Origin of the sequence: Nocardia sp. CA-120079, from assembly GCF_050955745.1 — a bacterium.
Classification (GTDB): Bacteria; Actinomycetota; Actinomycetes; order Mycobacteriales; family Mycobacteriaceae; genus Nocardia.
Window position 1 is genome coordinate 4,796,551 of record NZ_CP192088.1, and the last position, 115,343, is coordinate 4,911,893.

Sequence of the window (115,343 nt, forward strand, 5' to 3'; positions counted from 1 at the left end):
GGGAATTCTCGAACAGGACGACGGCGAGAACTGGGCCGAGATCCAGCGCAACCTGCGCGGTGCGATCACTCGCCGTGAACCGTTCAACTATCAAATGGGCCTCGGTCATGAGTGGACCGAGGACGGCCGCTATCCGGGCCGCCTGGGGTGGTACGCCTCCGAGCAGGCCGCCCGCGGGTTCTACCGCCGATATGTCCAGCTGATGGAGGCCGAAACCTTTCCCACCGAAGCGCCGAAGGGGCCCGCGGTTCGGTCCGGCCGACCCGATAACGGAGGAATCCGATGAAGCAGTTCAGTCTCTCGCGCGAGCCCGAGTGCAAGCCGCTCGACCAGTGGCGGTCGGTGTGGATCGAGTTGATGGGCGCACAGGTTCGTTACGTGCAAGGCGAGCGGTGGCGGCACCGCATCCTGGAGGCAGGCACACCGGACAAGCCGCCGCTGTTGTTGCTGCACGGGATCGGCGCACACGCCGAATGCTGGGCCCGCAACCTGACCGCACTCGGCGAGCAGTTCCACGTGGTGGCGGCCGACATGGTGTTCCACGGCTATTCCGGAAAGAACGATTGGGATCCAGGCCGTTGGATCGAGCTGCTCGCCGAGGGCGTGATCGATTTGATGGATGGGCTCGGTTGGGATGATGCGTACGTCCAAGGCGAATCCCTTGGCGGACATGTGACTTTCAATGTCGGCATGCGTTTTCCGCAGCGCCTGCGACGCATCATTCTCAACACTGGCCTGCCCCGGCTGCGTTTCCCGGATCAGCCGCCGCCGATCACCCGCGGCGGCGGCACATCGAATCTGTCCGAGCTGTCGCAGCGCTCGATCACCGCTCCGACCTTCGAGCATTTGCGCCCGCGGATGGAATGGCTGGTCTCCAAGCCCGACCGCATGACCAAGGAGATGATCGGCGTTCGACTGAAGCTCTATCAGGATCCGGACATCAACGCCTCGATCCGCCGCATCTACGGAATCGACACCGAATGGCCGCACATCACCGTATACCCGGCCGAGGAGGCGGCGAAGTTCGTCCCCGAAACGCTCGTGCTGTGGACCGAGCACAATCCGGACAAGGCCTGGGATGAGGCTCGGAAGACCGCGGAGGTGCTACCGAACGCCCAGTACTACGTCATCGGGGATGCGGGCCATTGGCCGCAATGGGAGAAGCCCGAACTGCACGACGCAATCCTCGTCGACTGGTTCCTCGGGAGCTGATCTCGTGTCCGTCAACACATTTGATTCACAACACCGATCGCGCGCGGAAGTCGCGCGAAGGACAAAGGAGTTCTGGTGAGCGACAAAATCTGGGTTTGCGACGACGAGCCCAGCGTACGGTTCCCCCTCTACACCCGCGGCAATGTATCCGAGGTATTCGTCGAAGCTGTTTCACCGCTGACCTGGAGCGCCTATGGACCACACTCATGGGAGCCCGGCTGGCGTGACGCTCTTTATCGGATGGGCGTTTTCACACCGGACGAATTCCGGCCAGAGGGCCAGTGCGAGGTGACCTGCTGCTTCGGCGGCTACATCTACCTCAATGTCTCCCTGCAGCGCACCTTCGCGGTTCGGATGCCGGGTATGACGCCGGAGGCGATCGACCAGGCATTCTTCGGCGACCACCCCGATGTGCCCCCCTACCGGCCCGACCCGCGCGACGAGAACGCCGAGTGCTCACAGGCGGTGGCGGAATGGCTCACCTCGTTGTTCACCACGACCGAGCTCCCCGAATTGGCCTACGACACTGCTCGTTTGGACGCCCTGGTGGCGAATCGCCCACAATTGTCCGAGCTCAGCGATACCGAACTAGTCGCGCGCTTCCGTGAGCTGCGCGGTGAAAATCGCTACTTCTTCTCCAAGCACATCTATTTGACCAATTGTTCGAATGTCATCGCCGCTGTCGTGGCCCAGATCGCCGCAGCCGTGCAAGCTCCCGAACTCGCTGCGCGAGTGACAACTTCACTCGACATTCCGTCGGCACAGCAGTCCTTCGATATGTGGGAGTTGTCGCGGGTGGTAGCTCATTCCACGGCCTTGACCGACGAGTTCGATGCCGGCGTCGAGGGCTTGATCGATCGGCTGCGGGCATCCTCAGCGCAGGTCGTGAAAGAATTTCTGGCACAGTGGGATTCATTTATCGAGCGCTGGGGATTCCTCGGCCCGAGCGTATGGGAGTTCCGTTCTCCCACATTCGCCACGGATCCGTTGATTCCGCTGCGCATGCTGGACCGCGCGCGCCGCGCTCCCGACGATGCCGCGCCGCGCGATCGGTCTGCCACGCTGCAATCGGAGCGTGACAGTGCCATCGCGGAAATCTCGGAGCGGCTGGCTGGCACCCCGGATGTGCAGGCCCAGTTCCTCGGCGCGGCGCAGGGCGCCCGGGTGTTCCTGCCCGGCCGGGAACGCACAAAGCTCAACTCCACCCGTATGACCGAAGAGGTCCGTGCGAACCTGCGCGAGCTCGGTACCCGGCTTGTGGAGCGGGGCGTGCTGTCGACCTGGCAGCATTTGCTGCTGGTCACCGATGACGAACTGGACGACTTCGTTTCCGATCCGGGGCGTTTTGCAGACCTGCTGCTCGAGCGACAGGCACGACTGGAACTGCTGATGTCGAAGGTTCCGCCTTTCGTGTTCGAAGGTGAGGTGCCGCCGCTGGCCACGTTCGAGGATCGGGCCCGCGAACCGAAGCCGCCTGTCCAGACCGGCGACGTGCTTACCGGATTGCCGGTCTCACAAGGTGTTTACACCGGTCCTGCACGCGTTATCGACTCGCTGGACGACGACAGCGACCTCGAACCCGGTGAGATCATCGTCGCCGTCACCACAGATTCGTCATGGGGCCCGTTGTTCCTGGCCGCTGGCGCGGTGGTGTGCCAGGTGGGTGCTGCCATTTCGCACGCTGCGATCGTCGCGCGCGAACTCGGGATCCCCGCTGTGGTGTCGGTGCCCGACTGCGTCGAGCAGATCAAGACCGGCACGATTCTCACCGTCGATGGCTCCACCGGCACAGTAACCGTGGGCTGACCAGTAGAAACGATATTCGATATGACAGTTATGGCAGTACGCGAGAGCGCGCTGGTCGTCCCGCTCGACGGAACGTGCGAGCTGTCGCGAGAAGAACTCGGCGGCAAGGCGTGGAGCATCAACCGGATGCGGTCGCTCGGGCTGCCGGTACCGCCGGCAATTGCCGCCACGACCGAAAACTGCCGCGCCTACTACGCCGGTGGTATGCGGCTTTCCCAATCGCTGTGGCAGCAGATCACCGACAGCCTGCGAGTACTGGAGACCGGCTCCGGTCGGCAATTCGGTTCTGCGACGAAGCCGCTGCTCGTATCCGTTCGTTCGGGCGCTGCCCGCAGCATGCCGGGCATGATGGATACGGTCCTGGACCTCGGAATCAACGATCAGATCGAAGCTGCGCTCGCGGCCGAAACCGGAGATGCGGCCTACGCGGCCGACACTCACCGCCGGTTCCGTCACGCGTATCGCGATGTGGTGCTGGGCGATTCGTCGGGTGAAGTGCCAAACGATCCATGGCTGCAGTTGCGCGCGGCAGTGGAGGCGGTCTTTCGGTCGTGGAATTCGCCTCGCGCGCAAGCGTATCGGCATCACCATGACATCAGCGTGGAGGCGGGCACAGCAGTCACGGTGCAGGCCATGGTGTTCGGAAATCTGGATGATCGCTCCGGCACAGGGGTCTTATTCACCCGCAACCCCATGACCGGTGACCGTGAGCCGTTCGGCGAGTGGCTGCCGCGTGGGCAGGGCGAAGACGTTGTATCCGGCCGTGCGGATCCTTTGCCGCTCTCGGCATTGCGAGCACACATGCCCGACGTGCATGCGGAATTGTTGGACCTGGCGGCGCAGCTGGAGCGCGATTCTCGCGATATCCAGGACATCGAGTTCACCGTGGAGGCGGGGCGGCTGTGGCTGCTGCAATCGCGCACGGCGAAACGATCCCCGCGTGCCGCGGTCCGTGCGGCCGTCGCCATGGTCGACGAGGGCCTGCTGGATCCGCGACAGGCGCTGTCGCGGATCACCGCGAAACAGGCACGGTCACTGCTCGCTCCCACTCTGGATCGGGAACGCCTCGCCGAATCCGACCGGGCCGCAACCGGACTCCCGGTCTGCGAAGGCGTCGCCACTGGCATTGTGGTTATCGACCCGGACGAGGCCGAGCAGCGCGCCGAGGCAGGCGAGGACGTGGTCCTGGCCCGTGTCACCACAAGTCCCGACGACATGCACGGCGTGATCTCGGCCCGGGCAGTCATCACCGAGCACGGCGGATCTACTTCGCACGCGGCTGTTGTCAGCCGTGAGCTGGGCAGGGTCTGCGTCGTAGGATGCGGGGCCGGATCGGTAACCGGATTGGCCGGACAATGGGTCACCGTCGACGGCGGCAACGGCGAGGTGTGGCTGGGCGCCGCGGCACTGTCACAGGTCGACGAGGCCGACGACACTGATTTCACGCGATTGATCGAGTGGGCGCAAGCCGCTGTGCCGCAAGTTCATCGCGCAGGTATCGAGGCCGAGCCTGGGCCTCAGTTACCGGCACTGCTCGCCCTGTTGGAGACCGATGCCCTGCGTGGCGTTGAAAAGTCAACGGTCCCAGCCGCATCCGAGACGCAGGGCGATACTTCGATCGATGAGTTGACGGTGCTACGACTCCTCACGCTCAAGGGGCGGACCGAGGTCGATGTTCTTGCCGAAAGCCTCGCGGTGAACCGCCGGTTGGTCGAGGAGTCCGTCAGCCAGCTCATTACGGCTGGCTGGGTCAAGTCCCTCGGTAGCGCATTGCGGCCGACCGCCGAGGGCCGCCGTTATCTCGCGGAGCTGATCACGGCGGAGGCTGCCCGAGTTGATCGAGCCGCCGCTGGCGCTGTCTACGACCGGTTCTCTGTTCTCAACGGTGAATTCAAGAAGATCATCACTGACTGGCAAATGCGGGATCTGACCACGCCCAATGATCACAGCGACCCGGAATACGACCGCAACGTACTGGCGAGCTTGAGCGCACTGTTCGACCAGGCGCGGCCCTTGATTGCCGAATTGCCGTCGCTCACCCCGCGGTTGGCGCACTACGTGCACCGATTTACCCGCGCCCATGCGCGGATCGCGAATGGTGACCACGGCAGTGTCGCCGCAATCGGTAAAGACAGTTTCCACACGATCTGGTTCGAGCTGCACGAGGACCTGATCGGCATTATCGGCGCCAACCGCGCCGACGAGGCCGCGGCTGGGCGCGCCCTGTAGTCACCCCGGAATCGCTTCACCCCTTACAACAGAAGGAAGTTCAACGATGTCTCCGATTACCCGTTTCCAGGGCAAGGTCGTGGTCGTCACCGGCGCCGCCGGCGCGCTCGGTATCGCGATCACGCGGCGGCTCGCCGCGGAAGGCGCCGCATTGCTGCTGGTCGGCAGTGGTCGCATGCCACTCACCGAAACCGTTGCCGCGGCAGAAGCGGCGGGGGCCAAGGTAGCCACAGTCGAGGCCGATATCGTCACCGCGGAGGGCGTGCAAACGTATATCGCCGCCGCGCGTGAACAATTCGGCCGCATCGATGTGCTGATCAATCTGGCCGGCATCGAGGGTCTGATCGCTCCTCTGGTGCAGTACGACGACGAAGTCTTCGACAAGGTCCTGCTCACCAACACCCGTTCGGTGTATCTCGGTATCAAACATGCCGCGCCGATCATGATCGAACAGGGCGGCGGTGTCATCATCAACATGTCCTCGGCCGCGGGCGTCCTGGGCATGCCGATGTTCGGACCATACGTCGCCAGCAAACACGCCATTCTCGGTTTGACCAAGAGCGCAGCCGCCGAGCTTGGCCAATTCAACGTTCGTGTTGCCGCGGTGACGCCGGGCCCCATCGAATCGCCGATGATGGATCGCATCGAAACGGGTGTCGCGCCGGTGCTCGGCTCACTCGAAGCCGTAAAGGAGGCGTATACCTCGATGGCGGCGAACAAGCGGTATGGCACCCCCGATGAGGTCGCCGCCGCGGTGGCCTTCCTCGCGAGCGACGACGCAGGCCATATCCATGGCACCTACCTGCGTGTCGACGGCGGAATGGCCGCCTTGTCCGCATGAGCTCGACTGTCAGAGTCAGATATGGCCGGTCGGTGGGAGCTGACGCTCCCACCGACCGGCGCGCAGAACCGATTACGGCTGAGTTATCAATGGTCGCAAGTGGTTCAGCAGCGGCGCACACGGCGCCGCCTTCGGGGTCGTGCTGGCCCGCACCAGTGGCAAGCCGGGCGGCGGGGGCGCGATGTTCCTCGTCGACATGCAGGCACCGGGCCTCCAAGGTGCGCGTCGACAGTCTCGACGAAGGGTACTTCTGCGGTCACCGAGAGTTGCCGTTCACCAACGTGGCGGGGTGACGACGTGGTGCTCTGCGAGGTCTGCTCCGGCAGCAGCTCACGCTGTGGGCCGACGAGCTGCTCTGGGTTCGAGGCAGCATGCCGGACGGCGTCGCGGCCGCGCTGTTCGTGGCCCACCAGACGGCACCTATGGCGCTGTTCCGGCGGCCAAGCAACTGTGAAGGATGCGTCGACCGAATCGTCATCGGAAACGAATCACCCGGAATTGGCTAACGCTCGATTTGCCATCCGCATGGAAGACCACATGTCAGCAAATTGCTGACTTCGCGCTCATAATCCGGCATCAGCCGCGCAATTTCGAATGCTTCGGCATGACAGCCGCAGGCGGGGCACCGGCCGAAGTAATCGAGTAGTCCCGGACGACGCAATAGGTGGGCGGCATGGCGGTGGTGTGAGTCTAGCTCTGGTGGCTTGTATTCCGGCGGCGATGATTTCTCACATCGAGCGTCGCTGGACTCCGTCTTAATAGTCAGCCGACTGACTCTTGTTCGACGAAATGCCCGCTACAGTTGATGATTCGGGACTCGTCAGAATGGGGCTGTGCGTACGTTGATTGGGCCGAGAGCACGCACAGCGGTCCGATTCTTACAAGAGGTTGGATATCAGCCGACGGTCGATCCGAGTGGTGCGGAGATCTCGCCTGCGGCGTGCAAGGTGTTGTAGGCGTCGACCAGTGCGCCGATCCCGACGGGAATGCCGACGACGGCGCCGCCGATGATCGGTCCCAGCGCGGCCCCGAGCGCCATGCCGGGGATGCAGCCACCGATCATGCCGACTACTGCACCCACGACACATCCGCCCGCGAGACCGATGAGGCCGCCCGCGAGGGTACCCGCCGTGACTCCGAGCATGAAGGCATTACCGGCCTGGGTGAGCGCGTTGTTGATGTCTGCCTGACTGTCTGCGCCATTGATCGTCGTTGCCGGTGGAGTGACATCTGTTGTCGCCGAAACGAACTGCGCCTCAACCGTATCCGTCGCCACGGCTGACGGACTAGGGAGTGGTGCGGAGATCTCGGCTGTGTAATTGGCCGTCGGTTCGGCGGTCGATGCGGCCGTGAATGGCTGGCTCGGCGCGGCGTGGGCGGTCGCGTTCTCGGCTGAGATCGACACCAGGGCAGCGGCGATGGTGGCCGCGGCGAGGAGTCGGGTGCGGGTTGTGTGATCCACGTTATCTTCCTGAATTGTTAAGTCGTGTTACAGTTTCGAAGAGTTCATGCCGAATACGTAGTGGTGGATGAGCTTTCGGAGAGATCCTCGTCACTGCTTGCCGGTATTCAATCAGCGACGCCAGGGATTGCGGGAGTGCTAGACCGGACATAATGGGGGGGCAAACCGGACACCAGGGCCGCTTGGCTGGTTTCGGTTGAATTTCATTTATCGCTCGCGACCAGCATGTTATGGGTGCTCGCATGTGCGGGTGGTTCGAGAGCGGGACTACAGTTCAGAAGTTGTGGAAGCCCATACTCGTAAGCTCCGATATTTTGTGGTGTTGGCTGGCGAGCTGCATTTCAGTCGCGCTGCGGCGCGGTTGCATATGAGTCAGCAGGCGTTGAGCAAGCACATAAATGAGCTCGAGGACGAGGTCGGCGCCGCCCTGTTCGACCGGTCGAAACGGCAGATACGGCTGACCGTCGCCGGAGAGGTTTTCCTGACCGCAGTGCAGCGCTCGCTGGCCGTTCTCGATGAAGGTGCACTTCAGGCCAGCCGTGCCGCTCTCGGCGAAATCGGGACATTGAAGGTCGGCGCGACAGTCGGCGCAGCGTTGGAACTAACTGAGCATATTCTGGCCGCGTTCACCGAGGTCGCCCCCGATGTGCAGGTCGAGTTGCAGGAGTATTCGTTCGGCGATCGTTCGGCCGGATTGGCTTCTGGCGACACGGATATCGCCTTCGTCCGGCGGCCGATCGTTACCCCGGATCTCGACTACTTCACCTTGTTCGTGGAACCGTTGGCCGTTGCGGTGCACCGTGACCATCGGCTCGCCGACCGTTATACCGTCGGCGTGCGAGATCTCGCGGACGAACCGATTGTGGTCGGGAGATCCACGGATGCCGATGCTGAGCGATTCTGGACGCTCGGCGCGTACCGGGATTCCTCGGCACCGGTCGTTTACGCGAGTTCGACCACCGAAGAGTTGCTGTTCGTCGCCACCGGCAGATGCTGCATGGTCACTGCCACCGCATCGGTGCGCTGGCAACCGCATCCCTATGTTAGATATCTGGCTATCACCGATGCACCCGGTTCCGAACTGGCCGTGGCCTGGCCTAGCGGGTCGGATAATCCACTGGTGAAGAAGTTCATTTCCGCGGCGCGCACGGCGCTGGAACGACAGGCCGAACTGATTCGGCAGATCGAACAGCCTTCCGGATTCTGACACAACCTACCCGTTGTGGATTGCCCGCCGAATTGCTGTTTTTCTCGGTCGATTTCAGCGATCAGACTAGCCGAATGACGATCGTCAGCACGCAGTACGAGCGACTCGAACACGCTTGCGCGGATCTCGAGGGCCCATTCGCAGTGATCGACCTCGATGCCTTCGACGCCAACGCGGCCGATCTCGCGCGACGGGGCGGCGGCAAGCCGATCCGTGTTGCGAGCAAGTCGGTTCGTGTGCGATCGCTGGTACGCCGGGTGTTGGATTGGTCCCCCATATTCCAAGGGAATCTGTCGTTGACCCTGCCGGAGGCGCTCTGGCTCGAGAAGCAGGGATTTGACGATATCGTCGTCGGCTACCCGTCCACCGATCGCAACGCCCTCTCGTCCTTGGTCGAGTCGCATAGCCGGGTCACGGTGATGGTCGATAGCGTCGAGCATCTCGACCGTCTCGAGTCGGTAGGTGCGGCGGCCGATCGGCGGGTGCGGGTCTGCCTGGAGCTCGATGCGGGTCTCTGGCTGCTCGGCGGGCGAATTCGGTTGGGGCCGAGACGTTCTCCGTTGCATGAGTCGGCGGACGTGGTAGCACTCGCCAAGGAAGTATTGCGCAGACCGGGATTCGAATTGGTCGGGCTGATGGGATACGAGGGCCAGATCGCGGGAGTCGGCAATCATGTTGCGGGCAGACCATTCACCAGTGCGGTGGTTCGCCTCATGCAACGAGTTTCAGCCCGGGAACTGGCTGAACGTCGTGCCGACACGGTCTATCGTGTACGCGCGCTGGCGCCACTAGAATTCGTCAACGCGGGAGGCACCGGCAGTCTGGAATCATCTGCGGCCGAGCCTGCCGTGACCGAATTGACCGCAGGCTCTGGACTGTATGGACCGCGGCTGTTCGATTCGTATGCCACCTTCCGCCCGATTCCCGCCGCGTTCTATGCGTTGCCTGTCGTGCGCAAGCCAGGCCGCGGCGTAGTGACCGCGCTCGGGGGCGGCTACGTAGCATCGGGCCCGATCGGTCTGGATCGTCTTCCACAACCCGAGTACCCGGCGGGTCTACGCCTGGATTCCCGTGAGGGCGCGGGCGAGGCCCAGACGCCGTTGCTGGGTGCTGCGGCCGACCACTTGCGCATCGGCGATCGCGTGTGGATGCGCCATGCGAAGGCGGGCGAGCTGTGCGAGCGATTCGATTGGCTCTACCTGATATCGGGCGACGAGGTGGTCGACCACGTGCCTACCTACCGCGGCGAAGGCCACTGTTTTCTCTGAGGAGTCGCCATGTCCACATCCGCCCGGTCGAGCCGTTGGTCGGTGCTGGTCGCCTACGCGTTGGTCGCGATCGCATCCCAGGTGCTGTGGCTGACCTATGCCCCGGTAGCGACGGTCGCAGCTGATCAATACCACGTGTCGCTCGGGGCAATAGGCTGGCTGACCAACACGTCCCAGTTGCTGTATGTTGTCCTCGCGGTGCCGGTCGGACTGCTGCTCGACCGAGCCTTCCGCACGACCCTGGCCGCTGGGGCTGTGCTCAGCGCAGTCGGCGGGGTTGTGCGCTTGATCGGTGACAATTTCGCTTGGGCGCTGACCGGACAGACGCTGGCTGCGATCGCGCAACCGTTGATTCTCAGTGCCATCACCAAGGTCGCTCACGAGTACCTGGACGAAGAGGGCAGAACTCTCGGTATTGCTATGGGCACGTGCAGTATTACTGTCGGCCAGCTGTTGGCATTCGCATTGGGGGCAGTGTTTTCCAGAGCCGACCAACTGCCGCTATTGGTCGGGACAGGTGCATCGATGTCGGTGCTTGCCGCCGTTGTGCTCGTCGTTGCTCTGCGTCGGCCGAGTATGTATCCGTCCGGTGCGGTTGCGGCTGGGTTCGGCTCGGTGCGATCCGTCTGGGGCGACACTTCGATCAAGCTTCTCTGCGGCGCGGTGTTCATCGGATTCGGCATCTACATCGCAACGACGACCTGGCTCGAGGCGCTGTTGCAGCCTGCTGGCGTGGACGCCGCGTCATCCGGGATGCTGCTGGTGGTCATGTTGATCGCCGGAGTGGTCGGCGCGATATCGTTGCCGAGCCGAATCACGAAGCGCGGCAAGGAATCCTCGTTGATGTGTGCGGCAGCTATGACTACCTCGTTTGCCGCGTTCGCGCTCGCTATCTACCCCGGATTCGGTGTCGGGATGGTTGCCCTTGCCGGCGTCGGCCTTCTCAATCTCGCCGCCCTTCCGGTCATTCTGGAAATCGCCGAGCGCCGGGCCGCACAGGCCGAAGGCGCCGCCGCATCGATGATTTGGATGGCGGGCAACGCTGGCGGGCTGGTCGTGACGCTGCTGGTCGGTCTGCTGACCGGTGAACCATCGACCGCTTTCCTGCTGATCGGAGTCATTGCGCTGGCAGAAGTTCCGCTGGTGCTCGCGTTACGACGCGAGTCGGCGGCTGTCGTGACGCTGCCCAGCGCAACCTGAATCGAAAGGAACGAATGTGACCGTCTCTATCACCGCTGAGATCCCCGTCGAGAATCCCGCCACCGGCGAACTGATCGGCATGGTGCCCAACCACGGCCCCGACGATGTCGCCTCGGCAGTCGCTCGTGCCAGTGTCGCCCAGCCCAACTGGCAGGCAGCGGGTTTCGCTGCGAGGGCGGTTGTGCTCGATCGCTGCCGTCGCTGGTTTATGGGCAACAGCGAACGGATCATCGACTCGATTGTGGCGGAGAACGGCAAGCCGCATGAGGACGCCGTGATCGAAGTGGCCTACTGCATGTCCGCCTTCGCTTTCTGGGTGAAGAACGCGCGGAAGTACTTGGCGGACGAGAAAGTTCGTTCGAGATCCCCGTTCGTCCTCGGCCGCAAACTGAGTGTGCGCTACGTACCAGTGGGTGTTGTGGGGGTCATCGGACCATGGAACAACCCGCTGCTGAATTCGTTCGGCGATGCTATTCCGGCACTGGCGGCGGGTAACGCCGTTGTGCTGAAGCCGAGCGAGATCACGCCGTTGACCGCGCTGCTGATGGCCGAAATGGCCCGCGACTGCGGGGTTCCCGACGGTGTCTTCACCGTGATCACCGGGGATGGCCGGACCGGCGCGGCATTGGTCGATCATGTCGATTTCGTGATGTTCACCGGCTCGACTCGCACCGGCCGAACGATCGCGGCGCGCGCCGGCGATCGACTGATCCCGGTAGCACTCGAATTGGGCGGCAAGGATCCACTCATCGTGCTGCGTGACGCCGACTTGGAACGTGCGGCAAACCTCGCCGTTTACTCCGCACTGCAGAACACCGGACAGACCTGCACGTCCACCGAGCGGGTATATGTCGAGGAACCTGTATATGAGGAATTCGTCGCGAAGGTCGTGACCAAAGTTCAAGCCATCCGACAAGGCGTCTCCACCGCCCTGGGCACAGTCGACGTGGGGCCGATGACCTTTCCGCCGCAGATCGAACTGGTCGAGCAGCACGTTCGTGAGGCGATCGATAAAGGGGCACGGGCGCTGGTAGGTGGTCGGCGCAAACCCGGCACCGATCGCTACTTCGAACCGACAGTGCTTGTAGACGTCGACCACTCGATGTCCTGCATGCGAAAAGAGACCTTCGGCCCGACCATACCGATCATGAAAGTCCGTGATGCGGCGGAGGCGATCCGATTGGCGAACGACACCGACTACGGACTGCAGGCTTCGGTTTACGGCGGCGATGTCGGGAATGCTTCGGCGGTCGGCGCGCAGCTGCGGGCGGGTGTCGTGACAATCAACGACTCGCAGAGCAACTACCTGGCGCTGGATCTTCCCATGGGCGGCTGGGGCAGTTCCGGCCTCGGCGCGCGCCACGGTGCGGAGGGCATCCGCAAGTACACACGCAAGCAAGCGGTGATGCTGAATCCGCACCCGACCAAGTCCGAACTGCATCAAATGCCGTTCAAGAGCAGGAATTATCGGTTGATCATGAAGCTGGTTCGCCTGCTTTACGGCCGTTGAACGGGCCACCGGCGCTGGAACGCCTACGGCTGGCGACCTGTTTCAGTGAGCTTGCAGGACCACACCGGGAATGTCGGACAGGGGCGGGGTCTGAGCGGACATCCCGGCGGGTGGCCCTTATTTGAGTTGCGGTTTCGAGCAAGGATTGTTGGAGCGGTCGCCACAAGTCGAACATCGCGGGCGGCAGATCGCCTCTGCGGGTTTGGGTTTCGTTGGTTTCAGGAAGGTATCGCCCTCGTATGACACGAAGAGCTGCTGTGGTGCTGAGCGGTTTTGGAGTACCCGAGTCACTGCGCTGGCACGATGACGCATTGTGGTTTTCGGATCTCGCGCATGGAACGGTGCACCGCTGGGACGGGGTCGGAGAAGTCGAGACGGTCGTGAAAGTACCCGGGCGCGCGGGCGGTCTCGGCTGGCTCCCCGACGGCCGATTGCTGGCGGTCTCGATGGACGGACACTGCGTGTACCGGCTCGAGGCCGACGGGCAGCTGGTCGAGCACGCGGATCTGCGGGATATGGCCGGTGGGCCGGTCAACGACATGCTCGTCGATGCGCAGGGCCGGGCATATGTGGGGAACTTCGGTTTCGACTACCACGGTTTCGTTCGTCAGCAACCGAATTCGATGCTGTACACCCCGCCGGGTCCTCCACAGGCTCCCATCGCGTGCTTCGCGGTGGACGGAAGTCGGTTCGGCTTGACCGATCCCGTCATGTTCCCGAACGGGACTGTGCTGAGCGCTGACGGCAGGACGATGATCGTGGCGGAGACACTGGCGATGCGGTTGACCGCCTTCGACGTTCGTGCCGACGGCAGGTTGGAGAACCGTCGGGTCTGGGCTCCACTGATCTCGGCGTTGCTGTGGCGGATGGTCAATCACTCCGGTACCGCCGGGCGGGTCACTCGTCGGCTGTCCGCACTGCTCGACCATCCGGAAATCGCGAAACGCTCCTCGTCGCCGATCGCTCCCGACGGCATCGCGTGGGACAGTGATGGCGAGACGATCTGGGTCGCGAACGCGTTGCGTGGCGAGTGCGTTCGGGTGGCCGAAGGCGGTCGCATCATCGATCGGATTCCTACCAGCCAGCAGACGCTGAGCTGTCTGGTGGCCGGACGTGACGGCCGGACGTTGTTCGCCGCGACCGTGCCCACGGACGATCCGGTGAAGGCCGGCCAGCTCAACGGCGGCCGTATCGAACTACTGCGACTGTGAAGTCCGGATCAGGAAGTTGGAAATGAACGCAAAGCCTGTGGACAGCAAGGTGATTCTGGTGACCGGCGCGGCGAACGGCATCGGCGCCGCAATCACCCGGGCGGCAATCGACCGCGGCCACCGTGTTCTGGTCACCGATATCGACGAGGTCGCCGCCCATGCCGCAGCCGAAGCCCTGGGTGCGCGCGCCGCTGGATTCGGCTTGGATGTCCGCGACGGGACAGCCTGGGAGAAAGCCTTCGATGCCGCTGAACGCGAATTCGGGACCGTCGACGTGTTGATCAACAACGCGGGCATCATCCATACAGGCAAGGCGCGCGATCTCACGTTCGAACAGCACCGTGAGATGGTCGAGATCAATCTGCTCGGCACCATGGCGGGCGTATACGCGGGTCTCGGACGAATGGCCCGCAACGGTCGCGGTCATCTCATCACAATCTGCAGCATGAGTGCGTTCCTGCCGCTTGCGGGCTACGCGACCTACGGCGGCACCAAGCATGCGATCCGGGCATTCCATCACAGCGTGGCGCTGGAAGAGCGGGCAAATCCCCTGGACTTCACCATTATTCACCCGCCGTCCACCAAAACCCGGATGCTCGAGCAAGAATTGCTCGACCCGACCGCGGCCACGGCGTTCGCCGAGAAGCCGTACCAACCGGAGCGGATCGCCGAGGTCGTGGTCGACGCGATCGCGACCAAACCGGTGGAAGTGGTGTTTCCCCCGATAGGCGGGCGCATACAGCGGGCCGCCGGAGCCTTCCCACGGTTTATGCGGTGGGTGATGCCTATAGTCGAGATCATCGGCAAAAAGCAGCAGCGGCGACTGCTCGCCGCCAGGCACGGCGCGAAGGACCGGCAGCACCACGGACATCCTTGAAAGACCGTTAAACGCTGGCGGTCGAAAGCTGGGCCCCTGCCGGTCGGCTCGTGCCGATCGTCGGTATCGACGGGGCGTCGTGCCTGGTTGCGCTCGGCAGCCGACCCGTCCAGCGTAGGTATGCGCGGCGAAACTCCCGCGCGTCGCAGAATCCCACCTCGCGAGCGATGCCCTCGATTGTCAACGTCGACTCATGTAGGAGGAAGGTCGCACGGCGCTCGCGCACACGGTCGCGTACGACGCTGAAGCTCTCACCGGTGGCATGGAGTTGGCGGCGCAGCGTGCGCTCGGTCATATGGAGCTGCTCGGCAACCTGGGCCATGGTAGGCGGATTGCGTAAATCACGATCCAATAGGGCCGTAACAGAAGAGGTGATACTGGGCTCGGTATCGCTCGCGTCGAGTAGGCGCCAACACGTGTCGATGGCAGCGGCGCGGACGAGGCCATCGTGGGTCGCGAATCGGCGCTCGAGAAACTCGGCTGGGAATCGTAAACGGTTGGCCGGGGCGTCGAATCGCACCGGGCACCGAAAGAAGTATGCGTATTCCCGGACGTACGCCGGTGGTGAATAGCTCAGTTCTATTACGGTGGGGGACTGGTCGCGGCCGAGCATCGATCGCATGAAAACGACTGTGCTACATAGTGCTTCCTCGATGAGGAAGGGAGTCAGTTCGGGGTCGGGTGCTAGTTCGAACAACGATACTGTCACCTGGCCGTTGGTGACTTCGGCGGCCGCGTCGACGAGGCTCCCACTGGCACGGTGCAGTTCCAGGGCGACCTGGAGTGCCTCGGCGCCGGTGGCGCACGCCCGCATAGCCATCCCGACCATGCCGAAAGACAGCAACGAATCCCGCGTGCCAACCTGCATGCCGAGGGGCCAGCCCGGCATCGCTCGAATCGCTCGCCGCAGGATCGTGGCGGCCTGCCGGTACGACATTCGGACGGTGTTGGAGCTGACGAGCTCGTCGGGGTTCAAACCGGTGCCCGTGAACCACGATGTGATGGGTCTTCCTTCTCTTTTGCCGACTTCGACGACGCCGGTGACGATCGTGGGTGGGATAACCACGCGAGTCAATGGCGAATCGGTTGGTTCGACCATATCGAAGCTCCTTTCGAGCGATGACTCGGACAGTCTTCCAGTGTCGAAGGCTGGCTCTCAGGTGAGGAAAAGCCACTATACGGCCTGATTTCAACTTCTGTATTGGTTATCTACTTCAGAGTCTGGACATTTGTCCGAAGTTGACTTACGGTTGGCTGTCGGTTGAAGCCTCGCCGACGTCAACCTCCGCGACTCGAGAGCGATCCTCATGGGAAGAAAGCGAGATCCTTTCGCCGAGCAGGGATTGCAGCAGCTGATTCGGACGCTCGGTGCCCTGCCCGATCCAGTGCAATGTGTGCAGCTGTTCTCGGACGGCTTCTTTCTCACCCGAGGCCCAAATGGGCTGGTACAGAGGGTCATTACCTGTCCGCTCTCGGACGGGCGAGCGAACCTGGCGGCTCGCTACTGCTCGCCGAAGACCTGAACGGCCTGCCGTCGCCGCATGTCGTGCTTGCCGGGTTCGACCCGTTGCGCGATGGAGGCATACGCCCGGCGGTTGCGGAATGTTGAGAGCACCGACCTCGTCGGCGAAGACAAGGAAGTGAATTCATGACCGCACGCAAGCCAGCCAATGTGTCCGTCAACGAGAGCGCTTGCGAGATCGCAAGCGACATCTGCATTATCGGGGCGGGACCGGGCGGCCTTGCCGTGGCGCGCGCACTGCGCGAGCGAAATCTGTCCTACACCCACCTCGAGCGGAACCACGGAGTCGGCGGAATCTGGGACATCGATGCTCCTGGAACGCCGATGTACGAGTCGGCCCATTTCAACTCCAGCAAAACTGAGTCGGAGTTCGGCGGTTATCCGATGCCGGAATCGTTCGCCGATTATCCCTCACATCGACACATCCTCGAATACCTCCATTCATTCGCCGAGGCGTACGGTCTGACCGAACGGATCGAGTTCGGCGTCGAGGTCACCGGGATCGAACAGCATGCGGACGAAACCTGGACGGTAAGCCGCGTCGACGGCAGCAGTAGCCGTCACCGGTACGTAGTGATGGCTACTGGTTCCCAGTGGTACCCGAACATCCCTGAGGTCCCCGGTTTCACGGGTGACATCCGGCATTCAATGGACTATCGGAGCGCGGGGGAGCTGACCGGTAAACGAGTGCTCGTGGTGGGCGGCGGAAACTCCGCTGCCGATATCGCGTGCGACGCCGCGCGGGTCGCTGAGCGCTCGGTGATCAGCATGCGCCGCGGATACTGGTTCATTCCGAAACACTTGTTCGGCCGTCCGGTCGATACGATAGCGTCCGGTGGTCCTTCGTTGCCGATGTGGTTCGAACAATTGCTGTTCGGGGCACTCCTGCGCCTGGTGAACGGCGATCCGCGACGACTCGGGTTGCAGAAGCCCGACCACAAGCTCTTCGAGACCCATCCGACACTGACTTCATTGCTACTGCCCTATCTGCAACATGGCGATATCATCGCCAAGCCCGGCATTGCGCACGCTCACGGCGAGACCGTCGTCTTCACCGATGGATCCCGAGAGCGATTCGATGTGATCGTCATGGCCACCGGCTTCGTCCACAAAGTGCCGTACGCCCAGAAGTACCTTAGCGACGAGCAGCATCCCGACCTGTATCTTTCGGCGTTCTCCCGCGAGCACGCCGGACTGTTCGGAGTCGGCTACGTGGAAACCAACGCAGGCGCGTACCCGTTGTTCGACCTGCACGCCCAGATGATCGCAGGCTTCATCGACGACTCGCTCCAGAAGTCGCCCAACGCTGCGCGATTCGCGCACATGATCCGCTACGACCGCCCCGACCTTTCCGGCGGGATCAAATTCGACGGATCACCCCGGCACAAGGGGTACGTCAACAGCACAACACTGCTGAAGTACCTGCGAAAAGTGGTGTCCGACATGGGATGGCGGGCAACGGGCAACCCGCCTCCAGCGCGACCGTCGCAGGCGTCGGTCGCGGTGGGCTCGTGAGCAACGATGCCGCGACGCTCCGAATCGTCAATCCGGCGAACGGAAACCGGCTCGCAAACACTGCGCGCCGCGATCTCTGCTTAGGTCAGAGCCACGGCAGAGTGTGCTCAACGGAGTTTCGATTCGGGCATCTGGGTCGAAGCTGCCGCCCCGGGGACCGGGGCTTCAACATCGGTGGCAGCCCGCCTACATCGATCCGGATCCGCCGATTCCCCTCATACGCCTTCGATTTCCCGGCGAGTCGCCGTGTCTTCGGCGGTAAACGTACGGAACTGGCCGAGCAGTGCCTCGCGCATGACCCTGCGGTCGGCCTCGCCGCGGGGCCATGCCTGGCGGTGCAGGTCGAGCCCGTCCATGAGAGCGACGACAACAGGTGCCCGCTCGGCAGGCCGAGCAATACCGAGGGTACGCAACGCAGACTCGGCGACCCGTTCGACGTTGGCCATGACCTGATGCGCGCTAGCCTGCAGCTCTGGACGGCGAGCGCATTCGAGATAGAGCTCGAACTGGGCGACAGCCTCTGTTCGTGGAACCTCCAGTTGGCGCTCGACAAAACGATCGATCGCGTCCTCCGGTGAAAGGCCGGTCTTCCCGATCTCCTCGATGGTGGCCTGGGCGCGAGCGACAATCCGCTCGGCAACCAATTGCAATGCCGCGGCGATCAATTCATCCAACGAAGCGAAGAAGTAACTCGTTGTCGACAGCGGAACACCCGCCCGCGTGGCAATCGCCCGGTGGGTGGCCCCACTGACCCCTGAATCCGCGATGATTTCAATAGCGGCGTCAAGGAGCTTCGCCCGGCGGGCTTGACTGCTTTCGCGATGTTTCGCGGGACGGGCGGGCACCCGAAAAGCCTATCGTCTGGACGATTGTCCGCACATAGGTGGCAACGATGCCACACACTGGCTGGAAAGACCGATGCCAACTATGCACATCTGTCCAGATTCATGGTTGTCATGACCAAGCGCCACGCTCCGGAACTTCCGCAGGAAATGACCATGGGAGTCACCACTAAGGTCCGCGAGGTTTCATCAACATCCCGGTCGGCCAGCAGTTCGATTGCGCCCGTGGCGATTTGCGCGAACGGAACGCGAACCGTGGTCAGCGGCACCGGGAGCCTGCTGACGATGGGAATGTCGTTGTAGCCGACGAGCGCAAGATCCTCGGGCATGCGCAAGCCAAACGCGGTGGCTGCGGCCATTACACCGATCGCGGTGTTGTCGTTGACCGCGAAGATCGCGGTGGACCGACCGGTCGAGCAGCACCTGGCCGACGGCTTGGTCGGACTCGATCGAAAAGGACTCGCCAGCGACCAGACTCGTAGACGCCGACCCCAGAATCGGCGAGAACGTCCGCATAGCACCAGCGGCGGTCCTGGGCGGTGGATGCGCGGGATGAGTTGCCCTCACTTGCCCACCCGCGAGCGCATCGATGGAACCCGACGCGTACTGCCGCACTCTCTACTCGATGTTGGTCACCCGTCTAAGGTTTGGTTGGACTTAGCTCCGTCGACCGCACCCTCAGCCACTCCGCTTCCACGCCGAGGATTCAAGCGGAAAGGTATGAGGAGATGGGAGTCGTAGCGGCCACCGGCGTAGACGATGTGCAGCCCTCGGTTGCGGTCTGAGTGATGCCGTTGAGTCGGCGTACCGGCCGGGTACTTGTTGATGTCGATGCCTTGAATGACAAGCTGCAGCTTCTCGCCCGCGTGGAATAAGGTCCCCGACGGTAGCACCTCGATCTCGACCGGCACGACCTCGCCCGGGGTGAGCTTCTTCTCACGACGATGCAGTAGCCATGGCTGCTCGGGCCTGGAGCGCTCCTCGTCGAGCTCGCGGTGGGAGACCCGCAGCCATCCGAGCGCGACGTTGCCGTTCTCCCAAATGGAGAAGAATGGGAAATGCACCGGGGTGCCGTTGGAGTCGAACTTCTGCAGAGCCACGAACAAGTCCATGTCATCAGAGCCCTCGGCCTCCACCCACAGCTTCAGCTTGATGTTGCCGATCAGCTCGGTGTCGGTCTCGAAGGTGTGCCCGAATACGAGATTGTCCGCCTCGTCCTGAGAGTCGTAGGAGGCACGTGCCGCGGTCGCGACCGGTGTGGTTGTCAGTGTTCTGGTAGAAGCGTCGAGATACAGCGACTTGAAGTCGATATCCGGAAGGGGCCAAGACTGTTCGCTTCTTATCTCGCCGACGTAGTAGCGGTCGCGAACCTCGAGACGCACCGGAGGCCATGCGGTGACGTCGGTTTCCTTGTTCAGTAGAAAGTGGTCGAAGAAGGCGCGCTGCCGGGCGATGGACTGGTCGTCGTAGAAGTATCCCCACTTCTTGCGGCCGTGAATGTCGAGCCACTTGTGTTCTGAGCCCAAGGCCTTATAGGCCTCGATGGTGCCGCGGGTGTGCAGTCCGTGGTCCGACCAGCTGGCAACGACGTATGCGGGAACGTGGATGTTGGCCCAATTGCCGCGCTTGGTCTCCCAGTACGCGTCGAAGAGCGGGTGCTGATCCCGCATCGCGATCGTGTCTTCGACTTTGGACTTGGAGAACAGGACCCCCTGTTGCCACCAGGGCAGAAATTGGGTCTCGGGAATTCCGCCATGGAATGCCACATCGCGGTAGAAGTCGCTGAATCCCTCCCAGGGGTTAATTGCTGCCAGATGTGGCGGCCGGGTGGCCGCGGTGAGCCACTGCATGACGGCTAGGTAGGACGCGCCAGCCATGCCGACCTTGCCGTTGCTCCACGGCTGAGTGCCTGCCCACTCGATGAGATCGTGGCAGTCATCGGCCTCCTCGATGCCGCACAACGACTCGGCGACACCTTCTGACCCCCAAGTGCCGCGCGGGTCGACAAATATGACGGCGTAGCCAGCCGGGCACCAGTAGGTTGGGTCGGGCGCCTCGAAAGCTGTGTAATCCGAGAGCTTGCCGGCGGGCACGCCCGTATCGACGGGAAAGTTTTCCATTTTCTGCGGGGAATGCTTGCCGTACGCGCTCCACGCGATAAGCGGAGCGACCGGCCGATCGCCGTCGGGGCGGAATAGGTCGACGAAGATGTTGACGTTGTCGCGCATCGGCACGGCCACGTCTCTTTCGATGATGAGGCCGTTCTCGACGGTGCGGCGGTATCCAAGTCTCGGATAGTCACCTTGTGCCGGGTCAACGCCATCTTTATAGCGGCGTTCGAATTCGGCTGCAGTCATAATGACGCCCTTTGTGATGTGCGCGTAGCGGCGGCGAATGTGATGATCCCAGTCGTCACGAATTGCATTCGTGGCCCCAGATCGCCGCCTGGCAACGGAACGCCACAACAGCTGTGGTGCGCGGGTTGAGCTCCATGAAGTTCTGCAACTGGAATGCTAGCGTTCTACGCTAGCCGAGGGATCTCCAGCACTCAAGTGCTAGCATGCAAGCTTTAAATCTTGTCCACAGCGGCGCGTCGTTACGGACGGGTTCGGCGATCGAGGCGGTCACTCGCGGCACACCATCGGCGGAGCCAAAACACTGGTGGCAGTTCGAGCTGATCGCGCCGAACGCCGTCGCGCCGTCGATTCTCGCAGGCGTCAGTCCTCACTGCCGAACCGTAAGGCGCGGCAGATCGGAACGAGATCGAGGTCCGCTGTTTCCCAGCACTCACGCGTCACCGCATCGGTGTCTGTTGGTGCTACCCAGCGACCGTGGCCTCGTATGCGCTGTTGGAGCACAACGACGGGTCGAGACCATTGCCTGCCAGGAAGATACCGGCTTGCGCCTGCTTAGAGACCGACAGCGATCGGGTAGAGGACGAGAAGGGCAGGAACTATTGCGGCCGCGATGCCGGCGATGATCAAGATCGTGCGGAATGTGCGTTGCTGCTCGGGAATCGCGGCGTTGCCAACAATCAGAGCGCCGCCGATGTGAACAGGGCTGATAGCGACCACCGCCGCGGACATCACCACGGTCACTAGGACAGCGAAGGCGGCTGTGTGCGAACCGCCCGCGACGCCGAGTCCTATCGGAACCATGACGCCGAGGACGACCAGCGTGGAGGATTCGGCGTTGGCGACGATCGCTGTGACGTAGGCGAGGAGGATCAGTAGCAAAGCAGGGCTTGTGATGTGGCCGATGGTGTCTTCGATACTGCGCAGAGTGCCGATTTTGTCCAGTAGCCCGAGGTATACCACCAGGCCGGAGAGCAGGAGTACTACCGGCCACGGCACTCGGGTGAGGATTTCCCGTTCGGACGGACGAAATGCCAGCTGGAGCAGGAGTGCGAGGACAAATGCTGTGAGCCCGATGTCGAGTTTGAAGGCTATCGCCGCGATGACCAGCACCGCGAGCGAGATCAATGAGGCCACCGAGTAAGCGTCGAGGTGCGGGCTGTCGGCGACGGGTTCGGTATCGGGTTCGTCGGCGAGACTGGGGGATTGAGCGGATCGTCGCGGATGCATCCGGGCCTGTACGAGCAGCAGAACAGCGGCGAGGACTGCATGCAGTACCACGACGATGCCGTAGAGCTGCCACGGGGAGTAGTCGATGTGGTGTTGTCGGCCGATGGTTTGTACCAGTGCGCCGGCGGGGCTGAGCGGGGACAGTCCAGCGGCATTAGCGGCCCAGACGCAGATGATCGCGAGCGTGAGGTAGTTCATCCGGTAGGTTTTCGCCAGGCGCGCCAGGATGGGGAGTAGCAGACTTATCGGTGCTGTTGGGAAGGCACCGATGGTGGAGAGGGCAGCGCCCGCGGCGAAGCCGATCCAGGGAATGATCCAATGTCGCTGCCCGACCGGACGCATGGCCGTGTCGATCAGCCAGGAGATCGCCCCACTGCGTTCGGCGTGCGCGAACAGCATAGTGACGCCGATGATGAGAATGACGAGGCTGGCCGGGAAGGCGCTGAAAGTGGTGGTGGCGTCGCGCCCCGAGAGTAGCGCCACGACCAGCGTGGCGGCGTAACCGAGGGCTCCGATATTGATCTTTCGCCAGATAGAGATGGTGAGCATCCCAGCGAGTACGAGCAGGGATACGAGCTGGATCGTTGTCATGAGGGGCCGGACTTCCTTGTACTCGGCGCCGTGTGGGCTGCGGATTGCTAGTGGTGCGTTGCGGGTCTGAACAGCACACACACCGGACTGCCCGTGCTTACTGCGCAGGATTGGCGTTTCAGGGTGCCGGTTTCGGGGTCAATGGTGAGCGCGACGATGGTGTCGCTGCGTTCGTTCGTTGCGTAGAGGTCCGTCCCGGTAGGGCCGAGGGTTATGAACCGGGGGCATTCTCCGCCGGTCGCCGTCCACCCGGCCGCGGTGAGCAGACCGGTGCCCCGGTCGACGGAGTAGCAGGCGACGCTGTTGTGTCCGCGGTTGGACACGTAGAGGAAACGCAGGTCGAAGGCACCGACTATCCCAGCAGCGCTGTTTGGCTCGGCGGCCGACAGCGGCACGGTCGGCAGGGTTTGCAGCGGCGTCAATTCTGTTCGCGCGCGGTCGAATTCATAGGTAGTGACGGTGCTGTCGAGTTCGTTCGCCACGTACACGCGGTCAAGTCGTGGGTGCAGGAGGGCATGCCGCGGTCCCGCACCGGCGCTGGCGGCGATCTTCGCGGCGACCGCCGAATGCGCCGGATGGAGCTCGAGGAGAAACACCGTGTCGGCACCCTTGTCCGGCACGATGATCAGACCGGACAGCGGATCGGGAAGTACCTGGTGTGGATGCGATTTCGAGCTCTCGCCCTGGTCGGCCAGATTCAGCAGATGGTGCGGTCCACCAGCCAGGGATCCGTCGGGGTTGATGGCGATCAGAGCCACCGAGCCGGTGGCGTAGTTGGCGACGACAAGTGTGAACTCATCGGCGGCGACGAGGTGTACCGGGTTCGTACCGCCGCAAGGGACGGTCCCGAGGAGCGCCAAAGTGCCGGAGCGGTCGTCGATGGAGAAAGCACTGACTTCCGAGCGATCGCCATGGGTGACGTACAAATGACGCTGTCCGGGACCAAAGCACAGGTAGGACGGATTGATCAGTTCGATGTCCTGCAGGTGTGTCCATCGCCCTGTGGTGCTGTCGATGTGCTGGACGCTGAGGCCGGTCCCGCGTCCCTGTCGTTCCGCAGTGGTGCGCGACCCGATGTATGCATACCAGTTCGTCATTGCTGTACCCAGTAGCTGCGGATGGTGGTGAACTCGCGCAGCCCTGCGGTGGCGAGTTCCCTGCCGTACCCGCTGTGTTTGGTTCCGCCGAACGGTAGGCGCGGATCGGAGGCGACGATCGCGTTGACGAAAACGGCTCCCGAGGTGATCCTGCGGGCCAACGCAACTGCCCGCTGCGGGTCTGCGGTCCACACGCTCAGGCCCAGTCCGTAGGGACTCGTGTCGGCCAGCTGCGCGAGATCGGCATCGGTCGCTGCGCTGGAAATCGCAGCGACCGGCCCGAAAGTCTCCTCGTCGAATACCGCCATGCCGGGCCGGACCTCGGACAGGACGGTCGGCTCATAGAAGTATCCCGGCTTGTCGATCGACTGGCCTCCAGTGAGCAGGCGCGCTCCCTGTGCCACCGACCGTACGACTTGATCGTCCACCTGTATGCGTAAATCGGCGCGAGCCAGAGGTCCGACCTGGGTGGTCGGGTCGTTAGGGTCACCCACCACGAGGTCTCGGGTTTTGTCCACGAAGAGGCGGGTGAATTGATCGGCGACCGAATCCGCGACCAGGAGCCGTTTGGCACACACACAACTCTGGCCGCAGTTGGTGAAGCGGGCCTTCACCGCGGCTGTTGTGGCAGCGTCGAGGTCCGCATCGTCGAGAACGATGAAAGGATCGGATCCGCCCAGCTCGAGCACCGCCTTCTTCACTCTCCGCCCGGCGGCGGCTCCGACAGCAGCACCTGCACGGTTGCTGCCGGTGAGAGTGACGGCCGCGATTCGATCGTCACCGACGAGGTGCTCGATCGTGGCTGGCACCTCCGGCTCCGCGACAACCAGCGCAGTGAGCAACCCTTCGGGAAAGCCCGACCGCCGCAACAGCTCTTCGATGGCCAGCGCACACCCGGTGACATTCGGGGAGTGCTTGAGCACTACTCCGTTGCCCGCGGCCAAGGTAGGCACCGCGAATCGCATGACCTGCCAGAACGGGAAATTCCACGGCATCACAGCCAGCACGACACCGGCCGGCTCGTAGGCTACCCAAGCCCGCGTCTCACTGCCGCCCATATTCACCGGTTCGTCGGCGAGCATATGACCGGCGTGGTCGGCATAGTAGTCGGCTGTGACAGCACATTTCTCGATCTCCGCGGTCGCTTCCGCGATCGGTTTGCCCATTTCCCGGGTGATCATTGAGGCGTAGGTGTCTTTGTCGGCGCGCAAAGCCGTTGCCAGGGAGCGCAAAGCCGCCAGTCGATCGCTCAAAGGCGTTGCAGCCCAGTGTCTAGCTGTGGCGTGGGTGTTCGCCAGGCAGTCCTCGATCTGATCGGTGGTCAGGGCCGGGTGGGCGGCGATGGTGATGCCCGTGGCCGGATTGACCGTGGTAATGGGCTCGATCATGGTGTCTCGCTTCGGGTCGGTGGATGGGCGGTGGATCAGGCTGCGGCAGAAACTTTTTCGGTGCCTGAGAGGACCTGCTGCGCCTGGCTCGAATCGAATTCGCCTTCCCATTTCGCGATGAAGATGGTGGCAACCGCATTGCCGAGCACGGTGGTGAGGATGCGGCCCTCGTTCAGGAAGCGGTCGATGCCGACGATGAGCGTCAGTGCGGCGACGGGGACGTGGCCGACGACGGAGAGGCTGCTGGCGAGAACCACGAACGCGCCGCCCGGTACGCCGGCGGCGCCTTTGCTGGTGAGCATCATGACACCGAGCACCCCCAGTTGCGTGCCGAGCGACAGATCGATCCCGAGGGCCTGCGCCAGGAACAGTGTCGAAAGAGTGAGGTAGATGGCCGTGCCGTCAAGGTTGAACGAGTATCCGGCGGGCAGGGTGAGACCAACTACGGAACGGGACACGCCGAGGTTTTCCATTTTGGTCATCATGCGAGGCAGTACAGCTTCGCTGGAGCAGGTGGCCAGCACGATCAGAAGTTCTTCCTTCAGGTACCGGCACAGCTTGAACAGGCTCAACCCCGTCAGGCGCAGTAGCCCGCCGAACACGACCAAGATGAAGACGAGGCAGGTGACGGTGAAGATCGCGATCAGAATCAGCAGTTGATGCAGCGTTCCGATGCCATATTTCCCGACGGTAAGCGCGAGACCGCCGAATGCGCCGAGCGGGGCGGTGCGCATGACCCAGCCGACGATCTTGTAGACGATCTTCGACAGGTTTTCCACCCCGAGCAGGATCCCGTCGGCAGCCGGGCCAACCGCCTTGATCGCTACACCGAACAAGATCGATACCAGCAGCACGGGCAGGATTTCACCCTCGGTGACAGAGCTGAACATCGTTGTCGGGATGACCGATAGCACGAAGTGTGGCAGGTCTATGTGGCTGGTGGTCGCTGCCTTCGGGAGGTTCGTGGTGCTGAGCGACGCCGCATCGACGTGCATTCCTGTCCCGGGGTGCAGCAGGTTGCCGACGGCGAGACCCACACCCATGCACAATCCGGTCAGCACGACGAAGTAGATCAGCGACTTCACGCCGACGCGCCCGACCCGGCCCAAGCTGTCGACTTTTCCCACGCCCAGCGTGACCGCGCAGAACACGACCGGCGCGACGATCATCGTCATCAATTTGACGAACACGTCACTGAGCAGCTGCATTCGGACTGCGGTGCCGGGCCACAGCACGCCGACGACAATCCCGGCGACTACGCCGATCAGTACCTGAACCCAGAGCTGGCGCAGCCAGTATCCGACGCCACGCTTCGTTGCGGGCGTTCTGACGCTCGGCATCTCGCGATCCTTTCGCGGAAGTATAATCGGTATACAAAGAGAAATTTTTTACTGTACTAATTAGTGTCGACAGTGAGTCGGCAGGCGGGTGTGTGTACTCCCCGCCGAACAGTGCGCTGCCGACGATGTTGTTCGTCGGGCTGGTTAGGCCGTCGGTGCGCCGCCTTTGTCGTGCACGGAGAGGTGTTCGAATGTTTCGCCGGTAGCGGTGATGGTCCGGGTGACGTCGCGGCCGCCGTAGATCCAGTAGATGCGCATGATTCCGGTTCCGCGGTTGAAGAATCGGTGCGGGATTCCGGCCGGCACCCAGGTTGCCTGGCCGGGGTTGAGATCGAACTGCTGGCCGTCGATCTCCGCGGTCGCTTCGCCATCGAGGATCAGCACGGATTCCTCGACATTGTGGCTGTGTAGCGGCAGTCCGGTGCCGGGTTGGAAAACGGTCTGCCCAGTGGTGATCCCCGCGGTCTCGGAGTTCCACTTGCCGACGTAGGGAATAGTCGTGACGCCGCCGCCACGGTCGAACGTTTCCACGGAATCGGGTCGGATGAGCAGACTGGGTGCTGCAGGTTCGGGGCACATAAGGCGAAATCCGTTCTGGAAGAGAATGTTACGAATGGTGGAACAACCGGCGTGAGAGAGTGTTGACCTGGCTGCCGGGCACGACATACTTGCTGACGGCCTCGCGCCAGAGCTTGAAATGGGGGGCGGCGCGGTGCGCGGCGACAGCCTCTTCGTCGTCGTACACCTCGTGGAATACGAAGTGCAGGTCGTCGTCGAGATCGCACACGACATCGAAATAACGGCAACCGGGTTCGTCGGTGAAGGAACTCCGGGCATTCTGCTCGATGGCTGCGAGAAATTCGTCGCGGTAACCCGGCGTGACCTGCAGGGAGACGGTAAGTGTGATCATGCGGAGATCTCCTGGGTTGAAATCGGCTGGGGCAGCGGCACTGCGGTTTCAGCGGCGATCGTTGCCAGCGCGTGCCAGGTCTCGTCGATAATCGTGATGCCTTCGGCGCGAAGGCGTTCGGCGGTGCGGTCCTCGGGCTCGCCGGGGATCAGGACCTCGTCCACTCCCGGTGCGGTTGGCGTGTCCTTCACTTGGCTGATCAGCAGGTCGAGCCGACGGTGGTACTCGACGGGGTCTGCGATCGCCGCGACGTCGAGGCAGACGAGCAGGTGGCCGACGCCGCTGCTGCCCTCCGGACGATACGGGCCGACGACGGATGTGCCGAAACTACTGCCGGTCAGCACACCGGCGAGGATATCCATCATGAAAGCGATGGCGTATCCCTTGTGACCGGCCATCGGCAGAATCAGTCCCTCCACTGCCCGCTGGGGATCGGTCGTCGCCACACCATCCGCATCCGCAGCCCACCCTGCGGGGATCGACTCGCCGCGTTCCCGTGCGTGATAGATCTTTCCGCGCGCCACAGCCGTGTTCGCGATATCCATCACCACTACGCCACCCGGACCACCAGGCGCCGCGATCGACCACGGATTGGTGCCCACCCGTTTTTCCCGCCCACCCCAAGGCGCCATCGCCGGGCTTGCGTTCGTCATCAAGATCGCCGCACACCCCCGCTCGGCGGCCCGGCGGGTGAAATACGCCGCCGTTCCGAAATGGCCGGAGTTGCGGACCGCGACTGCGCTCACTCCGTGGCGATGGGCACGGTCGACCCCCAACTCCACCGCATGCGCGGCCACCACCTGACCCAAACCGTCGCGGCCGTCCACCACCACCACCGCGCCAAGATCGGCCGCGATCTGCGGCGCTGCAGCCGACCTGGTCGCGCCGGACCGAAGACGATCCAGGTACCAGGGTAAACGCAGTACACCGTGGGACGGATGCCCCCACAACTCGGCGGTCACCAGTGTCTCGGCTAGCACCTGAGCATCGCCTGCGGGGACACCAAAGTGCTCGGTCGCCGCAGTGGTGAACTGCAGCAGATCGGCCGCACCGACGGTCACAGGCATTGTCGACGTCCTTACTCGAGCGGAGCTGTATTTCTCAATGTATACAGCAGGATGTGCAAGAGCGCCAGAGTGTTTGTTCGTTCGGCTTTCAGACTGCGTCGTGCAACTGCAGGTCGCCCCCCGACCGCGATCCGAGGTCGGTCAGACTGTTCACCAACGCGCGTAGCGTCTGCGCCAGGTGATGTCGGCACGCCGCCTCGGCGGCCTGTGCATCACCGTGGACGACCGCCTGCAGCATCGCCCGATGCTCCTCCACCGATACCAGCATCCGTTGCGGCCCACTGTGCGATAGTGCGCGCAACCGCACCGTTTGTCCGCGCAGATCGGCGATCGTGCGGGCAAGATACGGGTTTCGGCACGCAGCGATCACCGCCTGGTCGAACCCCTCGGTGAGATCGTAGAAGTTCTGGTAGTTCCGGGCTTGGGCCGTTACACTCGAGCTGCGGAAATCCGCATCGAACTTGTCCAGCCGCTCCAGAAGACCGCGAAAAGGTGCGAGCACCCGATCATCGGCTGCTCCCGCCGATGCCACCGATGCCACGGCATTCGGTTCGAGCAACATCCGGAAATCGAACAGCGCACGGACCCCGCCCAGCGAGATACTCGCCACCCGGGCCACCTCACCGGGAACGAAGTCGACCAAACCCTCGCGTGCAAGCCGCCGGATCGCGTCCCGCACAGGTGTCCGTGACGCCTCGTACTCCTCGGCGAGATGCACCTCGCTCAGTTTCGCACCAGGCTTCAGCCGTAACGACTCGATGTCCTGCTTCATGCGCTCGTAGATCGACTCGTTCTTGCTGGCTACCCGGGCCATACCCCTCCTCCGTGCGAACATCGTGATGTATACAGCTTACGACAAGGATTGGACCCCAGATGCGCCGGTTGGTCGACGGCGTGGCAACAGGGCTAGGCCCAATACCAGTGACTTAAGGTTTGTGTGCTGGTAGGTTCTGTGCCCGGGAGGTGTGTATGCCGCGGCCTGGGCAGGTCAAGACGGAGACGGATGAGCGGTTGTCTGACCGTATCGCGGTCGGGTTGTTGACGAGGACGTTTCCGCCGGAGTTGGTGGATCGGGTGGTGGCCGATTGCGGGCGGGCGGGGCAGCGGACGCGGTTGCTGCCGCCGCGTGTGGTGGTGTATTTCGTGCTGGCGATGTGCTTGTTTTCCGGTCAGGGCTATGAGGAGGTTGCGCGGCTGCTCACGCAGGGTTTGGTGTGGGCCAAGCGCTGGTCGGGGTCGTGGCAGGTGCCGACCACGGCGGCGATCTCGCGGGCGCGGGTGAAGCTGGGTCCGGCGCCGTTGAAGGCGTTGTTCGCCGAGGTCGCGCGGCCGTTGGCGACCGAATCGACCCCGGGTGGCTGGTATCGGGGTTGGCGGCTGGTCGCGGTGGACGGCACCACCTTCGATGTCCCCGACAGTGCCGAGAACGCGGAGTGTTTCGGGCGTCCGAAGACCCATCGCACTGAGCGGTGCGCGTATCCGCAGGTGCGGATGGTGGCTCTGGCCGAGTGCGGCACGCATGCGATCACTGCGGCGGCTCTGGGGTCGTTCACGACCGCTGAACCGGTCCTGGCCCGTGGGCTGTTCGGGCATCTGAGGTCTGGCGATCTGTTGTTGGCCGACCGTGGTTTCACCGGTATGCAGCTGTGGCGGGCGGCGTGCGCTGGTGGTGCGGATCTGTTGTGGCGCATACGATCCCACCTCGTCCTGCCGGTGGTCGAGGAGTTGGGCGACGGCTCGTATCTGTCGGAGATCGTGGAGGCGAAAGATCACCGCAAACGCGCCGATCCGACGAGGGTACGGGTTATCGAGTACACCCTCGAGGGGCCGGGATTCCCGCAGCAGGAGGCGCCCTACCGGTTGATCACCACGATCCTGGATCCCGCCGCGGCCCCGGCGACCGAGCTGGCCGCGTTGTATCACGAGCGCTGGGAGATCGAGACCGCACTCGATGAGTTGAAGACCCACCAGCGCGGACCCGCGCAAGTGCTGCGGTCGCGTTCGCCCGAGGGTGTCGAGCAGGAGATCTGGGGACACCTGCTGGTGCACTACGCCATTCGCACCCTGATGCACGACACCGCCGACGCTGCCCGTATCGACGCCGACCGGTTATCGTTCACCCGCAGCATCCGCCTCGCGCGCCGCCAGGTGAGCGCGCAGGCGGGTTTTTCCCCCTGACGACCTGGCCAGAGCATTGGCCGAGGGCCTGCGCGAGATCGCCCGTCACCTGCTGCCACCCAGACGCGGACGAACCAACCCCCGCGTCGTCAAACGCAAAATGTCGGGCTTCAAGGTCAAACGCGACAAACACCGCAAACCTGTTCCACGACAACCGAATCCGATCGAAGCAGTCACCATCGCCCCACACTGGCGCACGGCATCAACCACATCGCTAGCCAACGCAACAGCCAGACCCAAACAGCCTTAAGTCACTGGTATTGGGGCTAGGCCGCCAGTAACAGTGCTAAGTCGAACTCGTTCAGTATGTTTCGACCTTGCCAGATTCAGGATCTCACCGGAATCGACAGGGGACGCAGCCTAGGTGCTGCACCTCGTAATCGTCGGCGGTGAGTCGATGGCCCGAAACGCGCTGTGAACGGGGCTGCCTCGTTCACAGCGTGTTTCGGCGCTGCTGGCATGTGATGGGCGAAGCGAACCCGGACTACCGTGGTCCGCGCCCGCTCTCGACGAGACTGACTTCGCCGGGACCTGCGGCCACTTCGAGAGTCGGATGATCTACCTTCTATTCGGCTCCGCCGTCGCAGGCGCGCGCAGATCCTTGCGAAGGATTTTGCCGGACGCTGACTTCGGGATGGCGTCGATGAACTCCACAGCTCGCACCTTCTTGTGAGGAGCGACTTGACCGGCGACGAACTCGATGACCTCGTCGGCGGTAAGGTCCGCCTCGGGCTGGCGCACCACGAAAGCTTTCGGTATCTCCTCTCCGCTGTCGGCGTCGATGACTCCAATGACCGCGCTGTCTGCGATCTTCGGGTTGGTCAGCAACAGCGCTTCGAGTTCGGCCGGCGGCACCTGATAGCCCTTGTACTTGATGAGCTCCTTGAGCCTGTCGACGATGTAAACGGCACCCCTGGAGTCGACGGTGGCGATGTCACCGGTGTGCAGGAACCCTTCGTCGTCGACGGTCTCCGCCGTGGCATCCGGATTGTTGAGGTAGCCGGCCATGACGTTGGGCCCCTTGACCCACAGCTCGCCGGGCGCGCTCATTCCCGCTGCCGGCGGATCGATCTCCTCGCCAGTGTCCGGATCCACCAGTTTGTTGACCGTATTGGCAACCGGCAAGCCGACCGAGCTGAGAGGTATGTCTTCCCGATCGAACGGGATCGCGTGACTGGCCGGACTCAGCTCGCTCATGCCGTAGCCCTGGCGCACACGGACGTCGAGTCGCTTCGCAACGGACTTGCCGAGTTCCTCGTCGAGCGGCGCCGCACCGGAGAACACGGTGTGAACGCTGGACAGATCGTACTGTTCGACGGCCGGGTGCTTGGCCAGCGCCACCGCGACCGGCGGCGCAACAAACAGGTAGGTGAGTCTGTGCTCGTGCACAATTCCCAGGAACTCGTTCAGTTCGAACTTCGCCATCGTGACCAACCGCGCTCGGAGCTTCAGCGCGATATTGAGCAGAATCGTCAAACCGTAGATATGGAAGAACGGCAGCACCGCCAGTATCGCATCGTCGGATGTGATACCGAGCCGTGACTCCATTTGCGCAATATTGGCCACGAGGTTGCGGTGAGTCAGTATGACGCCCTTTGGTTTACCCGTGGTGCCCGAGGAGTAGGGAAGCACGGCGATATGGGTCGCCGGGTCGACCGACACTTCGAGTTCCGGCGCATCTTCAGCGAGTAGGAGGGGCAGACTCAGATGGTCACGAGCTTCATCGATGACGATCAACCGGTCGACGGGAATGCCCGCGCGATTGGCTGCGTCCTCGGCTTGCGGGAGCAATGCGGAAACCGTGAAGAGGAATTTCGTGCCCGAGTCGGTCAGTTGCTTCGCGATCTCTTCGGCAGTGTAGAGCGCATTTATGGTGGTAGCCGTCGCACCCGCACGCAGAATGCCGTGGAACACCGAGGCAAACGCCGGGTTGTTCGGTGAGTGCAGACCGACGACATCGCCGACATCGAGACCACGGGCCACGAGTGCTCTGGCCACGCCGTTGATCTGATCGAGAAGGGTCCTGTATGTGGTGACCGCCCCCGAGGTGCCGTCGATCAGTGCGGACCGGTCGAGTTCGGATTCGGTGATAGCGGCGAAAAGGTAATCGTAGACGGTTTGGTCGGGTATATCGACATCCGGAAACGGCGAGGCAAAGCTCATGATTATCTCCTTCGCGATTGCGCTGCAATTCTTATTTCTGCGGTGGCAGGCCCACTGACTAAATCCGGATTCTTACTGAATCCGCCGTCAATTCACCGAGCGGATTCGTAACACCACGAGACCCCCGAGTAGCGTCAGAATTCCCGCACTGATGAATAGCTCTGTGAAGCTGCCGTCGAAGAGTTCCACGATTACCGCTGCGAAAAGCGGGCTGACTGCGGGAGGCACAGTGAGTGCGATATTCATAATGCCCAGTTCTTTGCCGCTGTGGTTGGCGTCGGGCAGGACATCGGCGCCGAGCGCCTGGTCGATCCCCATGTAGCAGCCGTAGCCGGCGCCTATGACGGCCACCGCTGCCGTGGCGGCCCATAGGCTTTCGGAAAAGACGAACATCACTGCGGAAAGGGTTTGCAGAATTGCCGATCCCACAATGAACGGTTTGCGACGTCCGTAGCGGTCGGACAACCAGCCGCCCAGCACCGACACGCTCAGTACGCTGACGATGTAGGCAACGGTGAGGACCAGCAACGCTTGGCTGGGATCCTCGATGCGTAAGTGGAATTGTAGAAAATAGATCAAAAGGCATGTTGCCAGCGCATTTCCGAAGTTGACCGTAACGCGACCGACCATCGCCCACCGGAAATCATGATGCATCAGCAGCCGAATTGCTGACCCGGACGACGGTTGCAGCGACAACGACACTGGACGGTTGATGGTGGCAGGCTCGGTCGCCCGCGAAAGAGTGAACGGCAACAAGCACAGGATGAGAAGCACTGCAAGTACGGGGTATGCGGTGTCGGCTGTTAATGCGAAGATCGCCACCGACCCTAGTCCGACGATGAGCCCGGCCGCCTGCGCCATCGACATCCACCCGGACACAGTGCCGCGCTGCTCATGCGGAACCCGGTCTTTGATGAGTGCGGTGAGAGACGCTGCGGCCGCGCAGAATCCGAGCATCGCGACACACCACCAGACAGCAATTCCAAGAGTTGTGTGCTGGTTGGCCAACATGGCCAGAGCAAACGCGAGGACAACGCCACCGATGACGATCCATGGACGGCGCCGACCGAATCGCCCTCGGGTGCGGTCGCTCAGCGCGCCCGTGAGTGGTAACCCGACGGCCAAACAGACCGCGGACAGTCCGGAGATGATGCCGAAGTGAAGCACACTCGAGCGCCAACTCGTCTCGTCGGTAGTGATCGCGGAGCCGAGCGTCTCGTTGATCTGGACTGGAAGCAGGTATTGGAACGGCGTGAGCTGGGCCATCCACACGCCCGTCCAGGCAAGGCCAAACGTGAGGCACCACGAAGTGTTCACCCGCTTCATTGTGGGAACGATTCGGGTATCGATGCGTTCGGTCATTGTTTCCTAGTGACCCGCTCGGTTGGTGCTGTGCTGTCGCGCAGAACCCGGATCGCATCGATCAGGATTTCGCGTGCGTGGCCCGCGCTGGCCACTGCATCTGCTAGGTCCAGCCAACCATGAATCAGGTGAGGAAACGGGACATACATGGTGGGCACGTCGGCCGCGATGAGCCGCTGCGCGTACTGCATACCGTCGGGCCGGAGTGGGTCGCAGCCGGCCGTGGTCACCAGTGTGGGTGGTGCGGGAATCGGATCGGGTGCGAGCAGCGGTGCAAGGCGGGGGTCAGGCTCGCGGTCCCCGCGATAGGAGGCCCAGAAATAGTCGATGTCACTGCGATCTAGCCCCATTCCATCAAGACTCGTGTCGCCGCCCTCGATCGGCACATCGAGTCCGGGGTAAATCAGGATCTGTGCGTCGACGGGGTTTCCTTTGGTCGCGCGATGGGCGGCCACCGCAGCGGCCAGGTTGCCTCCGGCGCTGTCGCCACCCACTGCCAGCCAAGTCGCATCCTCTGCGGCGTGCGCAACGACCAGCTCGCAGTCATCGAAGGCCGCTGGGAACGGACGTTCCGGTGCGAGCCGGTAGTCAACTGAAATCACGTGCAGGCTCAGCCGATCGGCTATCGCCCGCGTGAACCGGTCATGTGTCACCGGATTGCCCAGCACCCAACCGCCGCCGTGGAAATAGACCAGCACGTGTCCAGCGTCAGCCGCACTGTCCGGCCGATAACGACGAACCGGCACGGTATGACTGTGTCGACCGGTCTGGATTAGTTCGTCGGTGACCGTCCCGGCGAACGCCGGTTCTTCCCCGCGGAACATTTCCACGAACTCGACGTACTCGGCACGCTGGTCCTCGGGGGACATCGAGGTGCGGTCTGTCGGAACGAGTTGGGATAGTAGTGGTTTCAGATCGGCGGCGGGCACCGGGCGATCGGTGGCGCTCATCGTGCTACCTGCCCTGCGGTTTCCGTGCTGGTGGACCCGCGAGATTCGGTGAATGAGGAAATCCACCCCAATGCTGATTCCAGGCCGTCGACCACGCGGTGATAATGCGAGGGGAACAGTCGCGCAACGACATCGGGAATCTTCGCACTCGCTCCGATGAGCACCCTCCGGCGCCGGTGGACGATGCCATCGACAATCGCCCGAGCGGCCTCGTCCGGCGTGATGGTCAGAACCTTGTCGAATTCGATGTTGTCTTTCTCGGCGGCGGCCCGCTCCTGCGGTGTCATCGCGGATCCGATACGCGCTCCGAGCGCGATGTTGGTCTTGATACCACCGGGGTGCACGCACGTTACGCCGATGCCGTCGGGCTCCAGTTCGGCTCGCAACCCTTCGGTGAAGCCACGGATGCCGAACTTGCTGGTGGCGTACGCGACGTTGCGGGCCGGGGCAACGAGCCCGAAGACGCTGGAGACGTTGACGATGTGCGGAGTCCTGTTGCGGCGCAGCACCGGCAGCAGCGCACGCACGAGATCAATAGGCGCAATCAAATTCACGGCGAGCAGCCAGTCGAAGTCGTCCTTGGAGTACTGCTCGAAGGCTCCGCTGAGCGCGACACCAGCATTGTTCACCAGCAAACGGGTACCGGGGTGGGCGTGGACGAGCTTCTCACCGAGCTCGCGTACTTCGTCGCTACTGGTGAGATCGGCAACGTAGCAGGTGAACTCGGCTCTCGGGTGGCTCGTGCGCAGCTCCGCGAGGGCGGAGTTCAGGCCCTCCGCGTCGCGGTCGACGAGGACGACGTCGGATCCTCGGTCAGCGAGCTGCGTGACCAGGGCGCGCCCGATGCCGCCGGCGGCGCCAGTGACGATGGCGGTCCCGGCGAAGTCGAACTCAGGCATTCAACACTCCTTTGTGCTCGGCGACGTTCTCGTCGCCAGTTGGACTGGGGGCGGTCGCAATCGGGTTGTGCCCGAATTGGAGGGACCGATCGTTGGCGAAGTCACTGCGGAAGAGCCGCAGGTCGAACAGGTAGTTTTGGTGCAACCTCCAGGGCGTGCGGTCGCCCTGCTGAGGGAATGCGCCGATGCCCCGCTGGACATAGCCGGAGTGCAGGTCGACAAACGGGCGCGAGCCGGTGACCTCCGAGCGCGGTCTGACGTGGTCGTAGCCGCAACGGTCGAGGTGGGCGAGCAAGCGGGCGACACTTTGGCTCACCAGGTCCGCTTTGAGCGTCCACGAGTTGTTCGTGTAGCCGATCACCAGGTTGAAGTTGGGCACATCCGACAGCATCATGCCCTTGTAGACAACGGTGTCCGGCAATGACACCGGCCGGCCATCCACTGACAGTGTCAGCCCGCCGAGCGGTACCATCTGCAGTCCGGTGGCCGCCACGACGATGTCGGACTCGATGAGCTTGCCTCTGCTGGTTTTAATTCCCCCCGGGACGAAACGATCGATGGTGTCGGTGACTACCTCGGCGCTGCCTGCCCGGATCGCTGCGAACAAGTCACCATCCGGTACGACGCACACACGCTGATCCCACGGGTTGTACGGTGGGTTGAAGTGCTCGTCTACATCGACGTATTTGCCCAAGGTCCGTTCGGTCTCTCTTCGGATGAGCCACCGGGACAAGGCTGGAAAGCGTCGTGCGGTCTCGTAGGACAAGACGTTGCCTATGACGTTCTTCCAGAACATGATCCGGCTGGTCAACGCGACGGGCACCGAAATTCCCTCGAGCAGTTTGACCAGTGAGTCCTCACCGGGCAGAGACACGACGTATGTCGGCGTTCGCTGCAGCATCGTGACGTGCTCGGCATCCCGGGCGAGGGTCGGCACCAGAGTGATAGCCGTTGCTCCACTGCCGATTACAGTGACCCGCTTGCCGGTCCAGTCGAGGTCGCGCGGCCAGGACTGCGGCGAGAGGATCTCCCCCTCGAATGATTCTTCGCCCTGGAAGCGAGGACGGTACCCTTGGTCGTAGCGGTAGTAGCCGGCGCAAACCGATAACCAGCGGCAGCTGATCCGCATCGTCGTCGTGCCTTTTCCATCCGGGCCCGCCGACAGGGCGGTCACGATCCAGCGGCCTTGTCTGCTGTCCCAGCAGGCATCGGTGACCCGGTGGCCGTAACGGATGTGCTTATCGACCTCGTATTCAGTGGCCGTGTCGCGGATGTAGTCGAGGATCGACTGGCCGTCAGCGATGGCACGGCGGTCGCTCCACGGACGGAACGAGTAGCCGAGAGTGAACATGTCCGAGTCGGAGCGAATTCCGGGATAGCGGAAGAGATCCCAGGTCCCACCCAAGTCGGTGCGCGCCTCCAGCACCAAGTAGGTGCTATTGGGCCGTTCACGCATCAGGTGGCAGGCCGCGCCGATACCGGACAGGCCCGCGCCGATGATCACAACGTCAACGGAGGTGTCTGGGGGTGGGGTTGTGGCGTTGCCGAAGGAGGCAGGGTTGTCAACCACAGTGGTTTCCTTTCAAAGGGGGAGTTGGCTGTCACCAGACGTCGCGCACGTAGCGTCCGTGAACACGCAGGTTGTCCAGCCACCGTTGTGCAGAGCTCCCGCCGTCCTCGCTGTTATCCGAACAGCGACGGTGGATCTCGAGAAGCGCGGCTTCTACGCCCACGCCGAGACGAGCGGCGTCGCCGCATACTCGGATATATGCCCCTTTGTTGATCAGGGACCAGAGTTCGTCGCGGTCGGCAATCATCCGGTCCTGGACGAACTTGTGACCGTCGACGGGCGCGAAGGCGTATGTCGGGCGTAGCGAGACGACTCCCTGATGTTCGGCCTTCTGTAGTTCTTCGCGGTGGAGATAGTCGACGTCGGGGTGGTCACAACCGAAGTAGGTGATGAGGGGAGCGGAATTCGGGTTGGCGACGCGGTCACCGATCATTCCGCGGAACGGGGCCAACCCTGTGCCGGCGCCGATGACGATGGCAATTTGGTCGACGGGCAGGCGAAAGGCGTCGCTGCACGGGACGACCCGAGCCAGGACGATATCGTCCGGACGCAGCCGGGCGAGGTGGTTGGACGCGATGCCGCAGTACCGGCGCCCCTCGCCATCACCGGAATCGCGATGGGGCGCATCCACGACCGAAACCATGAGATCCACCGCGGCAGGATCGGAGACATTCGACGAGGAGATGGAGTACCGCCGGGGACTGATCGCCGGCAGGCGCATCAGGAACGACTCGAACGTTATGTCGACAGAACGGTAGCGCTCGAGCAGGTCCAGGATGCTGGTACCGGCCTCGGATATCGACTGTTCGTAGTCGGTGGGTTCGAGGTTGGCCAGCTCGTCGAGCGGCTTTTGTTCCGGCGGGCACGGGCAGTGCTCCGCGAGGAAGCGAATGTCTTCGGGCGTTGCCGGTTTCTGCAGCTCGAGGTAATCACGCAGGATCTCGCGAGTGGTGATCGGGCGGTCCTCGGGCAAGAAGAGCCTCAGCCGCCGGGGGGCCCGCACACGTACCTGACGGTCCAGATCGAGACCGAAACGTGCCCCTACACGTTCGACGAGCTCGCTGTTGTTGCTCGGCAGCACCGCCAGATGGTCACCGGTGCGGTAGGTGACACCATCAGGCAGCCGTATCCGTAGGAAGCGTTTGGATCGCCCGAGTGGGTGGGTGACGTCGACCAGCTCTCCCGATTCGACCACGGTCATTTCGGTCATGCCGTGCTGTTTGGCCCGCTCGTTCTCGCAGCTTTCGACCGGTTCGATGGTGAGCTGGACGCTTTGGGCGAAGTCGTTCGTCGCAACATCGGCCCCGATGGCATCGCCCGCCATGCCGATGGCCTCCAAGAGGCGATCCGACCAGGCATCCACGATTGCGCCGAAGTTCCCGCCGACGTCCACCGCTCCCCGGTCCACGATCCGTATCGCGCCAGCAGTGGTCAGTTGCTCGTCGATCAGTGTTGGAATGCGCTGGTAGGTCGCGGAATACGTGCGATCACCGATACCGAGGATCGCATACGACAGCCCGTCGAGTGATCCAGGCTGCAACGTTTCGAGCCAGTCGACGAACGCATCCGCGTCGTCGGTGGGCCGACCGTTGTATGACGAGGAGACGATGACGAGCAACGTATCTGGAGACAGATCGCGGAGCTTGCAGGCCGCGTCGTTGAGGGGTGCGACGGTAGTGCGGTGTCCGTGGTCTGATGCGGTAGCGGCGAGTTCGCGGGCGACGCCCGCCGACGTGCCGAGGTTCGAGCCGTGGAACACGGCCAGCGTCGAGAACGTGCCAGCGAACGACACGCGTCTGTGCTGGCGGCGTGGGGTCGCGGTGGCGGCGGGCGGATCGATACGCCGCTCGGCGGGCGTCCGCAGGGCCGGGTGAAGCTGGAAGCTGTCCGGTTTGATCGTAAGCGTCATGCCGATGTTCAGCTGATAATTGGCACGGTCGTCGAGATGGAACCGGTGAATCAGCATAGCCAGCACAAGAGTCGCCTCATGGAGTGCGAATTGTCTTCCGATGCAGGCTCGTTCGCCGTTGCCGAAGGGCTTGTAAATATGTCCGGGCCGGGAGCCGATGGCTTCCGGCGCGAACCGGTCGGGATCAAAACTGTGCACGTTGTCTCCCCATTCCGGCTGCCGATGCAGCGCCGGGATGAAGACCTGGATGCTGTCGCCGGGACGGAAGGTGTATCGCCCGCCGACAACGGTCTCCTTGACCGGAGTGACCGCGTATCCCGGAGCTGTCGGCCAGAGACGAAGTGCTTCGTCAAGGATCTGACGGATGTAGGTGAGCTTGCCGACATCCTCATAGCTGGGGTCGATGTCGTCGCCGGAGCCCCACAACGTATCTACTTCGCGTTGCGCGCGGCTGAGCACCGCCGGATGTTTGACGAGGTAGTAGAGCGCGAAGGACAGTGCGGCACCCGTTGTTTCGTGACCGGCGATGAGGAACGTCATCACCTGGTTGCGGATGTTCGCGTCATCGAGCGGTTCGCCGCTGCTCGGGTCGGGCGTATTGAGCATGCGACCGAGTAAGTCGTCGATGCGGCCGGGATCTTCGGCGCGTCGCCGTTCGATGAGCGAGGTGATGAGATCCTGCATCGACTCGATATCGTGTAAGTACGCCCGATTTCGGCGAAAGTGTATTCGGCTCAAGAACTCTGGCAGCCCACTCAACTCTTGGGCATGAGTCAGTGCCTGGATCATCGACGCTACGAAGGGATGCAGTTCCTCCTTGGTGAAGGAGTCGAATTCGTATCCGAAGCCGCACATTCCGATGGTGTCGAAGGTGAGGCGAGTCATATCTCGAGAAACATCGACCGTCAGCCTCCCGCGCGCCCGAAGTTCCCAGTAACCGATCAGATTTCGCGCGGCGGCCACCATCTTGGCGTGGTAGTTGTGCATCGCCTCTCGAGTGAAAGACGGCATCAGGATGTTGTGGGCCTTACGCCAATTCGGCTCCTCGTTATACGCGGTGAAAAGGCCGTCGCCGCCGATGTCCCGCAGCCGTACGAGGTCTGTATGCAGACTCTTGACGAATCGGTCGGTGTCGGAGAGCTCGGCAACCAAATCCGATCCGGCGACCAGAATCTGTTCGGTGCCGAAGATACGTAACCGGAATATTGGGCCCAGTTCCTCGGCCTCCGTCAGGAGATAGTCCATCAGTTGTCCGCCGCGGGGGATTCCCAGCGCGTGCCCTACGAACGGCAAGCCTGCGCGTTCGGGGATTGCTTGTGACGTTGCGGTGGGTGGGTTTCCCATCAGCATCTCCCTTGATGTGTCGTCTGTCGCATCCCCCGTCCACCACGACGACGGTACCACCAACTTGTTCGAGTGACCATGTCGTTCGAACAAGTTTTTCGGCCAAGGGAAACAACCTGGTAAGAGGCTTCTAGACTGTGAGCCATGGCCCACGTCCCAGCTCCAGAACGCCGCGCTCAGTTGATCGCCGCCGCGATCGACCTACTGATGCGTGATGGACCCGCGGCTGGCAGCACGCGTGCGATCGCGGCCGAACTCGGTGTCCCGCAGGCGACCTTGCACTATGTGTTCGGCAGCAAAGAAGAGCTGTATCGTGCCGTCATCAGGCAACTCACGAACGAACTCGTCGAGTACGTCCGGACTGTGGAAGTTCCCGCTGCCGCAGACTTCGACGGCAGTGTCGCTAAACTCGCTGAGCGTCTCTGGCAGACGGTGATCGAGCAGCCCGGCAAACATCAGCTTCTCAGCGAACTTTCCATGCTCGCTCTGCGCTCACCACAATTCCGTGACATGTTCGAGGAGCATCGCTCTACCGTCGAACAGGCGACCGCGTCCCTCATCGAGGAAACCGCCCGGCACTTCGGTATCGAGCCCGCTGCAAACACCCTTTATCTCGCCCGATACTTCCTGGCGGCCGTAGACGGTCTCATCAACCAGCACCTAGCAAGCCCCGACGCCGACTCCGAGGCATGGTGCCTGGATTGCGTAGTTCGATCGACAACGGCGCTAGTGAATGGCCACTGGACCGAGGCAGGCATACCAACTCCAGGCAGCGCGGCGCGTTAGCGGCGGCTGCCATGCATGACTATCCATGCAATGGGGGACGGTAGAGGGTTGCGCGCCGTCCTCAATCTCACTCCGCGCATCTGACCAGTGTTGATCTTTCGCCACAGATTGCGGTGCGGGGCAGCGAATGTGGCGGCCAGGGGACACCACCTTGCTCATGGCCAGCTGACCCCGCCAGCACTCTAGCCAGCCATCGGCTGCTTGGGCGCAAGTCCGTGTGCCCGTAGTCGGCTCGTCGAACCCAGAGGCCCTGGCCAGTCCCGTCGCTCTGGAATGCGACAGGGGTGGGGTGCAGTTTGGTCTCGGTGCGAACCTTCCAGCCTTTACTCCAGTCGCGGACGCACCTGCGGCTCGGCCGTCCTGTTTGCCGTACCTGCTTACGCGATCAGCAATACTTGCCGATAACGAACGGCTATATGTCCAAGTCGAATTCAACCCGCCATTGAAAAGCGGCAGTTCGCTACCTCAGCGACCGAGGATACGAGGAGTCTGAATGCCGCGAGCGAGGGCAACGCGCTGGTGCGCGGATCGACCGGCGCGTTGCGACCTACGCCGACCTCCCGCCGACCCCGACCGAAGGGCGACAGCGACGGTGCCCAGTACGTCGTCGCGGCGACGATCTGCAGTACATCTATCGCAGCGGACCGGTTGAATGCCCAACGGACAAAGCATCAAGATCCGCGGCGCACAAGGCAGCTGGAAGTAGCCGAGCCATGACCGTCTGCCGAATTCGTGACCGGGCTGACCGAGGTCTTTGTCCCGGCGGAGGGCGGGGTCTCAGACGGCGCCGCAGGTCGGCGTGCGGCGGAACCGCCACGCACCGGACCTTCGATTCCGGCATGGCGTGCTCTCGTCGACGACGTCCTCGCGTTCGCTGGCATGTCGGCGCGGCAACCGAGTGTCGCCCTCCGCCAGTTCCTCATCGTGGATCGAATAGGACAGGGCGCGATCGGGTTTCCAGCCGCACTCGGTCTTTGGTCATGACGATGTGCTGGCTAGCCGGGAGGCTCGCTGTGTCGCTACACCGATGTTGGACAGGTGAGTCCGCGCCGTCGCCGCACCCTCCGTTTCTGGAGTGCGCGGAGGGCTCGACATCCATAGTTGTGAGGTCAGCCTCCGCCGTCTCTGTGCCCCGTCCATCCAGTGCGTTGTTACGTGTCCGGCTCTCCCGGAGTATGTGATCACAACGCTCTATGTCTGGGCCTGTAGAGATAGGTTCCGGTCACGAACGCGATCGATGCGCCATTGACCGGAGATATCTCCGATTGCGCCGAAAGCACTGTACGGCCCGAAGACAGTATTCTCGCCACAGCTACCACGGATTTCCCAGTGGTATTTCCGATCAAATTCGTGCTCAACTGAACGGCGAGCGGAAATTGGGATTGATCGCTATCCTGCAAATTGAGCAACCCGAGCATCGAGTTCGCCACGTCACCCAGCTGAATAAGTGACCCCGCCGCGAATACGCCGGTCGGCTGGGCAATCTCCGGCCGCCAATCCATGATCATATGAACCTCCGATTCGGAGGCGTATAATGGCCTGATTCCAAGAGTTTGGGCAAGGTCGACACCATCTGGTGGGACGGTCCGATCCCATAATTCGAAGAGCTTTTCAGTCCTGGTTTCGCTGTCTACCATCTATTTACCTGTCGCTCTGCTGTGGACTGTTGCTGTGTCCTGACAGCGCTTCCGTAGCCCAGAATCCTGCTGGGCACGACATTGAACTCGTGTTTGAAGCTGCGGCTGAAGTGGGCGTTGCCGTGCAGCAACGCCGCAACGACACAGCCGTGACGGTCCACGGCGCGCGAGAAGTCGCAGTAACAGGCGTTGAGCTGTCGGACTCGGATCCCTCTGCTGACCATGGTGCCAGTGCAGGTGAAGACCAGGTGTCTTGTGCGAGTGGACCGTCCGTCTGCACTCGCGATCAAAGAAGCGGACAGACCGAATGGTCAAGATAGTCTTGGTGCAGCCCCGGATTACGGATCAGTGGTGTGGCCCCGCGCGGATGGAAAGCGGGCTTCCGCCAGTGGCGTGAGGACGTAATCGACCGTCTCGAAGAAATTCTTGCTGCGACTGCCGACGGAGCATCGGTAACGCTACCGAATTCCCGTGTAATTGCGAGCAGACCTGTGCGGGGGAGGGGTGAGCCGCTGCCAACCGATTTTGATGCCAAAGTGGCGAGCGGTCGAGACGCAGGATCAAGGACAGATCGATGCCCCTGCAGCTGACAGCACCTTCGAACCGCCCATCAGCCGAGAGCAGCGTCCGGCCTAGATGGCCCTCGGTGCTCCATGTGTCGAATGCGCCATTGCCTGAAGACCTTTCGGTCGTGCAGGCGATTGTCTCGGTCAAATCGGCCCTACTTCCACTGGCTTGCGCATTTGGGAAGACGCGTCGAGCCAACATCAGTCAACACCTGCGAGGCGCGATTTCGCAGCAAGGCGTGCCGTCAGGCGGAACGCAGTTGAGTTGGCCTGCCGAGACGGGCTGAGCAAGTGCTACGCACGGCGCGCTAAACCTGTTGGGCGCACAGGATCGAGCAACGTGCCGATGTCGTCGATGCCGGCATCAACGAGATCACTTGCGAGCCTGCTGATCCTCGACATCTCGCGATCCCTTCGCGAAATCGTCGGTATACATGCGAAATGCTTCCTTGTATTACGCCTGATGAGCTGATGTACGCAGCGGTGTCCGCCGCCGAAGCTGACCTTCGTGCGCGGCAGCTAATGCGTCGGTCCGCCGCCCTTGTCGTGTGCTGAGAGGTGTTCGAAGGTTTTGCCAGTGGTGGTGATGGTCCGGGTGACCTCGCGGCCGCCGTAGACCCAGAATATGCGCATGGTTCCGGTTCTGCGGTTGAAGAATCGGTGCGGGATGCCGGCGGGCACCCACGTCGCATAGCCTGGCTCGAGATCGAACTGCCAGGCCATCGATCTCCGCGGTCGCTTTGCCTTCGAGCACCAGCACCGATTCCTCAACATTGTGACTGTGAAGTGGTAGGCCGGTGCCGGCTGAAAAACGGTCTGCCCAGTGGTGATCACGGCGGTCTCGGAATTCCACTTGCCAACGTAGGGAAGGGTGGCGACGCCACCACCACGTTCGAAAACTTCCACCGTGTCGGGGCGGATGAGCAGATTGGGCGCTTCGGGTTCATGGCACATGCTGTGAAATCCTTTCCGGGACAGAATGTTACGAATAGTGGAACAATCGGCGTGAGAGCGTGTTGACCTGACTGTCGGGCACGACGTACTTGCCGACGGCTTCGCGCCAGATCTTGTAGTGCGGAGCCGCGCGATGCGCGGCGACGGCTGCTTCGTTGTCGTATACCTCGTGGAACACGAAGTGGAGGTTGTCATCGAGATCGCACGCGACGTCGAAATATCGGCAGCCGGGCTCGTCGGTGAAGGAACTTCGGGCGTTCTCCTCGATGGCCGCGAGGAATTCGTCGCGGCAGCTGGCAATGACCTGTACGAACATGCTCGTCCGGGTCGTCTGAGCGCACATACCAGTACGCATCGGCGGACCGAAATCCATTCCATTGCATTCCCAGCGAAACGGAATGAATTGGAAGGCAATGGAACGGATGGAAGGGAATCCGCGATGCTCACGGCGGTCACCACTCACGTCGCGGCCGAGCCTCGGTCAGCGCCAGTTCCGGCTGCAGTTGGCTCGTCTTGGTACGACAGTCGGGCCAGCGGCGGTGCGATTGTCAGCAGCCGGCGTGGGAGCACGGTCCCCCGGAAATGTCGTCGGTGTCAGCCTGTTCCGTACGGACATTGCTGGGCGCGGCGATGATTTCGGTGTCTGGGATGTCGATTGTTGCGGCGTCGCTGAGTATTCGACTGATCGTCGAGCGGCTTTTGTTCAGTTCTCGTGCGATTCGGGTTGGTGTCCACCCATCGAGGTGGTGGTGAGTCAGTGCTCGGGCGACTGTGTCGGGATCGCGGCGGCGGCCGGGGTCTCGTGCGCACAGAAGCGCGGCCACTTCCCTGAACTCTGCGTCGGTGCGGTTGGCTAACGGCGGTGGCGTGCGCACTTGATCGCTGTCGATCATCACCTCGAGTTGAGTCGCTGCCGGTGTGCACATGTTCTGCGGTGCGCACTGATCAGTGGTGGCCGAAGCGCTGTCACTGTGGGTGGTGGTGTGGGCGAGCGCGAGCAGTGCGACCGTCGCCTGGGCCATCGAGCCCTCGATGATCAGCGGCCACAGCCATGCCTCCCCGTGTGGGACGCCGGCGGTGATCGCGAGTGACCGTAGTGCGGTGAACGACAACCAGAACGCGCCGGTTGCGATGAGAGCGGTCATCGCGGTGGCGATCAGATGTGTGCTGCGGGCTCCTGCGTGCGCACGCGCGAGTACCGAAACGCCGTGCACGGCCGCCAGCAAAGCAAGGGGTGGGATGATTGCGACGGCGGGGAGTGCGGTGTCGTGCAGGACGGCTTGGGTGGCGTTGCCGGTGATGCTGACCGTGGCTGCCGCGGTGAGCACTGTCCAGAAGAAGCCGTGTGCACGCGGCTTTGGTGTGGTCGTCTCGGGCGCAGCGGTGCGCACGTCGCCGGCTGTGGGTGAGGTGAGGGTGATCTCGGTCATGACAGTCCTTTGTCGCGATGTGATCCGCGTGCGGACGGCGTATGCGTGCCCGGCTGGTGTCTGGGCACGAGCGGATGCGGTTCGGCGGTGAGTATCGACAGCGCAGCGGCGACTTCTTGGAGATGGGATTTGACGTAGGTGGCAGTCGTGCCCGGGGCTTTGCCTCGGTGTCCGGCGTATTCGCGGGCGACGGCGTAGCTGAAGGTGCGTTCGACCCAGGTGAGGGTGGTGTGACGTAGCCAGTGCATGCTGATGCCTTGGGTCGCGACCCACGGCAGGGCCTCGCCGACTCGCCTCCAGATGTAGTCGAAACGCCGTGCGGTGATCGGTTTTCCGTTGCGGTAGCGCAGCAATTGCCCCGACTGCGGGCTGTTCCGTTGCTCGGCGTGGTCGAGCAGGTGTCGCATCAAGGTCGGCGACACCGGTTGCCACCGGTCGGTGCCGTCCTTCTCCCGCAGATACACCAGGCATTGGTCTGGGTCGAGGTCGTGTGGACGCAGCGCGAGCGCACCTCCTCGGCGGCAGGCGGTTTCGATGTGCAGACGCAGGATCAGGGCGTCGAGTTCGGGGTCGTCGCCGGTGGTAGCCGCGGTCTGGCAGATCTCGGCCAACTGGCCCGAGGGGATCGCGTAGCGGTGTGAGGGGCGTCGCACGGGCATGGTGAGTTGGCGGGCGGGGTTGTCACACGGGCGGATCCACCCGTTGTCCTCGCCGTAGCGGTAAATGCAGCGCACCGCGCTGATGAAGTGCTGCACCGCGCAGGCGCCGCCGCGGGAGGCGCGGTTGGTCTGGGCGGCGGCTTGGATGGAGCGCGCTTTCTCCTCGAGGTCGGTCTTCGTCGGCTCGTCGAGGCGGTGATCGCTCCACGCTGCGAGGAGGTGCTCGAAGTGGGTGTTGTACGTGCGCAGCGTGCCCTCCGACAACCGCGCCCTCACCTTGGGGATGACCTCGCCGAAGGTCGGTGCCGCCGCACCGGTGGTGACGAGATCGGCGGGAGAGATACCCATCTGGGTCAGCAGCACTCGCGCGGCGGCAATGGTCTCGGCGTTCGCCGCAGGCTGCGTCAGTGTCGTCATCGCCGCGCCGCCTCGAGGACGCGCAGGCTCGCCGCACACAACTCGTCGAGCGCGACGGGCGGATGGATCAGCAACTGGTTGCGGGTGCGGTGCCCGATCAGCAGGGCACGGTCGCCGATGAACAGGCTCACCCGGCGCCGCAGCCGATACGGGATACGGAAGAACCCGCCCGCGGTGACAAGGACCGGCCCATCCGCGGATGGGCGGGCCAGCAGCACACCCGCATCCAGGCAGCTCAACTCCAGGCGAGTTCCCGGCCGCCAGTCCAGGACGGCGTAGGCGTGCTTGTCGATGACGCGTCCGGCTTCCCCGACGGTGCACACTCCATAGACGACCTCACTGTTGGCGACACGCGTCGCGGTCGTGGACACGGGGCCGTGGATGAGTTCCTGCAGCGGCGACTGGGGCGGGACGACGGGTGTGATCACCGTCGATCACCCCCGCCAGCAAACATTCCCGAGGGTGCCGAGGAGTCGATTTCCGGCAGGTGTGCCACATATCGGCGCAGGTCAGGGCATGGAATCACTGGTCAACCTCCGTGTGTGCGAGTGCACTCGCACACACGGCACCGATATCCAACAAAAATGTTGCAGATCCGTGCGCGAGAGGGGACTTGATCACAGATCTCTGTCATCGATGACGCGGATTGGTGTTCAAGTGGAGGCTATTTCGGTTCGCTGGAGCATAGCATAGGGCCGCCGATGATGCTGCAATTTCTGTATTCTGGTGAGTTGTAACGTTTTTCGGTACTGCGGTGGAAGTAGCTGAGTGGGGGACCGTTGTGACGTTCTGTCGATTGGTTCGGTTTTGGCCTGTTGCCTGCTTCAAATGGGTTGTGGCTTGGGTGGAATCATTGATCGGAGTGTTGTGAGTTGTGATGCCGGTCGCGTGTTGTTGGCGACCGGCACGGTGGTTGTAGGCCAGCTGGTTGTTGGAGTGGATTTTCCCGCTGTGGGTGGCTGATCCGGTCACGTCACGCCGCGGCGCAAAGTCAAAATCCTGTCGTTAGTTGGGGGTTCATGTCGGGAAGGATATCGACCAATACACCAACCTGCTACAACACCGAAAACTGCTGGTCAATGGCAGATTACGGTGGCGTCATGATTCTGGTTCGGGTCGCTGCGGTTCGGTGCCACGCGGGCGACTGCGTGCTGCCCGGCTCCACATGCAGAGCGCCGCGGGCACCGGCCACGCCAGTGGGACAAGCCGATAGTGCTCTACGTTTGCCGCCGACGCGCGAGGATCGGTGAGCGGCGGCGTAGTGAGGCGTATGTCATCTTCGTTGACGTCGGTGTCCGGGCTAGCATCGCGTCGATGCCGACGTCCGCGTAGTCGACACTCGCACACTGTGGACAACGGCAACGATCTCGCTCAATTGGGAGCTCCCCCGCAAAAGTCGCGGTTGCCACCCCTTGGCCGGAGTACAGTCGTCGGCTTCCTCCGATAGGGAGGCCTGGAGTCAGCCGGCTATCCGATGCTGTGCGAGCTTGCTCATGACGACTTGATTGGCCTCCCAGCCGTCGGGGAACTTCGCGGGCATCGACAAGTGCACCGGATCGGTCGACGGATGGGTGTCGAGAAGGTCAGTGATCCCTTCGCGGGCGACGACAATACACGCCTGTCGGTGCCGGGAGGTGAGGACGCACAACCGCCCGGCCTCCAGGTGGAAGGCGGTGGCGTCTCGACGACCGGACAATGGGTGCACCACGATGACGATCTCGAATTCGCGACCTTGCAACCGATTGGCGTTGTCGACAGTCACGCGCGAAGCATTTGGATTGCCTGTGCAGGCGAGAGCTATCCGGACAAGATCGGCCTGGTCGCGATGGGCGACGCCGATGGCGATGTCAGTGGCATCTATGACCCGGCCGCTGCGATGGCGCTCACATGTCGCGACCGCGCCGCGATCGAGCAGTCTGCCCGCCAGGTTCGCGGCGGTCTGGATTGTTTCGGCGTCGGTGCGCGGGACATGGCGTCGGGGGAGTTCGTGCAGTGCCCAGCCGGTTGTGAACGCCATGGCGAGGGTTTCGTCCAGATCGGTGCTGCCGAACCCCACGGTGCGAAACTCCAGGTGGCGAGTGCCCTCGGTGGTTCCGGATGTGAACCGGGGAAGTAGGAATGGGTAGAACGCCTCTGCGATGGTGGGCACGGCGGTGGTCGGCAAGCGCCAGGATACGGGTAGGCGGTGTAGGGGGGTGTTCGGGTTGTGTTGCAGCATCACGGTGACGCCGTTGCGTGTCGGGTCGTGCGGCAGTCCGATCCATCGTTCAGTTCCCACGACGGTGAACGGGTCCAGCTGCCCGGGATCTCCGACGAACAGGCCTCGGTCGAATCGTTCCACGATCTGCAGCAGCATGTCCGATCGCATTTGGTAGGCCTCGTCCAGGATGGCCCAGCCGAATTCAGCATCGCGGATCGTGGCCCACTTGGCGGAGGTGGCGACAATGATCCGGCATGCGGCCAGGTCGCCAACTGTGCCGGCGACCATTGCGTTCGCGCACGTCTGCACGGGCGGCTGGATGCGGTAGTCGGCGGCGCTGAGCCGTCCGATAGGGGTGCCGGGGTGCGCGGCGGACAGCCGGACGATCAGGTCGTCGACCTGACTGTTGGTCTGGGCGACGATGATCGGGCGCTCGCCGCCGTCGACGAGGTCGCCCGCGGCGCGGACGACTAGGGTGCTCTTGCCCGCGCCCGGTGGTGAGTCGACCACCACGGCCTTGTGTTCGCGCTTGCCGAGGTCGGCCAGGATCGCCTCGGTGGCTGCCGCGGCCCGTTCGGCCGCGTTGATGTGGCCGGTGTGTTCAGGCGTCATCGCCCCACTCCTCTGCGGCGTCGGCATCGGCTGTCTCGGGGCCCGGCTCGGCGGTGCTGTGCGTCCACGGTGTGTGGCCGCGGTCCGGGAAGACCGGGATCGGCCGCCAGCCGGGCGCGGGCAGGTATTTGAGGTACTGCCCGTGGACGGGAATGGTTCCGGCCTTCGGGATGCGGCCCCCGCCCATACCGCCGGTGATCTCGATCGTGACCAGACTGGCGTCGTCGTCACGTTCGGTGGAGATGATCGTCGCCTTGTGCCCCTTCGGCATCGACGGGCTGACCAGGCTGATGCCGTCGGCCAACCGGGTGGGATCGAGGGTGCGGACGGTGATCAACGGCCGCCGCACGCGGCTGTTCTTCTCTGTCGTGACGAATCGGTCCGGCTCGGCCGCGACGACCTCCCCGGCGAACGCCTCACCGACGCTGCGGCGATCGGCGAGAACGAACGGGTCGTCCAACGCCATATCCGTTTCGAGGTCGGCCAGGGCTCGCTCCAGCCTGCTCAGTCGCCGGGCGGCGGCGATCGCGTTGTCCCGCTTGGGTTGTGGCAACGCGGTGCCCGTGTCCTGGTAATCGGAATAGGCTGTGAAGGACGCGCAGTCGCCGTCGAATCGTGCGGCGGCGCGCGGTGCTTCGGGAACCCCGCGCAGGAGCGAGACGGCCGTCCACATCATGCGCCACGTGGGTTTCATCTGGTCGTTGAGCAGATCCCGCAGTTCGGCGTGGGTGGCCGCCGCGGCGCGCTCGTCACCGGCCGCGCGTGCGGCGTCGGCCCGCTTGATGGCCGGGGCCAGATAGGTGTTGTCGAATTCCGGTGATGTCGACGGGCCCGCGGGCGGGCACACGGTTGGGTTCTCGGCATCGGCGAGCGCCTGTTCGACGGTCACTCCGGCCGGGGGTGCGATCCACGCCAGGAGCGAGGCAAGGTTCCGATCCTCGAGTGCGCTCTGACCGGTCGCCCAGTGCTCGGCGAGTAGGTCAGTGGCCACCACCAGCATCGATGTTCCGGCCTGCTCGGCCGATTCGGCCAGGAACGTCAGCCACATTCCGGACTCGGGGACGACGGCGGGTACGGGGTAGGGGCCGGTGGTGCGGCGGAACCGGCATATCCGCCCAAGGTCGGCGAGTACTCGGATACCGCCGGGATTCGGCACGATCAGCTGTGGCGCGTTGCAGTACCGAGAACTTTTTTCCTTACTGCGAGAAGGGATTTCGCGGCGGTTCAGGCGAAAGGAATTCAGGTAGTCCAGGACGATCCGGCCGAACTCGGCGGCGAACGCAATCCGCTGGTTCCGGTCACGCGGCTGGCCGACGACCAGCAGCGTCGGAGATCTCTTGGCGTCACCGACCAGCACGGACACCGGGGTGCCCGCCTCTCCCGCCATGGTCAGGGGAACCACCACCAGGGGGCGTTCGGACAGCCGCCGGTGCCGGAACCTGGTGAGCGGCACCGCGGTCATGGTGGCCATGGCTTCCACGTGCGCCAGCGCCGACACCCGGCTCACGGTGCGACTCCGGCGGCCTCCCGCAGCGCCTCGTCGCGCAGCCGAGCGGCATGGCGGAGTGCGACGGCCATCTCGGCCTGATCCTCGTTCGGCTGCCAGTCCTCTCGGGCCAGCCCCAATGCCATTGTGGTGGTATCGATTCCGCCGAGGTATTCACGCACCGTGGAACCGAGCACGTCCAAGGAATGTTCGGCGCGGGCTCGGGAGCGGCAGAAGAACGCCATCTCGCAGTGGTTGAGGCAGTCCGGGCGGTAGTTGGCCGGCACCGCCTCCAGTGCCGCGATCAACTCCGGTACCGGACGGTGTGGTCGTTTCGCCTCGTCGATGGCGAGATCGAAGGTCAGATCCTCCGGCAGCAGGTCGACCAGATCGCTGATGCTCTCGATGCGGGCCAGTTGCCGGGTGAGGGTGGCGACCTGTTTGGTGGCGTCGACGAAGGCGCCCGTCGGGCGGTTGGTGAAGTCCTTGGGACCGACCAGAACGATTGTGTCGGAGACGGAACCGGGCTCGATACCTGCATCGGCGAGCATGGCCCGCAGCGCGATGATGTACGCGCTGGCCTGCGTCGTCGCCGCCCGGACCGAGATCGGATCCGCCTGTTCGTCCACGATCGGGAAACTCTTGATCTCCACGACGTAGAAGCGGCCGTTGATGCGGAAGGCCACGAGGTCCGGTTCCAGAAAAACCGGGTGGCCGCCCACGACGAGCCGGAGCATCGGGCTGTCGTAGAGGGTGGCCTCGCCCTGGCCGCAGGCGGCGGCCACCAGCAGCCGCGTGGTGCGGGCATGGCGAGTCGCCGGGCTCGGGTCACCACCGACCTCCGCAAGATCCTCGTACCCGGCCTCCGGCAGGGTAAGCCCGAGCGTTTCACGCAGGATGCGAAGGAGTTCCGCGCAGCCGTTGGCCTTCACCATGGTCTCGAAGGTCTTGCCGCGGGCGAAGGCGAAGGACGACTGTCCGAAGGGAGCGGGGTACCCGGCGTGCGTCGCGATCTTGCCCTTGTCCGAGCCGGAAGCGTCCAGGACGGCTCGTAGCGTGCAGCGGGGATTGTTCTCCAGCGCCGCCAGGGATCTGGCGCTGTACGTCAGGCGCGGAGTGGATCCGCGCAGAGCGTCGAGACGTCCTTTGGCAGTTGCCTTCACAGCGTGTCGTGTTCCTCATGTGGGGTCGAATGGGTATGGGGGAGATCTAGTTTCCGGTGTTGGCCTGGAGCTGCCGGACCTGGCGCAACGGTGCGCCGAACAGTTGCTGGTCGCCGGTGAGCTGCTTGCGTGCTCGTCGGGCGGATTCGGTTCGGGTACGGCGGTCGGCGTCGGCGTGCACCTCGAGTTCGGCGCGGGCCGCATCGATCACCCGGTCGGTATTCGGCGCGCCGCCGTGCGCGGCCGTGGGCGGCATCGCGTCCGGGATGTTCGCGGCGAAGTGCCAGAGTAGCCGCAGTGCCGCTGCGGATGGTCCGGTACCGGCGGACTCGGCCGCGCCCTCGACCGCCTCGGCGATGCGGATTGCGCTACTGAGGAAGTTCACCCGTGGCGACAGCGGACCGATGATCCGCTGTTCCAGAGTCCAGGTGTTGATCGTGACGAGTGCTCTTGCGGGAGCTAGTAAGTCGTGGGACAGCGCGGGACATAAATAGTACGGTCGTGCACCGGGCGCGGATCGATACGAGCGTTCCTCGTCCCTGCGCAGACTCGAGAGTTTGGCCGCGGACAACTCGCCGGGGAAGAACGCCTCGTGGACCCCGACAATGAGTTTCGGCGCCGCGGGGGTCTGCAACAGCATCAGTGCGCGATGCACGTGCTCCCGCGCGGGCAGCACCGCCGCGCGGGGTGCCGGTGCGTTCGGTTGATCGAAAGGCGCGGGCGCAGGGGGCGATTCGTCCGCATCAATCAGGACATCCCAGGCGCGCTCGGTACGGCGGAGCTGTGAGCGCAACTCCGTCGCCCGCTCGGTGTCACCGGATGCGGCCGCGTCGCGGATCGCGCGCCGCAGCTCGGTGATGCGTTTCTCCAGGACATCCAGCGGGTCACTCATGGGCCCACCGTACCAGAATCCAGAATCTTCCAGAATTGCCCAGGGTTGGTGTATGGTCGGTAGCGCCCCACTTCGATCGCGGCCGCATCGGACGCAGCCGCTTCTCACTTCCCTCGGAAGGCACTTTCCCCGTGAATGGACGCGTGTTCCATACATCCGACTGGCATCTGGGCCGCCAGATCAGCCGGCACCGGCGCGACGCCGAGTTCGACGCCGTCGTGAACGAGATCATCGAGATCGCAACCGATTTCACTCCCGACCTGATCGTGCACAGCGGTGACCTGTTCGACGGCCGCCCGAGCACGGACGACTTCCGTCGCGCCGCCGAGGCGCTGCGCCGCCTCGGCGAGGTGGCGCCGGTGGTCGTCGTCGCCGGAAATCACGACACTCCCCAGGTGCTGACGTTCCTGGAATACATCCTCACCGATATGGGCACCCGGCCGCGGGACCAGGTTCGGGTGCGTTTCGCCACTGACGCCCGCCCCGACGGACTTCTGCTGGCCGAGTATCCGGCTGCGGCCGGTGACCTGACGCTGCGCATCGGCGCGCTGCCGTATCTGCACCCCAATCGTTTCGCCTATGACTTTACGGACCCGGCCATGACCACCGCCACCTACGCTCGTCGCATGCGCGCGGTGCAGGCGGATGTGTACCGCCGCTTGGCATCCGGTCGTGGTCCGCGTGATCTGCTGGTCTTCGCCGCCCATCTGTTCGTCGCGGGGGCCACGCCGTCGTATTCGGAGCGGAAGATCTCGCTCGCCGAGGACTACGCGGTCGATGTCGCCGCCCTACCCGTGGTCGACTACGGCGCGCTGGGACATATTCACAAGCCGCAACGCGTCGAGAACATCGGGTTCCCGGCCTGTTACGCGGGCAGCCCGTTGCAGTTGGACTTCGGGGAGATTCGCGATTCCAAAAGCGTTGCGCTGGTGGAGATCGCGCCTGGTGAGGAACCCCGTATCGGGCTCGAACCGCTGAGTTCGGGTCGTCGGCTGGTGAAACTGACCGGGTCGCTGGAGGAGATCGCGCAGCGTGCGGGTCGGGTCGGCGACGCGTGGGTCAAGATCGAGGTCGACCTGGACGGTCCCGATCCCGCGCTGTCGCGATACCTGGCGGATCTGCTGCCGCGGGCGACGATCGTTGGTATCGAGGAGCGTCGTCCCGGCGCTGTCGAGCGAGTCCTGGACAGTGACGCGGCGGCCACGGAACTGCCCGGCGTGGAGGATCTGCTGCGCGAGTACCTGCCCGGCCGCGGCGTCAGCGGTATGGCCCTGGATCGGGTCATGGCCACTCTGGCCCAGCTACAGGCCGAACCCGATCCGGCTGATCTGGCGCCGTGTTGTGAGGAGGAGATGCTGACCGCCGCCATCGCCGGTTACGGTTTCAAGGGTATCGATCGCGGCGGTGTGCTGATCGATCCTGCGCTCGGTGGATCGGAGGCTCGGTAATGAAGCCGATAACGTTGTCCCTTACCGGGTTCCGCAGCTACCACCCCGGCACGGTCACCATCGACTTCGCTGGCAAGGAACTGGCCGCCATGCTCGGTAGAACCGGTGCGGGCAAGAGCAGTGTGCTCGGCGGCATCACCTACGCACTGTTCCGCAAAAGCGCGTGGGAGGCCCTAGATCTGCGGCAGCTCATCGCCGACGACACCCAGGCCATGACCGTCGAACTCACCTTCCAACACGAGAACCAACGCTGGTTCGTCCACCGAACCATGCACGCCACCAACCCCAACGCCGGACGGCATCACCTGGTCAACGAGACCACGGGTGAGGAGATCGACGGTGCGCCCGCGGTCGATGCGCGGATCAGGGCAGTGCTGCAGATGGGGCACGAGACCTTCCTGCGCGTCGGACTGCTGCCGCAGGGCAAATTCGACCAGTTGCTGGCCGATACCCCACGTGATCGCACGAAGCGACTGCGCGAACTGTTCGGCACCGATTCCCTGGACGACGTGCATCGTATCGCCGAGCGCCGAGCGGTCGGTCTTCGCGGTCTGATCGCGGCGGCGGAGGCCAAACGCGACACCATGCACGGCGATCCGGCGACGGTCGCGGCGGCCGCGCAGGTTCAGGCGGAACTCGCGCAGGCCCGGGCCCAGCGCCTGAACACCTCTGTCGATGCCATGACTGCGTTGCAAGGCGCGGTCGCCGCCGCCCGTGCCGCGGCAGCCGAAACCGATTCCGCGGCAAGGAATCTGACCGAAGGTCCGGTGCCGTCGGCCACGACCGTTCTGGACGGCATCGAGCCTGCTGCCGCCCGCATCGCGGCGGAGCGCGAATCGTTGGACATCCGTGCTGAGGAAGCCGAATGGGCCGAAGGGGCCGCGACGGCGGAACTCGCGGAGCTGGCGGCGCACGGCGAAGACCTGGATGCGTTGAATCGTGCCGCGGTGACCCTGGAGAATCTCGCGGCACGGGCCGAGGAGCACCGGGGCGAACGCGACCGGATCGCCGCTGTCACCGAACAACTCGCGGTGGAGGAGGCGGCGATCGCCCGAGCCCAGGCGGACCTGGAAGAGCGTGTCGAACGGACTCGCCCCCTCACCGAGACCACCGAAGCCGCCGCCCAGACCGCGCGGAACCTTCGTTCGCGGGCCGCGGTCGTCCGCACTCGCGTGGATACGGCGACAGCGGCCGCCGTCCACATCGCCGACACCGTCCGCGCCCACGGTGCCGCACTCGAACAGCTCGCGGTCGCCGAGCGCGAAGTTCTCCGGCTCGAACCGCAGGCCGCCGCGGCCGCCGCCGCTCTCGATACCGCGGACGCGAATCTGGGCATGCTGCAATTGCGTGACCGGGCTGTGGACCTGGCCGTCGAGGTGCACCCTGGGGAGGACTGCCCGGTGTGCCGCCGAGAGCTGCCTGCCGAATTCGAACCGGCGTCCAAGACCGCCGCGACCGAGTTGCGTAGTGCGAAGAAGGCCGTGCGCGATGCGAAAACCGCCCATACGGAGGCAACCGACCGGCTCGCACATGCCCGCGCGGGCGTCGACATGGCGAAAGCCGCCGTGCCCGGACATCTCGCCGAGCGGCAGGCGGCCGAAGAAGCCGCGCAGCGGGCCGCCGACGCGACGCAGCGGGATCTGCTGGAGTTCGCGACGCTCGCTGCCGAGGCAGGGGGAGTCTTCGATGTGGAGGCCGTGTCCGCGACACTGTCCGCGGCGCTGGCGGCGCTGGCCGCGCATACCGACGGCCCCGCCCCGAACGCCGAATCACTCACCGAACCCATCCCCGCCGCCCTGGAAACGTGTACCGAGGCATCGGCCGCCCACGCTGGACGGTTGAGCACCGAAGCCGCCCGCCACACCGCCGAAATCGATGCCGATCGCACCACCCTGAGTAGTCGCGAGCGCGCGCACCAGAAGGCGGTCGCCGAACTGCGGAACGCGTCGACCCGGCACAACCGTGCCGTGGCCAGGACCACCGATGCGGTCGGTTCGCTACCCGACCGGATCAGGGCACTTCTGCCGGATGCCCCGATCGAAATCGGTGCCGATGCCGCGGCGACTGCGGAGGCTGCGGTTGCCAACCGCATGTCCGAGGTTCGCGAGTTGGTCCAGGCGCGGGAGACCGCACGAACCGAGACGAACACGGTTCTCACCGAGTACCACGATCTCGACGAAGACAACCGCAAGTACGTCGAGAAACCGCTGACCGAACTGCGTGTCGGCCTGGAGTCGTGGGCGAAGGCCGTCACCCTGGCCGTCTCCCGTCTTGATGCCGGGAGCCGGTATCGGGTGCCCGAGCTGGGTACGGATTCGGGTGTTGCCGAGATCCGGGCGTTCGCCGCCGACCTGTCCGGTACAGCCGCCGGGGTCGAGCGCGAACTCGGTGACGCCGCTGCCGCGCACTCGGCTCGAGCGGACGAGGCACTCGCGGGCCTACGTGAGCAGGCTGCCGGGCTCGCGGATGTCGAGGGCTTCGACCCTACTGCGGACCCGATGCTGCCGCAGGCACTGCATCCGCTCGTGAGCGCTGCCGGTAAATCGGCCGACGAGGCAGACCGGTGGCGGGCCGAACAGCGAACAGCGAAGGATCAGATCGGCCCCAAGGCGGATCTGGACTACGCCATCGCCGCGGGTAAGGCTCGTCTCGAGGCGGTGGAGGTGCTGCGCGGCGAGCTTGTCGAGGCCAAGTTCCTGGGCCACCTCACTGCGCTGAGTACTCGGGCGTTGCTGGGGATTGCCAGTGATCGGCTCGGGCAGCTGACCGACGGGGATTTCGGATTCGCGGAGGGTTTCGAGATCGTCAGCCGGGGCTCGGGCGTCGCGCACAGCCCGAACAGGCTCTCCGGTGGCGAGAAGTTCCTGGCGTCGCTGGCGCTGGCCTTGGCTCTGGCCGAACTGCACTCGCGCAGCGGGCCACGTCTCGGATCGCTGTTCCTGGACGAGGGCTTCGCGACCCTGGACGCCGCTGCGCTGGAATCGGCCCTGGAGATCCTGCGCACCCAGACCGGCGGTGATCGGCTCGTCATGATCATCAGTCACCTGCACGCCGTCGCCGAGACCGTCGATGACGTGCTGTGGATCGAACGCGGCGTCGACGGGTCCACCGCGCGCTGGCTGACCCCGGTCGAACGTACCGAACTCGTACAGGCGGACCTGGCGAGCGGTCTGCTGACGCTGGCGTAACGATGGCCGGGACAAGGGCGATTCGGCACAATGTCCTACGAGTCGAGCGGGGTGGGAGGGAAACTCGATGTCCGAAGCGGGGGGTCGCGGGCGCGACACATTAGGGCTGGCCACGCGGGTGAAGGCGCTCGCCGTGGCCGACCCGGTGCTCGATCTTGAGCGCCGTAAGGCGTTGCTCTCCTCGCGCGCCTGGGCCGGTTATCAGATGGAGGAGCTGGCCCTGACGGCCATCGACGCGGTGACCTTGAAGATGGACTTCGAGGATGGCGCGCAGCACGAGGACATCGTTGCCGCGATCGCACGCGTCGCCGCCGTGCAGATGCCCAAGCGCGCCGACGACGAGCACACCGATGTGGCCCGCTGGGTGCTGGACAGCCTGGTGAACGTCGGCACCGTCGACCGCGGCTTCACCCATGTATACGGCGTCGTACGCGACGGAACCTATGCCGCACACCGGTTTTCGTTCAAGCTGCTGCGGGAGGTCGCCGGACTCGACGGCCGCCCGCGCCTGCGCGCGACGAACGAGGCCATCGCGGTGCTGGTCGGCGCGGTGGACATCGACATCGCGTCCGAACAGGTCGCCGCCGACGCCAAACTGGATACCCTGGTGCGGCGCGGGCGGCTGTTGGACGCCAAGCGCACCGCGGAGTCCGCGCTGCGTCTCACCGCGCAGTACGCCGAGCACATCCGCGTGCAACTGGACGGGATGCGTCGCGATGTCCGATCCGTGGATTGGGACCGTGACGTGCAGAGCATGCAGGCCGAAGCGCTGCAACACATCGAGGACCGCATCAGGGACGAGAGCACCATCAAGAACAACGTGGTCACGATCATGGACAACAGCACCGAGGACGCGACCCCGGAGCAGGCCGCCGAACTGATCGCGATCCTAGAGGAGTGCCTGCGCCGACACTCATCATTGCAGGCCAATCTGCAGGAGATCGGTGAGCGGTTCCGGGCCGAGCAGGAACGGCAGACGTTCGTGCCTCCGCCGACACGATCCCGGGTCGACCTCGGACACCAGTTGCTCGAGCCGGTGCTGGAACTGCCGACGAAACTTGCGACTCCGCTGTTGGCGGGGTTCGTCACGGCCGTGGTGCCGCCACGTCGTCCGGCGATCGTCTACCTTCCGGATCTGCTCGCCGGTCTGCTCGCGCTTCCGGTCGACAACGACGAGGACGACGGTCTGATCGTCGAACCCGAGTTCGACGACGCGCCGGACACCGCCGCGTTCGCCGATCAGCAGTACCGAGCCGTCGAATCCCTGCTGGAGCGGGCGGATACCGATGGGATCCGCCTGTCTGCACTGCTGGCGGCCGCACGCCATATCACCAGCAACGAGGCGGGAAATCTCGATCACCTGCTGGGACTGTACGTGCTGGGACTGTTCGGGGCCCCCGCTACGACCCGGCGCGCGGCACGGCGCTCATGGCGATCGCGGATGGGAGCGCCTTGCACGACGACATCTTCGCGGGCGACGACCTGTTGGTCATCGGCGACTCGACGTCCCTCGCACCACCCGAAAACAACCACCGAAGGGAGGACTTGTGAGCAGCGTCGAGGATATGGCCGCGGTGAACAGGCTGCTCGCGTTCGGATTCCAGTCGGGCGTGACGCCACGGCGGAACGCCGAATACACCACGTTGGTAAGTCGATGCCGAACCGATCCGGCATTCGCGGAGTTGCTACACGCCGCGGCCCGCGGCTTCGACCTGACCGTCATCGCCGTCGACACCCGCGCGGGCCTGGTTCTCGGAGCGGATCCGGAGACCAAATTCGCGGTCAAGGTGGCCGAGCACATCGGCAAGCGAATCGATCGTCCGATCGCGGCTCTGGCTCATCTGGCCATCGCCGCGCTCGCTTTCTACCGGCCCGAGGATCTCGACGACGAACTGCACATCGGCAGAATCACGATCCGCCACGTCGACGAGATGGTCGAGCAGGCCGCCAAACAGCTGGAACGTCGTGCCGCGGAACTCGGCCTGGATGATGGGGTGCCCGTCGGCGACCCCGATCTCGTCCAGTTGTGGAGTTACTACCTGCAGCGCAACCAGGTCGGTTCCACCGGGGACGACCGGGCACACCAGACGAGCAGACGCGCGATCGTCAAACGCGTCGCGGAATATCTCGCGGACAACGGGATGCTGCGGCGCGCGGGCGCCGAGAACGGCGGGACCTATCAGACCACGGCGCGTTATCAGATTCAGGTCCGGGAGCTGGCCGGTCAGCGGATGCTGGGGCAGCTGGCGGAGCTGGGTATCACCGTGGGACCGGACGGCAAACCCGCGTTCGGCGGCCCCGATTCGGACGAATCGTCCACCACGACCGATGCGATTCCGCCGTCGTCCGAGCCGGGAGCCTGATCGATGTACGAGCTGAATCGAGTCCGCCTGTTCAATATCGGTCCGAGCAAGGCCCGGTACGACGACGTGCTGCTGGATCTGTCCGAGGGCGGTCCGCCTATTCCCGTCACCGCGCTGACCCCGTTGTCCGGACAGGTGTTCCGGCGGCCCGCGCTGGCAACGTTGTTCGTGTTGGAGAACGGTGGCGGAAAGTCGGTCTTCATCCGGATGCTGCTGGCCACGGTCCTACCCGAACGCCAGTCCCGCAAAGGCCGAGAAGCCTTGCGCGCGTATGTGATCTCCGCCGCGTCGCCCTCGCATGTGGTCCTGGAATGGGTGAACGTCCGCACCGGCCGCATCCTGCTGACCGGTCAGGTGTTGTCGCCGGGATCCGACGGAAAGCCCGAGCGGATGTTCTACTCACTCACCCCCAGCGACACGTCCGCCTTGGATACGCTGCCGTTCGCCGACGGCAGATGGCGGTTGCCGATGAACGCGTTCCACGACGCCCTCCGACGGCTGGACACCGCCGACAAGTCGCTGCGGTTGGAAGTCGAGAAGCGGCAAGGGGAATGGGAGAAGCACCTGCGCCGGCTCGGCCTGGAACCGGATCTGTTCGCGGTGCAGCAGGCGATGAACGTGGACGAGGGCGACGCGGCCGAGGCGTTCAAGACCACGAGCGGGCGACAGTTCGTGGAGTGGCTGCTGAGCAAGGCCCTGGACGCCGAGAACTTCGCTGAGCTGGGCAAGGCGTACACCGCGTACGCCAAGAACCTCGGGCGTCGCGAGCAGATGCTGCTCGACCGCGACTTCTCGCTCGCCACGGCGACGGCCGCGGGAACCCTGGCGACCTGCCGCGCCGCCCAGGTCGCCGCGATCGACGCCGCCGACATCGCCGCGACGGATCTGGCGCGGTTGGCGGCCGCGGTACGAGAGTCGGTCGGGTGCTCGGAGCAGGTGCTGCGTGATCATCGCGAGGATCTGAAGATCGCCAAGGCGACCGCGGGCGAACGAGGAGAGATTCGCGATGCGGCCGACCTGACCCACAAGGAGGTGCGGCGCAGAACAAGCGCTCTGCGCCGCGACGAAGCCGTCGGTGAAGCAGAGCGGATCGAAGAGAAACTCACCGAGGCTCGCGCGAAACTCGCCGGGTGGACACTCGTCCCCAAAGTGCTCGAAGCGCGGGCCGCGCACGAGAGATATCAGGTCGCCAGCGATCTGCTGGAGGAGTGTGAAGAGGCCGCCGGTGTCGCCCAGCTGCGCCGAGACCGCGCGGGCGCTGCGTTTGCGGGGGCGCTGCGGAGCGCGGTCCGGCGATGCGCCGACCAGGCGGACGACCTTCTCGGCAAGGCGTCATCCGACAATGCGGAATCAGCCGAGAACGAACGCCGAGCGAGCGAGGACGAACGGGAAACCACCTCGAAAACCGTCCGCGCCGGGCTGCTGACCCAGCAGGTCGAGCAGGTCGACGCCCGCGTACGGCAAGCACGCGGTCAGAACGTTCTTGAGCAGGACGAGACCGTCGCCGAAGCCGACGAGCGCTTGCGCCGCCACGCCGCGGACTGTGCGGCCGAAGCGATCCGTGAACGGGAGGCCCACCGGCAACTCGTCCTCGAGGCCCGGCGTATCGACGAGGCCGCGCAGAAACTGATCGAACCCGAGGTACGGGCACGGCAGGAGGTCGAGGTAGCGGTACGGGCGGTCCAGGAGATGGAGACCGCCGCACGAACGCTCGTCGAGGACACCCTGCTGCGCGAACTCGCCGAATTCGATCAGGGTGAGGACGTCCCCGGCGGTGTCCCGGCGACGTGGCTGGAAGCGAACGCCGCCGCGCTGGGCGATCTGGCCGCCGCCGCACAGGGATCCGCCGCGGCTCGGCTGGACGCGCTGACCGCCGACAACAGAGCCGATCAACGCCTGATTGACGCGCTCACCGTGGAAGACGACGCACTGCTGCCGCCCCGAGACGCGGTCGAGCACGTGCTGGAAATCCTCGCGAACCACGAGATCATCGCCACAGCGGGCTGGCGGGCCCTCGAACAGCTGGTCAACCCGGGTCGGCACGCCGAAACCATCCAAACCCATCCGGCTCTCGTGGATGGCATCGTCGTGGCGGACCCGACTGTGATCGACCGGGCGCGTCAGGTTCTGGCCGACGCACGCCCGCTGCCCGCGTCCGCGGTCCTGGTCACCACCGCGGAGTCGCTGCAGCACGCACCGGCCGAGACAGGCAGTGGATTCGTGGTGGAACCCACGCCCGCCCTGCACGATCCGGTAGCCGCAGCCGAACTGCGTGAGCAAGCCGAGGCGCGTATCGAAGATCGGAGTCATGCGCTGCGTGACCTCGGCGAGCGCCGGTCGGCCGCATTCACGCTGGGTACGCGTCTGGAAACGTGGCTTCGCGATCATCCGGCAGGTGCTGTCGGACAGCTCCGCTCGGCGGTTGATACGGCATCGGCCGCGGCGAGCGTGGCCAAGGCCGCACTCGATACCGCTCGTGCGGCACACACGCAGGCCGTCGACAGTGTTGAGGAGCGCTCCTCGGTCGTCGCGGCGGCCGAGGAGGTGGCCGGTGCCGCGACTCGCCTCTCCGAATCCGTCACGACGCTCGCGGCCGAAGTCATCGCGGCCGATCGGCATCGTGTCGAAATCGCTTCTCTCACAGCCGAAGCCGAGGGACATCGCACGGCCGCCCAGCAGTACCGGACCGCCGCCGCAAAGCTGCGCACCCGAGCCACCGAACACGTCGTGCGCGCTGAATCGTTCCGGCGGGACGGTGATCTCTACGCCGACAAACTCAAGAAGATCGTCGTCGGGAATCAGCCGCTGGCCACCGACCTCGATGAATCCGACCTGGCCGCCGTGGAGATCTCCTACCAGGAAGCGTCCGATGCTTTTCGTGCCGTGGAAGTCGGCCGGGACCTGCGGCAGATGGTGAGCGACGCGCAGAACGAAGTCCGGGACCTCGACGCGTATCTGCTGGGCGAGCCCGCCGAGATCGTGGCGCGGGCCGAAGTACTGGCGGCGGCTCCCGAAGCCGGGAATCCCGCGTCGATCGAGGCGATGAAACGTCAGCTCGGCCGCACCGAGGAGGCACTGAAGGCGGAATCCGGCACGCTGCTCGAGCGGATCGGCGGGTTGAAGGCGCAAACAACCGCGCTCACCCAGCGCAATGGTCTGCCGTGGACTGATCTGGATGCCGACTGGATACCGTCCGACCCCACACATGGGGACATGCTTGCGGAACGAGCGCGGGTCACGCTGGATACCGCCGAGGCCGGGTTTGTCGAGGCATCCAGGGCAGAGCAGACCGCCGAGCGCAAGCTCCGCAAGGCCGAGGTCGGGGCGCGCGAGATGGACCGTGTGCTGCGCGGCCTCAACTCCGCCACGCGGAACCTGGAACTTCCGTCCAGCGTCGCGCCCTTCACCGGCACCGCGGACGAGGCGCAGGATGCCGCCGACACGACGACTCGAGCACACGGCAACGCGACCGACCAGCTGCATGATGCGAGTGAGTCGGTGAACGACGCCGTCATCGACTTCCGTGAGACCGCTAACCAGCGCCGATTCACCAGGCTCACCGCACCGGTCTACAAGCAGCTCACCGACATCGACAGGGAATCACTGATCGAGCGAGCCGATCAATGGTCAACACAGCTGACCAGTCGAGCGGCGAGCCTGACCACCGATCTTGAGACCTCCGAACGTCACCGCACAATCCTCATCAATCAGCTGCAACACCACGTCGGTGAAGCGCTGGCGCTGGTCGAGAAGGCCGAACGGTTGTCCCGGCTACCCGAAGGCGCCGACGTGTGGGCCGGACGCAGGGTACTGAAGATCGGGTTCGTCAAACCGGACCCACAGATCCTCGTCGCCCGGATCGCCGAGACCGTGGACGAGAACGCCCGCTCCCGGCCGGATCTACCCGGCCGAGACCTGGTGTTGCGGTGCGTCGGGGCCGCGGTACCACGCGACTTCAAAGTCGAGATTCTCAAGCCCGACGCCGCGGGCCGCGCGGAATACGCCTCGATCAGTCAGATGGCCACGGTATTCTCCGGCGGCCAAGAGCTGACCGGTGCGATCATGCTGTACTGCACCCTCGCCGCATTGCGCGCCAGCATCCGGACCGGTTCTCGCGGCAGCCGCTCGGGCGGGATGTTGATCCTGGACAATCCGATCGGCAAGGCCAGTGCTGACTACCTCCTGAGTCTGCAGATGAACATGGCCGCGGCGGTCGGCGTCCAGCTCATCTACACCACCGGCAGTATGGAGGACAGGGTGCTGGCCACCTTTCCGCTGTGCATCCGGCTGCGAAACGATTCCGATCAGCGTAGCGGGCTTCAGCACCTACATGTCGTCGACCGCGTGGTCGGCGAGACCCCGATAGACGACGACCCGGTTCGCGGTCGGCTCACCGCGGCACGACTTCTGCGAAAACCCCGTCCGGCCGACACCGCGCCCGGGCCGAACGGTCAGGTCCGAGTGGGCGAGGCCGAATCGGATGACGAACGGTGAGCAACGGTCTCGTGGAAGACGATCGTTTCGCGGAAGACGCGGAGCGGCAACCACTGTCCGAATCGGCGGCTTGTCTCGCGGCGAGTTTGAGCTGGGCGACCGAACGTCGTGTGGAGCAGACGGCGATCCTCGCCGCGTTTGGGCGAGCGTGCCCGGGCACGGCCGGAACCACCCAGGGCCGCCTCGTGCTGTCCGCCCTGCTCGACGAACTCGCCGACCACGGTCTGCTCGAACTGCCACGTGGCCGGGACGGCTGGGACGACGCACAACCACGACTACCTCGCTGGCTCCGCCTGCCCGCCCCATCGAAACCCACAACCGGTGCCCCGCGTGCGACCGCACCGGTGGTCTGGCGCAGCGAACTCGCCTAGGCCACAACCGATACCCTGACCACTGCGCAGATCGAGGCGCTCAAGATCATCAACCGATGGTTGCGCGACACAGACGGAGATGACGAACAACGGACCGTCGTCCCCATGCGCGAACGCTCACTGGAACTCTTCGGCAACGAGAAGCGTCTCGATATCCTCACGGGCACAAAGCTGTTCGCGCCGGGACGGCTCACACTCGCCACACTGTTCGCCGAGCGGATCCCGCCGCCATTGGCATACGAGCGAGTGGGCAGCGGCGGCATCGTTCTGGTGATCGAAAACAGCGATACGTTCGAGACCATCCGCAGACAATTGGTCGGCGACTGCGGGCAGGTCGGTTACGTAGCGTTCGGTGGCGGCCACGCCTTCGAAGCATCGGTCGCCCGCATCGCGAGTCTGGACGGCGTGACCGATATCGCCTACTACGGTGACCTCGACAACGACGGGCTGACCATCCCGCAGCGGGCCAACGCGTCCGCCGCGGCGCTCGGACTCCCGCCGATCCGACCGGCGCGCGGCCTCTATCGACTCCTACTGCAACACGGTGTCCATGGCCCGGCTCCACGACCGCTCGAAACGCTGGAAGCCGAGCGGCGAGTGTCGTGGCTGCCGGACGAGGGCCGCTGCAAGGCGTCGGATCTCCTCGCCGGTGGCCGCCGTTTGTCGCAGGAGTCAACTGGACGAATACTGCTGCGCCGCAACCGGTCCTGGCGCGACGACCTGTGACGGATATTGAGCCAGCCAGGCGGCGCCGGTGTCGAAGATCCGGTCGGGCAGCAGGCCGACCGGCCGGCGCGCAGGCGCTGCATGATCCGCCGCAGGTCGGCACATAGCTGACCCGAGGTGTAGCGGTTCGGCCAAGCACGCGGCACCCCTCCGGTATGAAACCAAGTTTCAGCAAGACAGGGCACGATCGACTGATCTGACCGCCGATACGGCTGATCAACCGCACCGAGGATGAGCGTGCCGCCCTTGCTTCCCGGTCAGAGGTGACGCTCGGCGTCCATCCGCTGGTGCAGGACACGCATGATCTCGACGATGCCGCCGGTCGCGATCCGATAGTAGACCGTGTGGGATCCGATGGGCAGTCGGAAGTAGCCGGGCCGGATGTCGTCACAGGACCGACCGATGCGGGAGTTGGCGGCGGCGTGGTCGAAGGCGCGCAGCAGCTCGCGCACGTAGTGCTCGGCCTGGTCGATATCCCACCGGTCGAGGGTGTATTCGTAGATCTGTTCGAGGTCGGCGCGGGCAACGGGATTGAGCAGATAGCCGCTCACCGGCGCCCGGACTCCGCCCGCTTGCGGGCCAGGAACTCCTCGCCGTCGAACGGCAGGCTGGGCCCGGCGTTCTCGGCCTCGATCAGGGCGTCACGCACCGCACGAAGCTTGGTCTCCCGGTCTTCGAGCAACCGTAGGGCGGCACGGACCACGTCGCTGGCCGAACCGTAGCGGCCCGAACTGACCTCGTTTTCGATGAACTTGAGGTAGTGATCGTTGAGGCTGACGGACGTGTTCTTGGCCATAACCCATGATACCAATCTTTGGTATAGGCTCATGGGGTCCGAGTCCGCCGGGTCTGGCAACAAGACGCCCGCGGAAGGCGCTGGTACTGGTAGCTACGGCGACCCCGCATTGGCTTGCAGTCCTTCGCGCCGACACGGCCGAGCTTGGCCAGGCGGACGGCTTGCTCATCCCATGCGTTCCTGCAGGGCGTCGAAGAAGGCGGCCACCGTGGCTTTTGCGCCACTTCCAACGAGTTCTTGCCCCCCGAAGCGGAATACCTCGTAGCCCGCAAGTCTCAGCCGACGGTCTTCGGCCATCATCGTGGCGTATCGCGATGGGTCAGCGTTGCCGCGGTCATCTGAATAGTGTTGGCGGCCATCGAGTTCGATCACAACTCGCTGGCGATCGCTGAACAGCAGCAGGAAGTCCATCCGTTGCCTCGCCAGAGGCCCGGTCTCGGTACCTCTTTGGCGGAGGGTGTAGGGGTCGTAGTGGAGATAGACCTGTGGGATCAGCGCTGGAATGTCGAATCCGAGCTTCCCGTACCGCTCACTGTATGTGGTGAAGATCAATCGCTCTGCGTCGTTTCCCGCCAGACTCGTGCTCAACCGGTGGTGGAGCGATAGTCCCACCGTTCGGTCGTCGTGATCTCCCAGACCCTCACGGGCTCTCCACCATTCGATGAGATGTCGGAAGGTCAGCCCTTCCGGGGGAAGTGGCTGGTCGTAGATGAGGCAGTATTCCGCGTTCTTGACGATCTCGACGTCGTTGTTAACCGCATCGCGTAGCACGAGCTCTGGCTTGGGGCCGTTCGCCGCGAAGATGAGGTTCTTGACCGGCGCCCCCACGCCACCGCCTCTGTCGTGTTCGGCGAGAAGCGCGGGCAATTCCCCGGGACCTGCATCGCTGTCCGCGACAATCCTGCGGGCTAAGCCGATCAGCTGGGGGAGAGTCCACTGCTCGGTGTATGCCTGGATGAGCTCTCGTTTGGAATAGGAGAGGTTCGATGGTGAATCACCCTGTGTCCAAGACAACTTCAGCTCATCCGCCAGCACCACCTCCAGCTCTACCCGGGTGTACCCCATGAGCACCGACTCGATGGCCGCCCGAACGGTTCGTACCGAGACGGTTACCCTGCGAGGAACGGGAGGCGCAAGGGCCTCTGCAAAAGACTGCCAGTCCGTCACCATCCCATTATCGCTACATCGTCTGACACGACTCGGGGCAAGTTCATGTGCCTGCTCGGCGTTCAGGCGCGACCCACGATGCCCGACGGCCGAGTTCACGCAAAGCAATGGAAGTCGGCATCGACTTGATACTGGTGGTGTTCGCGGTTATCGCGCACGCCGAATAGCGGGTAGCCATCGGATAGCAATGGGGCGCAATTTTCCGCCTCTGCAATCGAGTCGCCGCTGCCCGAGAGACACCACATCTAATCGTTGCCGTACTCCGACTCCATATATGCGGATACGTCCTCATCGATGGTTTGGAACTCGACGTCGACGCCTGCTGCCTCTGGAATTCGTGTCCGTCGAGGACCAATCGAGCAGCTGAAGTAGGACGAACTCACGGTCAACTCGACCCACGTGGCGTAGTCGTCCATGTCTGCCCGGTCCAGCCGCCTTCGAAGTCGGTGCTGACGATGTTGTCGCCCTCGACCGTGGCCTCAGTGTCTCGGCATGCTGGGCAGGTGACATACCCATAGTGACTCCAGAACCCGGAGGAGAGATCGCGGTCTTTCGCGAACTCCTCCCGCCAGCCGCGCTGGAAGGGTCCCCGAACGGTAGTGCGCGAGCCGCTGTTTGGCCCGCTCTATCAGCGCTTCGGTGCGGTTCTCCGCGTTCTTCTTGTTCTGGGCGAGATAGTTCTCCACAGCATCGATCCGGGAGGGGCCGACCATGTCGAGGAGCGTCTTTCGATGCCGACGCTGTGCGCGATCTGTTGCCGGTGTGGCGAGTCGTCGGGGACGCCACACGCGAACCGGGCGAGCACGTCGGCGTACCGCAGGACACTGTCGGGGGCGGGGAAGACCAGGGCGCTGTCTCGCTGCCGTACCGTGGCGCGCCCGAACTCGACGCGCATCAACTCCGCGGTGGCCTCGACGTCCAAGGGACGGGCTGTTTTCGCGGCGCTGGCCCATACGTCCGATGCAGGGCGCGCCAGGAACCCGTGCGGAGCAGCGTGTTCGACAACGAGTGCCCGTAGCCGGGGCGCGGTGGCGGTGTTGTTGAGGGTGACGGTGACCCGGTCTGTGGGCCGGATCACTCAATGCTTTCCGCCAGGCCGGCCGACGGATCGGACAAGTAGTAGAGCAGGTACATCGCGGTCGCACGATCGAAATCATGGTCGGCAAACGGCAGATGCAGTGCGTCGGCGTGGAAGGCTTCCGTATGCTCGAACGAGGCGACCGCCGCCACGGCAGCCGGGCGGATGTCGGTTTCAACGAGAAAGCCGCAGTGCCCACTGTCGCGTAGGGTGCGCAGGAATTGTCCTGTACCGCAACCGATGTCAACGATTCGTTCGCGGCCGGTGAGCGCCAGACTGGTGCGGACGTCGGTGCTGAGATCGAATCGGTGCTCGGAGTATTCGATGTGGGTGGCGATCTGTGGGGAGTGCCCGAGCGCTCATGGAACCGCTCGATCAGCCGCCGGTATGTGCCGGGGCCTGGTGGCACAGGCAGAGGCTCTTCCAGAGATCGACCCGAACGTAGGGATGCCGAGTTCGGTTCCGGCCACTGTTCGTTGGAGCGTGGAGTCGATCTGGGCGAGATTGTCGTAGGCGAGGCGCGGCATCTCTTTTGATTGCGTTTGATCCGGGTGACGCCGACCGGGCTTCGGGACGAGGGGCGTCCGGGCTCCCCGGTGCTTGACCAGAGAATAGCGGTTGGTGAGATCCCCTTCTGGGCAGTAGGCGACCTGCTATCGGTCGACCGATGGTGGTTGAGGTTGGTGTTGCGGACGGTTCAAGCGCCCCAACGTCGTCCCTACGTAGTATTACTACGCAAGGAGTGGCTTGCTGGCCCTGCATCGCTCGGAAAGGCGGCCGATTTCGAATCTAACTGGATAAATTCCCCTACGAGTAGCAGTCCATGCCTGGCACTATCGCGGTATAGATGGCATATAGCCAATTGCTGCCGATGAGGTGTTCGTGGCAGGTTTGGACACACAGCGCCACTACGACTTTCGAGGGGATCATGTCCACCGAACCGTTCGAACCCCCGCGGCCCGACCGCCCGTCCACTGTTCCTGGCCTCATCGGCACCATCCTCGACGCCTTCTTATTCGGGCGAGCGGGTTGGAAGCAAGCACTGCTGGTGGTGTTCCTGGCGACGACACTGACCTCGGTCGCGGTGGTGGCATTGCTGATGCTGCGTTCGGTGTTGCCGTGGTGAGCACTGACGTTCCGCTCGACGAGCGGATGACCGCGAGCGAACTGGCAGAAGCGATCGAGATCGACCAGGCCACTATCGCCAAATGGCGGCGCCACGGTCATGGCTTTCCCGCGGGTCTGCGCTACGGCAGGGTCTGGACCTACACCGTCGGAGAGTTGTTGACCTGGTTGGATGCTCGGCCGATTCCGGGTCGGAACCTGCGGGTGGAAGGGGATGCCGAAGCCACGTACGGTGCCCGGTTGCGGAGTTACCTCGCGTTTCGGAGTGTGCCGGTCACACTCCGGTCCGGTCCCGACGATCCCGCCTCGGCGGTGCGGGATGCGAGAGCGCTCGTCGGCCGAGGGTTCCCCGCTTCGGCTTCGGTCGCGGTACTGGATGCCGTGCTGGTGTTGACTTTCGTGTGGGTGGTCGATGAGAACGCATGGGAGCGCATCGCATCGTACGGCGGCAAACGGGGTTTCATAACGGCAGAGGTCGACGCGGTGCTCCGCAGGCATGGCATCGCCGGAGTCGCGGAAGCCGTGATCGGTGCACTGAAGCCGGCGCGGCCGGACGTGATGCGCGGACTGGTGAAAATCTGTGCACGACTGGGCGTGCGGGGATACGAGGCGATCCACCGTGGACTCGCCGCCGCCGAGGGGCGCGAGGCGTCGACCTATCCGACGCCGCAGGCAGTGGCGGAATTGATGGCCGGATGCGTCATACCCACCTCAGGGGCGCCCGTAACGGTGGCCGACCTGTATTGCCGGCACGGGGAACTGGTCGGTGCTGTCGCCGAGGCCGACTCCGGTCAGGGGGTCGACGTCGAGGTATCGGGTCACGATCCGCGCAGGATGCATCGGGTGCGGATGTCGCTGATCATGCATGGGCATCGGGTCTCGGGCAATATCACCGCCACCGAACCATGGTGGCGGGCTCCGAAGCGCCGCAACGACGCGGTGGTGGTCAACCCCCCCTTCAACCAGGTGCTGGGAGCAGTCGATGTCACCTGGGACTATGGTGCGCCGCCGGAGCACAGCGCGAACTTCGCCTGGCTGCAGGCCGCGTTGAAAGCAACAGCGGAGCACGGGCGGGCAGCGGTGCTGATGCCGGTGTCGGCGGCGACGTCATCGGATGAGCATGAACAGTCAATCCGCAAGGAGTTGGTGGATGCGGGCGCGGTTCGAGCGGTCATCCGGTTGTCGAGGGACCTGTTCCCGGTGTCGTCGGTGGATACGACGGTGTGGGTGCTGGAACATCCACGCCGTCGAGGCCCTCAGGCGCGCATCGTGATGGTCGATGCAACATCGCTGAAGTTCAAAACGCGCGAGCGTGAGCGGCCGGTGCTCGCGGGTGTGGAGCGGATCTCCGAACTGGTGCGGGATCCCTTTGGTCTGGTTCTGGGGGAATCTCGCAGCGTCATAGTCGAGCACGCGATCGGGCCGGCACGGGTGGTCGCGGTACCGGTCAGCGCGGTAGCAGCGCAGAACTATCGGCTGACACCGCACACCTATCTGGCTAATGAGGAGATCGCTGGTGAAGTGCGCCTCCAGCGGATCACCGAATCCGCTCACTCGGCGCAGACGGCGCTCGCGGAGGTACGCGCTACCCGATCCATACCGCAACTGTTCGTGCGCGAGGACATCCTGCCATCCGGGTATCCCGCGAACTGGAAAGTACGCAAAATCGGTGAGCTGTGCGAGATCAAGGCGGGCACGCGCCGACTCACCAAATCACAGATCTCCACGGGTGACGATGCGGACGTACCGGTGCTTAGACCCAGCAGCCTCAAAACCCGGCGCGTCCGCGACGACGCTCTCGATCGCACCACCGAGAAAGTAGCCCAGGAATTCGCCGAATACCGCCTGCGCGCCGGTGATCTGCTCACGGTTCGAGCCGGACAGGTGCAGGATGTTGCCATTGTCAGTGCAGGCATGGACGAGTGGCTGTTCGACTCCAATCTGAACCGCATCCGGGTCCGAGAGGGCGCCGAGGTCGACTCCGGCTACCTTCTCGAATTCCTGCTCTGTCGGCGGACCGGCGACCGGATCAAGGCAACCGCCTCGGAGCATGTCGCGCCGACGGTGAGCGCTCGGGAACTCGCCGACCTTGAGGTTCCCGTGCCGCCACTCGAACAACAGCGGGCGATCGCCGCCGCGCTGGCAGAGCGCGAGCAGCGCATCGTATCCCTGCGCGCGGCACTTCGGGCTGACGAGGAGGGGCGTGATGTGCTGGCAGAAGCATTGGTCACAGGTGTCGTCGGGCTCGTCGGGATGTAGTCGGCCGATCCCCTCGGTACGCGCCGCACGGTGAAGCTCGGATCGGCGATGCTGGCGTGAGCGACGTCGCCGATCCGGAGAGTGGGTGAGATCCATATGAAGTGAGGCTAGGGGGCCCGGGTCACCGCGCTTCGTACTCCAGCAGGGCCGCGCCGAGGAGGCCCGAGCTGTCATGCTCCGCTACAGCTCCGAACTCGTGGAATCGGAATCCGAACCGATGGTGGAGGATCGGCCGCCCGGCAGGCCTGCGCGACTGCTCAACCGCCCCTATCTCGGGCTGTCCGCAGCGGTGGTGACTGGCGATCAGCATCGGCACCACCCAATACGGCTTCCAGCAGTGGATGCCGTCGAATCTGCAGCGGCTCGGATCCTCCGAGGCCAACGCCAGCATGCTGCTTGGCAATGCCGCCGTCGTCGGAACGCCGCTCAGCATGCCGATCGCGCTGCTGTACGGATTCTGGAGCACAAGCGAACGGTGATCATGGCTGGTGCCCTAATGGGTGTCGCGCTCGCGGCATTTGCAGCGCTCGGCGACCACGTTGTCTACAACCACGCGATGCTCTATAGCCTGCTCGTCGTCCCGGTATGGGGCATCAGCATTCTCACAAGTCATCGCCTCGGTTCTGTCCGCCTACACTGCCGAGGTGTATCCGACGGTGGTCCGGGCGCGCGGCAGCGGGTTGTCCGCGGGCGCGACGAAGGTGGGCGGCGTTTTCATCCTCACCTGCGTCGTCATGGCGATCGCCGCCCCCTCCATCCTGGCGACGCCGCGCTCGGGGTGGTCCCGTCGCCCCTGGCGATGGTGGTCGGTGGTATGTCTTCCTCATGTGTAACCGCGAGGGGATGGGCTTCGCTGGTGAGTGCGGCCAGGGCTGATGCGACTTCTTCGATGGATGCTCGGACGTAGGTGAGGGTGGTGCCGTCGTGGCCGCTGGGTGTGGCGTGTGCGGCGTAGGCGCGGGCGATTGCGTATCCGAAGTTGCGTTCGACCCAGGTGAGTGTGGTGTGTCGTAGCCAGTGGGTGGTTATCTGTTGTGTTGCGACCCAGGGCAGGTGGCGTCCGATTCGATTCCAGAGGTGGTCGTAGCGGCGGCGGGTGATCGGGCGACCATGTCGGTATCGCAACAGTTGCTGGTCTGGATCGGGGCTGCGTTCACTGTGTTCGATCAATCGGGCCATGAGGGTGGGCGATACGGGCTGCCAGTGCAGGGTTCCGCCCTTGCCGAACAGTCGGATCAGGCATTGTTCGGGGTCGAGGTCTTCTTTACGGAGGCTGAGGGCGCTTCCGGTGCGGCATGCGGTTTCGAGGTGGAGTCGCAGGATGAGGGTGTCTAGTTCCGGGTCGTCTCCTGTGGTTGCGGCGACGTGGTTGATTTGTGCGAGTTGGCGGGTGGACAGCGCGCGGCGCGTGCTCGGCAGTCGTGTGGGCATGTCCATGTCTGTTGCGGGGTTGGTGGCGGGGGAGATGTGGCCGTCGCGTGTGGCGTATCGGTACAGGCAGCGCAGTGCGCTGACCATGTGCTCGGCAGCGGAGCGTCCGCCGCGGTTGTTGCGGCGTACGACGGCGGCGCGTCGAGTTTGCTCGATGAGTTCCTGTAGCTCGAGAGCGGTGGGTTCGTCGAGTGCCCGGTCGGGCCAGCGCTCGCTGAGTCGACGCCAGTAGGGCAAATAGGCCCGTCGGGCGCCGGGAGATACTGCTTGGGCGACTCGCGGTACGTACTCCGCGAAGGTGGGAACCTTGCTGCCTGGCGTCGCTCGCAGTAGTTCTTCGGGGTGGATTCCCAGACGTTCCAGGAACAGTCGAGCCACTTCGTGGTCGTTGGTGGTACTCACGCGTCGCCTTGGAGGTTGGTCAGTGCCGACGACAGGGCTTCGTGTACGACTCGCGACGGGACGACCGCGACCACGTCGATGCTGGGCAAGCCGATGAGTAGTAGTGCATCGCCAAGGGTGATCCCGGTGGCATGGCGAACCGCTGCAGGCAGTCGTATCTGTCCTAGTCGGCCGATCTTTTGTCGTGCTGCCCCGGGTTGGGCAGCGCGGATTGCGACGAGGTTCCCGGCGACGGAGTAGGTGATGGGGTAGCCTGCGGGCCATCCCATTTCAGCGAAGACTCGTTGCCCGGACAGGCGTGCGCGGTCGTTGATGATCGATACCGTCATCATCGAGCTTGCTGGCCGGCGCTGGCGTGGGGGTGGGACAAGTCCTCCAGGTAGGGGGAGACCTGCTTGGCGCGGCTGAATAGGCATGGACACTTCTTTCTCATCCAGCCTGCTGATTCTCCCAACCCCATGAAAGCCGATTTTTTGCGGTGGCGCCACATTGATTTCCGTGATGAAGGCCGATGGGGGCGACGCGCGGGCAGATTTGCATCCTGACGGAAAAGCGGTCCGGCGCGATACTGCACTCGATGATCGCAGCGACTTACCAATTGGTTCGGTGTCGACCGACGCTTTGTTCGCATTGTTCTGTCATCAGAAACTGTAACGTAGTGTCGCAAAATGGCGTGAAGGGTCCCGAATTGTCGTCAAATGTCGATTGTTGGATGACGGACGCCGATGTTGAAGGGGCGCTGACCTGCGGTTTCATGTGGACTGTGGGGTCGCGGGTTCGAATCCCGTCATCCGCTCCACGAAAACACCAGGTCAACACACTTGAGCTAGACTGAACCCGACGCCGTGTCATCACCGGTGTCATCAGGTGCTTCTCAGGCACGTCTTTCGACGACCGAGAGGCTCCTTGTGCCCACTCCCCGCCCGCGGCCGCGCAACGACGGCAGCGTCGCCTGGAATGTTCCCTACAACTACTACGACGAGGTCGGCAAACGCCGCGGATCGTCGGAAACGTTCGACGACTACGAGTCAGCCGCCGACTGGTGTGAGCTGATCGACAAGGTCGGTCTCAACGAATCGCTCAGGGTGCTCGAAATCCAGCAGAGCGCAGGACCTGACCTCACCGCGCTCGTGCCATGGCTGCGCAAATACACCCAGCGTCTGACCGGTATTGAGGAACGCACCCGGAAGGACTACATCCGCTACATCGACCTCGACATCGCGCCGTTCCTCGGCGAGACCTTGCCGATCACGGCGTTCAACCAGGATCTGGATGCCGCCTGGATCGTGCACCTCGAGCAGGACAAGGGCAACGGCGCGAAAACCATTCACAACAAACACGGCTTCCTCTCCGGCGCATTGAACGCGGCTGTGGCCGAACGACCGGCCCCGTTGATCCCCTACAACCCGTGCCTGGGTATCCGGCTGCCTCGCCACGACGCGCCGGAACTGGACATCTTCGACAACGACGAATGGGAGTTGTTCGAACAGTTGATGCCCCAGCGATGGCGCCCGCACGCCGAGTTCAACCTCGTCTCGATGGCCCGGCCCAGCGAGGTCACCGCCCTGCAGATCCGCGACATCGACAAGAAGACCGGCGATATCCGGATCAACAAGGCGTGGAAGCACGTCGGCAGCAGAATGGTGCTGGGAAAACCGAAATCGCAGCGCGGCACACGCACAGTGACAGTTCCCCTCGCGTCGCTCGAACGATTCAACCTGGATCGTCCAGGTGACGAGTTGCTGGTCCACACCAGCAACGACACCCCGATCAGCGCGGGCTATTTCTACGGCAAAGCGTGGGTGCCTGCGCTCAGGCGGCTGCGGGCATTGTCGGCAGGGGATCTGAATCCGTTCACGCGAAAGGCCCAATGGAAGGGCGCGGACGCCGACTACCTGGTCGAGCGGTTCGGCGACGCGATCGCCACGATGCGCGACAAGCGCTTGACGCCCTACACGCTGCGGCACACCGGCATCTCCTGGAAGCTCCAGGACGGCGTGCCCTTGTTCGTCGTCTCCCGCGACGCGGGCCACAAGGATGTGAACACCACCGACCGCCGGTACGGGCACAACGACCGCCGAGCGAGCGCAGCGGCCGCGCAGATCATCGCGAGCAGGCTCCCACGGGCGCGCGCGGCGATGCTGCGCGTCGCCGCCTGATCAATCACTGCCACTCTCCTCTGTGCGAAATCCATTCCATTTCATTCCATATCCCAGGAATGAAATGAAATGGAATGGATTGGAACGGAATTCCGATGCTGAAAGCCGTCACCACTGCCCCCGACACCAGCACTGCGTCGGGACGCTGCCAGTTCCCGGGGTGCACCGTCGCTGTGCCGCAACGGCCGTCCGGCAAACGCGGCGCGCCCCGCGGATACTGCGATAACCCCGACCACACCGCGCAGAAAGCCCTGCGGCTCAAGAGAAAAGACGCAGACCGCGATGCGCGAGCCATACCGGCACGGCCGTCGCTGCGCCCGGTCACCGACGGGATGGTGACATTGGCCCGGCTCTTGGACCGCTACGAGCACCTGCGTGCAGAGTTGGCCGCTGTCGCCGACGACACCGCCGATCTACTCGCTGACCTCACGGATCCGGCTACCGTCGAACGCGAGATCGCCGAGATCCAGCGTGAGGCGACCCGCCGCATTACCGATGCGGAGCAAGCCAGAGACGACGCCGTGAAGGCGTCGGCGGAGATGGCTCGCCGGCTCGAACGCGCGGTCGAGCTCGAAGAACTCGCCCTAGCTGCAGCTGACGAGGCCAACACGAGAAGGGAGGAGGTTACCGCCCGGCTGGAGCAGGTCGAGAAAGAGGCCGCCGAACGAATCGCCGAAGCTGAATCGGACCGGGATCGGGTGTACAGCGAGGCCGAGACCGTCCTCACCGAGATGCGCGGCCATGTCGACGCGGCGCGCGCTGCGCAAGCCCGCGCCGAGGGCGAACGCAATTCCGCCGTCGCGAGCGCGAACACCGCGACAGGGGAGAACACCCACCTGCGCACTCAACTTGACCGCGAGCGAGCCGAGCACCGGCAGCAGATCGAGCGACGCGATATCGAATACTCCCGTGCGATCACCGCAGCGCACGCCATGGCCGACCGTGCTGCACGGGAACACCGTGAGCGGCTCGACGAGGTTTTGCGTCGGCAGGATCGAGATCGGGACGTAGCACCGGAAATCACGGCCGCAACCACCACCCAGGCGCCTAGCAGTATCAGGGGCGGCTGATACTCAGGGCGTCGCGGTCTCTGCAGAAATGAGCGGGACACGTTGATCCGGATGGCAGATTACCCGGCAAGAGTGGTCGACTGCGGCGGTTCTCCGGATAGTCGGTGACGCTGCTGTCGCCTCGCCTGCGATGCGGGTTCTGTCGGCTTGCCTCTACGACAATGTCATGTCTGCGCAGATCCCTGAATGCATGACCTGCACACTGCCTTCGGTGAGGGATTGGGCAGCATGGGATACCGGGCGGATTACCGCCGCCTCGCACCGGCGGCTACCTAGCCGATCTTCCTGCGACGTGGCGATTCCACAGATCGGGCTGCCGGAGCGGCTGCGCAGAACCATGAACGGTGCTGCCGAATCCCCGGCACGCACCTCCACCACGCCCCGAGGCTTCGACATCCGCGAGCGAAGCTGCGCGTATGCCTCGTCCGTAATGACAATCAAGGCGACACTATTCGTGCCCCCGTTCGGTGCGTTTCCCGACCGGAAGATCCAGTTGCTCAGTTGCATCGCAGTGGTTTCCATCGCCTTTTGCTATCGGAACGGATCCGCACTATGCGCTGGATGACGTCGTTGATTTCGATTCTCGAGGCTAGCTCGGGCCGGGTTCGAGGTCCGCGGTGGACGGAAAGTCCACTATGGACACTGAATCATGTCGCTAGCCGAGGACGTGAGCAGGGTATTCAGTGAGTCGATTCCATCGGTCTGGGCAGTGTTTGTGACGGACACCTACTCCGAGGCATCACCGAACTCAACCATCCGCAGCATCCCGGCGATCGCGCGAACAACACTCGTCGCCGCCCGAGCGGAGGTGTATTTGATCTCGACGAACGCCTCGTCGGTGTCTCCGGAGCGCACGGAAAAGTCCATCGTCCGGGGCGATCCACCAGTCCGGACGCCCTCAACCGTCACGACTCGCTTGGTGTCGCCAGCGCTCTCAGCGATGTCCAGCAGGGCCGAAATCGTATACAAGTACTGGAACTGAAACCGCGCCGCAGCGAACGCACCCCCTGACACGGCCACACCTCATCGTGGCACACGCATGCTTCAAACGTCTGTCAAATAGGGAGATGCGGACAGCCACGGGGCGTGCGAGGAATCCGAAACCGTTCTTGCCGAGATGCGTGGACACGTCGATGCCGCCGCGGCGGCCTGCGATCCACTGGCCGCGGTGAACGAGTTCATCGCGGTGCGCCTGCAAGCTGTTGCGAATTCCTCTGTCTACGTCTCGAATTCGTCAGGCTACCGTCGACGGTCTAGGTGGGCTTGTTGCGGACGTAGGTCACCTTCTGTTTGCCGACTCCCGGGCTTCGGTTCTGGATCTCGAACAGCGTGCTGGCCTTGATGAACTTGCCGAATTTCGTGTGCCCGTAGGCTTTTGGGGTGAAGTCGGGATAGCGCGTGGCGAGCGCGTGTCCGACGGCACCGAGGTGTGCCCATCCATCGGCGTCGGCGGAATCGTCGACTGCTTGGCGCAATCGGGTGGCGATCTCGGGAGGAATACGGAGCGCGTCCGATGTGGCCGAGGTCTTGAGTTTCGGTTGTGTCTTCGGATTCTGTGGCTGTTGAGGTCGGTCGTCGACGACCAGCGCGGCGAGGTGCTCGATGTGGGTGAATTCGTCGCAGGCCGCAACGAATGGCTGCGGAGTTTTGAGTTCACCGAATCCGTAGACCTGGCAACCGGATTCACGGACCCGCATCGCGACTCCAGTGAAGTCGGCGTCACTGCTGACCAGGACGACCGCAGACAGGTTGTGGGCCCAAAGCAGGTCGACAGCATCGACGGCCATCGCCAGGTCAGAGGCATTCTTCCCGATCGACCAGGCGAAATGGTGCATCGGCCTGATCGAGTACGCCAGTATCGGATGCTTCCACCCGGACAGATGCGGGCGGCTCCAATCCCCGTATGCGCGTTTGATGTGTGCGACGCCATAACGGTGGGTCACTGCAGCCAGCACCGCGCCGATTTTCGTCGGTGGGGCGTTGTCGGCATCGATCAGCACCGCCAATTGCGTGGATCCTCGTGCAAATGCCGCTCTATCGACTTCCTGAGGTGGGGCAGTGTGTCCGATGAGCCGCGCACCGGCAGTGATCAGCAGCCGGCCGGCCGCGGCACGCATGCCACCACCGTTGGCTGAAATGGCATATCGCTGCTGAGTTTCGGAAGCCATTGCCGCACCGTATCGCGGATGCCACGAGGAACCGGCGCTGGCGGGTTCGATCGGGGTGTTCGCGCGGTGTATCTGGACGTTGGATGGACGACCGGCACGGCAGTGGATCTGTAGCCCGACAGGTCGGCCGCGGCTTGCCGGCCGACCTGCCTGACGGGGCTGCTGTCGTGTGGTGATGTCGCCCGCCATATGGCGGGCGAATCCAGCGGGTTAGGTTTGCATTCGTCTACTGCCACCGTTCGGCGGGATCGGCTCGTCGTGCTTGGGATGGCGCTGCTATTCCCGCCGAACACCTGTCAAACCACAGTTCGACAGAGCCGTTCTACCGAGCGCACCTGATTGACGCGGACACCAGGATCACTCGCTGCTGATATGGCGGGATTTCTAGCCTGCGCCGAAGCGCCTCGGTGGATAGAAGTCGAGCGAAGGGTGTCCGTCAGAGCATGTCGGAAGCCATGCTTCGCGGCCGATGGTCCTGCGCGTCCTGCAACGCATTCCTCACGCTCATGGCTGGATCTGACAAAAGGGTGGACGGAGTTCGCGTCACGACGTTGCCAATGTTAAAAAGCCCTCGCTCAGTAACTTCTTGAGTATGAGTAACCGGGAAGGCATATCCAGTCGCGTTTGCATAGCGATCGCCGTAAATTTTTGACCGGTCGCCATGAATGCCAGGGCTTCACGCGATGAGGCTGGGAGGCTGACTACCTTTCCGTGATACGTGAGATGCATTGTGTCAAGATCGACCTGTTCTATTTGCCAACGAAGAGTGGGACGTCGTCGGACCTCAGTGTGTTCATCCAGCGCATCCACTGCCTCAAGATCGAGGATGTGACGATTTAAGGAGGGACGGCGGCCAAGCGTCAGCAAGTTTCTTGCGTTGTCAATCGATTGCTCCGAGGAGACCAGCTCGCTGATTTGCGTCAAAAGATATGACAGTTGAGCATTGGCCGCTAAGTTGGCATCACTGTCCCGATCAAATCCTATTGGGAGAGCGGCGCGAAATTGTGAATCCCGCTCAAAGAGCGCATCGAACTCTGCAGAAAGAAGATCCGCGTACGTAAGGGACTTGACACCAATGGTGAGGTGGAAGGATGCGGATTCAGTCGATATCGCTTCATGAACGATACCACGTGGGATATAAAGCATATCTCCTGGTGTCAGCTCGATCTCATCACGCAACTCCATCGCGGCGAGCGATTGAGGATCACCCCTCGTGTCACGAAGCGGAAGGGGTGTTCCGAATCCGCCGAGGTTCCACCTTTTCGTCCCCTCAACTTGGAGAACAAATACGTCATGGGTGTCGTAGTGTCGGCTTAGCCCCTGCGACCAGCGAGGGGTCAGGTAGGCGTTGACTTGACATTCGGCGCTGAAAGTGTCCGTGAGGCGTTCGCACAACTGGGTAAGGGGCGGCCATCGGTCATGAAGATGAGTCACCGAAATTGTCGCGCCTTTTCGATACTGGGCAAAAATCTGCTCAAGATATGGCGCAGACGCAATCTGCGAAGGTGGCGAGAAGGATACTTCCTTGCCTTCATGCACCACTCTCAGTCGATGCCCGATATCCGGGGTCGTCGAAAGCAAGTCGTCGAATTGGGCTAGCGTTATCATACCTTCGTAATAACCACGATTCGATCGGGGCACGAACAAAGGTTGCTTCTCCCAGTGCACTCGAGTGAACTCCTCGGCGCAATACGGCGCAAGAATCCACGCCAATGGATCTGCTGAATTTTGCATGCTCAACCGCCGTCCCTCACATCCCAATCCAGAGAGCGATAAGGATCCCCCGTCATATCACCATCTTTCACTTGCCACGGATCATGTGTGTCGGTGTCTCCTGGACCTCCGCGGGGTGTAGGAGAAGCGTCAAGTCGTCTAGGTAGACGTACGTTTATGTTCTCCACTGATATGTCGCTCGCACTGATTGATAGGGCTACTTCTTCTAGAGCAAGTACTTTTGCATAGACGCGCTCAAGCTGGGATGCCATCTGATGGGCTTTTTCGTTCGCCCGCTGGGCGGTAATCCCCTGTGGAGATGCCTTTTCCCGTTTGTCCGAATCATCTGAATCATTGCTTTGAGTAGCCATCGTGCACCTCTCTCTGGCGAAAGAATCATGCATGAGGGTCGATTGTGCTAGAGCACAAACCTTCGGATAGTAGCAAACGAAAGCGTCGGCATACGAATGGACATACTCACTGCCAGGCAAGCGCGGGAAGCGAACCCCAAGTATATCTGGCGACAACATGGCCCGACACCAGAAGAATCACTTACGCACGAGGATCACAAGCCAACAAGGATTCGCGCGATCCGGCATGGGAAGACATATGACGAAGCATATTCGGATGCCCTACGCTGTTGTAGGCCGCTTCCCTCGCCGGAGGTCTCAAGCGAAGGGATGGATGTCTACTTGTCGCCAAATTTCGCTTTCAGTTCCTCTGCCGCGTCCGCATCTCCGGCGTCTTCGGGCTCTTCGTCGGGTGGCGGCGGGTCATGGTCGATGATCTCTTCGCAGCGATCAGTCGGCATGGTGCGACTCCTCAACTCGTTCGAAAACGGTCCGATCCCGACAGTATCGCTGGGCATTTGTCCATGTATGACAATGGAATACACCGGACAATCGTCCTCCATTCGGCGTTCCAACAGCGCCGACCGATCTGCTGCCGATACGACCACGTAGGTGATGTTGATTAGTGTGGGCCGCCGCCTCACTAGGCGGCGATCCAGCGCAGAAACCTGTACGCAGCGGCCCGCCGCGGCCAGGCCGACGCCCGAGCGCAAGGATGACTGCGGGAACAATCGGATCCGTCCCGCGCCCGAACGAGCGCAGCCTGACCAGACTTGTTGATTCGCGCCGCGTACCGAGTGTCCGCGGAAGCCAGGACCGGAACGAATTCGACACGTTCTGACATTTCGGACTACCAGCAATAGTCTGCTGAGGCCGTGCAGGGCCTCGGTCTCGGGTCATCGGAGCCCCGGTCCACGGCGGAATGTGTGGTGATCTTGGCGTCGTTGAGTAGCGGAACTAGGGGCGATTGCGCTGAGGAGGTATCTGGCGTCGCCTACGAGTTTCTTTGCGTCGGGGTGGGCGCGTTGGCTCGGAGGGGCTCGGTGTTGCGGTGGTGGGCCGTGACTTGGTGGTTGCGGGCCGTTGGGTGGATTCGAGAGCGGCCGCGATGTCGCCCGCGGTGAGGAACCAGGTTCTGCCTGCCTTGTGTCCGGGGAGGCGTCCGGTTTTGAGTTGCTGTTCGTACCAGCGGAGTGACTTGCGCAACGCGCGGGCTCCGACTGAAACGGGATACGTCGGCTCGTGCGGGACTGCGGGAGCCGGTTCGTCCGGTGGTAACGGCTGAGTGCCGGGGTCATCTGTCATTGTTGGCTCCGTACCCCGGCAGTTCGGCGGCCGAACTGTGCTTGCCGCCGTCGCGTTTCCGGGTGACTGCGGGGAGAACGCCCCCTGTGCAAACAGGAACCTGTGTGCACAGGGGCCATTGGTCGTATCTTCTTCACCAATTACAAGGGTGTCGCACGTTCCATTGGAAATCCCAGTTCATGATCCTCTCGTCAGCAAATTCTGTGGGCGAGGATTCCGAAGCCGATGCTTCTTTGTAGTTGTGGCCTCGGTGTGATATGCCCCTCATCGATATTGCATCGTTGCTGGACCGGTGGTTCCACGGTATCGAGAGCTGGCGGTGAGCAGTGGAAAGATCTTCGGCGGCAGATGGATTCGCGAGGTTGGATACTCGGATGCGGCGTGTCGCTCCGCGTGTCTGGTGACCGCATGGCGGTTATGGACCTGGGGGTCCGGAGTATGGTTTGCCGATTGCGGTGACGAGGTAGACATCGAGTGCCTCGGTGTGCGGAGCGATGCTGATCCGGTAGGAGCGGAGCTCGCCGGTCGTGACGTCGCGGTGATGTAGAAGGTGGTCGGTGTCGCGGCCGTAGGTCACCGACAGGCTCGCTGCCCAGAGGCGACGGCATTGCTTGTTGGGTCCGAGCTGCCGGATGAGGTCGCGGGCTTGTTGGGAGTCGCGGTAGATGCCGAGGATGGCCTTGTTGTAGGCGACTGAGTGAGCGGCCTCGCGGTTCCAGTCGACGAAGACCTGTTGGGCGATGGGGCTGAAAATCCAGGTTGGGATCGAGTCGGTCTTCTCGATGCCGGGTAGGGCTGTGTGAAACAAGTCGTTGCAGGCCAGGACGTTCCATATCGGATCCACGTATGCCGCGAACACGCCTCGTCGTTCGAGGTCGTCGAGGTGACTTATCCAATCGAGGTTGGCGGCCACGGACTGGCGAAGCTTGTGCACCGGTGCCAGATCCTCAGCCGGAGCACGTAGTTCGTGCAGGTGACGTGCTAGCAGTGAGTCGACCTTGTAGCCGGCGATGATCGCTTCGAGTGTCTCGAGTTTCGGTACATACCTGTCGGTTTCGATCTCGAACAGGTATGAGTCGCTGATGCCGTGGCGGTCGCGAGCTGTGGAGCGTGCTAGTCCCAGGTCCTCTCTGATCAGTCGCAACGTGGTCCCCAGCGTCGGGATGGACGGTTGCGGTTTGAGCCTGCTGTTGTTCGAACGGTGTGTGGGACTCACGGAGTCCCCCCCTTCTGGTGTCTTCCGCTGCGAGATGTGCGGAGATACGATGATCGGTTGCCCCCAAGCACCAGCTCTGTGTCTACCAGAACGGGTAGGCCCCGGCAACATCTTCCATCTGAGAGAAACCGACGATCGTTCTGGATCGCGGGGTTTGTGGGGCGGCGCAGGCATCGAATGATGCTGCCGCAGAGGGAATCCCTAAAAAATCTTTGTTGCCAATCAGATCATGAAGTGGGTAGCAAACACCCTGCATGATGGCACTTTAGCAACTTGACGATCCATTCCTCACCTAAAAATAGGTGAACGTAAACCCTAGCTTTTCGGGTGGTTTCGCGGTTTGGATGTGAGGTGCAAGTCCAAACTGATTGAAAGGAAACCACATTGGACCCGCTTACTATTCTGGGATGGGCGAATGCCGCTCTGTCACTGCTGTCGAATGGCTTGTACATCGCAGGCCAGGCACTGGCACTCATCGCCCCCTTCATCTGACTGGTAAGACCTGAGAAGCGGCCTCCCAGAAGCGTATTCGCTGCTGGGAGGCACTTCGAAAAGCGCCCGCCCCCGCGCGTCCAGGCCATAATTCACTATTTCCCGCCTTTACGATGAAGGGTTATTTGGCATGCCCGAATCCAGCAGAATTGCTTGCCTTCGCATACCTGATCAGCGAATTGAAACAGGTGCCTTGCGAGGGCGAAATCGTTTGTCCAGCAGTATCACCCGAGGCAGCCGTGCCGTCCTCGCGGGTGCACTGCCCGTGGCATTGGTGTTGGCCGCCTCGACGGGTGCCGCCACGGCGGTCGACAGACCTGCCGTCATCGCCGACCAACCCGGTGTCACCAGCCCCGACCAGCCCGGCGCCACCACGCCGCCACCGCCATCACCAGAGCCTGAACCAGCGCCGTCGGTGTACTACTCGCAGCCGCCGCAGATCCGCAATGACGCGACCTCGCGTCCGGCTCCGCCGCCGGACGAGCCGGTGGAACCGATCAGGTTCGAGGAACTACATCTGCCCGAGCCTGTCGCGCCGGTGGCGCCGATCGAGGCGCCGGAGAACACGATCCGTGTCGGGCTGTGGCAGACCCCGCGCCCGGACTGGCTGCCTACGGAATGCGCGGACGCCATCAACGATGCTGCCGCAGGTGCCGAAGCTCAGGTCGCGACCGCGCTGGACTCGATAGGTATCCCCGCCGGACGCTCGGACCGGGTCAGCGGCGCCACCCTGGCCGGTGCCGGAATCGGTGGCGCCGCAGGCGCTGTGGTCGCCGGAGTACCGGTAGCTGCCGCGGGAGCGGTGGTCGGTGGCTTGATCGGCGGCACTATCGGTGGCATCGCCGGAGCCGCGCTCGGCACGGTTGTGCCGGTGCCGATCATCGGCACGGTGACCTCCGGCGTGGCTGGAACAGCGCTCGGTGCCGTAGTCGGTGCCGCCGTGGGGGCCGCCGTGATCGGTGTCCCCGCGGCTGTCGTCGGTGCCGTCGCCGCGGGCACGGTCGGTGCCGGATTCGGCGCTGGAGTGGGAGTCGGGCAGCCATGACCATAGAGGCGAACAACCGCGCACGTGTCTTCGCCGCAGCGGTAGCCACTGCTACGGCGCTGGGCCTGGCCGCCGCGGCCACTGCCACCGCACCAGCTCAGGCAGTGCCGATCGGTCCCGGCTGCCCCGCGCTGTATGTGCTCGGCGTCCAGGGTACCGGCCAATCCTCGCCAACCGCGGACCCTCTCGCGGACACCGGAGTCGTTGGCGCGCTCATCGCGCCGGTCCTCTCAGCCGCTCCTGGTTTGGTGCAACGCAGCTACATTCCTTACGGCGCCGGGTTCGGTGGCGCGGTCCCTGGTGGCGGACCGGATCCGTATGTGGTGTCGGTAACCGACGCCCGCAATCAACTCGACGCTGCTGCCGCCGAGATCGCCGAAACCTGCCCTGGCACGATGATCGCCGGGATCGGCTATTCCCAAGGCGCGCAGGCGATGTCGTTGTTCGCCCGTGATGTCGGTGCGGGCGTTGGGCCAGTCGCGCCGGATCGGATCGCCGGGATCGCGCTGTATGCCCATCCCGACCGCGCCCCGGACGCGCCGATCTTCCCAGGACGCCCGGGACAGACCGTGCCCGACCCCGCGCCCGGCACCGGCGGTGCGGCGGTGTCGGCGGTGCAGATCTCCAACCCGCCCGCTGGTGGCGGCGGTATCGCCGACGGCGCGACCGGCTATGGGGCACTGACCGGCCGCGTTGCTGATATCTGCACCGATGGTGACTTAGCCTGCTCGGCGCCGGACCGGGCCGCGCTGCTTCGCGTTGGTGCCGAGATCGCCGCCCAAGCCGACTTGCGCGATCCCATAGCCGCAATCGGGTCAATGAATAGTTTGTTCGCCGCTGCTTTGGGTGATGCGTGGACGAGCGTGTTGCTCAACGACTTTCAGGTCGGCGCGGGCAATGTCGACTACGCGCCCCAGCAGGGTTTGGCAGGCCGGTTGATCGAGGCCGCCGACCCTCGTACACCTGGCCCGAGCCCGGAGGAGATCGGCGCCGCGGGTGCGCGGTGGAACGAGATCACCGCCACCGTCGCGGCGAACCCGATCGGCCTACTGCCCAAGCTCGCCGGCCAACTCGCCGCGGCCTGGGGACAGCTGGTCGCCGATAACGCCGACCTGCTCAATCCCGCGGTCTGGGTTCGCTACGCCGACACCGTCGCCCGGCACAACAACTACGCCATCAACGGCCAACTCAATTCGGGCATCGCCTGGATGGTCGCCCTCGCCCACGATATCGCCGGGAGCCGATAATGACCGATCCCACCACCATCGATGACTTCTACAGCATCCCCGATGACTTCTACAGCATCCCCGAAATCGACTTCACCCCCCAACCGGGGGAGATCCAGCGCCGCCGCAGCGTAAACACCCCGGGGCTGCCCGGCGCGAAGCGTGCGTGGCAGCTCGTCTACGCCACCCGCACCGCGTCCAACGCCCCTATCCCGGCGTCGGGGATTGTGATCACACCGGACCGGCCGGACACCGCTGGACCCTGCCCGATCTTGGTGTACTGCACGGAATTCCACGGCCTCGGCGGGCGGTGCGCACCGTCGCAGCTGCTCGCGGGGGAGGGGACCGAACCGGAATCCGGGTTCATTGCCACCGCGCTCGAGCGCGGCTGGACGGTGGCGGTGCCCGACGGTCAGTGCTTGGGGATCATGGGGTTGGGACCGCACATGTTCCTGGCCGGTCGCGCCGCAGCGCACGCGGTGCTCGACCTCGCCCGCGCTGTCCGCGCCGTGCCGGAACTGGACTCCGCGAACGCGCCGTGTGTGGTGTGGGGATACGCCGACGGTGGGCGCGCCGCGATTTGGGCGGCCGAGCAGCATCCCCGGTACGCGCCGGACCTGGATCTCCGTGGAGTCGCCGCGGGGGCGGTCGTGGCCGATCCTGGGGCGCTGATCGATGAGATCGACGGCGGGCCCTGGTCGGGGCTGGCATTGGCTGGACTGATCGGGCTGGCGCGGGCGTATTCCCATCTGCCGGTGGGGCACCTGCTCACCGAGGAAGGACACCGCGCCGTCGAGCACGCTCGAGAACTCGACGCGGCGGCGCTACTGATCACCTATCGCAACCAGCCGCTGGGGCACTGGTGCGAACGCGCCGACCCCTGGAACGACCCCATCTGGCAGTACGTGCTGGCCAATGAAGCCAGCGGCTACGCGACCCCGGAGGTACCCGTGCACCTCTACCACGGCACCGAAGACGCCCTCGTGCCGGTATCGATGGGACGGCACCTGTTCGCCGAATACCGCTCTCTCGGAGTCGATTTGAACTGGCGGGAATACCCGAACAGCCACAGCGGCACCGCCACCGACGGCGCACCAGAAGCCATCGCGCAGCTGGCCAACTACCTGGCGCGGCGACCCGAGCGCAGCACACCCCCGGCACCACCGCGCCCGCGGACCACCTGAATCGCCTGCCCGCACCTGCGAACCCCTCGCCCGGGGTGCGGGCAGGCCCCAAACGAGCACAGATCGAGGTGAAATCCCATGCATCCCCGCACTATCAGGACGGCGGCGTTGCGGTGCGCCGCCGCGACGGCACTGATTTCGGTCGTCGTGTCGGTGGCCGGTATCAGCACGGTGCACACCGATGACGGTGTCCCGCTCGGCGCGAAGTGCCCCAGCCTGTATGCGCTGGGGGTGCAGGGCAGTGAGGAGGGAGCCCCGGAGGCCGGGATCGTCAGCGACTCCGGGGCGTTGGGCCAGGTCTTCGGTCCGCTGGCCGCTGCCGCGGGGGATCTCGTGCAGCGCGCCTACGTCCCCTACGGCCAAGCGGCCGACGGGAAGACCCTGCCGTATGACGCCGCAGTCACCGCCGCCGCCCAGCGCCTAGAGCACATGGCCGCCGAGGTCGTCACACGGTGTCCCGACACCAAGATCGCCGTCGCTGGCTACGCCCAGGGCGCAGCCGCGGTCTCTACCTTCGCCCAACGAGTCGGAACCGGCAACGCCCAAGTCGCTGCGGACCGAGTCGCCGGAATTGCGTTGCTGGCCAACCCGACTCGCGCGGCCAACAGCTCGGTATTGCCGGGCCTGCCCCAGGCAAGCACACCGACGGCGGCGCCCGGCACGACGGGGGAGAAGGTCGCCTCGATCACCCTGGGCAATCCAGCGTTGACCGGTATCGGGATCGCCCCTTCGGCGGGGTCGAGCGGGTATGGAGCGTTGGTCGGGCGAGTCGCGGATCTGTGCGTAGCCGGTGACGCTACCTGCGACGCACCGGCTGGGAGCCCGCTGGTCACCACCGTGGCCAACATCGCCGCACGGTCGGATCTGCGAGACCCGATCGCCGCGATTTCCACTGTCGCACAGGCGTTGTCGGCGACGGTCTACACGACAGCGGTGAATGTGGTCAACGAGGACCTCAGCGGCACCAGCCTCGATCAGCTGTCCTATCAACCCAGCAAATCTCTCGGGCAACGCTTGGCAGAAGCGTCCAGTCCGACCGCGACACCACCAGCACCTGCCGACGCCCTCTCGGCACTGATGAAGCTCGGCACGATCGGGCTCGGTGCCGTGGTGTCGGTGGCGCAGAAGGTATTCACACCAGCGACGGTCGCCGAGCTGGCGACGGTCGGCATGTCCAATCCGTGGGCGGCGATCGCCGCGTTGGGGACCAAGCTTGCTGCGGCGGTCGTGGAGTTGATACCGCCACAGACCGCGAGTCGCTGGATCAATCAAGCCTTCGACGCGATCACCAGCACCATTACCGACCACAGCGAGCTCTACACCCTGGCCAGCTCCGCCAAATACAGCGACACCACCGGCCGCCACGGCTCCTACCAAACCGTGCCCGCCACACCGACCGGGCATCCAGCGCTGCGCGCCACCGCCGACTGGTTCACCGCGCTGGCCCGCGACCTCGCCGCCACCGGGATCGCCTCATCCCCACCACAATCTGTCACCCGCTCGACGACCACACCACCCAACACCACTGCCGTGACACCAGCGGCACCGACGTCGAGCACCGGCCCCTAGACCCCTTCGGGCGGAGCCCGAATCCGCCCGACGTACCCACAACCTTGTCGGCTGATTCTCCCCTGGCCGCCCGCCCGAAGGGCCCCACTCCGCCCGCCAACCACACCAAGGAGGTGAGAACCGAAATGCCCAACACCCAAACCGATATCGACACCGATCATGGTGGCGGCTGGCTGCATCGCGGCGAACCCGTTGCCCTGCAAACCATCTCGCCCCCCACCGGCGACGCGAACCCTGAGCGCGGCACCGAATGGCAGTGGATCAGACAGCACACCCCACAACCCGCCAGCGGCAGAACACACGCGGGCATACCACGGCGGGTATGGATCGGGCTTACCGGCGCACTCGGAATAGCCGCCGCGCTGATCGCCGTGGGAATCAGCTCGATCGCTGACCATCCGGACACGACCGCGGTGATCCCCACCGCGACCGCGAGCCCCCCGACAACGACCCCACAAACCGGTGGGCCATGCACCGGACTGTCGGGGCAGACCGTCACCGACACCGCTGGTGACACCCACAGCCTGCCAGGGGTGATCGCGGCTTTCGAGCACGCCTACTACCGACAGCGCAGCGCCGAAACCGCCTTGGGGCTGGTCGCCCCCGAGGCTGGTCTCACCCTCGAGGGGCTGGCAGCGGGCATCGCCTCGACCCCGACCGGAACCACCCACTGTGTCGCGATCACCCCGATCGCCGAGGGCGCCGCGGAAGTCCATCTGGTCGCACAGCATCCCGACGGGCAGCGCATCGACTACCTGCAGTTGATCAACGTCGGGCACACCCCGGACGGCGTCGTCATCACCAACATTCAGAAGCGGGGCTGAGCGATGGCCACACCGCTGCACCTACACCGAGACCACCGCGACCGAGGGCAGCGTCTCGATCCGGGCACCGTCACCGCGCCGGAACAGTTGGCTTCGGTGCGGGAGACACCGTTGCCGACCACGGGTGCGCATCCACCGTTGTTCGCGGTGCTCGGTGCGCATGGCGGTGCCGCAACCTCGACGCTGGCGCGGTGGTGGGCACCGGCGGCCGACACCGGTCTGGCCTGGCCCGGATCACCGCGGACCACCCAGCACGTCATCATCGCCGCCCGACTGTGCATGCCCGGCCTCACCGCAGCCGCCGAACGGCTACGCGAATGGCACGCCGGTCTGACACCCGACGGGGTGGAGGTGATCGGGCTGGTACTCACCGCGGCTCGCCCGGGAAAGGTACCCGCTGTGGTGCGCCGGTATCGCGCTGTGGTCGCCGAGTTGGTCGCCGACGTCTATGAGATCGGCTGGCACGACGAACTCGTCGTCTGTGAACTGACCGAACTCGCCGAGTATGTGCCATTCGACCCACCGCCGCCGCGCCGATCGGGGCTGCGCGATGCGGTTCCCGCCGACGTGCACCGCGCCGGAACCCAGATCATCACCCACCTCGCAGCCACTCGTTCGATTGCTGCACAACCCGATTCGGAGAAAACGCCATGACCACCGCCTACGCGGTCGGCGAGGCGATCACCGTGCTCGCCCAAGAAATCAAACCCACCCCTATAGCGCCGCCGGGCGCGGACAAGCTGATCAACCTCGTCAACTATCTGTCCTGGATCGTCATGCTCGCCGGTATCGCGTCGCTGATCTACGCCGGCGGCAAATTCGGGTGGGAGCGATTCCACGGCGGCGCGGTCGAATCCCCCAAGATCATCCTCGGCGCCCTGGTCGGTGGCATCATCGCCACCAGCGCCGGAGCGATCATGAATGGCGTCGTCACCGGAGGCGCATAACCCATGCGCCACTTCCCGATTCATCCCCAACTGTCGGCAACTGTGCCCGGTAGCTGGAGAGCCGACACCCGGTTCTCGTCCGCAGCGCACACCACACGCGAACACAACACCGTCCATCTTCGCGGCGCGAAACCGTTCACCATCGCAGCCCCCGACGGGCTGCGGGTCTCGGCCACACGCCTGGGCCCGGAGTGTCCTCCGGCGAGCGTGGTCTACGTGCACGCCATGCTCACCGACTCCACCTACTGGACGCCGCTGACCGAGTGCCTGCACCAACGACTCGATGGCGCCATCGCCCAGATCGTCTACGACCAACGCGCACACGGCACCTCCGAGCACCCAGCCCCCGAGGCCCGAACTGTACTGCCGACGCTGGTCGATGACCTCGACACAGTCCTCGCCCACGCGCACGGAGCGGTCGTGCTGGTCGCGCACTCGGTGGCAACGCTGCTGGTGCAGGCATGGGCCGAGCAATACCCACAACGTGCCCGCGCCTTGGCGGGCATCGTGCTGTTCAACGGCTGCCCCGAATTCCCCTGGCGCCCAACCCCTGACATTCACGCCGAGGGAAGACGCTCCCGACGCGCAGCGCGTCAGCTGCTCGAGGAAATGACCACCTATCTGTTCGAGCCGCCGCTCCGATACCGGGCGCCGCGCCGCAGCCCGTTCGGCGCCACCGGCGGCGCGACGCGCCTCGAGAACCTCGACGCGATGCTCGCCGACCTCGCCGTTTACAGCGGCGCCGCACTGACCGACGAGGCAGCCAGCGCCTTACGGGCTGTCCCGTCGTGGGTACTGACCGGGCAGCTCGACCCGGTCGTCGTACCAAGTAGATCCGAGCATCTGGCCGAACGGATCTGGGGCGACTACGACAGCGTCCCCGACGCCGGACATTCCCTGCCGTATGTCGAGCCCGGCAAAGCCTGCGAGCCGATCCTGGCCGCACTCGAGGTCGCCTACCGCACCCAACAACAGCACGGCGGCGCACCGTGATCGCCAAACCACTTCCGGCGCAGGTGCTTTCGCCACTGACTCAATTGCTGGGCTACCTGATGTGGTTCGTGCTGCTGCTGTGCATCGCCCGCGCAGTGTGGGTCGGCGGGCTGCTGGCGATCCGCATGTACCGCGAAGAAAGCGTTGAAGGACTGCTCGGCGCACTGCTGGGCGCGGCCTTGCTCGGATCGGCCAGCTCCATCGCCATCACCGTCCTGCCCACCTAATTCGTCCGAGGAGGCCACTCAGTGAACCTGTTCCGCTCCCGTCGCAGCCGCCTCATGGCGTTGCTCGCCTGCGCCGGACTGACCGCGGCGGCTGGCTTGCTCGCCTGCGGCTCCGAGAACACTCGCGATTTCGCACGCGACAGCGCGACCGCGACCCCCACCGTGCCCACCGGACTGCGGTGGCAGAGCTTCCTAGGCGTCGACCTTCCAATCGCTGACCAAGGTCCACACCACATCGACGGACCGGTAGCCAGCGGATTCGATCGGTCACCGGCAGGTGCTGCGCTGGCCGCGGTCCATTCGACGGTACGGATGTCCATCGCCACCGACACCCAGTGGGCGATGGTCGGACAGCGCATGCTCGCCCCGGGACCAGGTCGTGACAACTGGGCTACTGCCCGCGCCCAAATCTCGATCACCGCACCGATCACCAGCGGCGCACCGAAAGTCCTCGGTTATGTCATCGCCCACCACACCCTCGACGCCACTGACGTCGATATCTACACCCTCCACCCCGACAACTCCGTCACCCGCAACAACACCCACGTCACCTGGCAAGGCGAGGACTGGCGGCTGCGGCTACCCGACAACCCGACCACCGCCCCGGTCACCGCCCTCGCGGCGCCGCCGCCGGACATGGTCGCATTCACCCCGCGCTGAGGAGACCACCGTGAGATCCCATCACCTGCTGATCATCCTGCTCGCGGGCATCACCGCCGTCGTGATCGCAGCGTTCGTGCTGACCATCACCCACGACACCGGCCACCGCGATATCCCAGCAGATCCCGGCAACATCCACACCCCGACCGAACGAACCTTTCCTGACCTGCCACCAACCGTCGTGCCGTTGCCGCCGACCACCGACTTGTTCGGCAACCGTCTCGAAGTGCCCAACGACGAATCCGGTGTCGCACTTGCCCAAGATCCGAGCACCCGCGTCGACCCCGTCAGCCCGGGCTACCTGACCACCCCACCCGCCCGCATGCAGTGGCAGCGCGGCTGGGGCGGTGCTGCACTACCGATATCGGGCAGCGACGGGCCCGCCCGCATTCACGACGGCATCGCAACAGGATTCGCCCACACCCCACAAGGTGCCGCGCTTGCCGCCGCCGACGCGCTTGCTCGTACTTTGGCCGCGCCTGAGGGGATGTGGCAGCAAGTCGTGCGAGAACGCTACTACGGCGGCGGCCAAGCATTACTCGACCGATTCACCCGCTCCCGCCAGCGCACCCGCGACGCCGCCCGCTACGTCGTGGTCCCTGACGGTGTCCGGATCCAACCCGGCTACCGCGACGACCTCGCTCTGGTGCAGTTCGCCACGCACAACGACATCGGCTACACGATTTCGACCTGGCCGATGGCCTGGATCGACGGCGACTGGCACGTGCGAGTACCCGACGATGTCGAAACATTCTGGGGCCCAGGTACTTCCGCCTCTTCTCTGACCGGATTCGGAAGCTGGAAGGGCTTGTCATGACAGATATAGCCCTCACCGGCGCTCCGGTCACCGCGACCGTGACATGGCGAACCCAACTGCCCACCCCCGATATCTGCGACATGCCGCTGGGTCCACAACAGGCATGCGAACAACTCGGGCACGCCGCAACCGAGGCAGCGAGTTCCGCGCTCGATGACTTCGCCGACACCCTGCTCGACGGGTTCACCACAGTCTTGCGAATCGCTATGACCTGGTGGACCACCATTCCCTCACCGCAACTCACCGCCGCGGGCGGCGAGCCCGGCGCAGCGTTGTCGGCGATACGCGAATACAGCAGTGGGCTGCAAGTGCTGCTACTGACCACGGGGATCATGTTCGCCGCGGCACGGCTGGCGCTGGCCAAACGGGGCGGGGTCGCGGGCGAGGCACAGGAGAGCTTTCTGATGCTGGCGCGGGCGGTGTTCGCGTCGATGGCCTTCGCCGCGGTGATCACCACCGGAACCCGCGCCGGGGACAGCTTCGCCAACTGGATTCTGTTCGACGCCAGCGGAGGTGACCTGGACGGCGTCGTAGGCCGCTTAACCGAATTCGACGCCAACACCCGCTCCGGGCTCGGGACCGGGCTGCTGTTGCTGGTTGGCTTACTCGGTTCGATCAGCACCTTGATCCAACTGGTGATGCTGGTTATCCGCCAAGCCTTGCTGATCCTCGTCGTCGGCGTGATCCCGCTGGCCGCCGCGGCCTCAGGCACTGGACCGGGCTCGCAGGCATACAAGAAACTGTTGAGCTGGTCGCTGGCGTTCGTGCTGTTCAAACCGACCGGAGCGCTCATCTACGCGATCGCGTTTGCGGTCATCGGCCGCGAGGAACAGCGCGATCCGCAACTGATCCTGTTAGGACTGATCCTGCTGGTGATGAGCGTGGTGGTTCTGCCCGCGCTGATCCGGCTGGTCGCACCCGCGGTGGCGACTCTCGGAGGTGGGGGCGGCGCGGCAGCGGTGGTGGCGGGCGGCGCCGCAGGTATAGCAATGGCATCGCTGGGAGACCGCTCGCGAGGACGCAAGGTCAGCGAAGGCGAGAACGACCCGGGCGGCGCATCACCACCACCCAGGGACCCGCCTGGACCAGGCGGTGGTGGCGGGGGCCGCCCGATGCCTGATGGCAGTGGTGGCAACGGTGCCTCGCCCTCTGGGGCGGGCAGTTCAGGTGTCAGCCACAGCGGTTCAGGTGGGGGTTCGAATGGTGGTGGTGCACCGCCTCCCGCAGACGTAGCGGCGAAGTCGTCGAGCGGGTCCGGTGCAGGCAGCGGCGGGGAAGCGGCCGGTGGTAGTGCAGCCGGTGCCGGGGTGGCCGCGGCGGTCATGGTGGGTGCGCAACTGGGGGAGCAGGGGGTTTCGGCCATCGAGAGCCAGACACGAGACGCCACGGAGGGTGGTCTGGATCCGGATGCGTTGGGGCCGGGGGAGGTTCGGCGATGAGCACACGCATGTACGGCCGTTGGGAGCGCCCTCGCTCGGCCGGGTTCTTCGGGTTGACCTGGGGTGTGTCCATGCTCGGGCTGGGCTTGATCATCACGGTGATGGTTGGGTTCATGCTCACCCGGTCGCTGTCGGTGGCCGCGAGCTTGGTCGTGGCCTCGGCACTGGTGTTCACGCCACTGGCGATCACCCGTAACGGCCGCACCGGCTGGGAGATCGTCTTGCTGCGTATCCAGTTCGCCGCTGCCGCAGCTCGCGGTGAGCACGTCTACCAGGCTGGCCGGTTCTCCAAGATCCCGGGCATCGCGAAACTTCCTGGGCTGCTGGCGGATTCGCGGCTGTCGGAGTATGAGACGGCGGGCGGGAAACGCTTCGCCATGATCCATATCCGCCGCAGCGACCACTACACCGTCGTGCTGCGGGTGATCCCACGCGGCAAAGAGTTGGTCGACCAAACTCAAATCGACGCCTGGGTCGAAGGATATGGCCAGTTCCTGGCGACTCAGAGTCGTGGTGGGGAAGTCGTCGCGGTGACCGCGGTGTTGGACAACGTGGTCGAGACCCGCCTCAAGCAGGCCCGGGAGGTCGCCCGGTTGGTGCGCCCTGATGCTCCGGCTTTTGCGAAGGCGGTGATGCGGGAAGCCGCCGCCGATATCGGTGGGGTCGGGGTGCGGATCGAGGCGCGTATCGCGATCACTTACCGCGCGATCGGCAAGGGCCGCATCCGCCGTGATGAGGCCGAGCAGGCCCGCGAGATCGGTCAACGCCTGCAAGGAGTCCTGTCCCAGCTGGCCCGTGCGGGGCTCCCGGCGACACCGTTGCAGGCGTGGGAGGTCCTCGGGTTGGTGCGCACCCGCTACGACCTCGCCTCCCAACGTGATGTCGAATCCGCCGGTGCGGAAATCGTCCGTACACAGTCGTGGGACTCGGTCGGCCCGCTGGCGCACCGGGACCGCTGGGATCACTACCTGCACGACGGCGCCCGCTCGGTCACGTGGGAAATGGACGCCGCCCCGCGCGGGGCGGTCATGGAAACCGTGCTCGAGGAGTTACTGCGCCCGCGCGCCGACGTGCCGCGCAAGCGGGTGGCGATCGTCTACCGGCTGCATTCAGCCGCTGAAGCAACCACGTTGGTGGACTCCGACTTTCGTGACGCGGTCGCGGCCGAGCAGACCGAACGCGGAATCGCCTCGGCGTCGGCGCGGATCCGGGTCGGCAATACCCAAGCCGCCCGCGAGGAACAGGCGCGCGGGGCCGGCTTGACCCGGTTCGGGGCGCTGGTGACAGTCACCGATCACCTCGATGGGGACCTGCCGGGTATCGAGGCGTCGGTGAAAGCGATGGCCGCTGCCTCCCGGTTGGGGGTGCGCCGTTGCTACGGCAGTCAGGCCGCCGCTTTCGCCGCCAGCCTCGGGATCGGATTGATCTTGCCCGAGCACACCTCGATCTCGAAGCGGGTGTCGGCATGATCACCCGCCGCCCCAAGGAATCTCGCCCCGCCCGCACCGAAACGATAGCCGGTGTACGGGTTCTCACACCACGGGCGCGCGCCGCGATGGAGACGGTCGCTGCCAAGGCTGGCCCGCGGGGTTGGCGGGCGCGGCTGGCGATATCCAGCGATGATCATCGACGGTCCACCGTTGCCCGCCGCGGGGAGGAAACTGGGCGCGAGGGCTTTGACCGCTCGCTGCTGCCGCTCACCGATCGAGGCTATCGCGGGCTCGCCGGTGGACGCGCCGCGGTCGTGCCCGGCATGCCGGAATGGCGTGCGACGACCGTTCAAGTGGGCGGGCTGTGGCCCTTCACCGTCGGTGCCAGCGCCCCCACCGTCGGCACGCCGGTCGGCGCGCACTACATCACCGGCGCCCCTGTGCATTTCGACCCGATGAGCTGGTTTCTGCGCGGGTTCATCACCGCCCCGATCGCGTTCGTTCTGGCGCTCAATGGTTTCGGCAAATCCAGCCTGATCCGGCGTATGGTGACCGGCGCGGTCGCGGCCGGGGAAACCGTGCTGTGCATGGGCGACACCAAACCCGACTACCGCGACCTCGTCGTAAAACTCGGCGGGCAGGTCGTCGACGTCGGCTACGGTCACGGCACCGTCAACCCACTCGACGTCGGCGCGCTCGGTGCTGTGGTGGCGCGACTCACCGACCCCGACCAGCGCCGCCAGGTCACCGCGCGAGTGGAAGCCGGGCAGGTCAACATCGTCGCCGGCCTCATCGAGCTCGTACGCGGATCCCGCGTCGCCGACTACGAAGAAGTACTCCTCGCTGCCGGGCTGCGCGAACTTTACAGCCCCGCAGGCGGTTTCAGCTACGAACACCCACCGCTGCTGTCGAACCTGCTCGATGTCATCTCCGGCGGTGGCGACCAACTGCGCCAGTTCGTCGAGGAAGACGACGAACCCGCCTACCGTGCCAGCACCAAAACCTTGCGCCGGTCCCTGCGCGCGCTGGTCGAAGGACCGTTCGGCGCGATCTTCAACGGGCCGACCACCACCCGCCTTGATCTGGCCAGCCCCGCAGTGTGTGTGGATGTCAGCCGCATCCCTGAAGGCGACACCAAACTCTTGGCGGCGGTGCTGATGGTCTGCTGGAGTGAAGGTTTCGGCGCGGTCGCCGCCGCCCACGCACTCGCTGACTCCGGGCTTGCCCCGCCGCGCACCTTCGAAGTCGTCATGGACGAGATCTGGCGTGTGCTCGGTGTGGGCGATTTCATGGTCGACCGCGTCGATGCGTTGACCCGGTTGAATCGCGCGCTGGGGACCGGGCTGATCATGTGCAGCCACACCATCAAAGACCTCGCTGCCTTCGACTCCGCCGGCGTACAAGCCAAAGCCCTCGGGTTCTTCGAGCGAGCACGCGCGAAACTGATCGGCCCGGTAGGGCCGGAGGAGATCAACCGCATCCGCAACGCGGTCGGCATCACCGACACCGAGAAACGTTTGGTCACCTCATGGGCGGCTCCGCGCCCACCCTCAGATGACGACCTGGACCCCTCACGCCGCGAAACACCGCCCGGCACAGGCTGTTTCCTGCTCAAGACCGGCGAAGCCAACGAACCCGGTATCCCGTTCCGGCTGGTGTTCACCCCCACCGAGCGTGCCGCGGATATCCACAACACCAACCGCCGATTCGACAACCTGCCCACAGCAGGGGAATCGAGCAGGTGATGATGGATACCTCGAAAACCGTGATCGCGACAGCGATCTCGCTACCGATCGCGCTGATCATACTACTGCTGATGGTGGTCGGGGTCGACTCGGCTCGTTCGTGCGCGGCTCCACTGGCCAACAGTGCCGCCGGGGTCGGTGGTGCCACCGGCAAATCAGTGGTGGGGCTGTCGGAGCGCCAGTTACAGCTGGCCCGCAACGGTGTCGCGATCGGCAAACAACGCGGCATGTCACAGAACATGATCATCGCCGAGTTGGCTGCCGCCGCCACCGAATCCACCTTCCGCAACCTGGCCAACCCCGCGGTGCCGGAATCGCTGAACTACAGCAACGACGGCCTTGGCTACGACCACGACTCGGTCGGCCCGCACCAGATGCGTGCCAGTGTATGGGGATCAGTCGGTATCGCCGCCCTGATGAACCCGATCTACCAAATCAACTGGTTCTACGACCACGCCGCCCAACTCGGGCCCGCCGCCGCGCACATGTCACCGCCCGAGCTGGCACAGGCGATCGAACAATCCGCACCGAATGCCTATGGGGCGCAACTGGATTTAGCGCAGCGACTCTATGCGATGTTCGCCGACATCGACACCGCCTCGATGCCATCCCTACAAGACGGGTCCTCACCTGCCGGGTGCGGGACGAACGGATCCGGGACGCCACTACCCGCGCACGCCAGTGCCTTCGGTCGCGCGGTCATCGAGGCGGCGATGAAATGGATCGGCACCCCGTATGTGTGGGGCGGCGGCGACACCAACGGTCCGACCAGCGGTGGGTTCGACTGCTCGGGCCTGACACTATATGCGATCTATCAGGCCTCGGGCGGGCGAATCCGGTTGCCGCACTACACCCAAGCCCAGCAAGACCACCCCAGCGCGCAACCGGTTCCGTATGCCGAGCGGGCGCCGGGGGATCTGATCTTTTTCACCGCGCCAGGCGCTATGGATTCCCATCACGTCGGCATCTACTACGGCCGTGACGCTCAAGGCCGCGACCTGCTGTTACACAGCCCGCAAAGCGGCCAAAACGTCACTCTCACCGCGCTATCGGCGTTCGACGGAGAACGGATGGCCGTGCGCCGCTACAGCAAACCCGCCCCCTCACCCCTCGACACCACCCCGGGAGGACGAGAATGAAAACCACACCGACAGTAGCGGCCCCGCACTCTGGTGTCACACCGGAGATGGTCGTGCGTGTGCGTGCGGCCGAGTTGCACGGGTTCACCAGTACCTGCCAATTCGATCGGGTCGCGGTCGAGCACAAGTTCACCGACGGCCGCGCCTTCGAGCGATTTCTGACCGCATTGCTGGTCGAGGCCGGGATCGACTACGAAGGATTGCGCCAGATCGAAGCCGCTCGCCGCAGCGCCGATCAGCGGCTGGCTGCGATGGCGGTGCGGGGGCCACGGCTGATGCTGTGGTCGGCCGCCACCATGGACGCCTTCACCGTGTGCCGCGGCGACGGGCGCGTCATCTGGCACGACCGGTTTGCCAGCGACACCGTCATCGCCACCGGTGCTGCGGCTGCGGAAGCCTCAGCGCGACAAGCGATCTGGCTGGCCGGGCAAGCCCGCACCCAATGGGGTGCCCAGGCGGCCACCCTGCACCTGATCCTGGCCCGCACCCGCGGCATCGACATCGAGAAACTGCACCACACCGCCCGCACCTGCGCGCTGGTGCTGGACGTGGTGAGCGAACCAGTGCACAACCCGGCCGCCGAACAATGCAACCGCCACGAGGCCGTCGACTGGTCCGCCATCGACCTCGCCGGCCTCCTACACCCACACCGGGAGCCGGCATGACCCCACCAAAAGTCCTGACCGCGGCCATCTCCCTCGCTGCCGTGACCGCAGCCTGCGCCGCGAACACACCCCACCCCGCCACCAACGATGAACACCAGTGCAGCACAGTGAGTTTCGCCCTGCCCTTCGACACGGTGGACCCGTGCTCGGCCGAGGCGGTCCTAACCGCGGCGGTGAGCACCGTGTTCGGCTATCGCCCGAGCGAGCAAACCGATGCGCGGGTGGCGTTTCGTGCCGCGCGGGTGTTGATGGATCCCGGGTTCGCTGAGCGTGCGGAATCCGCTGCCCTGGTGTGGGCGCCGGTGAGCCCGACGCAATGGCAGCAGTGGCGCGGTGCCGCCACCGCGATCACCACGTCGACTCATATCACCAGTGACGACCACCCCACCGACACCGCGACCACGGCCAGCCGCGTGCTGGGTGTGGACCTGCAACCGGGGGACCAGCCGCCGATCAGGTGGGCGGTGTACGCCCACGCCACCCGCACCACGGCGGGATCGGCGTGGGCGTTATCCGGATTGGGGGTTCTGCCATGAGTGGAGATCCCGTCGAAGAATCCAGTCAGGCGATGCGCCAGGGTTTCGTTCAAGCGTTGCAAACCGCGCACACCACCGCTGCCCTGATGCGGGGACGTGGTGGGGAATCACGATCGAGGGCGGAGTCCGATCAGCGGATACGCCTGGCCGACAGCAAAGAGTTGCGGTCGGTCATCGAACACCACCAGCGCGTGTTCAACGCCGGACAGGCCGCGGGCCTGGCGCGGGAACTGAACACCGCCAAGGTCGATGAAGTGCGTGCCCGCATCGAGCGTGGCGGGGAGATGCACGAGATGGAGCAGTGGATCAAGGAAGGGCAAGCCGAACGCGCCGACGCCGACCTGGACCGCCGCAACGCAGCGGGCGAACTCGAACGCGAGCAGAACAGCGAACTCCACGAGTGGAAGATCGGCGCCTACGCCAACCGCGAGACCCGCGCCACGGACCTGCATGAGCTCGATGTCGAATACAAGGAACTGCTCATCGAGAGTCGCCGCCGCGCAGCCGGTTTCAGCGACACCCTCAGCGCGCACGGAGAAACCGGCGAAGCGATGGCATCGGCCGCGGCATTCGCCGCAGCCAAGAGCGCCGAAGGGTTGTCAGAGGAACTCGACGACGAGTTCGACGCCTACGCCGAGCGGTTCGTCGAGGACACCGGCAGCGACTACACCGACATCATCGACGCCGACATCATCGAAGATTTCGACGATCACGATGCGACGGCGCATGCGCGGAGCAGGTCGTCGTCAGTCGCGGTCGAGGACATCGCGGGGCTGACCGAGGAACTGAGTTTCGCCACCCACCTCACCCACGAGTTCGCTGATCTGGGTGGCGATCCGGACCCCGACCCCGATGCGGGATCAGTGATCGCAGATGCGGTCGACGCCGCCGGACTCACCAGCGAAACCCTCGCTGACGACATGGATTTCGGCCCCGAAGAAGATCCGCCCATGACGCACGTGTCGCCGAACCCTGATCCGGGGATGCAGCGGTGACAGCGACAACGACAACCCCAACAACGGTGATGGCCTCTGCTGCAGGTGGGGGTCGGTGAGATGGATACACCGACTCCGCTGCAGGCGCATCTGCTCAAAGCGGTGCAGAACCTGGCCTACGACAACCAGCAGCGCCTCGAGCGAACCCGTCACGCCGGACACGTGAGTGTTCCGCCAGAAGTGTTACAGCAGTTGCATATCGGCGAGCGGTCGCGCGAACAGCTCGAGGATGTGGCGTTGGCGGTCGGTGTGCCGAAGCCATGGATCGACTATGTTCGCGCCGCGGGTGAGCGTGGCGGGCAGTGGCAGCCGGGGCAAGTACTGCTCGGGTCGGGACAGGTCGATCGGGCCGTACTGACCGAGGCGTTGGGCGTCGAGGTGCGGGGTTTGCAGGATATGGCGGGTGTGGCCGCCATCTATACCCGCCGTGGCGAGCTGAATATCGATGCGGTGGCGCGGTTTCGACGGGTGATGGGGATGACCTGGCAGCGCCTGGGCGCGGTCTCGCATGCCTTGACCTTGAGCGAAGAAGAACGCCACCAGATATGGCGGCGCGGCGCCCAGCATTGGTCGACCGCGGTCGCGGCAAAGTTCGCCGCACACAGTGACCGGCAGTTGGCGGCGCGGTGGAACCAGGTGGCAGGCACCGACTTCACCGCCATCACGATGCCGGTGATCGTGCTGCAAACCGCCGGAATCACCCACGACGACATCACCGCCCAGATGCCGATTTCCCCGGACCGCATGGTCTCACTCGCCGCCGACGCCCTCACCACGCTCGACCGGCGTTCAGCGCAGCCGACGATCACCGACCCCGACCGAGAGCCCAACGCCGCGGGAATCAACGCCGCGATCGAGGCCGCCGGATTGACCGGCGACCCGCCCGCAGCACTCGAAGCCGCCGACACCACGACCGACCCGACGCCCGCGTCGGCGGTGGCCGAGGTCGACCACGGACACGACCCATGACCGTCGATCTCGGCAGCCTCTGGAAGCCGGAAACGACCGAATACCAATCTCTTTCAGGAAAGGGACAAGCATGAGTGAACCGATACCCGGGATGGAGGGGCTGCCCAGCTGGAAGCTGCGACTGCTCGAACGCATCCAGAACACCTCCGCCGACCACATGCAGCTCCTGTTACGGGGGCACCCGACCTACGAACCCCACTACGGCGGTGGCGAAATCCCGCTGCAGACCTGGCGCACTCACCTGCGGGCGCTGGCCGCCGATCGTCACGAGATCGAGGTCCACGCCAGCGCCGTTGGTGTTCCGCCCGCGGCGATCGCTGAGGCACGGGAGATGGGAGAGCGGGGACTGCGATGGGGCGACAGCGTGCATTCCCCACCCACCATGCGCCACGGCGAGGACCCCGTACGCGCCCATATGGTCGAAGGGATTGCAGGCGACGTGTGGCAGCTCGAGCACATGGCCGCGATCAATATCGCGCACCGACTCCGCGGTGCGGACGGACGGTTCCCGCCTGACCCGCAGGCATACGAACAGTTTGACCGGAACATGGTCGCCCTGTGGTCCCGCGCGTACGACACCGGCCATGTCATCGGTTTGACCAGCGAGGAGGGTGCCGAGTTGTGGGGCCGCGACCAGGCGGGCTGGACGCAGTTGGTGGCAGCGACTGTGCACCGCTATGGTGACGCCGCTCTGCACGAACGATGGCGTGCCTATGCCTGGCGTGGGATAGAACATGAAGCCTGGCGCAGCGTCGACAACCTCGCCGCCGACCGGATAGAGGACCCCAATGTGGTGCCGCCCCCGACGCCGCCCGAGCTCATCGAACGAGCCACCCAAGCCCTCACCGGAATACCGAGTGAGGCGAGTGCCGACCCGAGTATCGGCGCTGCCGTCGACGCCGCGTTGCCGCTCGATGTAGCAGCGGATTGGGATAGCGAACCAGCGTCGGAACCCGATATTCGTCCTCCCGAACCCGGGGCGTCGGTCGGTTTCGAGCGGTGAGGCGCGATGACGATGACGACTCCCGAACCCGAATCCTCCTCGCCGCAGTCGGTGGTCGAATGGCAGGCGCAACTGTTGCTGCGGATCCGGCTACTCGCCGCTGAACACACCCGCATCCTGGACGGCGGGTGGGAGAACTTCGAAGCCCTCACCGTCGACGACGATCCACGCACGGCGTGGCAAACGCATCTGGATGGGTTGGAAGCCCAGCGCGAGCAGGCCGAACAGACCGCGCTAACCGCCGGGATCGAATCGGCCTGGATCGAGGACGCGCGCGAACTCGGCATCCAGAGCACTCGCCCGCGCGTGGATGCCGGGGTGCGACAAAACCCGTTACGCGACAACGCCGCTCAGGACTTCTACGTCGACATGCTGTCCTTAGATCTGTGGCATCTGGAACGGATGGCCGGGCTGTCCGCGGCCCGCGCGGACCGCATCGCGACCGGACGGTGGAGCTTCGCCACCAATCCCATCGCCGGAGCGCAGTTCGCACAGAACATGCAGCTCTACCACGAACGAGTGACCGCTCTGGCGCACGCCGCGCAGATCACCGCCACCGAGGCGGGCGAACTGTGGGGTCCGGTTGCCGAAGGCGTCCGGCGACAGCTCGCGGTCAATCTCGCAACCTATGACGAATTGACGCTGGTCAACGAATGGAACTCCTACGCAACTGTGCGCACCGACCTAGCGATTCCGCCCTATGTTCCTACCGACCCCGATACCGGCATCCCCATCGCTGGCGCGCAGGTTATCCCACCGACACCGCAACACATGATCGACGCCGCTACCGCGTCGCTGCGCGCGGAATTCGTCGACGCGGCCATCAACAGCGCCGCCAGCGAATCCGATCACAACGCCGAGCCCACCGCCATCACCGACGCCATCGACGCCGCCCTCCCCGAAGGCGCCCACAGCTGGGACAGCGAACCCGACCACGGCGACCAGACCACCAACCCGCACCACCAGATCGACCTGGGCACCGAACCTTACTAGCCGAACTCCACCCATCCAACCCTGCGCCGATCACTGATCCACCAGAGGTATTCGCAGCAATCGTTTTTCGTCGACGCACCGGTCACGGGTACTGACCGTAAGCGCCGAAACCGCACTGCCAGGGGACATCCGAACACCGCCGCACCGCCGATAACCGGTTCGCGGCACACGCCCTTCCTCACCGGAGGTCGACGATGTCCACCACCACTGAATGGGCTGCGCGATGAGCTGGCCAGAACCACGCCACGCAGCCACCGATCCGGCCTACTACCACGACGCAGCCGACTGGACCGAAGCCCAGATCCGGGCCGATTTCACCCGCTACTACCAACTACGGCTGTTCGCGCCCTTCGCCGAAACACCCGAACAGAAGCAAGAATTCACCACCCAGGCCGATGAGCTGGCCGCCCAATGGGGCCGCCACGAATCCATCGAGCACCGCAGACAATGGGAACAACTACAAGCCGCGGTCTCAGGGTGGGAGCTTCGACCCGAAGCCACCCGCGCCGCCTACACCCGCATCGACCAAGCCAAAGCCGCCGGCGAACTCGGTGTCGACCCGCTGGTGTGGCGCAACCTACGCCAAGCCGCCGAAGTCACCGGCCACATCGAAACCACCATCACCGGCTCCGATCAAGACCGCGTGCGCTGGCAGCCCCCCGAGCACTCCGCCGAACGCGACGCCGAGCGCGCCAGCCTGCTCGACCGAGCCCTCGGCGGCCGCGGCCCGGAACTGCGCACCTTGGCCGAGGTCGACGCGATCATCGCCGAAACCGATGAGCTGCTCGCGGCCGAGGAAGAACTCGGCGACCTCGACACCGGCGCCGACGAACGCGCCGCACGCCAGCGCGCCGCATTACGCCGACTCCAGGATCTCACCGCCGAACACACCTGGCAGTCCGAACATTGGGATGGATCACCCGAACAGGACCAAGCCCACATCGCACGCCTGGAATCGCTGCTCGCGGCGGCCCGCACCGCCCGCGTCGACGCCGCAGACGCGGGTGCAACTCCGGCCGATATCGAGGCCGCCCTCCGGGCAGGACGCGACGGCACCTACCAGCACGAACAAACCGGCGACCCGCAGCTGGAGTCCAACCCCCAGCCGGAACGTGACCCAGCTGTCTCCGAAGCCGTGGCCGACGGGTTCGACAACACCTATCACGGGCTCGCTAACACCGATCGAGGCGGCGGCGCGGCCATCGACGACGCCACCACCGCCGCTCTGCCCTGCGCGGAGTTCGCCGAATGGGGCACCGCCGACGGCGTCGAGGAAGACCTTGCGACCACCCACCGCACCCACAGCGTGGATGCGGACGTGGTGCCGTGAAAACCGTTTCACCCCCATCATTTACACGCTTGGAGGACGTTGATCATGATCTCGACACGAGAGACCCGTCGCCGCACCAAACGCGGTCTGGGTGAGGAAACCACGCTGCTGGTGGTGTTCCTGGTGTTTGTGGCTTTCGCGCTGGTGTTGTGGGCGGCGTTGAGTTTGGGCAGCTGGTGGGCTGGGCTGCCGGTCACCGGTCATCCGGTGACCGCGCTGCTGGAAGTCGTTGCTGGACAGCATCGGTGGCCGTGGCAGGCTAGTGTGCTGGCTGTCGTTTTCACCGCTGCGGGGGCCGCGTTGGTGATTGCGGGCTGGCGGGCGCTGAGTGCCCGTAGTGAGATCGACGCGGCAGCGCGCACGATGCAACGACCCGCGGCGATTCGGTTGGCCCGCGCGAGCGATAACGCCGTCGCCAACCAACGACTCCTGCGTGACGCCGACCCAGCGATTCAAGCCCTCAAGGGCCCACCATTAGGGAAGACAGTGATCGGCGGCGTCGAGCTATTCGTACCAGCCGAAATGTGCGTGACCCTCGCCGCCGGCGCCCGCACCGGCAAGACGATGGTCTGGGCGGTGCCTGCGGTTCTGGCTGCCTGGGGACCGTGCCTGGCCACCTCGATCCGACCGGACCTGTACCGGCACACCGTCTACGGGCGCGAACAGCGCGGCCGGATCTGGCTGTGTGATCTGCAAGCGGTCACGGGCACGATCGAGTGCGGGTTCTGGGTCAACCTGCTCACCCAGGTCACGAGCTTGCCGGCGGCCCGGAAGCTGGCCGGGTTCTTCGTCTCCGCGGCCTCCGGGTCGGTGTCGCAGGCTGCCAACGCCCGAGTGGATTCCTATTTCGACGGTGGCGCTCAAGAGTTACTCAGCCTGTATATGTATGCGGCGGCGTGCGCGGGCGGGGATTTGCTGCACGTGGCCGAATGGCTGGGCAGAGACCAGGATCAGACCCCGGCGTTGGTCCTGCGTCACTACGGCCGTCATCGGCCCGCCGAACGCATCCTTGAATCCCAAGCGCTCTACGCCCGCCAACGCGACGGCCTGTACGACATGGCACGCCGGTATCTCAACGTGCTCTCCGACGAGGGCTACGCGCGGCTGGTCACCCCACCCCGGCGCAAGCTGCTAGCGGTGCGGGAGGAAACCGACAAGAAGACCCGCAAAACCCGCATCGTCATCGACAAGACCGAACAGGACCCGACCCACAGCCTGCCGGAATTCAAACCCGCGGAATTCGTCACCTCCACCGACACCCTGTATGCGCTGTCGATGGCCGGTCCTGACGGAGCCACACCGTTGACCGCGGCATTGGTCGGCCAAATCCTCGAGGCTGGGCTCGAGGAGGCGCGGGCTCGCCCGGATGGGCGCCTAGCGGTGCCGCTGCTCGGGGTTCTCGACGAGGCCGCCAACTGCGCCCGCATCTCGGAACTGCCGTCCTATTACACCTACGCCGGTGGCAGCGGGATCATCCTCATCACCATCCTGCAAGTCCTCGAACAAGGCGAAGACCTCTGGGGCGCAAACGGTCTCAAAACGATGCGCGCCCAATCCATCGAGGTCTACGGCGGCGGGATCGCCGCGGTCGACTACCTCGAACACTGGTCGGCGATGACGGGCCCCCACGATGTGGCCGACCGCTCCCGCAGCCACGGCGCCGGAGGAGTCAACCGCACCCTGACCTGGCGCCCCGAACCCATCCTCGACGTCGCCCTGCTAGCCGCACTACCCAAAGACCGTGCCCTGGTTCGACTCCCGAACCACGGACCGGTAGTCGTACACAAGATCTGGTGGTCCGACACCGAATACGCACCCCTGATCCGAAAATCGCTGGAACGCTTCGAGAAAGCCGCCCACCCGATCACCGGGGCAGCTGAAGTCATCGACGGCGATCCGGCAGACGGTGGTGAGCGGCCATGAACGCGCCGACCGCCGCGGCGAGCAAGAAGAAGCCGATACCACCGGCATACCGGCATTTCACCGAATTCACCGAAAAGTGGCTGCTGCCCACGATCAACGTCCGGTTGGCCGAAGCGTCCCGGGAGAACACCTACACCTGGTGCAGCAAGTGGTGGGCCCACCGCGGCGTCGCCGTGCGGTTCGCGCATCTGCACAGCGCATTCGAGGCACAACGGCGCGCCCAGTCTGCCAACAGCCTCAGCACGTTCCTGCTCGCACACCTCGACGCCCACTTCCGAGTCATCCTTGACGCCGCCAACGGCCCGCTGCACCGGTGCACCCGCACCACTCACTTATCCACCCCATCGCTGCCGTTCGACCCCGTCCCGGCCGGGTGGTTCACCCGCACGAACCGCCCATCCGATACCACGCCCGATGGTGAGGAGCAGGAACCGACGAAGCCGCCGCGGTTCGCCCATTACAGCGAGTTCGTGCAGGACTGGTTGCTGCCGGTCACCGCGGTTCGGATCGCGGGTGCCAACCGGGAAGGCCACTACAGCTGGTGTCGGCAGTGGTGGCGCCACCAAGGGGTCGCGGTCCGCTTCGCCGGCCTGCACGCGGTCTTCGAGGCAGCCCGCCTGGCGGAGGACAAGTCCGCGATGAGCGGGCTGTTCGTGCGCCATATCGACCCCCACATGCGCTACATCCTCGACGCCGCCAACGGCCCCCTGCACCGCTGCACCCCAGGCCAACACCTCGACATCCCCGGACTGCCCACCGAACCCATCCCCACGGCATGGTTCGGCGCGCCAGGCGCGAAAACCGCGATCGAGCACCTCGGATTCGGCCCCGACTTCCGAGCCTTCGCACATGGTGCGGCGGAAGGGCCGCAGTTGTGATCACGCCGACGCGCTCACAGGTGCAGGTGCTGCGATCCCTGCAGACCCAGTCGATGATCGTCACCACGATGCTGGCCGAGGCGGCCCAGTACGAGCAACACAGCGGGCAACGTCCGCCGCCGTCCTGGTTCGAGGTCTTCCACAACCGCGCGACGCTGCGAGAAGCGTTGTCCGATGCCGCAGTCGCTGGTGGGGTGCCGCGCGCGTGGGTCGATCACGTCCGCGAGCGCGGCAACCGAGCAATGCGGTGGAACCCCGACCTCTACCTGCGCACCCCCGAACCGCTCAACTGGGACGAGATCCTCGGCGGACTCGACGCACACGTGCAGCGCCTACGCGAATGGACCGCCCTCGCCGCCTACAGCCCGATCGCAACACCAGCCGAGGACGCGGCGAGCGCACGATTCGATGACAACCTGCGTGCACTGCGGGCCAGGACCGCGGGCGTGGCGAACCTGCTCGGCATCGATGCGCAGCAGGCCCACGAGCTGTGGGGCACCGAAGCCGACTGGGTCGCCACAGGGGTGGCGATGCTCGACGGTGTCTCGGTTGAGGGTCTTGCGCAGCGCTGGCATCACGTGGCACGCACCGACACCCGTAGCGACGCACTACAAGCCCGTGCGCTGGCCGAGGCCGGGATCGCGATCGACACCGCCGTGGCGCTGCCCTCCCACGAAGCGCTCCACTCCGCGATCGGTGCCGCGCTCACGCCCCCGACACCACTGTTCCTGTCGGCAGCGACACCGGGCGCGGACATCGACGCCGCGGTCGACGCCGCGAACCCCACATGGAGCGCCGATGCCGAAACAGTCATGGACACACCGATATTCAGTGACTCAGCGGGCAGCGAACCCTGGAGCGCCGCACAGATTGACGTAGCTGCGGCAACACCGATGTGGCGGGAGGCCGCGCCGTGACCGGGCCGCCCTCACCCCTGCGGATCCGCGATATCCCGACCGAGCAGGCCGCACTCCTACGCCAGATCCACCACCTCGCCGCCCTCGGCGAGCGGCTGCGCCGAGCCCTACCGGAGACCACGCCGCGCACCGCGGAGGGCAGCCAGTTGCTCGACCATATCGCTGAAGTCGATCGCGATCGGGACCTGACCGAGGTCCGCGCCCGCGCAGACGGTATGCCCGCGGGCTGGGTCGACCAAGCACGTGCGACTGGGCGATCCGGGCGTGCCTGGACCGACGAACTAGTGCTGCCCCCAACGCGATCGCCGGCACGGCGCCGAAACCTTCAACGGGTTGTCCAGGACACCCGACAGCTCGCCGACATGGCTGCGATAACGGTCGCCCGCCAGCAGCGACTCGCAACCAACGCAGTCGCCACTGACCCGGAACCCGCTGCCGCCGAACAGCTTCGACGCAACATGGCGGCGCTGTGGACGCGTGCCGCGGCCACCGCCACCTCGCTCGGTATGGACGGCACAGAGCGCGCCCGCGTCTTCGATGCCGCCAGCAGGCACCTCGATCGGCGCGTCCATGCCTACCAGCACTACAGCGTCGACGACCTCGACGCTGCCTGGCGCACCTACACCACCTCCGCCATCGCCGCCACAGTACGGCGCTCACTCAAGAGCCTGCGCAGAACAGATCGCGGCACCGACACTCCGGCAGCCGAGGCAGAACAACCCCCGACACCACAGGCGCTGATCGACCGCGCTCGCCACAGCCTCGACACCGCAACCACCAACGACTCCGATATCGGAACCGACATCGAGTCAGTGATCACCGCCGCGATGCCAGGCACCACCTACGGATGGGACGCCTGCGCCGAACTCGACAGCGGTGATTCCGCCGCCGTCGACGTGTATTCGGACGCCGGACCAGATCCGTAGCGGTCGGTAGTCGTTGTCCACCAACAAGTTTCAAGCGAGGCGACATGCATTCACTGAACGTCGGCACCACCACTGGCGGCGTCTCAACCGAGCAGACGGCGACCACGACACCCTACCTCTTCAGGCCATGACACGGCCGCCGGGCCGTCGTGACCAGCGCCGTCCGAGAACCCACACTCGCCGCGTTCACCTCGGCGTTGCACACCGCCTCCCGAATCCGTCCCACACCCACACGACAGGAGCCTCCGGCATGACTGTGAGCCTGGACCACTTCACCCGTCCCGCAACAACCCACCGCCGCCGCCTGGGTGATCACCGCGTCACCTACCTACCCGACGGGGTCGCTCTGCTCGATCCCCGCCTCTGGCTGCCCGGCTCCGATGACCGGATCTGGGCCGAGCACGCCCATCTGATCAACCCCGACGGATACCTGGTCGCCAGTATCGGCGCGCTGCTGATCGAGTACGCCAACCGGACCATGCTCATCGACGCAGGCTTCGGACCACTGGCCGCGCCTACGCCCTACGGGCTCATGCGTGGCGGGCAACTACTCACCAGCCTCGCCGCCACCGGCAAAGCCCCAGCCGACATCGAACTGATCGCCATCACCCACCTACATCTGGACCACATCGGCTGGCTCTGGCAAACCACGCCGGTAACCACCACCAGTCCCTTCGCCGATACCCCGGTCCTGGTCGGAGACACCGAATGGGACCACCGCGATCTCACCCTCACCAGCGGGATCAGCCCAGAAATGCTCGACACATTCACCGCCCAAGTCAACACCATCGCTGACGGCGAAGAGATCTTCCCCGGCGTACACGCCCTGGCCACCCCTGGTCACAGCCGCGGCCACCTCGCCTACGACATCACCTCACCAGGCCACCGGCTGATCGTCTTCGGCGACGCCATGCAAACCCCACTGCAGATCACCCACCCCGAACTCAGCGCCGCCGTCGACGACGACCCCGCCGAATCAGAGTCAACCAGCCGCCGCCTGATCGACGAACTCACCGCACCCGACACCCTCGGCTTCGGGATGCACTTCTCCGACGTCCAACTCGGCCGCGTCACCACCGACACCCGCGGCGAACAGGTGTGGCAACCTGAACGGCCACCCTTCCAACAGTGTTGATCCATCGGCATCACCGTTCAAATACGCCCTGCCCAGTGCCGCGCCGAATTACGCGAGTTCACCCGATGGCATCACCTCGTTGGAGCTGCCCACGCACGCCGCGCCGTAAGCAACCTCGTCCAGGTCAGCCGACGCAGGAATTCTCTCCAACGGGCTCTCGCGCGGATACGCGCTGCCAGTGCACAACACCGCAAGCGCAGAGACCCACGTGCCGACAGTACTGGCCGCGTGGACAATGGCTCTGGCCGCCATCGCCGATGGCTGGCAGTCGACCATTGTGTCTTTCTTCGTAGATCGGACCAAGGTTGGTCTAGCCAGAATCAAGGTCGATGCTCGGTTTCTATCGGTCAAACAGTCGATGTGACACCAGCATTTGTGCCTCCATGCCCGCTCGGTCACCCCGACGGGGCACACGGGTCAGCCGAACGCACGCGGTCGCCGAATTGAGCGCGCACTGAGCAGGCCGACGGTCGGGCGCGGCCAGTGGTCTGGCGTGCTAGCGGGCTGACATGTCAGCGTGATACGCCACTACCCGCTCGCCTCGGATTCGTCGACAACCACGAGATCGGATGTGCGGGTGGGAAACTCGTAACCGTGGTCGCCGACCGGTTTGACGAGCACGCGGCTCTGGTCGCCGTCAACCGCCACGTCGATGACCCGGAACCGCGATACACCGTTTTCGCCGAGTTTGACCAGGTCGCCTAGCTTGATCTCCATTTGCCGCAGCCTAGCTCGGGCGTCTGACCGGTTGGCACCGTCTGCGCCGTGGCCGCGTATCGTGAGTATCCCGACGATGAACTGATGAGTCCGCAGCAGCGTGCCCTGCTACTCGAGGTGATCACCGCGCTTGATGCGGGCGAGACCGACATCTACCGCGCTGTCGCGACTCGAATGAGTCCACCTCCGCCGCGGGAAGAGGTCGATTCCGTGCTGCGAATCCTCGATATCGAGGCAATCGGTTACCGGCCGGGCGAGCTGGGCGCGGTGGTTCTCTCACGCATCCTGGATGCCCTTGGAAGCCGCGGCCAACGGCGTCGAGTTTAAGCTCCCGCCGGAAGAAGGCGCCGACTTGACCAGACGTGTCTTCACCGTCAAAATTCTGGCGGGATCTCGCTGGTCATGAGGTTTACACCAGCGATGGAGCGACCACGCTGAACGCGCGGTAAGTAGCCGATTACAGGATGTGTAGCCATGTCCGAGTTGCGGTGTCAATGAACGGATTCGGTTATGGTTCGCGGATACGGTTGAGTTGTTGCCACAGGGCTGCAGCGATGCCAGGTCAAGGGCGCCGAGTGGGAGACAGCACGTAGGTCGTCGGCTTCCCGGAATCCCTGCAGCGCTTGGCGGTAGTAGTCCTCGGCCTGCTCGAAACGCCGCTGCTCCTCAGCCGCGCAAGCCGATCCGCTTCGGTGGAACACTCGTCGAGCAGCAGCTCCGCGAGATCAGCGGCAACGATACCGCCGTCGCTTCGAGCGTCTACGCCGCTACGGCTGGCACAAGTGGCTGGGCAATATGTGGAGCGATTTCGACACCGAGGTCTACGACCTCCACGTATCGGCCACTGTCGCGCGGCGCCACCTTATCGACCACGAGCTCGCCGAGTTCCGCACCCGAATACGGGTGTGGATCGCTCAGCGACTCGCAGACCGGTGACCCTGCTGGAGTATTCGTTCGAATGGGAGTTCAGCACCCGGTGTTGCGCACCGAAACACGGACCGAATCGGTTCTGTGTGGGAACCACCGCGGGCTACGACTCGAACACACCGTCCAGGTAGCTCAGATCGACCTGGGATCGCATGTCGACAAGGGTGTCCCCGTAGTCGAACTTCTCAAGGTGTCGCCATCTCCATTCGTCGATGGACACCAACGAGCCTCCCTGCGTATCGACATACTCCACGTCGGGTCCGGCCACTTTTCGATAGGTCTCTTGGACGGCGTGGTGGCTGGGCGACACCAGGCCAGCGGATGGTCGCCAGCCATTGCGGATTGCGTCAGGAATGCAGACCAGGTTGCTCTGCACTGTGCCGAGGTAGCTCTCGATCCCAGAGTGATGCAGTTCGCGGGCGATCATTGTATTGACCGTGAACTCGGCGGAGATCATCACCAGTGGCCCCGCGTGTAACGCGCTGTACCAGGACACTTCGCGCTCCTCCGCATCTGGCCCGATCTCGAAACGCATGAAGTCGAATTGCGCACCTGGGTAGGTGTCCAAGGTCCAAATGAAGTGCGTTCCGAAGTCCTGAGGCTGACCGGTGGCGGTAAATCTGATCTTGCGCCTGTGCTCGACGGGCACTTCGAACCGGGTTCCCGTCTGCGTCGCGAGCGCTCCGACGACCGTCGACCAATGGGCCAGCCGGAACAGGTCTCGCGCCGGTGGGAACCCCTCACCGCGCATGATCGACTCCAGGATGGGCGCGGCCGCCTTCTCGATCGGCTCCATCCAGCGCGAGTTGCAGTGGACGCACAGGATCTTCACGTTCATCTCGCGAACATCGCCGGGGAGAAGCAGGTCTCTCTCCACGCCTCCCGACCTGACACTCGACGACCCGAGAGTCACCCCCACCGATTCGTTCGGGAGCGCTTCGCGAATCCTTTGATGGAAAAGATGGGCACGAGTGAGTTTCGCGTCGGTTCCGCAGTAGAAGCACTCG

At 64.4% G+C, this 115,343-nt stretch carries 100 protein-coding genes (2 of these 100 only partly in view); 53 read left to right on the forward strand and 47 right to left on the reverse strand.

Features of this window, described 5'->3' with window-relative positions; all coding sequences use genetic code 11:
- The 6 genes from ACQPYR_RS22055 to ACQPYR_RS22080 all read left to right on the forward strand — a co-directional run.
- A protein-coding gene (locus tag ACQPYR_RS22055) for an aromatic ring-hydroxylating dioxygenase subunit alpha (protein ID WP_433634965.1) crosses the window boundary here: on the forward strand, positions 1 to 286 show its 3' end. It extends 1,064 nt beyond the left edge of the window; the window shows 286 of its 1,350 coding nt (coding positions 1,065-1,350); its start codon lies beyond the left edge, outside the window; the stop codon is at positions 284 to 286.
- A complete protein-coding gene (locus ACQPYR_RS22060) occupies positions 283 to 1,212 on the forward strand; it encodes an alpha/beta fold hydrolase (protein WP_433634967.1) in 930 nt (309 codons plus the stop codon). The genes ACQPYR_RS22055 and ACQPYR_RS22060 overlap by 4 nt, the downstream gene beginning before the upstream one ends.
- A gap of 75 nt (positions 1,213 to 1,287) precedes the next feature.
- Positions 1,288 to 3,018 carry a PEP-utilizing enzyme gene (locus ACQPYR_RS22065; RefSeq protein ID WP_433634969.1) on the forward strand — a complete coding sequence of 577 codons (1,731 nt, stop codon included), beginning with the start codon at positions 1,288 to 1,290 and terminating at the stop codon, positions 3,016 to 3,018.
- Between the two features lie 21 nt (positions 3,019 to 3,039).
- Entirely contained in the window at positions 3,040 to 5,247 is a 2,208-nt protein-coding gene (locus ACQPYR_RS22070) for a pyruvate, phosphate dikinase (protein ID WP_433634971.1), read from the forward strand.
- A gap of 46 nt (positions 5,248 to 5,293) precedes the next feature.
- Positions 5,294 to 6,088 carry an SDR family NAD(P)-dependent oxidoreductase gene (locus ACQPYR_RS22075; RefSeq protein ID WP_433634972.1) on the forward strand — a complete coding sequence of 265 codons (795 nt, stop codon included), beginning with the start codon at positions 5,294 to 5,296 and terminating at the stop codon, positions 6,086 to 6,088.
- Positions 6,089 to 6,173: 85 nt separating this feature from the next.
- Complete coding sequence (locus tag ACQPYR_RS22080) at positions 6,174 to 6,542, forward strand: hypothetical protein (RefSeq protein WP_433635215.1); 369 nt, start codon at positions 6,174 to 6,176, stop codon at positions 6,540 to 6,542.
- 441 nt (positions 6,543 to 6,983) lie between these two features.
- Here ACQPYR_RS22080 and ACQPYR_RS22085 read toward each other — a convergent pair whose 3' ends face one another.
- The gene (locus tag ACQPYR_RS22085; RefSeq protein WP_433634973.1) at positions 6,984 to 7,550 is read right to left on the reverse strand and encodes a hypothetical protein; all 567 of its coding nucleotides are present in this window, start codon (positions 7,548 to 7,550) and stop codon (positions 6,984 to 6,986) included.
- 283 nt (positions 7,551 to 7,833) lie between these two features.
- Here ACQPYR_RS22085 and ACQPYR_RS22090 point away from each other — a divergent pair, with 283 nt between their 5' ends.
- The 6 genes from ACQPYR_RS22090 to ACQPYR_RS22115 all read left to right on the forward strand — a co-directional run bounded on the left by ACQPYR_RS22090 (position 7,834) and on the right by ACQPYR_RS22115 (position 14,823).
- Positions 7,834 to 8,757, forward strand: coding sequence for a LysR substrate-binding domain-containing protein (locus ACQPYR_RS22090; RefSeq protein WP_433634974.1), 924 nt, complete (start codon positions 7,834 to 7,836; stop codon positions 8,755 to 8,757).
- 74 nt (positions 8,758 to 8,831) lie between these two features.
- Positions 8,832 to 10,025: an amino acid deaminase/aldolase gene (locus ACQPYR_RS22095; RefSeq protein WP_433620838.1), complete on the forward strand. Its 1,194-nt coding sequence runs from the start codon at positions 8,832 to 8,834 to the stop codon at positions 10,023 to 10,025.
- Between the two features lie 9 nt (positions 10,026 to 10,034).
- Entirely contained in the window at positions 10,035 to 11,225 is a 1,191-nt protein-coding gene (locus ACQPYR_RS22100) for an MFS transporter (protein WP_433620839.1), read from the forward strand.
- A gap of 16 nt (positions 11,226 to 11,241) precedes the next feature.
- Positions 11,242 to 12,735 (forward strand): aldehyde dehydrogenase family protein, encoded by a 1,494-nt coding sequence (locus tag ACQPYR_RS22105; protein WP_433620840.1) that lies wholly within the window; start codon positions 11,242 to 11,244, stop codon positions 12,733 to 12,735.
- Positions 12,736 to 12,974: 239 nt separating this feature from the next.
- Positions 12,975 to 13,946 (forward strand): SMP-30/gluconolactonase/LRE family protein, encoded by a 972-nt coding sequence (locus ACQPYR_RS22110; RefSeq protein ID WP_433620841.1) that lies wholly within the window; start codon positions 12,975 to 12,977, stop codon positions 13,944 to 13,946.
- A gap of 22 nt (positions 13,947 to 13,968) precedes the next feature.
- Positions 13,969 to 14,823 (forward strand): SDR family NAD(P)-dependent oxidoreductase, encoded by an 855-nt coding sequence (locus ACQPYR_RS22115; protein WP_433620842.1) that lies wholly within the window; start codon positions 13,969 to 13,971, stop codon positions 14,821 to 14,823.
- Between the two features lie 7 nt (positions 14,824 to 14,830).
- On the opposite strand, the gene ACQPYR_RS22120 is transcribed toward ACQPYR_RS22115, so the two are convergent.
- The gene (locus ACQPYR_RS22120) at positions 14,831 to 15,922 is read right to left on the reverse strand and encodes an AraC family transcriptional regulator (RefSeq protein ID WP_433620843.1); all 1,092 of its coding nucleotides are present in this window, start codon (positions 15,920 to 15,922) and stop codon (positions 14,831 to 14,833) included.
- A gap of 549 nt (positions 15,923 to 16,471) precedes the next feature.
- Between ACQPYR_RS22120 and ACQPYR_RS22125 the strand changes: the two genes are divergently transcribed.
- Positions 16,472 to 17,860, forward strand: coding sequence for a flavin-containing monooxygenase (locus ACQPYR_RS22125; protein WP_433620844.1), 1,389 nt, complete (start codon positions 16,472 to 16,474; stop codon positions 17,858 to 17,860).
- Positions 17,861 to 18,075: 215 nt separating this feature from the next.
- Here ACQPYR_RS22125 and ACQPYR_RS22130 read toward each other — a convergent pair whose 3' ends face one another.
- From ACQPYR_RS22130 to ACQPYR_RS22180, 11 genes are all read right to left on the reverse strand, one after another.
- Positions 18,076 to 18,705 carry a TetR/AcrR family transcriptional regulator gene (locus ACQPYR_RS22130; protein WP_433620845.1) on the reverse strand — a complete coding sequence of 210 codons (630 nt, stop codon included), beginning with the start codon at positions 18,703 to 18,705 and terminating at the stop codon, positions 18,076 to 18,078.
- A gap of 80 nt (positions 18,706 to 18,785) precedes the next feature.
- Positions 18,786 to 19,223: a substrate-binding domain-containing protein gene (locus ACQPYR_RS22135; protein ID WP_433620846.1), complete on the reverse strand. Its 438-nt coding sequence runs from the start codon at positions 19,221 to 19,223 to the stop codon at positions 18,786 to 18,788.
- 111 nt (positions 19,224 to 19,334) lie between these two features.
- Entirely contained in the window at positions 19,335 to 21,059 is a 1,725-nt protein-coding gene (locus ACQPYR_RS22140; protein ID WP_433620847.1) for a CocE/NonD family hydrolase, read from the reverse strand.
- 552 nt (positions 21,060 to 21,611) lie between these two features.
- Positions 21,612 to 22,877: an SLC13 family permease gene (locus ACQPYR_RS22145; RefSeq protein ID WP_433620848.1), complete on the reverse strand. Its 1,266-nt coding sequence runs from the start codon at positions 22,875 to 22,877 to the stop codon at positions 21,612 to 21,614.
- A 47-nt stretch (positions 22,878 to 22,924) separates the two neighbouring features.
- Entirely contained in the window at positions 22,925 to 23,974 is a 1,050-nt protein-coding gene (locus tag ACQPYR_RS22150; protein ID WP_433620849.1) for a lactonase family protein, read from the reverse strand.
- Positions 23,971 to 25,362, reverse strand: a complete 1,392-nt coding sequence (locus ACQPYR_RS22155; protein ID WP_433620850.1) for an aldehyde dehydrogenase family protein — start codon at positions 25,360 to 25,362, stop codon at positions 23,971 to 23,973. Before ACQPYR_RS22155 ends, ACQPYR_RS22150 begins: the two co-directional genes overlap by 4 nt.
- Before the next feature lie 35 nt (positions 25,363 to 25,397).
- A complete protein-coding gene (locus tag ACQPYR_RS22160; RefSeq protein ID WP_433620851.1) occupies positions 25,398 to 26,702 on the reverse strand; it encodes a cation:dicarboxylate symporter family transporter in 1,305 nt (434 codons plus the stop codon).
- A gap of 144 nt (positions 26,703 to 26,846) precedes the next feature.
- Positions 26,847 to 27,233: a cupin domain-containing protein gene (locus ACQPYR_RS22165; protein WP_433620852.1), complete on the reverse strand. Its 387-nt coding sequence runs from the start codon at positions 27,231 to 27,233 to the stop codon at positions 26,847 to 26,849.
- A gap of 76 nt (positions 27,234 to 27,309) precedes the next feature.
- Complete coding sequence (locus ACQPYR_RS22170) at positions 27,310 to 27,612, reverse strand: putative quinol monooxygenase (protein WP_433620854.1); 303 nt, start codon at positions 27,610 to 27,612, stop codon at positions 27,310 to 27,312.
- Positions 27,609 to 28,679, reverse strand: coding sequence for an Ldh family oxidoreductase (locus ACQPYR_RS22175; protein ID WP_433620855.1), 1,071 nt, complete (start codon positions 28,677 to 28,679; stop codon positions 27,609 to 27,611). Before ACQPYR_RS22175 ends, ACQPYR_RS22170 begins: the two co-directional genes overlap by 4 nt.
- 88 nt (positions 28,680 to 28,767) lie before the next feature.
- Positions 28,768 to 29,493: a GntR family transcriptional regulator gene (locus ACQPYR_RS22180; protein WP_433620856.1), complete on the reverse strand. Its 726-nt coding sequence runs from the start codon at positions 29,491 to 29,493 to the stop codon at positions 28,768 to 28,770.
- Positions 29,494 to 29,648: 155 nt separating this feature from the next.
- On the opposite strand from ACQPYR_RS22180, the gene ACQPYR_RS22185 reads away from it, so the two are divergent.
- Positions 29,649 to 30,857: an IS4 family transposase gene (locus ACQPYR_RS22185; protein WP_433620857.1), complete on the forward strand. Its 1,209-nt coding sequence runs from the start codon at positions 29,649 to 29,651 to the stop codon at positions 30,855 to 30,857.
- 558 nt (positions 30,858 to 31,415) lie between these two features.
- On the opposite strand, the gene ACQPYR_RS22190 is transcribed toward ACQPYR_RS22185, so the two are convergent.
- From ACQPYR_RS22190 to ACQPYR_RS22215, 6 genes are all read right to left on the reverse strand, one after another.
- Complete coding sequence (locus ACQPYR_RS22190) at positions 31,416 to 33,020, reverse strand: AMP-binding protein (protein WP_433620858.1); 1,605 nt, start codon at positions 33,018 to 33,020, stop codon at positions 31,416 to 31,418.
- 87 nt (positions 33,021 to 33,107) lie between these two features.
- On the reverse strand, positions 33,108 to 34,382 hold the full coding sequence (locus tag ACQPYR_RS22195) for an MFS transporter (RefSeq protein WP_433620859.1): 1,275 nt from the start codon (positions 34,380 to 34,382) through the stop codon (positions 33,108 to 33,110).
- Complete coding sequence (locus ACQPYR_RS22200) at positions 34,379 to 35,332, reverse strand: alpha/beta hydrolase (RefSeq protein WP_433620860.1); 954 nt, start codon at positions 35,330 to 35,332, stop codon at positions 34,379 to 34,381. The genes ACQPYR_RS22195 and ACQPYR_RS22200 overlap by 4 nt, the downstream gene beginning before the upstream one ends.
- A complete protein-coding gene (locus tag ACQPYR_RS22205) occupies positions 35,329 to 36,231 on the reverse strand; it encodes an SDR family NAD(P)-dependent oxidoreductase (protein WP_433620862.1) in 903 nt (300 codons plus the stop codon). Before ACQPYR_RS22205 ends, ACQPYR_RS22200 begins: the two co-directional genes overlap by 4 nt.
- Entirely contained in the window at positions 36,224 to 37,735 is a 1,512-nt protein-coding gene (locus ACQPYR_RS22210; RefSeq protein WP_433620863.1) for a flavin-containing monooxygenase, read from the reverse strand. Before ACQPYR_RS22210 ends, ACQPYR_RS22205 begins: the two co-directional genes overlap by 8 nt.
- A 97-nt stretch (positions 37,736 to 37,832) precedes the next feature.
- Complete coding sequence (locus ACQPYR_RS22215; protein WP_433620864.1) at positions 37,833 to 41,207, reverse strand: bifunctional cytochrome P450/NADPH--P450 reductase; 3,375 nt, start codon at positions 41,205 to 41,207, stop codon at positions 37,833 to 37,835.
- Positions 41,208 to 41,234: 27 nt separating this feature from the next.
- Here ACQPYR_RS22215 and ACQPYR_RS22220 point away from each other — a divergent pair, with 27 nt between their 5' ends.
- Positions 41,235 to 41,840 carry a TetR/AcrR family transcriptional regulator gene (locus tag ACQPYR_RS22220; protein WP_433620865.1) on the forward strand — a complete coding sequence of 202 codons (606 nt, stop codon included), beginning with the start codon at positions 41,235 to 41,237 and terminating at the stop codon, positions 41,838 to 41,840.
- A gap of 1,181 nt (positions 41,841 to 43,021) precedes the next feature.
- Here the strand turns inward: ACQPYR_RS22220 and ACQPYR_RS22225 are convergent.
- From ACQPYR_RS22225 to ACQPYR_RS22270, 10 genes are all read right to left on the reverse strand, one after another.
- Positions 43,022 to 43,477, reverse strand: coding sequence for a PaaI family thioesterase (locus ACQPYR_RS22225; protein WP_433620866.1), 456 nt, complete (start codon positions 43,475 to 43,477; stop codon positions 43,022 to 43,024).
- Positions 43,478 to 44,562: 1,085 nt separating this feature from the next.
- Positions 44,563 to 44,766, reverse strand: coding sequence for a hypothetical protein (locus tag ACQPYR_RS22230; protein ID WP_433620867.1), 204 nt, complete (start codon positions 44,764 to 44,766; stop codon positions 44,563 to 44,565).
- A gap of 259 nt (positions 44,767 to 45,025) precedes the next feature.
- On the reverse strand, positions 45,026 to 45,313 hold the full coding sequence (locus ACQPYR_RS22235) for a putative quinol monooxygenase (RefSeq protein WP_433620868.1): 288 nt from the start codon (positions 45,311 to 45,313) through the stop codon (positions 45,026 to 45,028).
- 232 nt (positions 45,314 to 45,545) lie between these two features.
- Positions 45,546 to 46,427, reverse strand: a complete 882-nt coding sequence (locus ACQPYR_RS22240) for a DUF2637 domain-containing protein (RefSeq protein WP_433620869.1) — start codon at positions 46,425 to 46,427, stop codon at positions 45,546 to 45,548.
- Complete coding sequence (locus ACQPYR_RS22245; RefSeq protein WP_433620870.1) at positions 46,424 to 47,503, reverse strand: tyrosine-type recombinase/integrase; 1,080 nt, start codon at positions 47,501 to 47,503, stop codon at positions 46,424 to 46,426. Before ACQPYR_RS22245 ends, ACQPYR_RS22240 begins: the two co-directional genes overlap by 4 nt.
- Positions 47,500 to 47,931: a hypothetical protein gene (locus tag ACQPYR_RS22250; protein ID WP_433620871.1), complete on the reverse strand. Its 432-nt coding sequence runs from the start codon at positions 47,929 to 47,931 to the stop codon at positions 47,500 to 47,502. The genes ACQPYR_RS22245 and ACQPYR_RS22250 overlap by 4 nt, the downstream gene beginning before the upstream one ends.
- 1,031 nt (positions 47,932 to 48,962) lie before the next feature.
- The gene (locus ACQPYR_RS22255) at positions 48,963 to 50,315 is read right to left on the reverse strand and encodes an AAA domain-containing protein (protein WP_433620872.1); all 1,353 of its coding nucleotides are present in this window, start codon (positions 50,313 to 50,315) and stop codon (positions 48,963 to 48,965) included.
- Complete coding sequence (locus tag ACQPYR_RS22260; RefSeq protein ID WP_433620873.1) at positions 50,305 to 51,822, reverse strand: hypothetical protein; 1,518 nt, start codon at positions 51,820 to 51,822, stop codon at positions 50,305 to 50,307. Before ACQPYR_RS22260 ends, ACQPYR_RS22255 begins: the two co-directional genes overlap by 11 nt.
- Positions 51,819 to 52,964 carry a hypothetical protein gene (locus ACQPYR_RS22265; protein WP_433620874.1) on the reverse strand — a complete coding sequence of 382 codons (1,146 nt, stop codon included), beginning with the start codon at positions 52,962 to 52,964 and terminating at the stop codon, positions 51,819 to 51,821. Before ACQPYR_RS22265 ends, ACQPYR_RS22260 begins: the two co-directional genes overlap by 4 nt.
- A gap of 46 nt (positions 52,965 to 53,010) precedes the next feature.
- Positions 53,011 to 53,856 carry a hypothetical protein gene (locus ACQPYR_RS22270; RefSeq protein ID WP_433620875.1) on the reverse strand — a complete coding sequence of 282 codons (846 nt, stop codon included), beginning with the start codon at positions 53,854 to 53,856 and terminating at the stop codon, positions 53,011 to 53,013.
- A 143-nt stretch (positions 53,857 to 53,999) separates the two neighbouring features.
- Here ACQPYR_RS22270 and ACQPYR_RS22275 point away from each other — a divergent pair, with 143 nt between their 5' ends.
- Entirely contained in the window at positions 54,000 to 55,304 is a 1,305-nt protein-coding gene (locus tag ACQPYR_RS22275; RefSeq protein ID WP_433620876.1) for an exonuclease SbcCD subunit D, read from the forward strand.
- Positions 55,304 to 58,492: an AAA family ATPase gene (locus tag ACQPYR_RS22280; protein ID WP_433620878.1), complete on the forward strand. Its 3,189-nt coding sequence runs from the start codon at positions 55,304 to 55,306 to the stop codon at positions 58,490 to 58,492. Before ACQPYR_RS22275 ends, ACQPYR_RS22280 begins: the two co-directional genes overlap by 1 nt.
- A 100-nt stretch (positions 58,493 to 58,592) precedes the next feature.
- Here ACQPYR_RS22280 and ACQPYR_RS22285 read toward each other — a convergent pair whose 3' ends face one another.
- Together ACQPYR_RS22285 and ACQPYR_RS22290 are read right to left on the reverse strand one after the other, a co-directional pair.
- Positions 58,593 to 59,270, reverse strand: coding sequence for a hypothetical protein (locus tag ACQPYR_RS22285; protein WP_433620879.1), 678 nt, complete (start codon positions 59,268 to 59,270; stop codon positions 58,593 to 58,595).
- 138 nt (positions 59,271 to 59,408) lie between these two features.
- The gene (locus tag ACQPYR_RS22290) at positions 59,409 to 59,852 is read right to left on the reverse strand and encodes a hypothetical protein (RefSeq protein WP_433620880.1); all 444 of its coding nucleotides are present in this window, start codon (positions 59,850 to 59,852) and stop codon (positions 59,409 to 59,411) included.
- A 187-nt stretch (positions 59,853 to 60,039) separates the two neighbouring features.
- Here ACQPYR_RS22290 and ACQPYR_RS22295 point away from each other — a divergent pair, with 187 nt between their 5' ends.
- From ACQPYR_RS22295 to ACQPYR_RS22310, 4 genes are all read left to right on the forward strand, one after another.
- Positions 60,040 to 60,855: a hypothetical protein gene (locus ACQPYR_RS22295; protein ID WP_433620881.1), complete on the forward strand. Its 816-nt coding sequence runs from the start codon at positions 60,040 to 60,042 to the stop codon at positions 60,853 to 60,855.
- Positions 60,856 to 60,858: 3 nt separating this feature from the next.
- The gene (locus tag ACQPYR_RS22300) at positions 60,859 to 65,349 is read left to right on the forward strand and encodes a hypothetical protein (protein WP_433620882.1); all 4,491 of its coding nucleotides are present in this window, start codon (positions 60,859 to 60,861) and stop codon (positions 65,347 to 65,349) included.
- The gene (locus tag ACQPYR_RS22305; protein ID WP_433620883.1) at positions 65,346 to 65,720 is read left to right on the forward strand and encodes a hypothetical protein; all 375 of its coding nucleotides are present in this window, start codon (positions 65,346 to 65,348) and stop codon (positions 65,718 to 65,720) included. The genes ACQPYR_RS22300 and ACQPYR_RS22305 overlap by 4 nt, the downstream gene beginning before the upstream one ends.
- Positions 65,721 to 65,825: 105 nt before the next feature.
- Complete coding sequence (locus ACQPYR_RS22310) at positions 65,826 to 66,446, forward strand: Wadjet anti-phage system protein JetD domain-containing protein (RefSeq protein ID WP_433620884.1); 621 nt, start codon at positions 65,826 to 65,828, stop codon at positions 66,444 to 66,446.
- A 257-nt stretch (positions 66,447 to 66,703) separates the two neighbouring features.
- Here the strand turns inward: ACQPYR_RS22310 and ACQPYR_RS22315 are convergent, their stop codons facing one another.
- From ACQPYR_RS22315 to ACQPYR_RS22330, 4 genes are all read right to left on the reverse strand, one after another.
- Entirely contained in the window at positions 66,704 to 66,997 is a 294-nt protein-coding gene (locus ACQPYR_RS22315) for a type II toxin-antitoxin system RelE/ParE family toxin (RefSeq protein ID WP_433620885.1), read from the reverse strand.
- Positions 66,994 to 67,242, reverse strand: a complete 249-nt coding sequence (locus ACQPYR_RS22320) for a type II toxin-antitoxin system ParD family antitoxin (RefSeq protein ID WP_433620886.1) — start codon at positions 67,240 to 67,242, stop codon at positions 66,994 to 66,996. Before ACQPYR_RS22320 ends, ACQPYR_RS22315 begins: the two co-directional genes overlap by 4 nt.
- Before the next feature lie 165 nt (positions 67,243 to 67,407).
- Complete coding sequence (locus ACQPYR_RS22325) at positions 67,408 to 68,412, reverse strand: hypothetical protein (RefSeq protein ID WP_433620887.1); 1,005 nt, start codon at positions 68,410 to 68,412, stop codon at positions 67,408 to 67,410.
- Positions 68,413 to 69,483: 1,071 nt separating this feature from the next.
- On the reverse strand, positions 69,484 to 69,825 hold the full coding sequence (locus tag ACQPYR_RS22330; RefSeq protein ID WP_433635216.1) for a class I SAM-dependent methyltransferase: 342 nt from the start codon (positions 69,823 to 69,825) through the stop codon (positions 69,484 to 69,486).
- A 590-nt stretch (positions 69,826 to 70,415) separates the two neighbouring features.
- On the opposite strand from ACQPYR_RS22330, the gene ACQPYR_RS22335 reads away from it, so the two are divergent.
- Both ACQPYR_RS22335 and ACQPYR_RS22340 read left to right on the forward strand, forming a co-directional pair.
- On the forward strand, positions 70,416 to 70,613 hold the full coding sequence (locus tag ACQPYR_RS22335) for a hypothetical protein (protein WP_433620888.1): 198 nt from the start codon (positions 70,416 to 70,418) through the stop codon (positions 70,611 to 70,613).
- Positions 70,610 to 72,871, forward strand: a complete 2,262-nt coding sequence (locus ACQPYR_RS22340) for an N-6 DNA methylase (RefSeq protein WP_433620889.1) — start codon at positions 70,610 to 70,612, stop codon at positions 72,869 to 72,871. Before ACQPYR_RS22335 ends, ACQPYR_RS22340 begins: the two co-directional genes overlap by 4 nt.
- Before the next feature lie 121 nt (positions 72,872 to 72,992).
- Here ACQPYR_RS22340 and ACQPYR_RS22345 read toward each other — a convergent pair whose 3' ends face one another.
- The 3 genes from ACQPYR_RS22345 to ACQPYR_RS22355 all read right to left on the reverse strand — a co-directional run bounded on the left by ACQPYR_RS22345 (position 72,993) and on the right by ACQPYR_RS22355 (position 75,036).
- On the reverse strand, positions 72,993 to 73,337 hold the full coding sequence (locus ACQPYR_RS22345) for a hypothetical protein (RefSeq protein WP_433620890.1): 345 nt from the start codon (positions 73,335 to 73,337) through the stop codon (positions 72,993 to 72,995).
- Between the two features lie 266 nt (positions 73,338 to 73,603).
- A complete protein-coding gene (locus ACQPYR_RS22350) occupies positions 73,604 to 74,704 on the reverse strand; it encodes a tyrosine-type recombinase/integrase (protein ID WP_433620891.1) in 1,101 nt (366 codons plus the stop codon).
- Entirely contained in the window at positions 74,701 to 75,036 is a 336-nt protein-coding gene (locus ACQPYR_RS22355; protein ID WP_433620892.1) for an AbrB/MazE/SpoVT family DNA-binding domain-containing protein, read from the reverse strand. Before ACQPYR_RS22355 ends, ACQPYR_RS22350 begins: the two co-directional genes overlap by 4 nt.
- Positions 75,037 to 75,612: 576 nt before the next feature.
- Here ACQPYR_RS22355 and ACQPYR_RS22360 point away from each other — a divergent pair.
- On the forward strand, positions 75,613 to 76,863 hold the full coding sequence (locus ACQPYR_RS22360; RefSeq protein WP_433620893.1) for a tyrosine-type recombinase/integrase: 1,251 nt from the start codon (positions 75,613 to 75,615) through the stop codon (positions 76,861 to 76,863).
- Positions 76,864 to 76,958: 95 nt separating this feature from the next.
- Entirely contained in the window at positions 76,959 to 77,933 is a 975-nt protein-coding gene (locus ACQPYR_RS22365) for a hypothetical protein (RefSeq protein WP_433620894.1), read from the forward strand.
- A 153-nt stretch (positions 77,934 to 78,086) separates the two neighbouring features.
- Here ACQPYR_RS22365 and ACQPYR_RS22370 read toward each other — a convergent pair whose 3' ends face one another.
- From ACQPYR_RS22370 to ACQPYR_RS22400, 7 genes are all read right to left on the reverse strand, one after another.
- Entirely contained in the window at positions 78,087 to 78,455 is a 369-nt protein-coding gene (locus tag ACQPYR_RS22370; RefSeq protein ID WP_433620895.1) for a hypothetical protein, read from the reverse strand.
- Positions 78,456 to 78,659: 204 nt separating this feature from the next.
- Entirely contained in the window at positions 78,660 to 78,947 is a 288-nt protein-coding gene (locus tag ACQPYR_RS22375) for a hypothetical protein (protein ID WP_433620896.1), read from the reverse strand.
- Positions 78,948 to 79,186: 239 nt separating this feature from the next.
- Positions 79,187 to 80,101 carry an NYN domain-containing protein gene (locus tag ACQPYR_RS22380; RefSeq protein WP_433620897.1) on the reverse strand — a complete coding sequence of 305 codons (915 nt, stop codon included), beginning with the start codon at positions 80,099 to 80,101 and terminating at the stop codon, positions 79,187 to 79,189.
- A gap of 543 nt (positions 80,102 to 80,644) precedes the next feature.
- Positions 80,645 to 81,835, reverse strand: coding sequence for a cupin domain-containing protein (locus ACQPYR_RS22385; RefSeq protein WP_433620898.1), 1,191 nt, complete (start codon positions 81,833 to 81,835; stop codon positions 80,645 to 80,647).
- A gap of 2 nt (positions 81,836 to 81,837) precedes the next feature.
- Positions 81,838 to 82,185, reverse strand: coding sequence for a hypothetical protein (locus ACQPYR_RS22390; RefSeq protein WP_433620899.1), 348 nt, complete (start codon positions 82,183 to 82,185; stop codon positions 81,838 to 81,840).
- Between the two features lie 317 nt (positions 82,186 to 82,502).
- Positions 82,503 to 82,625 carry a hypothetical protein gene (locus tag ACQPYR_RS22395; RefSeq protein WP_433620900.1) on the reverse strand — a complete coding sequence of 41 codons (123 nt, stop codon included), beginning with the start codon at positions 82,623 to 82,625 and terminating at the stop codon, positions 82,503 to 82,505.
- A gap of 1,259 nt (positions 82,626 to 83,884) precedes the next feature.
- Positions 83,885 to 84,685, reverse strand: a complete 801-nt coding sequence (locus tag ACQPYR_RS22400) for a helix-turn-helix domain-containing protein (RefSeq protein ID WP_433620901.1) — start codon at positions 84,683 to 84,685, stop codon at positions 83,885 to 83,887.
- Between the two features lie 703 nt (positions 84,686 to 85,388).
- On the opposite strand from ACQPYR_RS22400, the gene ACQPYR_RS22405 reads away from it, so the two are divergent.
- The 27 genes from ACQPYR_RS22405 (at position 85,389) to ACQPYR_RS22535 (ending at position 112,692) form a co-directional block, all read left to right on the forward strand.
- Positions 85,389 to 86,222, forward strand: coding sequence for a hypothetical protein (locus tag ACQPYR_RS22405; protein WP_433620902.1), 834 nt, complete (start codon positions 85,389 to 85,391; stop codon positions 86,220 to 86,222).
- Positions 86,219 to 87,469 carry a cutinase family protein gene (locus ACQPYR_RS22410; protein ID WP_433620903.1) on the forward strand — a complete coding sequence of 417 codons (1,251 nt, stop codon included), beginning with the start codon at positions 86,219 to 86,221 and terminating at the stop codon, positions 87,467 to 87,469. The genes ACQPYR_RS22405 and ACQPYR_RS22410 overlap by 4 nt, the downstream gene beginning before the upstream one ends.
- On the forward strand, positions 87,469 to 88,632 hold the full coding sequence (locus ACQPYR_RS22415; protein ID WP_433620904.1) for a lipase family protein: 1,164 nt from the start codon (positions 87,469 to 87,471) through the stop codon (positions 88,630 to 88,632). Before ACQPYR_RS22410 ends, ACQPYR_RS22415 begins: the two co-directional genes overlap by 1 nt.
- A 78-nt stretch (positions 88,633 to 88,710) precedes the next feature.
- The gene (locus ACQPYR_RS22420; RefSeq protein ID WP_433620905.1) at positions 88,711 to 90,201 is read left to right on the forward strand and encodes a cutinase family protein; all 1,491 of its coding nucleotides are present in this window, start codon (positions 88,711 to 88,713) and stop codon (positions 90,199 to 90,201) included.
- 125 nt (positions 90,202 to 90,326) lie between these two features.
- Entirely contained in the window at positions 90,327 to 91,025 is a 699-nt protein-coding gene (locus ACQPYR_RS22425; protein ID WP_433620906.1) for a hypothetical protein, read from the forward strand.
- Positions 91,026 to 91,028: 3 nt separating this feature from the next.
- The gene (locus tag ACQPYR_RS22430) at positions 91,029 to 91,679 is read left to right on the forward strand and encodes a DUF6668 family protein (protein WP_433620907.1); all 651 of its coding nucleotides are present in this window, start codon (positions 91,029 to 91,031) and stop codon (positions 91,677 to 91,679) included.
- Positions 91,676 to 91,972 (forward strand): hypothetical protein, encoded by a 297-nt coding sequence (locus tag ACQPYR_RS22435; RefSeq protein WP_433620908.1) that lies wholly within the window; start codon positions 91,676 to 91,678, stop codon positions 91,970 to 91,972. Before ACQPYR_RS22430 ends, ACQPYR_RS22435 begins: the two co-directional genes overlap by 4 nt.
- A gap of 3 nt (positions 91,973 to 91,975) precedes the next feature.
- A complete protein-coding gene (locus tag ACQPYR_RS22440) occupies positions 91,976 to 92,965 on the forward strand; it encodes an alpha/beta fold hydrolase (protein ID WP_433620909.1) in 990 nt (329 codons plus the stop codon).
- Positions 92,962 to 93,192, forward strand: coding sequence for a hypothetical protein (locus ACQPYR_RS22445; protein WP_433194568.1), 231 nt, complete (start codon positions 92,962 to 92,964; stop codon positions 93,190 to 93,192). The genes ACQPYR_RS22440 and ACQPYR_RS22445 overlap by 4 nt, the downstream gene beginning before the upstream one ends.
- 21 nt (positions 93,193 to 93,213) lie before the next feature.
- On the forward strand, positions 93,214 to 93,852 hold the full coding sequence (locus ACQPYR_RS22450) for a hypothetical protein (protein WP_433620910.1): 639 nt from the start codon (positions 93,214 to 93,216) through the stop codon (positions 93,850 to 93,852).
- 10 nt (positions 93,853 to 93,862) lie between these two features.
- Positions 93,863 to 94,669: a hypothetical protein gene (locus ACQPYR_RS22455; RefSeq protein ID WP_433620911.1), complete on the forward strand. Its 807-nt coding sequence runs from the start codon at positions 93,863 to 93,865 to the stop codon at positions 94,667 to 94,669.
- On the forward strand, positions 94,666 to 96,108 hold the full coding sequence (locus ACQPYR_RS22460) for a hypothetical protein (RefSeq protein WP_433620912.1): 1,443 nt from the start codon (positions 94,666 to 94,668) through the stop codon (positions 96,106 to 96,108). Before ACQPYR_RS22455 ends, ACQPYR_RS22460 begins: the two co-directional genes overlap by 4 nt.
- Positions 96,105 to 97,577, forward strand: a complete 1,473-nt coding sequence (locus ACQPYR_RS22465; RefSeq protein WP_433620913.1) for an SCO6880 family protein — start codon at positions 96,105 to 96,107, stop codon at positions 97,575 to 97,577. The genes ACQPYR_RS22460 and ACQPYR_RS22465 overlap by 4 nt, the downstream gene beginning before the upstream one ends.
- A complete protein-coding gene (locus tag ACQPYR_RS22470) occupies positions 97,574 to 99,283 on the forward strand; it encodes a hypothetical protein (protein WP_433620914.1) in 1,710 nt (569 codons plus the stop codon). Before ACQPYR_RS22465 ends, ACQPYR_RS22470 begins: the two co-directional genes overlap by 4 nt.
- Positions 99,283 to 100,422 carry a C40 family peptidase gene (locus tag ACQPYR_RS22475; protein ID WP_433620915.1) on the forward strand — a complete coding sequence of 380 codons (1,140 nt, stop codon included), beginning with the start codon at positions 99,283 to 99,285 and terminating at the stop codon, positions 100,420 to 100,422. Before ACQPYR_RS22470 ends, ACQPYR_RS22475 begins: the two co-directional genes overlap by 1 nt.
- The gene (locus ACQPYR_RS22480) at positions 100,419 to 101,087 is read left to right on the forward strand and encodes a hypothetical protein (protein WP_433620916.1); all 669 of its coding nucleotides are present in this window, start codon (positions 100,419 to 100,421) and stop codon (positions 101,085 to 101,087) included. The genes ACQPYR_RS22475 and ACQPYR_RS22480 overlap by 4 nt, the downstream gene beginning before the upstream one ends.
- A complete protein-coding gene (locus ACQPYR_RS22485) occupies positions 101,084 to 101,623 on the forward strand; it encodes a hypothetical protein (protein ID WP_433620917.1) in 540 nt (179 codons plus the stop codon). Before ACQPYR_RS22480 ends, ACQPYR_RS22485 begins: the two co-directional genes overlap by 4 nt.
- Positions 101,620 to 102,618: a hypothetical protein gene (locus ACQPYR_RS22490; protein ID WP_433620918.1), complete on the forward strand. Its 999-nt coding sequence runs from the start codon at positions 101,620 to 101,622 to the stop codon at positions 102,616 to 102,618. The genes ACQPYR_RS22485 and ACQPYR_RS22490 overlap by 4 nt, the downstream gene beginning before the upstream one ends.
- Positions 102,619 to 102,678: 60 nt before the next feature.
- Positions 102,679 to 103,587: a hypothetical protein gene (locus tag ACQPYR_RS22495; protein ID WP_433620919.1), complete on the forward strand. Its 909-nt coding sequence runs from the start codon at positions 102,679 to 102,681 to the stop codon at positions 103,585 to 103,587.
- A gap of 70 nt (positions 103,588 to 103,657) precedes the next feature.
- The gene (locus ACQPYR_RS22500) at positions 103,658 to 104,590 is read left to right on the forward strand and encodes a hypothetical protein (protein WP_433620921.1); all 933 of its coding nucleotides are present in this window, start codon (positions 103,658 to 103,660) and stop codon (positions 104,588 to 104,590) included.
- Positions 104,591 to 104,602: 12 nt separating this feature from the next.
- Positions 104,603 to 105,583 carry a hypothetical protein gene (locus ACQPYR_RS22505; RefSeq protein ID WP_433620923.1) on the forward strand — a complete coding sequence of 327 codons (981 nt, stop codon included), beginning with the start codon at positions 104,603 to 104,605 and terminating at the stop codon, positions 105,581 to 105,583.
- Between the two features lie 223 nt (positions 105,584 to 105,806).
- Positions 105,807 to 106,913, forward strand: a complete 1,107-nt coding sequence (locus ACQPYR_RS22510; RefSeq protein ID WP_433620924.1) for a hypothetical protein — start codon at positions 105,807 to 105,809, stop codon at positions 106,911 to 106,913.
- Positions 106,914 to 106,958: 45 nt separating this feature from the next.
- On the forward strand, positions 106,959 to 108,836 hold the full coding sequence (locus ACQPYR_RS22515; RefSeq protein WP_433620925.1) for a type IV secretory system conjugative DNA transfer family protein: 1,878 nt from the start codon (positions 106,959 to 106,961) through the stop codon (positions 108,834 to 108,836).
- Positions 108,833 to 109,714, forward strand: coding sequence for a DUF4913 domain-containing protein (locus tag ACQPYR_RS22520; RefSeq protein WP_433620926.1), 882 nt, complete (start codon positions 108,833 to 108,835; stop codon positions 109,712 to 109,714). The genes ACQPYR_RS22515 and ACQPYR_RS22520 overlap by 4 nt, the downstream gene beginning before the upstream one ends.
- The gene (locus tag ACQPYR_RS22525; protein WP_433620927.1) at positions 109,711 to 110,631 is read left to right on the forward strand and encodes a hypothetical protein; all 921 of its coding nucleotides are present in this window, start codon (positions 109,711 to 109,713) and stop codon (positions 110,629 to 110,631) included. The genes ACQPYR_RS22520 and ACQPYR_RS22525 overlap by 4 nt, the downstream gene beginning before the upstream one ends.
- Positions 110,628 to 111,557 carry a hypothetical protein gene (locus ACQPYR_RS22530; protein WP_433620928.1) on the forward strand — a complete coding sequence of 310 codons (930 nt, stop codon included), beginning with the start codon at positions 110,628 to 110,630 and terminating at the stop codon, positions 111,555 to 111,557. Before ACQPYR_RS22525 ends, ACQPYR_RS22530 begins: the two co-directional genes overlap by 4 nt.
- 250 nt (positions 111,558 to 111,807) lie before the next feature.
- A complete protein-coding gene (locus tag ACQPYR_RS22535; protein ID WP_433620929.1) occupies positions 111,808 to 112,692 on the forward strand; it encodes an MBL fold metallo-hydrolase in 885 nt (294 codons plus the stop codon).
- Between the two features lie 528 nt (positions 112,693 to 113,220).
- Here ACQPYR_RS22535 and ACQPYR_RS22540 read toward each other — a convergent pair.
- Complete coding sequence (locus ACQPYR_RS22540; protein ID WP_433620930.1) at positions 113,221 to 113,409, reverse strand: hypothetical protein; 189 nt, start codon at positions 113,407 to 113,409, stop codon at positions 113,221 to 113,223.
- 48 nt (positions 113,410 to 113,457) lie between these two features.
- On the opposite strand from ACQPYR_RS22540, the gene ACQPYR_RS22545 reads away from it, so the two are divergent.
- Positions 113,458 to 113,736, forward strand: coding sequence for a hypothetical protein (locus ACQPYR_RS22545; RefSeq protein ID WP_433620931.1), 279 nt, complete (start codon positions 113,458 to 113,460; stop codon positions 113,734 to 113,736).
- A 703-nt stretch (positions 113,737 to 114,439) separates the two neighbouring features.
- Here ACQPYR_RS22545 and ACQPYR_RS22550 read toward each other — a convergent pair.
- Positions 114,440 to 115,343, reverse strand: the 3' portion of a protein-coding gene (locus tag ACQPYR_RS22550) for a hypothetical protein (protein ID WP_433620932.1). The gene runs 5 nt beyond the window's last position; only the last 904 of its 909 coding nucleotides appear in the window; its start codon lies off the right edge, out of view; its stop codon occupies positions 114,440 to 114,442.

Bases quoted from the DNA above. Each gene is read 5' to 3' on its own strand.
- ACQPYR_RS22060 (WP_433634967.1), top strand. From the start codon at position 283: ATGAAGCAGTTCAGTCTCTCGCGCGAGCCCGAGTGCAAGCCGCTCGAC.
- ACQPYR_RS22070 (WP_433634971.1), top strand. From the start codon at position 3,040: ATGACAGTTATGGCAGTACGCGAGAGCGCGCTGGTCGTCCCGCTCGAC.
- ACQPYR_RS22075 (WP_433634972.1), top strand. From the start codon at position 5,294: ATGTCTCCGATTACCCGTTTCCAGGGCAAGGTCGTGGTCGTCACCGGC.
- ACQPYR_RS22095 (WP_433620838.1), top strand. From the start codon at position 8,832: ATGACGATCGTCAGCACGCAGTACGAGCGACTCGAACACGCTTGCGCG.
- ACQPYR_RS22100 (WP_433620839.1), top strand. From the start codon at position 10,035: ATGTCCACATCCGCCCGGTCGAGCCGTTGGTCGGTGCTGGTCGCCTAC.
- ACQPYR_RS22110 (WP_433620841.1), top strand. From the start codon at position 12,975: ATGACACGAAGAGCTGCTGTGGTGCTGAGCGGTTTTGGAGTACCCGAG.
- ACQPYR_RS22115 (WP_433620842.1), top strand. From the start codon at position 13,969: ATGAACGCAAAGCCTGTGGACAGCAAGGTGATTCTGGTGACCGGCGCG.
- ACQPYR_RS22120 (WP_433620843.1), bottom strand. From the start codon at position 15,922: ATGGTCGAACCAACCGATTCGCCATTGACTCGCGTGGTTATCCCACCC.
- ACQPYR_RS22125 (WP_433620844.1), top strand. From the start codon at position 16,472: ATGACCGCACGCAAGCCAGCCAATGTGTCCGTCAACGAGAGCGCTTGC.
- ACQPYR_RS22140 (WP_433620847.1), bottom strand. From the start codon at position 21,059: ATGACTGCAGCCGAATTCGAACGCCGCTATAAAGATGGCGTTGACCCG.
- ACQPYR_RS22145 (WP_433620848.1), bottom strand. From the start codon at position 22,877: ATGACAACGATCCAGCTCGTATCCCTGCTCGTACTCGCTGGGATGCTC.
- ACQPYR_RS22150 (WP_433620849.1), bottom strand. From the start codon at position 23,974: ATGACGAACTGGTATGCATACATCGGGTCGCGCACCACTGCGGAACGA.
- ACQPYR_RS22155 (WP_433620850.1), bottom strand. From the start codon at position 25,362: ATGATCGAGCCCATTACCACGGTCAATCCGGCCACGGGCATCACCATC.
- ACQPYR_RS22160 (WP_433620851.1), bottom strand. From the start codon at position 26,702: ATGCCGAGCGTCAGAACGCCCGCAACGAAGCGTGGCGTCGGATACTGG.
- ACQPYR_RS22170 (WP_433620854.1), bottom strand. From the start codon at position 27,612: ATGATCACACTTACCGTCTCCCTGCAGGTCACGCCGGGTTACCGCGAC.
- ACQPYR_RS22175 (WP_433620855.1), bottom strand. From the start codon at position 28,679: ATGCCTGTGACCGTCGGTGCGGCCGATCTGCTGCAGTTCACCACTGCG.
- ACQPYR_RS22180 (WP_433620856.1), bottom strand. From the start codon at position 29,493: ATGGCCCGGGTAGCCAGCAAGAACGAGTCGATCTACGAGCGCATGAAG.
- ACQPYR_RS22185 (WP_433620857.1), top strand. From the start codon at position 29,649: ATGCCGCGGCCTGGGCAGGTCAAGACGGAGACGGATGAGCGGTTGTCT.
- ACQPYR_RS22190 (WP_433620858.1), bottom strand. From the start codon at position 33,020: ATGAGCTTTGCCTCGCCGTTTCCGGATGTCGATATACCCGACCAAACC.
- ACQPYR_RS22195 (WP_433620859.1), bottom strand. From the start codon at position 34,382: ATGACCGAACGCATCGATACCCGAATCGTTCCCACAATGAAGCGGGTG.
- ACQPYR_RS22200 (WP_433620860.1), bottom strand. From the start codon at position 35,332: ATGAGCGCCACCGATCGCCCGGTGCCCGCCGCCGATCTGAAACCACTA.
- ACQPYR_RS22205 (WP_433620862.1), bottom strand. From the start codon at position 36,231: ATGCCTGAGTTCGACTTCGCCGGGACCGCCATCGTCACTGGCGCCGCC.
- ACQPYR_RS22225 (WP_433620866.1), bottom strand. From the start codon at position 43,477: ATGGTAGACAGCGAAACCAGGACTGAAAAGCTCTTCGAATTATGGGAT.
- ACQPYR_RS22230 (WP_433620867.1), bottom strand. From the start codon at position 44,766: ATGGCCTGGCAGTTCGATCTCGAGCCAGGCTATGCGACGTGGGTGCCC.
- ACQPYR_RS22235 (WP_433620868.1), bottom strand. From the start codon at position 45,313: ATGTTCGTACAGGTCATTGCCAGCTGCCGCGACGAATTCCTCGCGGCC.
- ACQPYR_RS22240 (WP_433620869.1), bottom strand. From the start codon at position 46,427: ATGACCGAGATCACCCTCACCTCACCCACAGCCGGCGACGTGCGCACC.
- ACQPYR_RS22245 (WP_433620870.1), bottom strand. From the start codon at position 47,503: ATGACGACACTGACGCAGCCTGCGGCGAACGCCGAGACCATTGCCGCC.
- ACQPYR_RS22255 (WP_433620872.1), bottom strand. From the start codon at position 50,315: ATGACGCCTGAACACACCGGCCACATCAACGCGGCCGAACGGGCCGCG.
- ACQPYR_RS22270 (WP_433620875.1), bottom strand. From the start codon at position 53,856: ATGAGTGACCCGCTGGATGTCCTGGAGAAACGCATCACCGAGCTGCGG.
- ACQPYR_RS22280 (WP_433620878.1), top strand. From the start codon at position 55,304: ATGAAGCCGATAACGTTGTCCCTTACCGGGTTCCGCAGCTACCACCCC.
- ACQPYR_RS22300 (WP_433620882.1), top strand. From the start codon at position 60,859: ATGTACGAGCTGAATCGAGTCCGCCTGTTCAATATCGGTCCGAGCAAG.
- ACQPYR_RS22310 (WP_433620884.1), top strand. From the start codon at position 65,826: ATGCGCGAACGCTCACTGGAACTCTTCGGCAACGAGAAGCGTCTCGAT.
- ACQPYR_RS22320 (WP_433620886.1), bottom strand. From the start codon at position 67,242: ATGGCCAAGAACACGTCCGTCAGCCTCAACGATCACTACCTCAAGTTC.
- ACQPYR_RS22325 (WP_433620887.1), bottom strand. From the start codon at position 68,412: ATGGTGACGGACTGGCAGTCTTTTGCAGAGGCCCTTGCGCCTCCCGTT.
- ACQPYR_RS22335 (WP_433620888.1), top strand. From the start codon at position 70,416: ATGTCCACCGAACCGTTCGAACCCCCGCGGCCCGACCGCCCGTCCACT.
- ACQPYR_RS22355 (WP_433620892.1), bottom strand. From the start codon at position 75,036: ATGATGACGGTATCGATCATCAACGACCGCGCACGCCTGTCCGGGCAA.
- ACQPYR_RS22365 (WP_433620894.1), top strand. From the start codon at position 76,959: ATGCTGAAAGCCGTCACCACTGCCCCCGACACCAGCACTGCGTCGGGA.
- ACQPYR_RS22370 (WP_433620895.1), bottom strand. From the start codon at position 78,455: ATGGAAACCACTGCGATGCAACTGAGCAACTGGATCTTCCGGTCGGGA.
- ACQPYR_RS22380 (WP_433620897.1), bottom strand. From the start codon at position 80,101: ATGGCTTCCGAAACTCAGCAGCGATATGCCATTTCAGCCAACGGTGGT.
- ACQPYR_RS22385 (WP_433620898.1), bottom strand. From the start codon at position 81,835: ATGCAAAATTCAGCAGATCCATTGGCGTGGATTCTTGCGCCGTATTGC.
- ACQPYR_RS22390 (WP_433620899.1), bottom strand. From the start codon at position 82,185: ATGGCTACTCAAAGCAATGATTCAGATGATTCGGACAAACGGGAAAAG.
- ACQPYR_RS22395 (WP_433620900.1), bottom strand. From the start codon at position 82,625: ATGCCGACTGATCGCTGCGAAGAGATCATCGACCATGACCCGCCGCCA.
- ACQPYR_RS22410 (WP_433620903.1), top strand. From the start codon at position 86,219: ATGACCATAGAGGCGAACAACCGCGCACGTGTCTTCGCCGCAGCGGTA.
- ACQPYR_RS22415 (WP_433620904.1), top strand. From the start codon at position 87,469: ATGACCGATCCCACCACCATCGATGACTTCTACAGCATCCCCGATGAC.
- ACQPYR_RS22420 (WP_433620905.1), top strand. From the start codon at position 88,711: ATGCATCCCCGCACTATCAGGACGGCGGCGTTGCGGTGCGCCGCCGCG.
- ACQPYR_RS22425 (WP_433620906.1), top strand. From the start codon at position 90,327: ATGCCCAACACCCAAACCGATATCGACACCGATCATGGTGGCGGCTGG.
- ACQPYR_RS22430 (WP_433620907.1), top strand. From the start codon at position 91,029: ATGGCCACACCGCTGCACCTACACCGAGACCACCGCGACCGAGGGCAG.
- ACQPYR_RS22435 (WP_433620908.1), top strand. From the start codon at position 91,676: ATGACCACCGCCTACGCGGTCGGCGAGGCGATCACCGTGCTCGCCCAA.
- ACQPYR_RS22440 (WP_433620909.1), top strand. From the start codon at position 91,976: ATGCGCCACTTCCCGATTCATCCCCAACTGTCGGCAACTGTGCCCGGT.
- ACQPYR_RS22460 (WP_433620912.1), top strand. From the start codon at position 94,666: ATGACAGATATAGCCCTCACCGGCGCTCCGGTCACCGCGACCGTGACA.
- ACQPYR_RS22465 (WP_433620913.1), top strand. From the start codon at position 96,105: ATGAGCACACGCATGTACGGCCGTTGGGAGCGCCCTCGCTCGGCCGGG.
- ACQPYR_RS22470 (WP_433620914.1), top strand. From the start codon at position 97,574: ATGATCACCCGCCGCCCCAAGGAATCTCGCCCCGCCCGCACCGAAACG.
- ACQPYR_RS22475 (WP_433620915.1), top strand. From the start codon at position 99,283: ATGATGGATACCTCGAAAACCGTGATCGCGACAGCGATCTCGCTACCG.
- ACQPYR_RS22480 (WP_433620916.1), top strand. From the start codon at position 100,419: ATGAAAACCACACCGACAGTAGCGGCCCCGCACTCTGGTGTCACACCG.
- ACQPYR_RS22485 (WP_433620917.1), top strand. From the start codon at position 101,084: ATGACCCCACCAAAAGTCCTGACCGCGGCCATCTCCCTCGCTGCCGTG.
- ACQPYR_RS22490 (WP_433620918.1), top strand. From the start codon at position 101,620: ATGAGTGGAGATCCCGTCGAAGAATCCAGTCAGGCGATGCGCCAGGGT.
- ACQPYR_RS22495 (WP_433620919.1), top strand. From the start codon at position 102,679: ATGGATACACCGACTCCGCTGCAGGCGCATCTGCTCAAAGCGGTGCAG.
- ACQPYR_RS22500 (WP_433620921.1), top strand. From the start codon at position 103,658: ATGAGTGAACCGATACCCGGGATGGAGGGGCTGCCCAGCTGGAAGCTG.
- ACQPYR_RS22505 (WP_433620923.1), top strand. From the start codon at position 104,603: ATGACGACTCCCGAACCCGAATCCTCCTCGCCGCAGTCGGTGGTCGAA.
- ACQPYR_RS22510 (WP_433620924.1), top strand. From the start codon at position 105,807: ATGAGCTGGCCAGAACCACGCCACGCAGCCACCGATCCGGCCTACTAC.
- ACQPYR_RS22515 (WP_433620925.1), top strand. From the start codon at position 106,959: ATGATCTCGACACGAGAGACCCGTCGCCGCACCAAACGCGGTCTGGGT.
- ACQPYR_RS22520 (WP_433620926.1), top strand. From the start codon at position 108,833: ATGAACGCGCCGACCGCCGCGGCGAGCAAGAAGAAGCCGATACCACCG.
- ACQPYR_RS22535 (WP_433620929.1), top strand. From the start codon at position 111,808: ATGACTGTGAGCCTGGACCACTTCACCCGTCCCGCAACAACCCACCGC.
- ACQPYR_RS22540 (WP_433620930.1), bottom strand. From the start codon at position 113,409: ATGGAGATCAAGCTAGGCGACCTGGTCAAACTCGGCGAAAACGGTGTA.